This window comes from Pseudoalteromonas sp. SWYJ118 (genome assembly GCF_015864505.1).
GTDB classification, from domain to species: Bacteria; Pseudomonadota; Gammaproteobacteria; order Enterobacterales; family Alteromonadaceae; genus Pseudoalteromonas; species Pseudoalteromonas arctica.
In genome coordinates this window covers 57672-173014 of the sequence record NZ_JADYXC010000005.1, presented here as the reverse complement: position 1 = coordinate 173014, position 115343 = coordinate 57672, and the positions used below count along the sequence as shown (strand labels likewise).

Here is a 115343-nt window from a genome sequence, read left to right as displayed (position 1 = left end):
TTTAATTACCAAAAAGTGCCAAGTTTAAAAACGGTTGTAGTGGCTGATCAATCAAGTGAAACGCTTGAGCAATTAGAAGAAGTGTTTACATATCCGCTTGTTTTAAAAATGCCTGAAGGGTCGTTCTCAAAAGGTGTGTTTAAAGTGTCAAACCGTGATGAGCTTGCCGCTAAGCTTACAGAGCTGTTTGAGTTTAGCGCATTAGTGCTTGCACAAGAGTACATGTATACCGAATACGATTGGCGAGTGGGTGTGTTAAATGGCCGTGCAATTTATGCATGCCGCTATTTAATGGCGCGTAACCATTGGCAAATTTATAACCACGACGCTAAACGGTTTTTCTCTGGTGGCTTTGAAACCTTGCCAACCTTTGAGTTACCAAAAGCGGTATTAGATGCAGCATTAAAAGCATGTAAAACAGTGGGTAGGGGTTTATATGGCGTAGATGTTAAAGAGCATCAAGGCAAAGCATACGTGCTTGAAGTAAACGATAACCCAAGTATTGATCACAAAGTAGAAGACGGCTATTTAGGCGATGAGCTATACATGATCATTATGGATGAGTTTAAACAACGCTTAGAAGCACGAGGCCGTGGGTAATAACATGAGCAACCTTGTTATTCGAAAGGCGCTTGGCAGTGATTTAACTGCACTGATTGACGTTGAAAACGCTTGCTTTAATAACGACAAACTTAGCCCGCGCAGTTTAAAGCGCTGGCTTAGTGCAAAACACGGTATTTTACTCGTTGCAGAAAGTGGCGAGCAAATATGCGGCTATGGGCTAGTGTGGTGCCATAAAGGGACTCGCTTAGCGCGTTTATATTCGCTTGCTGTAAAACCCACAATGCAAGGTAAAGGGATTGCAAAAGCACTGCTTACTAGCCTTGAAAAAGAAACGTATGAGCGCGCTCGGCTGTACTTGCGCTTAGAAGTGGCTGTAAATAACGAAAGTGCGATTGGGCTTTATAAAAGTTTAGGTTACAGGGTATTTGGTCAATACAGCGATTATTACGACGATCACAGTGACGCATTACGAATGCAAAAAAACATTCGACAAACAAGTGAGTTAAAAGTGGCGCGTTTAACACCGTGGTATCAGCAAACAACTGAGTTTACGTGCGGACCTGCTGCATTATTAATGGCAATGGGCGCACTTGAGCCTACTACTGAGCTTACTCAATCACATGAGTTAGCACTTTGGCGTGAAGGTACCACTATTTTTATGACATCGGGTCATGGTGGTTGCCATCCGTTTGGTTTGGCACTTGCGGCTAATAAGCGTGGTTTTAAAAGCGAGGTAATGGTTAATACCACCGAGCCTTTATTTTTAGATGGCGTACGCAACGAAAATAAAAAAGTGGTACTTGCCACAGTGCATCAGCAATTTGTAGATAGTATTGCACAGGCAAATATACCCCTTACACATAAAGATGTAGAGCTTGAGCATATTGAGCAGTGGTTAAGTAAAGGCTTTAGCGTGCTGTTATTAATTAGCACATACAGTTTTGATGGTAAAAAATCGCCACATTGGGTGTGTGTTACGCACCTTGATGAGCACTGCGTGTATGTTCACGATCCGTTTTGTGAGCCCGGTAACGATAAACAGCTCGCAATAGATTGCCAGTATGTACCTATTGCACGAAGTGATTTTAGTAAAATGTCAGCGTTTGGTAGCCAACGTTTAAGAACGGCGGTGGCTATAGCTAATAAAATATAAGGTTAACAGTGACTTTTTTAGATTTAATTGATGTAGCCCCGTATTCGTGGGCAGCTATTGGTACTGCGGCTTTTTGCGGTGCCATTATTGGTATAGAGCGCCAGTTGCGCGGCAAACCTGTAGGCATTCGTACCTCTGCGTTAATAACCTTGGGTACGTATTTGTTTTTATCCACTGCGTTTAATTTACAAGGGGATGTAATAGATCACTCTCGTGTAGTTGGTCAGATAATTACAGGTATCGGCTTTTTAGGGGCTGGCGTTATGCTCGCAAAAGATGGTGCGGTAGTTGGCGTTACATCAGCCGCGACTATTTGGGTGCTTGCATCAATAGGCGTTATGATAGCGACCGAAAACCTTGGCGCTGCAATAAAACTCTCGGTGCTGGTGGTCGGTATTTTATACGGTGTTGACGTACTTGAGGCTAAATTTAAAAGCTTAAGCAAAGGCGTACACACTAAAGTAAAAAACTATCAAAAACGCTATTATCGAAAGGAATTTAACGACACAGAACGCCACTAAAAGTGGCGTTTTTATTATACCAACCTGCATAAATCTTTGATCAATTTATCGAATTAAATTTCACTATAACGTCGTTAAAAATTTTTGCCTAGTTCTAGCGTAATTTTCTTAACGTTAAATAGACCCCATATATAAGCAGATTGGTATTAGAGCGTAATTGTTTGATATTGGATGGCATCTTCAATAGGAGCTGGGCGCCCAATAAAATAGCCTTGTACGTTATCAACGCCTAGTTTTCTGAGTGTGTTTAATTCATCTTGATTTTCTATACCCTCAGCTACAATTGAGCAATTAATAGCTTTAACAAATCCGCATAGTGCTTTAGCTAATAAAAACTTTCTACGGTCTGTGTTTATATTTTGAGTGAGGCTTATGTCTAACTTAATGATATCTGCCTCTAATTCTAAAATATGCTGAAAAGATGAAAATCCAGCACCTACATCATCGATAGCTAGCTTTACACCCCGGTTTCTTAATGGTCGAAGTGCGGTTCTCATAGCTTGGTAGTCTAAAATAGGTGAATGTTCAGTCACTTCTAAAATTATTCTATTACAATCGATGCTTTGTAATACTTTGTCTATTGAGCCTGATAAAATATGCTGAGGTGAAGTATTTATAGTGATATAAGCTTTTTCATCAAATTGATCTAAGTAACGTAATGTATTTTGTATAGCAAGTATTTCTAATGCTTCTCCTAAACCCAGTTTTTCAGCATCTTTAAACCAAATATCAGGTGTTTTATAAGGTTCAATAAAAAAGCGTGACAGAGACTCATAACCCGAAAGTTGATTGGTTGATAAATTAAATATGGGCTGAAAATAAATTGTAATATCGTTTGTTTTTATAATATTTTCAATAAGCGACTTTGACTCATTATTTAAAATGTCAGATTGAACCTTTTTTTCGATTAACTCAGTAGCTATTTCAGAAATCAGCCTAAGAAATGACAAATCTCTGTCGTTCAAGGTATTGTCTAATACGGTTTTATAACAGCAAAAAGTTCCATAAATTTTTCCGGTGGATAAGATAATGGGTACACCAATATAAGAGCCAATATTTAGCTTTTCTGTGACTGGCATGTTGCGGGTTATTGGATGCTCAAGAGTATTAGGGATTATTTGTTCTAGCTCGTTATCGGATATTTTTTTACAGTAAGTTTCGCAAATTGGATCTGAATTACCTTCTGATACGCAGGTATTTGTAGTTTGGTTATCTACCACTTTAAAAACGCGATCAGTATTGGTGAATTCTGAAATAAACGCGACTTCCATACTCAAATGTTTTCGTACAAGTGAAAGTAACTTTAATAACTTTGATTCAATAGAAGCATCGCTTTGTGGATCAAAAAGGTGCTTACTAAGTTTATCTCTCATGCAGTTACCTTGGTATGGCGTAAATTATATTATTGATAAGAGTATAATTTATGTATAAAAAAATGCCAATTTAGAGTGCCGTCGCTGGTTAGCCAAATAACTTTCGTCTAACTACTTTTCTATAACCACTAGGCGTTTGACTTAATACTTTTTTAAACACGCGTGTTAAATGACCTTGGTCGTTATATCCCACTTCTAAAGCCACTTCTTGAATTGATAGATTTGATGACGCTAGTAACTCCTTTGCACCTTCTACGCGTAATTGTTGCCAATACTCAATAGGGCTTTGGTTCGTTGCCGCTCTAAAACGGCGGGTAAAAGTACGGTAGCTCAAGCTAAATTGGGCAGCGACTTCTTGCAGATTTAACTCGGTGGCTAAATTTGTTTTTAACCAAAACTGAATTTGCGCAATTAGCTCGTCGGGGTGACGGTCAACTGCACCCTCGAGATAGCGTTGATCTTCGTAGGGTTTACGTATTTCGTGCGAAAAGTTTCGCTCTACATGTTGAGCGGCGGCTTTTCCATAGTACTGACTAATAATATGTACGATCACATCTGCAAGGGCATTAAGGCTTGCTACGGTGTACATGCGTTCTGACTGGGTTATAAAAAAGTCGGGTTTTAAACGCACTAACGGGTAGTCGTGGCTAAATTGATTGGCATAGTGCCAGTGGGTGGTAGCAGGATGCCCATCAAGTAAGCCTGCCTCAGCTAGTAAGCAGTTGCCAGTGCCTACACCAATTACATGGCTGCCTGCGCTAAAGCTCTCGCTTAGCCAATCAACTACGTCTTGATTTGTACGCACTACAGGGCGCGGGTTTCGCCAAATACCAGGCACTATAATTAAATCGCTGTAGGGCGTATTAGTTGTTATGCAATCAGGAATTATCGCAAGGCCTGCGCGAGTAGCTATAAATTCAGCATTTTTAGCCACTAAATTTATAGCAAGCGGTCTAAAACTTTGCTTATCAATATGGCCTTTAGCAAAGGCCTCGCCGGCTCTGAGCATTTCAATAGGCAGCGTTAAACTGGTAACTAATAAATGCGGATATACCGCTATAGCAATGTTTAGTGGTGGATTAGTGTTTTTTTCAGTCATATAAATGCTCCGACCAGTACATTTTGGCCTTTTGTGCTGAATATTTGGCTATTAAAGCACAATGTATAGTGCATAATCCATTTAAACTGCTTCTTCTTCTAATAACACGTTTCTAAAAGGTAAATTATGACAGCATTACCCGTTATAGTAGGCATGGGTGGCATTAACGCCGCTGGCCGTACTTCTTTTCATCAAGGTTATCGCCGTATCGTGTTAGATAGTTTAAATGCTCAAGATCGCAGTGAAACATTCTTAGGCCTCGCCACACTGATGAATCTAGTAAGCGTTGTAAACGGCCAATTACAAGATACACAAGGTAATAATGTTGAGCAAAGCGACATAGAAGCACGCTTTGGTGAGCAAATTATTGCTGGTACTCTTATTCGTAAAATTGAAAAAGAACACTTTGATGCTGATGCCACACCGTGGCAGCAAAAAATGACGCTAAACGCATCAAGCGATAACGCAATTGTGTTTGAAACGCGCGCTCGCGACTTACCTACACCTGTTCCAGCTAGCTGGCAAGTTGAAGAACTTGAAGGCAAAAAAGTAAAAGTAACTATTGCAGCCGATATTGATGTAAAACACAACTCAACACGTGATAATCCAATTAAATCTGCAGGGCAATTCCCGACTGGGTTTGATCCGTCTGTTATGTATAACAGCCGCTATCAGCCTCGTGGTTTGCAAGCTACTATTTTTGCAGCTACCGATGCTATTAAATCAACAGGGCTTGATTGGCAGCATATTATGAATAGCGTAGAGCCAGATAAAATTGGTACCTATTCAGCATCGGTAATTGGCCAAATGGACGACAAAGGCCTAGGCGGTTTAGTAAAGGCGCGCCAACAAGGCGACCGTGTTAGTACTAAGCAGTTAGCACTGGGTTTAAATACAATGTCGACCGACTTTATTAACGCGTATGTTACGGGCAATGTAGGGACTACGTTTTCGACCTCGGGGGCCTGTGCTACGTTTTTATACAACTTACGTGCAGCGGTTAACGACATACAGGCAGGGCGTACACGCGTTGCGGTTGTCGCAAGTGTTGAGTGTGCTATTACACCAGAAGTGATTGAAGGCTTTGGTAACATGAGCGCACTTGCAAATGTCGAAGGTTTGCGCCGTTTAGATAACTTATCAAGTGATGAAGAACCAGATTATCGCAAAAGTAGCCGACCATTTGGCGACAACTGCGGCTTTACATTAGGTGAAGGCGCACAAGTTGCTATTTTAATGGACGATGCTTTAGCCCTTGAACTAGGCGCCGACATTATGGGCTGCGTACCGGATGTATTTGTAAATGCAGATGGCATAAAAAAATCAATTACGTCACCTGGCCCTGGTAACTATATTACCATGGCTAAATCGGCTGCTTTAGCAACGAGCCTTTTAGGCAAAAAAGCCTTGCAAGAACGTAGCTTTATTTTAGCGCATGGCTCAAGTACACCGTTAAACCGCGTAACAGAGTCGTTGATATATCACAAAGTGGCACAAACGTTCGCTATTGATAATTGGAAAGTGACAGCGCCAAAAGCCTATGTTGGTCATACTATAGCTCCTGCAAGTGGCGACCAATTAGCGATAGCTTTAGGTGTATTTAGCCATAATATTATGCCGGGTATTACCACAATTGATAAAGTGGCTGATGATGTTTACACCGATCATCTTGATATTCGTAATAGCCATTACGAATGCGCCGATATGGATATTGCTTTTATAAATTCAAAAGGCTTTGGCGGTAACAATGCAACAGCTACCGTACTTTCACCAAAAGTAACAATGCAAATGCTCGCTAAGCGCCATGGCGATGAAGTTATGAGTAGTTACGCGCAGAAAAACGTGGCAATTAAAGCCGCGCAACAAACGTATCAAGCTCAAGCTGATTTAGGCCAATATGAGCTTATTTACCGCTTTGGCGACGGACTTATTGACGACAACGATATTGTAATAGACGAGCAAAGTATTCAGTTACCTGGCTTTGAAAAAGCAATTACGTTTAGCACAACAAATTCCTATCAAGATATGTTTTAAGCACACATACTTGTTAGCAAGGCGCTTTTTAAGCGCCTTTTTTAATGCCTCAAATATATTTACTATTAAGTTTTTTCTAAGTAAAGCTCATTAAATGAACTAATCTTTTGTGTTTACACTTGCTTTTATGTTGATCGTTTGTTTCTATTATATAAACACTATCTAGGATGGATAAAACTGATGAAAAAACTCATATTAGCGCTTTCTTTAACTTGTACTTTTACTCAACTCTCTGTTTTTGCTGACGACTTTATTCCTGCAGAAGTAATTAATAAAAACTACGATCAGCTCACTAATACTTCTTCGCGCGCTTCGAGGTTAGAGGGGATTAATTTGAGCAGTTACGTGGTTGATAAAAGCGGGCAGGTTAGTGATATAGAAATTGTAGCTACGGTTGGGCAAAAAAAGTACCAAAGAGAAGTAATGGATTACGTGTCTAAGCTCAACTACAAAAGTGCAAAATTAAATGGTGAGACTATCACTGTAGCAAAAACCATTACTGTAAGTTCGCAAAATTTGCATATTAATTTTTCAAACGATAAAGCGTCTCGCGGCTTTTTTAATGATTATGAGCAAGCTAGTAAATTAATCGACGAAAAGAAATACGATGAAGCTAAAAGCCGTATCGATGAATTAGAAAATGAACATACTAAAAATACGGTTGAGATTGTTTTGCTTGCATGGCTTAAAAGCCAGCATAGTTATTTTGTCCAAGACTGGAAGAGCTTTGATCAGCATATCTACGAAGCGTTTTTATTTAGAGATAACCTACCGGATCAAATTCAAAAACGTGTGATTAAAAACGCTTTACAGTGGTTTATATCAAAACAAGATTATGTACGTGCTTATGATGCAATAGATGCACTAGGCAATATTGAATCCATAACCTTTACAGAGCAAAACAAGGAACAGTTGTTAACTCAAGTTAACGATATTTATAAAAACTCGGGAGATATTAAGCAACAATTTAGTTTAGCTTCAGAACAAGCTGTAATGCCTATGATGTCGAAGTCTGAAGTTAAATTAGAATCAGAATTACCACTGAGCAAAGTGCAACTTAGATGCGAAAACAAAGTCGTTGACTATGACACTAATACAATTGATAAAATTGTTATTTCGAAAAATGATTTGCGTTGTGGATTATTAATAAAAAGCGCTCAAGCACAAACAATTACACTTAAGCAAAGCGGTGAAAGCTTTTTATAAAAATTGTAACTCCCCACATATAAATTATGGGGAGTTATTGCATTAATAAGTTTTGGCTATTCAAATAATGCATTGGAATTTTGCTGCAATACTTATTAAAAAAACTGTTACTTAAACTTTTTTACATACCTAAGCGTTATAAAATTAATAATGGCAAGTAAAATGGCTATTTCGTAACGGCTGTACGCTACAGCTATACCAATTAAGCCCATATTCCAAATACTGGCTGCGGTTGCTGTGCCGGAGGTTGATTTGTTATTTTTCAAAATTGCGCCACCGCCAATAAAACCAATACCAGTAATGATGCCTTGCAACATTTTTGATTGAGCTTCTGCGCCATCTAAAACCGACATAGCAATTAATGCATACCCACACGATGCAACAGCAACAAGAGGAAAGGTACGAAGGCCTGCGCCATCATTACTACGCTCTCTGTCGTAAGCCATGGGTAGTGCAAGTAGGTATGCAATACCTAAGTGTATTAAGTTATCGATGATTTCATTCCACTGTAAATCAATTTCCATTATTGAGCCTGTGCTGGTTAACTTTGTTAATAATAAGCAAACAGCAAGCCATAGAATAAATGACTATTAATCAATTAGTTATTGTTAATACCTGTATTTAACAAGAATTATTGAGGAAACTTTTACATGTTTTTATTACTATTTTACGCAATAGTTAATTTGATCTGAGTTTTAAAGCCCCGTATTCTTTTATCCAGACTAAAAGACACCTATGTGAATCTCTTGCCTTTAAATAAAACATTAAGCACACCCACTAAGCTTGAAAAAAACAGCCTTACTATTTTGCGTTGGGTTATCTGTTATTGCTTTTTTATTTCCTGAATTACTCACAGAGCACTTACAACCCGCTATTAATAAAATTTTAGGTTATTTAGGCTCGCCATTTTTTATATTGGTAAACTTGTTACTTTTTTCTGTGATAGCTATTGCTATAAGCCCATTAGGGCAACGAAAAATAGGAGGAGCGCAAGCACTTGTTGAGTTTAGTACCTTTGGTTGGCTTTCTATGTTGTTTGCAGCAGGAATGGGCTCAGGACTTATATTTTGGGGAGTAGCAGAGCCTGCACTACACACGGTTAATTCGCCTTTAAAGCAAAGCTTGTATCCTAACAATCAAACAAGTGGTTTGGCACTTACCTTAGTTAATTGGGGCGCGCATGCATGGGCGCTCTATGCAGTATTTGGCTTGTTATTAGGTGGGCTTACTCGCAATAGTGGTAAAGCGGGCGATATTAGTGCTCCTGTGATCAGTGCAACTAAAGGCGTTATTAATCGGGCTTGGCAGTTACAGTTGAGCTTTAGCATTAAATTAATTGCCATACTTGCAATATTTTTTGGTGTCGTGGGCACAATTGCTAATTCAACTTTATTACTGCGTAAAGGGCTCGAGCTTGAGCTAGGGGTTGAATCGGCTTTATTTTCGGGGTTTATTATAATTTTTCTAATTGCGCTGCTTTATACCATTTCTGCAAAGTTGGGGCTTAAAAAAGGAATTCAAACTCTAAGTAAGTTTAATGTGTTTTTAGCATTTTCACTTATAGCATGGCTATTAATTTTTGTGCCTATAAAGCCAATTATAGACATAGCTGTAGGAGGAACATTGGATTACATTCAGCTCATAACCACAGGTACATGGCAGTTTGAAAGCGTACTTAATGACCCCGCATGGGCAACAGGTTGGACATACAATTACTATTTTTGGTGGTTAGCTTGGGGCCCGTTCGTTGGTGTGTTTTTGGCAAAAATTAGCCAAGGACGGCCGGTTTGGCAATATATTGTTGGAGTTGTATTTGTACCAACTTTTGTGACAATTATTTGGTTTAGTGTGTTTTCGGGCTCTGTAATTGCGTGGGATCAAACGCACAATGCAGGCATTTTAGTGGCTATTAAAGCCGATTATACGCAAGGGCTGTTTGTATTTTTTGAGCAATTAGGGTGGCAAGGCGGTTTATTAATTTGGTCAAGTTTATTACTGTTACTCATTTTTGTAGCCACATCAGCAGACTCTGCTGTTTTGGTTATTCGCCAATTAAGTGGTGCAAGTGAAGTTCAAACATGGAGCTTGTATGCTTGGTCGTTTGCACTAGGTTTATGCGCTTTTGTTTTGCTAGTACAAAATAATGAACCATTAAACAGAAGCGTTGCTATTATTGGAGCGCTTCCTTTTTTGGTTATTTTTATTTTACAGCTGGTGGGTTTTATTAAAGAGTTCATACGTGAATTTAAGCACTAAGGCTTACATTTTTTTACAATGCTATTTTTAAAATTGTATATAATTTAGGTAATTATATTGGTGGGGTTAATAATGCGTACTTTATTGATTATTCTATTTACAAATGTATTAATTGGTTGCGCTGCTGCGGGTATAATTTTAGATGGGGCAGCGCGCTCTCAACCTGGCCCAGTAAATGCGGGGCCTGTTGTAAAAGATAAAGAGGGCTTTAGCTTTACTAAACTCGGTGTTGAAGCCGATATGGCTATAGTTGAATTTATTAAAGGTAAGGGCAATAACAATACGGTACAAGTATGCAGGCAAGTGAGTAAAGTATTGAAAGAGTGTGTAGAGTTAGAAAAGTCATCCCTACACACTAATGAGCCTATGCAGTTAAAAACTGATGATGAAATAATAAGTGTTGGTCAATAAAACTGCTTATAAAAAAGTAACTATGATCATAGCCTGCTTGCATTTCAAGTGTAAGCGGATAGCCTTTTTTATCAGCAATAGCGACTAAGCTTTCTGGCTTAAGTTGCTCTTGTAAAAAGCCATCAGCATCACCTTGACTCACTAACATGGGTAAGTAATGAGCTTGCTCTGCGTTTTTCATCAACTCGCAGCTATCATATTGTGCCCAAAGCGCTTTATCATTTCCTAAATAACCAGTAAATGCTTTTACACCCCAAGGGGATTCAATCGGATTTACAATAGGGCTAAAAGCCGAGGCACTTACAAACGCAGTCGGGTTTTTAAGTGCAGCCATTAATGCACCGTGTCCGCCCATAGAGTGACCACTAATTGCTTTTGTGCTTGTTATTGGAAAATGTTGTTCAATAAGTGCTGGTAATTCACTAACAACATAATCGTACATATTAAAATGGGTGTTGTAAGGAGCTTGCGTGGCATTTACGTAAAAGCCTGCGCCTTGTGCAAAGTCGTAGCTGTCTTCATTAGGTACGTTCTCGCCACGTGGGCTAGTGTCTGGCGCTACAATAGCAATACCCAGCTCTGCTGCTTTTTTAAATGCACCGGCTTTTTGCATAAAATTTTCGTCTGTACAGGTTAAACCCGATAACCAATAAAGTACCGGTACTTTGTTTGTCTCACTTGCGCCAGGTGGTAAAAATACGGCAAAGCGCATAGTGCTATGTGTACTTTGCGAGCTGTGAGTATATTGTTTATGCCAACCGCCAGACACTTTTACACTTGAGATATTTTCTAACATACTTAATCCTTAAAAGCCGTAAACTTAAAAGTATTACGGCTTATTAATAAGCTATTTTACGAATGCAGTTTATTAGTAATGAATGACTGTACGAATACTTTTGCCTTCGTGCATTAAATCAAACGCTTCATTAATATCTTCAAGGCCCATTGTGTGAGTAATAAAGTCGCTAAGAGCAAATTCACCCGCCATGTAACGCTCAACAATTTCAGGAAGTTGTGAACGGCCCTTAACACCACCAAATGCACTACCACGCCATACACGCCCAGTTACTAGTTGAAACGGGCGGGTTGATATTTCTTGGCCTGCACCCGCCACCCCAATAATTACTGACTCTCCCCAACCTTTGTGGCAACACTCAAGCGCTGAGCGCATTACGTCAACATTACCGATACATTCAAACGAGTAGTCAACGCCGCCGTCTGTCATTTCAACAATAACTTCTTGAATTGGCTTGTCGAAATCTTTTGGGTTAATTAAATCAGTTGCACCTAGTTTTGTAGCTAAATCGAATTTAGTGGTGTTTATATCAACACCAATAATACGACCCGCACCGGCCATTTTTGCGCCAATAATCGCAGACAAACCAATACCGCCTAAGCCAAATATAGCAACAGTGTCGCCAGGCTTTACTTTAGCTGTGTTGGTAACTGCGCCCATGCCTGTTGTTACACCACAGCCGAGTAAGCAAATCTCTTCTAGTGATGCTTCTTTATTTACTTTAGCGAGTGAGATTTCTGGCAATACAGTGTACTCAGAGAACGTTGATGTCCCCATGTAGTGATAAATTGGTTGGCCATCTTTAAAAAAGCGTGTAGTGCCGTCTGGCATTAGGCCTTTACCTTGTGTTTCGCGCACGGCTGAACACAGGTTAGTTTTACCTGAAGTACACATTTTACATACGCCACATTCTGCAGTGTATAAAGGAATAACATGATCCCCAACTTCAACACTCGTTACGCCTTCGCCAACAGCATAGACAACACCAGCGCCTTCGTGACCTAAAATAGCAGGAAATATGCCTTCAGGATCTTGGCCTGATAATGTAAATGCATCGGTATGACACACACCTGTAGCGGTAATTTTTACCATTACTTCGCCTTTTTTAGGCATCATCACATCAACTTCTTCAACACTAAGTGGTTGATTAGGACCCCAAGCAATGGCAGCTTTTGATTTAATAAATTCAGACATGTGTTTTATTTCCTTTAACTGGCTATTAAAAAATAATTGTAGACCCAATTTGCTTGGGTGATGTGCTTATTGTATTTGTTTCTCAAATAATGATAATCTCAATTTTATTAAAACACTTTTACAGTATGGTAATAATGGCGCGTTGGGATGGAATAGATGAGTTTATAGCTGTAGGGGAGGAGGGCAGCTTTACTGCGGCTGCAAAAATGCTTGGGCTTTCGGTTGCGCATATTAGCCGCCATGTTACGGCGCTTGAGAAACGTTTAAATACCCAGCTTTTAACCCGTACTACTCGTAAAGTGGTTTTAACTAAAGAAGGCGAAGTGTATTTACATCAAATAAAGCACTTACAACATGCTATGGATGAAGCAACTCAAGGTCTTGCCACGCACCAAACTACACCAAAGGGTAAAATTAAGCTCACAGCCCCTGTTATGTATGGGGAAACGTTCATTATGCCTATAGTGCATAATTTTATGAAGGATCATCCCGAGGTAGAAGTTGTTGCCACACTAAGTAACGAGCAAGAAAACTTATTAGAGGGCGGATTTGATTTAGCAATAAGGCTTGGGCACTTAAAAGATTCGAGCTTAAAAGCGCGTAGGTTAAGTGCGCGGCGGTTTATTATGTGCGCGGCACCACAGTATTTAACGCGATTTGGTGAGCCGCATACTTTAGGCGAGCTAAACAGCCATGAATGTTTAATTGGGAATAGTAGCTACTGGCGCGTAAACGAAAATGGGCGCGATAAACACATTAAAATAGCGGGGCGGCTACAGTGTAATAGTGGTTGGGCGCTGGTGGATGGCGCAAAAAAGGGGCTCGGTATTGTACAGCTCCCAGACTACTACATTGAAAACGAAATTAACTCAGGGCAATTGGTGCCTATTTTAACACCCTATCAACCACAGCAAGAAGGGGTATGGGGCGTATATCCACCAAGGCAGTTTGTGGCCACTAATGTACGGGTATTGCTCGATTATTTAGTTAAAGGGCTGAAAACTTAACCGCGAATTAATGGTTAAATACATATTGCTGTAAATATAGCCAAGTATCAGATTTTTAAATTATTTCTTACATTTTACGCCATACCCAAAGGCACTTTTTTCGTGCTACTATTGCTCAATACTTTTACGATAAGTGTTAAAAATAATATGTTTCAACCGGTTAGCTTATTTATAGGGCTTAGATATAGTCGCTCCTCTAAAGGAAATGCGTTTATATCGTTTATTTCGTTTTTTTCTATTGCCGGTATCGCTATTGGTTTAATGGCATTATTTACGGTAAGCAGTGTAATGAACGGGTTTGAAAATAGCCTAAAAACCAATATGCTTGGACTTATTCCACATGTTGAAGTTAGCGCAGGTAAAAACACTGCCACCCAAATGAACACCCTTAAAACCGACCTCGAACAATCTCCTTATGTTGATCATGTAAGCTTATATCGCCACGGCGAAGCTATTGTGCAAACAAATAAAGACTTGCACGGCGTTTTATTACAAGGCCTTTATAACGACAGCGGTTCTTTGTATAAAATTACCGATAAAATAGTGCAAGGCGATTGGAAAACTGTATTAAACAAAAATTACAACATTGCTATAAGCCGTTATTTGAGTCGTAAATTAGGCGTTAGCGTGGGTGATAAGCTTCGCGTTATTATGCCTAATGCTTCAACGTATACACCTCTTGGGCGAGTACCCAGCCAGCGTTTATTTAAAGTTGCCGCAATATACGAAACCGGATCTGAGATAGATATGGCACTTGCGTTTACGAGTGGCGCTTCGCTACAACGGGTATTAAAGCTGGATAAAAACACCGCCCCAAATTTAAGTGTTTCATTGCACGAACCTTTCGAACTAGATGAATTTATTGAAGCAAGCCAACGTATTTTAAAAGATCACAATTACAGTGATTGGCGCAGTACCCAAGGTACTCTATTTGCAGCCGTTGCTATGGAAAAGCGCATTATGTCTATGTTGCTTGCCCTCATTGTATTGGTGGCTGTATTTAATATTGTATCGGCATTAACCATGATGGTAAGCGAAAAACAAGGTGAAGTAGCCATACTACAAACGTTAGGTTTAACACCTTCGCAAGTGCAAAAAGTGTTTATGGTGCAAGGCCTATATAACGGCGTAATTGGTACTGCAATAGGCGCATTTTTAGGTGTAATATTTAGTTTATATATAAATGAGCTACTTGCATTAGTGGGCTTAAACTTATTGGCGGGTATAGAGCTTCCGGTAAAATTTGATATTTTGAGTTTAGTAATAATAGCGTTTGCCAGTATTGCTATGAGCTTTTTAGCTACCTTATATCCTGCGCGTAAAGCCGCAAAAGTAAAACCAGCAGAGGTATTACGTTATGAATGATTTAGTAATTAGTTGTGAAAATTTAAGTAAGGTTTATCAAGATGGCAGCAACCAAGTTGAAGTATTAAAAGGCGTTGATTTAGCGCTTCAGCAAGGTGAAATGCTCGCTATTGTGGGGAGTTCAGGCTCTGGTAAAAGTACGCTTTTACACATACTTGGTACATTAGATACCGCAAGTTCGGGTAGCGCTAAAATCAAAAACCAAGAAGTTGCCAAGCTTTCGCGAACAGAGCAAGCCGCATTTAGAAACCAAAACTTAGGGTTTATCTATCAATTTCATCATTTATTAATGGAGTTTAGCGCGGTAGAAAACGTAGCTATGCCATTATTAATTAAAGGCTTAAGTGCAAAAGAGGCTAAAGTACAAGCGCTCGATATGCTCGAAAAAGTAGGCCTTGCACATCGCAGCTCGCATAAACCGTCTGCGCTTTCTGGTGGAGAGCGCCAACGCGTGGCAATAGCCCGTGCACTGGTTACTAAACCTGCGCTTGTGCTTGCTGATGAACCAACCGGTAATTTAGATAAACAAAATGCGATTAAAATTTACGATTTAATTAATGAGCTTAACCAAAGCTTAAACACCAGTTTTGTGGTAGTTACACACGATTTAGAACTTGCCGATAAGCTAGGCAAAATAGCTTATTTAGACGATGGAAAACTAGCTATTAAAGAGTCGCAGCATGTTGCTTAGTGCATTTTTAAGTAAACGTTTTAGAGCCTATTCAGGCCACAAAGATGAAAAAAACGGCTTTGTTAGTTTTATCGCTAAAGCGTCGACTATTGGTATTTTATTAGGTGTCGCGGTTTTAATTGTGGCGCTGTCGGTAATTAATGGTTTTGAGCAGCAACTAGTACATAGATTGCTAAGTGTTGTGCCGCAGGTTGAATATGTAGCACCAAGTAGACCCATTGCAAATTGGTCGCAAAAAGTTGAGGATTTACAAACACAACCGCATGTAACAGGGGCTGCGCCATTTATTGCAGTGAATGGGATGGCGCAATATAAAAGCCAGCTAAAAGCGATAGAAATTCGAGGTGTTGAGCCATCGCTCGAGAGTAATGTATCGGCGGTAAACCAGTTTACCAGTGGTAAATTAGTGAGTCAGTTAGCCCTTGACGATGTAATTTTAGGTAAGCAAATAGTAAAACAGTTAGATGCAAGAGTAGGCGACAACATTACGTTACTTATTCCGCAAATAGGCCAAAAAGGTCAGTCATTATTAGCGCCTAAACGCGTAACACTTAACCTTGCAGGTGTTATAGAAATGGGAGGCCCCATTGATAGTACAGCTGCATTTATACATCTTAATAAAGCGCAGCAAACATTGGGTTACGATGAAACTCAAGTAACAGGGCTGCGGTTAAGTGTTGATGATGTGTTTTCGGCGCACCAAATAGCGCTAAAAGTGGGCCAAACTATTGACGACTACGTGTATGTTTCCAGTTGGTTCAGAACCCAAGGCAGCCTTTTTCAAGATATTCAAATGGTACGTACCATTGTTTATATTGTGGTGTTTTTAATTATAGCGGTAGCCAGTTTTAATATTGTGTCCTCTTTAGTGATGGAAGTACGCGAAAAACAAGGCAATATCGCAATTTTAAAAACCATGGGCGCGAAAGACAGTACTATTTTAGCCACCTTTGTAATGCAAGGCTTAATGCAAGCATTTGTAGGCGTGGCACTAGGAACACTAATTGGCGTGGTATTAGCGCTTAATATAAGTGAGCTTTTTACGTGGATAAGCCAATTATTTGGAGCCAATCCACTTGAGGGCGTTTATTTTATAGAGTTTTTACCAAGTAAATTAGTACTTGAAGACATTGGTATTACAGTGATTGTTACGTTTGTGCTTGCGATACTTGCCACTATTTATCCTGCATGGCAAGCAACGCGCGTAGATCCTGCCAAGGTGCTTGGTAACTAGGTATAAGAAGCTCAGATAAAAATTAATAGGGTGGTATTAGTAAACCTGTTAAACTAGGTGCTTATTTAAAATTAAGCAATAACTGCTTGGTTGCTATACCTCACTTTGGGATTTACTTTGACTAATAACGATATTTTACGCCGCATTCGCTACACTTTTAACTTAACTGATACTGCTATGGTCAATGTTTTTGCATCAGCAGAGCATACGGTCACCAAAGAGCAAGTAATTGCATGGTTAACTAAAGAAGGTGAAGAGGCTTTTACCCCAATAAGTGATACTGAGTTTGCTAGCTTTTTAAATGGGTTTATTAATACCCAACGTGGCAAACGCGAAGGTGAGCAACCAGAGCCTGAGAAGAAGCTAAATAATAATATTATTTTCATGAAGCTACGTATTGCTTTAAATATGAAAGCAGAAGATGTTATAGCAACACTTGCACTTGTTGATTTTGATTTAAGTAAACATGAGTTAAGCGCATTTTCTCGAAAAGTAGATAACAAACATTACCGTGTTTGTAACGATCAAATATTACGTTTGTTTTTAACTGGCGTACAAAAGCAGCACCGTCCAGAAGAGTCTGCTGAGTAACTGGTTTTAGCTAATTAGTTTTTAGTTAGTGGGTTTTTTGCGAGCGCAATGCAGTATAAAACCCATTAATTGTTATATTTTTAAACAAACCCACACCTAACCTAATACTTCTAAAATTCCCTTTTGAAAATATAAAAACTCACTTGGCACTGTTCCGTTTTTAAATTTGTGAATTTAAATTCATCTTTAATAAATAAAAATCAAACTTCCAATCAAAAATAATTCACGTAGCTCGCGTTAAACATCTCAATTTTTCATGCTAAGGTAATAGTTAATTATATTAAATTAAGACATTAAAGCATGAATCATAAACTTGATCACGTTTACTTTAACATCTGATAAATACTTTTATTATTAACACGGAAGAATAATTATGAATTATATCCATAGCACAATCGCACAATTAAAAAATAGTAGTCCTGCACAATGCGAGTTTTATCAAGCTGTTGAAGAAGTACTTGAATCACTCGAACCTATCTTAGAAAACTCAGAAAAATACAAAAAAAATGCCATTATACAACGCTTAGTTGAGCCCGAACGCCAAATTATGTTTAGAGTTCCCTGGGTTGATGACGAAGGCAATATTCAGGTAAATAAAGGCTACAGAATTGAGTTTAACTCTGCACTTGGCCCCTATAAAGGTGGCTTACGTTTTCACCCAAGTGTGAATGCCAGCATAATTAAGTTTTTAGGGTTTGAGCAAATATTTAAAAATGCTTTAACAGGTTTACCGATCGGTGGTGGTAAAGGCGGGGCAAACTTTGATCCCAAAGGGCGCTCAGATGCTGAAATAATGCGTTTTTGCCAATCATTTATGAGCGAGCTCTATCGCCATATTGGTCCTACAACCGACGTACCCGCTGGAGACATTGGAGTAGGGGCAAGAGAAATAGGTTACTTGTTTGGTCAATATAAGCGTTTGACTGGGCGCTATGAAGGTGTTTTAACAGGTAAAAGCTTATTGTGGGGTGGATCGCTTGTACGAAAAGAAGCCACTGGATACGGCGCTGTTTATTTTGCTGACTACATGCTGCAAGCGCGCGGCGATAGCCTACAAGGTAAGCGCTGCTTGGTCTCGGGCGCAGGTAATGTTGCTATTTATGCTATGGAAAAGCTTTATCAAATGGGGGCAACACCAGTAAGTTGCAGCGACTCTCGTGGCACTGTGTATCATGAATCGGGTATAGATTTAAATCTTATTAAATGTTTGAAAGAGCAATCGCGTGATTGCTTGAGCGTATATAAAAAAACTCACCCCGATGCTATTTATATTTCTGCAATTGACTACCCTAAAGATGGGCACGCTGTTTGGCGCTTTAATGCTGCCGCTGCTTTTCCGTGCGCCACACAAAATGAATTAACACAGGCAGACGCTAACGCATTATTATCCGGCGGTTGTTTATTAGTAAGTGAAGGCGCAAACATGCCTTCAACAAAAGAGGCTATTGATTGCTTTATTGCTGCAAAAATTGCGTATGGGCCAGGTAAGGCCGCCAATGCTGGCGGCGTTGCAACAAGCCAATTAGAAATGGCGCAAAATGCGAGCATGCAAAGTTGGACCTTTGAAGAAGTTGATGAAAAGCTAAAACAAATTATGAAAAATATATTTGTTACCGCTAACGACACCGCTACAGAATTTGGTGAGCCTGGAAACCTTTTATTAGGCGCTAACATTGCAGGCTTTAGGCGCGTTGCAGATGCAATGATTGAGCAGGGTGTCGTTTAATATTAAAGCTGAACAATAAGGCTTTAATATAATGTGATTTTAAAACTAGCCATAAAATTGAGTATATTATGGTTAGTTTTAAATATTAACGCCATTAGTGAACTATAACCCTATAAAGCTGGGCTATAACAGCGTAGGATCAAGTTACTTTCGAATGAAAATTAGGTTTGCACTTTAGGTGCATTAAGACAAAAAATTATGCAACTAACTGCAAAACCATCACTTCCTAATGCGTTACTTATTTCTATTAGTACACCACAATTTAAAGGTGACGAAGCAACAGAATCGCTTGCAGAGCTTGCTCGTTTGGTAACTACGTTAGGCTTTAAAGTAGTAGGTACACAATCGCAAAAGCAAAGTTCTACCCAAAAAGTTAATGTACTGGGCTCAGGAAAACTAGCTGAAATAGCACACCTTACCGGCAATAAAGGGATGGTTGAAAACGAGCAAGAAGATGATTTACTTGATGAAGACCCTTTAACCGAAATATCCTCAGAAATTCCATCAGACGAACTTGATTTTGCATGTGCTGATGTAGTGGTATTTGACTGTGATTTAACGCCTTCTCAACTGCGTAATGTTGAGAACCAGCTTGGTGTAGAAGTATTTGATCGCACCGGTATTATCATTGAAATATTTAGCCGTCATGCGCGTACTAAAACTGCAAAATTACAAGTTGAAATTGCTCGCCTTAATTATGTCGCGCCACGACTGCGTGAAACATCAACAGGTGATAAAGAACGCCAAATGGGTAAAGGTGCGGGTGAAACCACACTTGAGCTAAATCGCCGTAAGGTGCGCGATCAGTTAGCAGAATTAAAGCGCGAACTTGTTAGTGTTCAAGATGTAATGATGGACAGACGTACGCAGCGCTCTGAGCTATTCTCAGTGGCTTTAATTGGTTATACCAATGCGGGCAAGTCATCAATGATGCGCGCAATTACAGGTAGTGATGTAGAAGGCGAAAATAAACTCTTTGCAACGCTAGATACCACTGTTCGCGCGCTGTATCCGATTACCCAGCCTCGTATATTGGTTTCAGATACGGTTGGTTTTATTAAAAAATTACCTCATGATTTGGTTGCTTCATTTCATTCAACGCTCGCTGAGGCACATGATGCGTCGTTATTGTTGTATGTTGTAGATGCTTCAGATCCTTCTTTTCGCTCACAACTTGAAGTAGTACATAAAGTACTGGCAGAAGTTGGGGTAGAAGGTAGCAAAAAATTATTAGTACTGAATAAGTCAGACCAATTAAGTACTGATCAACAGCAGTCGCTAATGGATGAGTTTCCTGATGCGATGATGACCTCTACGCGTAATCCAGATGATATTAGTAAATTGCACAAATATATTATTGGCATTGCTCATGAGGACATGATTGAAGAAGAGATTGTTATACCGTACACAGCCAAAGGTATCGTGGGCGAAATCCGATCGAGTATGAGTGTTGTTAAAGAAGAATATGAATACAGCCATATTAAATTAACAGTGCGCTCGAGTGCGATTGATTTAGAACGTTTAAAAAAGAGAATGTTAGATTTATAATAAATTTAGTATACAAAAAGCACAGCCAATTGGCTGTGCTTTTTAATCGTTACTTGAGGTAGATTTATTATTCAGAGTTCAGATTTTTTGTAGAGAAAAATTAGGAGAAGGCTTTGTCGCTTAGCTCTTCTTGCATTTGCTCACGCATTTTAAATTTTTGCAGTTTACCTGTTACTGTCATTGGATAGTTTTCTACAAAACGGATATGTCGTGGCATTTTAAAATAGGCTAGTTTGTCTTTTAAAAACTCACGAATTGCTTGCTCATCAAGCACAGCGTCTTCTTTTGGTTGGATCCAAGCGCACACTTCCTCGCCATACCTTTCATCTGTTATACCAAATATGGCAGCATCTTGAATGCCCGGGTAGGTGTAAAGCACTTCTTCTATTTCGCGCGGGTAAATGTTTTCGCCGCCACGAATAATCATATCTTTAATACGGCCAACAATAGTGACAAACCCTTCTGTATCCATGACACCTAAATCGCCAGAGTGTAGCCAACCGTTGTCATCTATTGTGGCTTTTGTTTTAGCATCGTCATTCCAATAGCAGCGCATTATACCTGCACCTTTACTACACACTTCGCCAGGTTGACCAATTTGTTGAATGTTACCCAACTCGTCAATAATTTTAACCTCGGTATGGGCAAGTGCGCGGCCAACCGTCGTTACTTGCCGCTCTATTGAAGAGTCTGTTTCGGTAATGTTGTTTATGGGGCTGCACTCAGTTTGCCCGTAAGCAATCAGTACTTGATGCATGTTCATTTGTGTTTGTACTTTGCGCATTACTTGCTCTGGGCATGTAGAGCCTGCCATTACACCCGTGCGTAAAGTACTTAAGTCATAATCGTTAAAATTACTTAGCTCAAGCTCACTAATAAACATGGTAGGTACACCGTGCAGCGCTGTACATCCTTCTTGTTGAACTACATCTAGTGTGGTTTTTGCATCAAACGAATCGCCTGGATAAATGGCTGCTGCACCTTTACTAACACACAACAAGCTACCCAATACCATTGCAAAGCAATGATATAACGGGATGGGGATACATAACTTGTCATCGCTCGTAAAGTGCATAGATTCGGCGACGAATAGCGCATTATTTAAAATGTTTTTATGAGTGAGCGTTGCGCCTTTTGGGTTACCTGTTGTGCCTGATGTAAATTGTATATTGATGTCTTGCTCAGCATTTAAGTTTGCACCTATTGCTTTTAATTCAAGCTCATGTGCTGATGTTGGCAAGTTAATAACATCATTAAAAGAGTACATACCAGGAGATGCTTCATCGCCAATGCGGATTATATTTTTAAGAGTGGGCAGTGCTTTTAAATTAAGTGTGTCTTTATCGCAAGTTGCAAGTTCTGGAGCCAAACCATTGAGCATTTCTAAATAATCACTGCCTTTAAAGTTTGATGCTGTGATTAGAGTAGAGCATTCAACACTATTTAAGGCGTATTGTAATTCGTTAGGGCGATATGCAGGGTTGATGCAAACCATTATTGCGCCAATTTTTGCGGTTGCAAATTGGGTTAAGCACCACTCAATATTATTAGGAGACCAAATACCAACACGCTCGCCTGGTTTCACGCCAAGTGCCAGCAACCCCATAGCAAGTTGATTAACTTCTTTTTGAAATTCTTTATACGTTAAGCGAATACCCTGGTGATGAACTACAACAGCTAACGCCTCTGGATTTTTGTCGACAATAAAGTCAAAGTACTCCCCGATAGTCGAATTTGTTAAAGGTGTGCTTTGTATACCTTTAAAATAGCTTTGCGATAACGGTAAGTGATTTATTTGTTCTACTTCTTTTACCGCAATAGTGTGTGTGTGCATTGCTCTCTCCATGAAAATGTGTGTGAGTTATGTAAACTACAAAGTTAAAATAAACACATATTGTCGACAAAGAGAAGTGCAGTTAGACTAATGTATAATTAGATTAATAAAATCTAATTATGTTTTTTAGATACAAAAAAACGCGTCTTACACTGTAAGTACGCGTTTTTAAACGAGCAATAACTTTACATTTCGTCGCTGCGGTATGTTTTTTTCATTATGTAAACGTAAGCGTTTACAAATGCATTTTCTTGGTACTTTTTAAGACCAGTTTCTTCAAAATCAATAGGAATAGGATTACGCTTTACCTGTTCTTTAATTTCAGTTGTGGTAAATAAACGTACATCTAAATTGTCGATTAATTGAATCGCAGTTTCCATTTTGAATCCTTTTGCGCTGCCAGCAAATTTACCTTTAGGCTGACGCTCACGGATTGCAACAGAATCAATTTGGTAATCTTGCATTAGTTTTGCAAAATCGAATTGAAATTTACGCATTACTTCAGTGTCGTTACCGTTACCTAAGGTAAAGCGTGTTTGGCGCACATCGCGAATATCAAATACGTCATTATCTTTACTTAAAATACAAAGTAGTACATCACTACCGGTAATTTCTACACCACATGTTCTCATGTCTATTCTCTAAAATAACTTAATTACGCAGTATTATACGCAACACACATTAAAATGCGAGTGTAGGTATAGTTGTAGGTGCGTAATTAGTGCGTTGATGCTTTTATATTTTAATGAAATTATTTTTTTTGCTCTAAAAGTTACATTTTGTGCTCAAAACGGGTGGATTTCACCCCTTAAAACTTGTAATTAAATGCGCAGCACGCGACAATATATCTTTGTAGTTGAATAGACTCTGCATCTACATTTGTTAGTCAATGCTTATTCGTAAAAGCGTTGTCGAGTCATTCTCATTTAATTTATTAAAAATACACGTGATACATTGTAGGTGTCACCACTGTAGCAAGGATTTATAATGCCAGTTATTACTCTTCCAGACGGAAGTCAACGTAGTTTTGAAAACCCTGTAAGCACGCTTGATGTTGCAAACGATATTGGCCCTGGTTTAGCTAAAGCGACCATTGCGGGTCGTGTTAATGGCGACCGTGTTGATGCATGTGATTTAATTAGTGAAGACTCTCGTCTTGAGATCATTACCGCTAAAGACGATGACGGCCTTGAAATCATTCGTCACTCTTGTGCTCACTTAATTGGTCATGCAGTTAAGCAACTTTTCCCAGACGCAAAAATGGCAATAGGTCCTACCATTGATAACGGTTTTTACTACGATATCGATATGGAACATTCATTATCACAAGATGATCTTGAAGCAATTGAAAAGCGTATGTTGCAACTTGCAAAAACCAACTACGACGTAGTGAAAAAAACAGTAAGCTGGCAAGAAGCACGCGATACATTTGAAGCGCGTGGCGAAACATACAAAATAGAAATTCTGGACGAAAACATCGCTAAAGATGACCACCCAGGGTTATATCATCACGAAGAATATGTAGACATGTGTCGTGGACCTCACGTTCCTAACATGAAATTTTGCCAAAACTTCAAAATAATGAAAGTTGCGGGTGCATATTGGCGTGGTGATTCAGAAAACAAAATGCTACAACGCATTTACGGCACAGCGTGGGGCGATAAAAAGCAACTTAAAGCGTATTTAAAACGCCTTGAAGAAGCTGAAAAACGCGATCACCGCCGTATTGGTAAAGCGCTTGATTTATGGCATTGGCAAGAAGAAGCGCCAGGTATGGTATTTTGGCACAACGATGGTTGGAGCATTTACCGCGAGCTTGAAGAATTTGTACGTGAAAAATTACGCGAATATGAGTACGAAGAAGTAAAAGGTCCAATGATGATGGACCGTTCACTTTGGGAAAAATCAGGTCACTGGGAAAAATATTCAGAAGCAATGTTTACCACTGAGTCTGAAAAGCGTGAATACGCGATTAAACCAATGAACTGCCCAGGACATGTGCAGATCTTTAACCAGGGTTTAAAATCGTACCGTGATTTACCACTTCGTATGGCTGAATTTGGTTGTTGTCATCGTAATGAACCATCAGGTGCACTACATGGTTTAATGCGTGTACGTGGCTTTACCCAAGATGATGCTCACATTTTCTGTACCGAAGAGCAGATAATGGACGAAGTTTCAGCGTGTATTAAGATGGTTTATGATACATATGAAACATTCGGATTTGAGAAGATTGTAGTTAAGCTATCTACTCGCCCAGAACAACGCATTGGTGAAGACCATATGTGGGATAAAGCAGAGCTTGCTTTAGCCGAAGCACTTAAGCTAAACGATATTGAATTTGATTATCTTCCGGGTGAAGGCGCGTTTTATGGTCCAAAGATTGAATTTACTTTATACGATTGTTTAGACAGAGCGTGGCAGTGTGGTACAGTGCAATTAGACTTTGCATTACCGGGTCGTTTAGGCGCTACTTATGTAGCAGAAAATAACGAACGTCGTACACCTGTAATGATACATCGTGCTATTTTAGGTTCTATTGAACGCTTTATTGGCATTTTAACTGAAGAGTACGCTGGTTTATTCCCGACGTGGCTTGCGCCAAAGCAAGTGGTAATTATGAATATTACCGATAAACAGGCTCCTTATGTTAAAGAAGTTGTACAAAAATTAAATAAACTTGGAATTAGAGCCACTGCTGACTTGAGAAATGAGAAGATTGGCTTTAAAATCCGTGAGCATACACTGAAGCGTATTCCATACTTGCTTGTTGTTGGCGATAAAGAAGTTGAACAACAAGAAGTAGCAGTGCGTACTCGCACAGGTGAAGACCTAGGCAAATTTAATGTCGATGATTTTGTAGCTAAAATTAGCGAAGAAATTAAAAATCGACAGTAAAAATCGAGCGTGTAAGGCATTAACAAACAGCCAATTACACGCTTATATTATTGATATTCTTGGAGGAACGTACTATTAGAGGCGGCAAGAAAGGGCAACAAACAGCTCAAAAAAATCGTATTAACGAAGAAATTACAGCGCAAGAAGTTCGTTTAATTGACATTGAAGGCGAACAAGCTGGAATTCAGTCATTACAAGACGCGCAAACTATGGCCGATGCAGCGGGTGTTGATCTTGTTGAGATCAGTCCAAACGCTGAGCCGCCTGTTTGTAGAATCATGGATTACGGTAAGTTCATCTTTGAAAAAAGCAAAGAACTAAAAGAGCAGAAGAAGAAGCAAAAGCAAATCCAGATAAAAGAAATCAAATTCCGTCCTGGTACGGATGAAGGTGATTATCAGGTTAAGCTTCGCAACTTACGTAAGTTCTTAGAAGCTGGCGATAAAGCTAAGATTACTATCCGCTTCCGTGGTCGTGAAATGGCTCACCAAGAAATTGGTATAGAATTATTAAACCGTATCAAAGCCGATTTAGAAGAACTTGCAGTAGTTGAGTCTTTCCCAAATCGTGTTGAAGGTCGCCAAATGGTTATGATGATGGCGCCTGTTGCTAAAAAATAATTTTTAAGCGATAATACGCACCGAAATTAGCTCAGGTCTGCAAGTAATATGCGAATATTCACCTGAGTTAACCGGTATTAAAGTAAGATTGCGGCATTTATGCTGGGTCTTCACCGGAACATGGCAGTAAGTTAGGCCTAAAAGTGGAGCTATAGAAATATATCTCACGCCTGCTTACTAATTTAAAAGCAATACAATTTGGAGTTATTGCAATGGCTTATAAGCTAAAAAGTCACAGTGGCGCTGCTAAGCGTTTCAAAAAGACTGCTTCTGGCGGTTTCAAGCGTAAACAAGCGCATCTTCGTCATATTCTGACTAAGAAAACTTCTAAGCGTAAGTTACACCTACGTCCTAAGATGATGGTTCATAAAAATGACCATGGTCTAGTTTCACGTATGTTACCGTTCGCTTAATAAGGGTTTTTAGAAATGGCAAGAGTTAAACGCGGCGTTGTCGCACGTGCACGTCACAAAAAAGTTTTAAAACAAGCAAAAGGTTACTACGGAGCACGTTCACGTGTTTACCGCGTAGCTTTCCAGGCTGTTACTAAAGCGGGTCAATACGCTTACCGTGACCGTCGTGCGAAGAAACGTACTTTCCGTCAATTATGGATTGCACGTATCAATGCTGCTTCACGTCAAAATGGTCTGTCTTACAGCCGTTTTATCAATGGTCTTAAAAAGACATCTGTAGAAATCGATCGTAAGATCCTTGCAGATATCGCTGTTTATGACCAAGTTGCATTCGCAGCGCTTGTAGAAAAAGCAAAAGAAGGCCTAGCCGCTTAAGCTTTTTCATATAAGTATTAAAAAAGGAGCCTATGGCTCCTTTTTTTGTGCCTGTAATTTAATAACTTACACTTTTTTATAGCTGAGCTAAATTGGCTTTTTCAAATTAATACCCATCTACTTATATGAGCTCTATTTACCGATAAAAAATTACGTTAGAGCAGGGCGAAATTCACTATTTAGTTGTTCTTGGCAATTGCTCCATCATTACTCACTCTCCTGGATCCATGCAGACGTATATCAGACATTTTTGACGCTGTTAGCGTCAGATGTAATCCCTTAAATTGATTAAGTATTTTTACGAGTTGGTATAAATAGTTATGTAATGAATTACTGTACATTAATAATGTTATATAGCCTTAAAAGACAGGTGTGAATGAGTGAGATGTAGTTGGCTGCATTTTTTTGTTGAATCACCGCAGTTTCCTCATTATAAAAAATTTAGTTGATATAATTTATATAATTAAGGCGTTTGTTAGAGAATTTTATGTTTGCAAGTTTACTATTTTTATCTGCAAGTGTGGCGTATGACGCACACTTACCTCCATTAATTGAGTGGCAGGGGAAAAGCGTAGAGCTTTTACAAAAACAAGGGCCGCTAACTACTGATTTTGAGCTGTCAGCAGGTGAAGCGTCGCCAGATTATGCAAATACAATGGCATTTGTTGATAGGTTAGTTGCTGCAAACCCTACTCAGTTTCAATCTCAAACCATTGGCTATAGTAATAGCAAGCGTGCAATAAAAATGTTGATTGCCAGTGAGCAAGGCTTTTTTGAAGCAAGGCAAATGGCTAATAGCACTAAGCCAACTATTTTTATCCAGGCAGGAATACATTCTGGTGAAATAGACGGTAAAGATGCCATGTTTATGTTACTCAGAGATATAGCGACGGGTAAGCGCCGTGACATTTTAAAAAAGGTAAACATATTATTTATTCCTATTTTAAATGTAGATGGACACGAACGTAGCAGTGCATTCAATCGCATCAATCAACGGGGCCCTACAAAAATGGGCTTTAGAACAAATGCTAATAACCTTAATTTAAATCGTGATTTTACTAAATTAGATACCCCAGAAGTTAGAAGTGTTCTAAAGGTTATTAACGACTACAACCCAAATTTATACATTGATGTACACGTAACCGATGGCGCAGATTACCAATACGATGTGACTTATGGCTACAATCCGGTATTTTCAAGCGAGTCGCCTGCGGTATCTGATGCACTAAACCAGTTTTTTAAACCTCTGATTGACGATACGCTAGCTAAGCAAGGGCACATGCCAGGGCCACTTGTTTTTGTTATGGACAAGCGCGACTTTAAAAAAGGATTAGCGGGATGGGTTGCTACGCCGCGCTTTTCAAATGGTTGGGGTGATTTAAAGTCATTACCGACTATTTTAGTTGAAAATCATTCATTGAAGCCTTACAAGCAACGTGTATTAGGAACTTACGTATTTTTAGATGGTGCTATTACTGCGCTATCAAAGCACAGTCATGAATTAGCTAATGCAGTAAAAAAAGAACAGGAATTTGTTCCTAAACAGTTAATAGTAAAGCGTGGCTATTCCAAGCAAGCTGATACGATTGCGCAGTTTAAAGGTATTGAGTATTCATCAAGCATGAATGCGCTCTCAGGCCAAAATGAAGTGAAGTATTTGGGTAAAGCACATACATATACCGACTTACCTATTTATTGGCAAAAAGATGTACAACATACAGTTGAAGTACCTAAAGCTTTTTTTATTCCGCCTGTATATCGCAATATTATTAAGAAACTAAAGTTACATGGTGTCTCTATTAATAAACTTGAAGGGGCAAACACACAGCCTTTAAAAGTAGCAAAGGTGGCAGACTACACGTTTGATAAAGCACCATTTGAAGGCCGTTTTAGAGTGTCAGCAAGTTTTGATTATGTCCCTGCTATAAATGTAGATTTAGATGGTTGGTATCAAGTCAATACTCAACAAAAAGCAGGTGAGCTTGCTGTGCATTTATTGCATCCTGAAGCACCAGATTCGTTTTTTGCATGGGGGGAATTTAATACTATTTTTCAGCGTACTGAGTATATGGAAAACTATGCACTAATTCCGTTTGCACGCCAAATGCTAAAAGACAATCCAAAGCTAGCGCTTAAGTTTGATGAAAAGCTTAAAGATAAATCGTTCGCAAGCGACGCTGATGCGAGACTAAACTGGTTATATGAGCAAAGTCCATTTTATGATCAAGCGTACTTAAAGTACCCAATATTGATGTCATTTGAAGAAGAAGTTGTTATTCCAGATCAAAAAAGTAAAGAAATCTAATATGCAAATTATAACCATACCCGTCACTGCATTTGCACAAAATAGTCGTATTATTTGGTGTAGTGAAACTAAACAAGCCGTAGTCATAGACCCAGGTGGCGACCCTGATAAAATAGTAGCTGCCCTTAATGAGCATAAACTAGAATTAAGTGCTATTTGGTTAACGCACGGGCATTTAGATCATGTGGGTGGGGCTGATATTTTACGTAATCAATTTAACGTACAAATTATTGGCCCACAAAAAGATGAGTACTTCTGGTTTGAAAACTTACCTATGCAAGCACAAATGTTCGGGTTTAAACCCATTGAGCCTTTTTACCCGGATATTTGGCTAAACCATAACGACACCGTTAGCGTAGGTAAACTTAGCTTTTTAGTGAAGCATTGCCCAGGGCATACACCTGGTCATATTGTGTTTTATCAACAAGACAATGAATGCGTTATTGTAGGTGATGTTATTTTTAAAGGCTCAGTAGGGCGAACTGATTTCCCTAAGGGGAATAGCGAACAACTTATAGAGTCGATTAAGACGCATATTCTAACCTTACCTGATAATACTAAAATATTGGCAGGGCATGGGAGCGACACTACGGTTGGATTTGAAAAACAAACAAATCCTTTTGTGAGTGGTAAGTTTGGTTAAGTTACTTATTTGAAGTTTGGTAAACTGCATAAAAATTAAAAATAAGCAGACTGAGTTTTAAAATGGTTGTATAATTTAACCAGTTTATTTGATAAATAAGAAATAAAATGTCTCTAAATCACGTAGATCGCCAAATATTGGCACTTTTACAACAAGATGCTAGTTTATCAACCGCAGAAATTGCTGATAAAGTAGGCTTGTCTCAATCTCCATGCTGGCGTCGAATTGCCAAGCTAGAGCAAGATGGTTATATAAAAAGCAAAGTGGCTCTTTTAGATGAGAAAAAACTTGGCTTTGATATGCTTGTATATGCACATGTGCGTTTATCAAATCACGGTAAAAAGAACCTTGCTGAATTTGAAAAACTTATAATGAGTTATGATCAAGTAACAGAGTGTTACACCATGGCTGGAACAATGGACTTTATGCTACGCATAATTTCACAAGGCATAGAAGGTTATGAGCACTTTGTACGCGATAATTTACTAAGCTTAGAATATGTACAAGAAGTACATTCTAATGTAACAATGACATGTGTAAAACGTAGTACTTCCCTCCCTTTATAAAAGCACTTCTTTTAAAAGCTAAACCTCTTTTAGTTTAGTTTAACCACATAATGACAATTGTTAACTGAGCGCTAATTTGGTAGAATTTAGCGCTTTTTTGATACCCATTACACCATTTGAGGAACTCAATGTTTAACTTACTCAGTAGGGCGCCTAGCTCTGCTAAAAACGATATTTTATCTGGATTAACTGTGGCGCTAGCCTTAGTTCCAGAAGCTGTTGCGTTTGCCTTTGTTGCAAATGTAGAACCTTTAGTTGGTCTATATGCCGCGTTTATCGTTGGTTTAATTACGGCTATATTTGGTGGCCGCCCTGGTATGATTTCAGGTGCAACCGGTGCACTAGCTGTTGTTATGGTAAGTTTAGTGCTTGATCATGGTGTTGAGTATTTATTTGCGACCGTATTGCTCATGGGCATACTGCAGATACTCGCGGGTGTATTTAAACTCGGTAAGTTTATCCGCATGGTTCCTCATCCGGTAATGCTTGGTTTTGTAAACGGCTTAGCTATTGTTATTTTTCTCGCTCAGTTAGGACAATTTAAAGTGCCTGATGGTATGGGCGGACAAGAATGGATGACGGGTAACCCGTTATATATTATGCTTGGTTTAGTGGCTTTAACGATGGCTATTATTCAGTTTTTACCTAAACTAACAACGGCTGTACCCTCTACATTAGTCGCTATTATTACAGTGACCGCTTTAGTTATTGGTTTGGATTTAGAAGCGCATACTGTAGTTGATTTCTTAAAAGGAATGACAGGCGACGAAGCTGCAACAATTGCAGGCGGTTTACCTCAGTTTCATATTCCTATGGTGCCGTTTACTTTCGAAACGCTACAAATTATTTTTCCTTATGCACTTATTTTAGCGGCTATTGGTTTAATTGAATCATTATTAACGCTTAGCTTAATTGACGAGATTACAGAAACTCGCGGTCATAGTAATAAAGAGTGTATAGGCCAAGGCGCTGCAAATATTACTTGTGGTATGTTTGGTGCTATGGGTGGTTGTGCAATGATTGGTCAATCAATGATCAACATTAACTCAGGTGGTCGTTCTCGCTTATCGGGTATAAGTGCTGCATTGATGTTGCTTGCGTTCATCATATTCGCTTCAAGCTTAATTGAGATGATCCCACTAGCTGCACTTGTTGGTGTTATGTTTATGGTTGTATTAGGTACGTTTGAATGGGCCAGCTTTAAAATGATGAAGCGTGTGCCTCTATCAGACGCTTTCGTAATAGTACTTGTATCGGGTGTGACTGTTATTACCGATTTAGCGATTGCAGTATGTGTAGGTGTTATTGTATCTGCATTAGTATTTGCTTGGCAGCATGCTAAGCACATATACACAACTAACTATATTGATGAAGAAGGCGCTAAAGTATATGAGTTACATGGCCCGCTTTTCTTTGGTTCAGTTAAAAACTTTGCAGAGTTATTTGATGTTAAAAATGACCCTAAAAATGTAATTGTTGAATTTAAGCATAGCCGCGTATCTGATCACAGTGCAATAGAAGCAATTGACACACTTGCTGATAAGTACACAAAAGCAGGTAAACAACTTCACTTACGTCACTTAAGTAAAGACTGTACGCAGTTGTTGCATAAAGCACGCGATTTGGTTGAAGTGAATGTGATTGAAGATCCAACATACAAAGTAGCATCAGACAAACTAGCTTAATTTACACAAAGCTATTTATATTTAAAAAGCGAAAGGTGAATAACCTTTCGCTTTTTTAGTGTATCTACTATTTGTTTGCGGTAAGACTATTAAAAAGCAAGGTAGGCTGTAGTGCTATGCAAACTCATAAATCTATATAATAAGACTATCTAATTTTATTAAAATTAGCCCTACATAGGTAAAAATAATAAAGAATAACAAGCGCCTATTTTATGGAATTAGTCTTTAACTATACGGAGTAAACATCTATTTTGAACTGGCAATCTTTAGTCGATAACAGACAGCGCTTTTTTTGGCTTTTGCAAATTGCAGGCTGGATTGGTTATGCGTTAGTAAATTATATTGGCTCTAAAGTATTTGAAATGCGTGATATATACGTATTTGTTATTTTATTAAATGCTTACGCTGGTTGCTTAATGACAGTACCGCTTAGGTATATTTACCGTAAAATTTGGAATGCCTCGCCTTGGGTATTAATGATTGTGGTATTTGGTGCCTCTTATGTAACAGGTACTTTATGGGCTGTCGTTCAAAAATTTAATTTGTGGGAAATATACCGCCATGGTTATAGACCAGAGGAGTGGTTTTATTACCTGCAGCAAGGTTTAGATTCGGTTTATATTATTTTATGTTGGAGTGGTCTGTACTTTGGCGTTAAATATTATCAGTTATTACAAAGTGAGCGACAAAAAGCACTAAAAGCCACAACTATGGCACACGAAGCGCAATTAAAAATGCTTAGGTATCAGCTTAATCCCCATTTTTTATTCAATACACTTAACGCTATTTCTACTTTAATTTTGGTTAAAGAAAACAAAGATGCTAACTTAATGGTAGCAAGGCTAAGTGACTTTCTACGTTATACATTAAATACCGATCCAATAAAGAAAGTACCGCTAGAGCAAGAGTTACATGCGCTCATGCTTTACTTAGAAATAGAACGTGTACGTTTTGATGAGCGATTAAAGGTAAATGTAGATATAAGCGAGCAAGCTAAAGAGGCTTTAGTACCGAGCTTAATTTTGCAACCTATTATAGAAAACGCGATTAAATATGCTATTGCCCATCTAACAGAAGGTGGAGTAATTGATATAAAAGCACAGGTATTTGCGAATGAGTTATTACTAGAAGTGGGCGACAACGGCCCAGGTACTGACATACTCGATGGCCAATTAGTTAACGCTCAAGGCGTAGGTGTCGCTAATACCAAAGATAGATTAAAAACGTTGTATGAAAATAATTATTCGTTTGTATTATCACATAATACGCCAAGTGGATTAAAAGTTAATCTGCGAGTACCTTTTGAGAAGGCTGTGAAAAATGACTAAAATAAAAACACTCATTGTTGATGATGAACCGTTAGCACGAAAAGGTTTAGCGGTAAGGCTCGAAGAATACTCTGATATTGAAGTAATTAAATTGTGTAGTTCAGGCGCTGATGCAATTGAAATGTGTCAAAGCGAGAAAATTGATTTGGTTTTTTTAGATATTCAAATGCCAGGTATGAATGGCTTTGAAGTAGCAAGAGCCCTTAGCGAAAGCTCAAAAGCATTACCAGCGATCGTATTTGTAACGGCCTTTGACCAGTTTGCTGTAAAAGCGTTTGAAATTCATGCTCTCGATTACATTTTAAAACCCGTTGATGATAACAGACTAAAACAGGCGGTAGAAAAAGTGCATACCTACTTAAAAACGCAGCAAGACAACGCCCATAAGAAAAAGCTAGCGAGTTTTGTAGCCGGTATTACTGGTAACAATTGCGAAGAAATACTTAAAAAATTAGCCACTGGCGATATGCTAACAGACAGACGTTACCCAGAATCGCTTGCTGTAAAAGAGCAGGGTGAAATTATACGGGTACCTGTAGCGACTATCCAATGGGTTGATGCAGCAGGTGACTATATGTGTTTACACTGTGAAGACGGACAAACGCATATTCTACGTAAAACAATGAAAGAGCTTGAGCAAGAGCTCGACCCTCAGTTATTTGTGCGTGTGCACCGCAGCGCAATAGTAAATACAAAACAAATTAGTAAACTGGTTACACAAGTAAGTGGTGAGTATTTATTAGTACTTGAAAATGGCCAAGAATTAAAAGTGAGCCGTAGCTACCGAGATAAGGTTAAAGCGGCATTAGCAAGTTAAAGCCAACGCTTTTATTACAGACACAAAAAATGCGAGCTAAGCTCGCATTTTTTATATTCGGCGTTTAATTACGCAACAGTTACAATTTTCATTGTGTTAGTTGCGCCCACAGTTTCCATTGAGTCACCGTGAGTAATGATTACTGTATCGCCAGACTGTAAAGACCCTTGAGAAACTAAAGTATCAAGCGCGGCTTTTACCATACCGTCTTTTTCAGTTTTTGTAGAATCAAAAAATACTGGGTAAACACCACGATAAAGTGCTGTTTGACCTAATGTACTGGCATGACGTGAAAGCGAGTAGATTGGTAAGCCTGAGCTGATACGCGACATTAATTTAGCCGTACTACCAGATTCAGTAAGTGTGATAATTGCTTTAACAGAATCTAAGTGATTAGCTGCATACATAGCAGAAAGCGCAATTGATTCAGCATTGTTAGAAAAGCGACTATCTAAACGGTGTTTAGAAACGTGCGTTTCTTTTTGCGATTCAGCGCCTAAACAAACGCGTGCCATAGTCGCAACTGTTTCTTCAGGATAATCACCTGCAGCTGTTTCAGCTGAAAGCATTACAGCATCTGTTCCATCAAGAACAGCATTTGCAACATCCATAACTTCTGCACGTGTAGGCATAGGGTTATCGATCATCGATTCCATCATTTGCGTTGCTGTAACTACAGTACGGTTTAATGAACGAGCACGACGAATAATTAGTTTTTGCTTGCCCATAAGAGCAGCATCACCAATTTCAACACCTAAATCACCACGAGCAACCATTACTGCGTCAGACGCTAAAATGATGTCATCAACAGCTTCTTGGGTTTCAACGGCTTCAGCACGTTCAATTTTAGCAAGTAACTGTGCTTTTGAACCAGCAGCTTCAGCAAGTGAGCGTACGTAGCGCATATCGTCGCCACTACGTGGGAATGATACGGCAATGTAATCTACGTCAATTTCAGCGGCAGTTATTAAATCTTCTTTGTCTTTTTCAGTAAATGCTGGAGCAGTTAAGCCACCACCTAAACGGTTAATACCTTTATTGTTAGATAAAACACCGCCAACAGTGACTGTACAATGCACTAAATGCCCAGCTACTTCATCAACACTTAATTGAATAAGGCCGTCATTTAGAAGTAGTAAATCGTTAGGGCTTACATCGTTAGGTAATTCTTTATAATCAATACCTACAGAGTTTATGTCGCCTTCGCCTTTTTCCATTTTTGCATCAAGGGTAAATTTTGCACCCACAGCAAGCGTTACTTTACCTTCTTTAAAAGTAGAAACGCGGATTTTAGGGCCTTGAAGGTCAGCAAGGATAGCAATATGCTTGCCTAATCTTTTTGCAATATCGCGTACAGCTTGTGCACGGTCTTTATGATCTTGGGCAACACCATGTGAGAAGTTTAAACGTACTACATTAGCCCCAGCGATAATAATTTTTTCTAAGTTGTTATCTCTATCGGTAGCAGGTCCAAGGGTAGCGACTATTTTTGTGCGTCTTAGCATCAATTTCTCCTGTTTGCTTGGTGAAAGCATGTTGACGTTATTTTGTTGACTTAAAATATCTATATTAGAATAAAATATTTTAGTTATGTGCAAACTTCAAAGGTTTGCCACTATTTTATACAAAACTATTGTGTCATCATTATGACACCGGTGTCAGAATGCGTCAATGATCTTAATTTCAATTAGCTTTGCTTTTAGTCACCCCGAGACCATTGATGTTTGATATAATTACGTAGCTTATTTATCTGTAATAAAAAAGCATGTTGTATTGACTCATAATTAGTATTTTATGACTGCATGAGTATAATGCACGCGGTATTATTTAATTTATACACTGAATTTTCTAACCAAATAGTTGTTACCGAGGAGGACACTAGATGCAAGTTGCATTAGTAGGGTTAGGCGTTATGGGAAAAAATCTTGCCCTAAACTTGATTGAAAAAGGGATAACGCTAGTCGCTTATGACAAAAACCCACATGCGGGTGAAGAGTTACTAAGTTGTGCTAAATCTCAAGGCATGGCTGATAGGCTTCACATTGTCTCTGATTTAAGAGACATGGTAAGGCGTTTAGAGGCACCTCGTTCTATTTTATTACTTGTTCCTGCTGGTGAGTTAGTTGATACAGTTTGTAATGAACTTGTAGAGGCCGGCGTTAACTGTGACGATATGATTGTCGATTGCGGTAATAGTAATTATAAAGACGGTATAACGCGTAAACTTAAATACCAAAATAAATTTGAATTTGCCACTATGGGAATTTCTGGCGGTGCAGAAGGCGCTCGCCATGGTCCTGCAATGATGGCAAGTGGTTCTGAGGGTGGTTGGGAACGTATTGAGCCATGGTTTGAAAAAGTAGCTGCTAGCTATAATGGCGACTCGTGTTTTGCACGTGTTGGTCAATCAGCAAGTGGTCATTTTGTAAAAATGGTTCACAACGGTATTGAATACGCACTTATGCAACTTATTGCAGAAGTGTACCAATTACTTCGTTTAGGCACTAATCGTTCTCCAAAAGAAGTGGCTGAGATATTTAATGACTGGTCAGAAGGTCAATTAAATAGCTATTTACTGTCTATTTCTAGCCACATATTGTCACTTGAAAATCATAATAATGTACCGCTTGCGGACTTAATTGATAATAAAGTTGGCGCTAAAGGTACTGGTCTTTGGACTGCGCAAAATGCACTAGAACTTGGTATCGCAGTTCCTTCACTTGTTGCTGCTGTACAAGCTCGTCATTTAACTAATGCATGTAATACAACGGCTGCACAAGAGATGACGTATGCATCTAAATCAACTAACAATGTTGAAATTGATTTAGAAGAGCTAAAAGAAGCGTTCTTACTTGCAAGCTTACTAGCGTATCGCCAAGGTTTAGCGTTAATTAAAGGTGCATCACGTACTCATCAGTGGAAAGTTGATTTATCTAAAACGCTTCAAACGTGGCGTTCTGGTTGTATTATTCGTGCTGACTACCTTGATAGCGTTGCACAAGGTGTTGAATTTATTGATACCCTTGAGAAAGAGTCTAACTCTTTGCGCAAAATTACCGGACAAGCAATAATGACTGGTTTAGCATTCCCTGTATTGGGTGCTACACAAACGTATTTAGCAACATTAACCACACCGAGTAATGGGCATTTAGTTCAAGCCCAGCGTGATTACTTTGGTGAGCACGGCGTTAAAACCCATAGCGGTGAAACATGCCATTTAACTGACTTAGTAGATATCGACGCTAAAGTTAGGTAATAAACAGTTGTTTAAAACGATAAAGGCACGCTATTTAGCGTGCCTTTTGTATTTTAGGCGCGGTGAGATTTAACGGCTTAATTCACCACGTAAATTGTCTTGCATTAAATGACGAATCGTCTCTACTTCTAGCTTTTGGCTAAATAAATAATGTAATTTAGTTAAACACGCTTCAAGGGTCATATCGTATCCACTAATAACACCAATATTTAACAGTGCATTACCCGTTGCATAGCCGCCCATATTTACATGGCCTTTTAAGCACTGGGTTAAATTAACAATAACGACGCCACGTTTACTTGCTTCTTCAAGTATTGATAAAAAGTTAGGATCTTGCGGTGCATTACCTACACCAAAACTAAGCAACACCAAGGCTTTAATATTGCCATTAACTAAGCTTTTAACCACTTCTTGACTAATACCAGGGTATAAATAAAGCACACCAATGGGTTGAGGTGTAATAGGAGTAACTTGCAGCTCATTTTCAACATAAGGACTAAGTTGGCCTTTAATAAGTTGAATACTAATACCCGATAACGCTAAGGGATCAAGATTAGGCGACGCAAATGCATTAAATCCATCGGCGTGGGCTTTAGTTGCTCTGTTACCTCTAAACAGTTGGTTATTAAAAAATAGACTTACTTCTGCAATTGGATAATTTGCCGCTAAATACATTGCATTCAGAAGGTTTACTTGACCATCTGAGCGTAATTGAGAAAGCGGAATTTGTGAGCCAGTTACAATCACAGGTTTAGTTAGGTTTTCGAACATAAACGATAGTGCTGAGGCTGTATACGCCATTGTATCGGTGCCATGAAGCACAATAAAACCATCATAATCTTGGTATTTATCTTTAATGTCATCAGCAATAAGTTGCCAATGCTCAGGAGACATATCTGAAGAATCTATAAGAGGGCAGTATTCGTGAATATCAAACAAAGGCATTTCATCACGGTTAAACTCTGCGTTGTTCACTACGGTTTCTGTTAAAAAACCTTCAGCAGGAATATAACCTCGACTCGATTTTTTCATACCTATAGTACCGCCAGTATAAGCGATATAAATGCGTTTACGTTTCATAAAAAAAGCCCAGTAAAAAAACTGGGCTTAGTATAACGTTAAGTAACTTTAAATACAGCTGATTAGGTAAAGCTATGCACTTTTATTGTGCAACATTACACACTAAACAACGTGCATATACACCTTGTGGATCGTTGTAATCTTTAAGGTTTTCAACTTCAGTACTTAATTGGTTAATAACGCTTTGCAAGTTAGCTTGCGTTGCTAACACAGATGTTTTTTGTGTTTGTAAACCAAGCATCGATTTAATAGACGCGTTACCAAAAATATTTTGAATCATTTTTTCTTGCGAGCTTAAATCTTGTTTAATGGTTTTAACTTCATAGTGATTAAGTTTTGCAAGTGCTGCAGCTGCTTTTATAGCATCTTGTTTATCACCAAGTTTGTCTACTAAACCTAGTTCAAGTGCTTGAGATGCAATCCATACGCGGCCTTGGGCAATTTTATCAACTTGCTCAGGCGTCATATTACGGGCATCAGCGACAACGTTTAAAAAGCGACCGTATGCTTCTTCAACGCTCATCTGAATTACTTGACCCATTTTTTCGTTTAGGGGACGAGTGATAGAAAAACCAGCCATTTCGGTTGTTGCAACGCCATCTGAATAAACACCAATTTTAGATAAGGTTTTTTCAAATGTCATAAACGTACCAAACACACCAATCGACCCTGTAATAGTACTCGGTGCTGCCCAGATTTCGTTTGCAGCAGAGGCAATCCAATAACCACCTGATGCAGCTACAGAGCTCATAGAGGCAATAACAGGCTTACCAGCAGCTTTAAGCGCTAATACTTCTGCACGAATAACTTCAGAGGCAAACATACTACCGCCACCTGAATCAATGCGCAGTACAACCGCTTTAACTTTGTCATCAAGGCGTGCTTTACGAAGTAGGGCTGCTGTAGAGTCGCCACCAATTTCGCCAGCTTTACGCTCACCATCCACAATTGTACCTTTAGCAACTACAACGGCGACTTTTTCGGTAATAGGGTTATCAAATTCAATCGGTGGTTTAACCAAGCTTAAGTATTCACGAAATGAAACTTGCTTAAATGTTTTGCCATCTTCTTGTGCGCCAACTAAATCAATTAATTGTTTGCGAACTTGTTGATTTGTTTTTAAAGAATCAACCCACTGGTGGTCAAGTGCATATTTACCTGCATCGCCATCTGCAGCTTTCATTTTTTCAAGATATACGTCCATTGTCTCGTCGAAATTTGACTCATCAAATGGGCGAACCGCAGCAACATCTTGTTTGTATTCACTCCAAAGAGCGCCCAACCAAACACGGTTAGCTTCTTTGGCTGCTTCAGACATGTCGTTCCGAATGAAAGGTTCTACTGCTGACTTAAATGTACCAACACGGAAAATATGCTGCGTTACTTCAAGCTTTTCAAGTGCATCTTTAAAGTAAAGCGGATACATGCCGTAACCTTCAATACCTACGCTACCGTATGGGTGCATAGCTATTTCATCAGCATGTGATGCAATATAGTATTGTGCTTGGGTATAGTAATAACCCGATGCAATCACTTTTTTGCCAGCTTGTTTAAATGCATCAATAGCATTGGTAATTTGCTTAAGTTTGTTTAAATGTGCTTTAGGCATTTCTTGTAAATCAAGCAGCATCACCGTAATGCGATCGTCTTTAGTCGCTTCGTTTATTACTTCAACAATATCGTCGAGTAATATTTCGCTTGGCGCTTCAGAACCAGAAGTTGCATCACTAATTGCAGCTTCGACCGGATCTATGTATGTTTTTTCTTCAACAATAGGGCCATTTAGGTTAAGCCTAAGCACAGAGCCATTTTCAACTATTATTTTATCGTCGTCACTTGAGAGTGACACTAAGAAAACAATTACCAGTAATAAAAACAGAATGTTGAGTATTAAACGACGAGAAAAGTTAATTCCAGCCCAAATACCTTTAAATACCTTTGCTATCAAAATAGCTCCTTAATTTGGTACAGTTAATACATTAGTTCCATCTTAGCCTAGAATAAAAATAAATTTAACTGCTAAATCGTAACGAAGTGTTTATGAGGTGCTATTAATACATGTTTTTATGGCTTTTTTTAATTAAATGAAGGCACATATTGCTTATTACTTGCCATTAAAGCAGAATTAGCTAATGTATACAGGTTAGACCAGTTGACGGGGCACAAGATGTTAGAACAACAATTACAACTAAAACACACACAATTACGTAACCGCTTAGTGATGGGCTCAATGCATACAGGCCTTGAAGAGGGATGGCATAACCGCAAACGCTTACGTGCATTTTACGAAGCACGTGCAAAAGGCGGCACTGCAATGTTAATTACGGGCGGATACAGCCCAAATTTACGTGGCAAATTAACACCTATTTCATCTTCATTTAATAGTTATTACGATGTATTTAAGCACCGCGCTTACACAGATGCTGTGCATAAACACGGCGGAAAAATTTGTTTGCAATTATTACATGCTGGACGTTATGCGTACCATCCATTCAATCAGGCACCAAGTGCAATAAAAGCACCTATTAATCCTTATAAACCTAAAGCTATGACGCTTGGCTCGATTAAAAAAACAATTAAAGACTTTGCGCACTCTGCCTATATGGCTGAAAAAGCCGGCTACGATGGCGTTGAAGTTATGGGTTCTGAAGGGTATTTGATTAATGAGTTTATGGCGCCACACACCAATAAACGTGAAGATGAATTTGGTGGCAGCCTAGAAAATAGAATGCGACTTGCGCTTGAAATAGTTAAAGCTGTAAGAGCAAAAGTATCTGAGCAATTCTTAATTATTTTTAGATTGTCGGTCATTGATTTAATCCCAAACGGTTCAACACCAGAGGAAGTTGTCATACAAGCTACCGAGCTTGAAAAAGCGGGTGTTGATATATTTAACACAGGTATTGGTTGGCACGAAGCGCGTGTACCAACTATTGCGAGTATGGTGCCGCCAGGTGCATTTAAAGAAGCATCAAAACGTTTAAAAGACGTGGTGAGCGTGCCAGTGATTGCTGTTAACCGAATTAATACTCCAGAAATTGCTAACGATATTTTAAATGCAGGCGAGGCTGATTTAATTTCGATGGCAAGGCCGCTACTTGCCGATCCAGAGTTTTTTAATAAATACGCAAATAATCAATCTAAGCAAATTAATATTTGTATAGGGTGTAACCAAGGTTGTCTAGATCACGTATTTAAAAATAAACGTGCTACGTGTTTAGTTAATCCACAAGCTGCATTTGAGCTAGATTACCCGTTAGAGCAAGCAACCAAAGCTAAAAACGTATTAGTAGTCGGTGCAGGCCCCGCTGGTTTATCGGCAAGTTGTTACTTGGCTCAAAAAGGGCATAACGTCACGTTAATTGATCAAAAACCGCAAATGGGTGGCCAATTTAATTTAGCTATGCAAATACCAGGTAAAGAAGACTTTAACCATACTCTTACTTACTTCACTAATGAGCTTGAGCGATTAAAAGTAACTGTAGAGCTTGGTAAAGCTTATGACGATTCAATGCTTAAAAACTATGATGACATCGTATTTGCAACTGGCGTTAGGCCGCGTGAAGCCTCTATTAAGTGTAGCGATGATAAGCGTGTATTTGCTTATGACGAAGTTATACGCGGCGAAGTAGAGCTGGGTAAATCAATTGCTATTTTAGGTGCCGGTGGTATAGGTTTTGATATGGTTGCGTTTTTAAGCGAACATAAATCGCAAACTATTAGCGAGTTTAAAACGCAATGGGGGATTGAGTGTGAAGCCCAACCTCATAAAGACGAACGTCAATTGTATATGTTAAAACGCAGTACGGGTCGTTTTGGTAGCGAGCTTGGTAAAACAACGGGTTGGATACATCGCCAAGTTGCTAAGCAGCATGGCGTTAAGCAAATTGCTGATTGCCAATACCAAAGCTTTGATAAAAGCGGACTAACTATTAATGTTGCTGGTGAAACTCTAGTACTGCCAGTAGACACTGTTATTGCCTGTATTGGCCAGGTTTCTAATAACGAAGTGCTAGAAAATTACACAGATAACGCAAAGGTACATGTTATAGGCGGAGCTAAACTAGCTGCAGCTATTGATGCTAAACGCGCTATTTTTGAAGCACTTCAGGTCGCTAGAAGTATTTAACCTTTGTAAATAAATTGAAATAGTTTATCAATTCATGCGGTCTTTGCTGTTTATAGTCTATAACTTAATAAACAGTGAACACACAGGATACGCATGAATAAACTAACCAATCTTTATGATGCAATATTGGGTAAACTATCATTTTTAGATGGTTTACCTGCATTGCTATTTCGCTTGATTTTAGCCCCTGTTATGATCATTGCAGGTTATAACAAACTTGCTATAAGCGGTGAGACAGAAGGTTTCTTTGATAACTTTTTAGCATCTCCAGATGTAGTTCAATGGTTTGGTAATAATGAATGGGGTTTAGGATTACCGTTTCCTGACTTACTAGCTTTTTTAGCTGGCTGGAGTGAATTTTTAGGAGGTTGGTTTTTATTACTTGGCCTTTTAACTCGCTTGGTCAGTATCCCACTTATGTTCACAATGGTTGTCGCTGCAACCTCAGTGCATTGGCATAATGGTTGGTTTGCAATAGCACCAACTAATCCAGAAACAAGTGCTGCGCAAGTGCTCGATTGGTTATCAATTCCGGGCGCTAAAGAAAGCCTTGAAAACTCACTAGAAGTACAAGACCGAATAGGTAAAATTCGTGGCTTAGTTGAAGAACACGGGTTTCCTGATTATCTATACGAAAAGGGCAAGCCGTCTATTTTAAACAACGGTATAGAATTTTCGGCAATTTATTTTGCTATGCTTCTTAGCTTGTTTTTTATGGGCGGTGGGCGTTTTGTTAGTATAGATTACTGGTTAAGGCGAAATATTGTAAAAGAATAACGTATTTAATCTACTTTACTAACGGCCGCATAGCTTAACCCTTTGCGGCCGTTTTGCATTTTAATTTCTCGGTATTTATTTTTTAAGGGTTTAAATGTTACTCTAGCGTTTTGAATTTTGAGGAATCGTTATGAACGCTATCGAGCTTTTACTTACCCGCCAATCAGACTCTAAACTAACAGAGCCGGGCCCTACGCCTGAGCAGCTCGACATAATTAAGCAAGCAGCATTACGTGTTCCTGATCATGGCTGTATAGCACCGTGGCAGTTCATTGTTGCTCAAGGTGATGCACGCAATAAACTGGGTGAAATTTACCATCAAAGTGCAGTGGCAGAGCAACAAGAAGAAAAAGTAATTAACCGTGCTAAAGAGCTTCCCCTTCGTGCGCCTATGATTGTAATAGCAATTGCTAAATATCAAGAACACCCAAAAGTTCCTCGAATAGAACAAGTACAAAGCGCAGGCTGTAGTGTATTAGCGATGCAACAAGCTGCATTTGCCCAAGGGTTAGGCGGTGTTTGGCGCACAGGCTACTTTGCACAAAGTAGCGCGGTTAAAAAAGCGCTTAACTTACATGAGCAAGATGAAATAGTAGGGTATTTATATATAGGTACACCCGAAGTCGATTGTAAAAAGTCGCCTCGCCATAAGCCAGAAAACTATTTTAGTAATTTGTGAAATAGTATGAACTTTGCGCAACTTACATAGTCATAATTCATTAAGGTTACAAAGAGTATTATTTAAAAGTTAATGACTTGGCTGTAAGAAGCGCTTGGAAGCACTAAATTTACTAAATCTTCTTCAGTTTGTTTTTTAATCGGTTGTTTTTTGATACATTATGGAAAGTCTTAATAAAAATAACGATAAAGAAGACGAAAACTATGGGAAATTTATTTTTACGTGAAAAAGAGAATTGGCTAGCATGGTCAATTTGGGGAATCATTGGTGCTTTTGTAACACTGTATGTTGCAATGAGCACAAATGCATCACACTTTATAGCCGGTTCAGCGATGGGTATGCTTGTGTTGTTAACATGGTGGATGCACCAGTCCAAACGTTTCGACTTTGGGCGTGCATTTAAAGTATGTTGCTACGTTTTATCGCTTAGTGTGCTACCTGCTTTTATGTTTGTTGTAGTACCAAGTGATGATTTAAATCGATTCGATTTAATTTTTCAAGGCGTTACCTTTACCGCACTGAGTATATTGGCTTGTTTAATCTGCTCTTGGATTGCACGTAGACCTAAACAATATTATTAATGTGTTTAACTTTAGTCCATTAACTACACTTTTATTAAAGTGAAGAGCTTAACAAAAGAACAAAGTGGGTCTATTTTATCCAATATGTTAATATTTTATATTAATTTCTATTTAGCTCTTTACAAGTTATGTATTTAGCCATATTATTCGCGCCGTGCGGAGAGATGGCAGAGTGGTCGAATGCACCGGTCTTGAAAACCGGCATGGGTTTATAGCCCATCTAGGGTTCAAATCCCTATCTCTCCACCATTATTTAAAAAAAACCGCCTTATGGGCGGTTTTTTGCTTTGTGGAGTTTCTAAATGACTAAAGCAACAAACCTACCAACCTCGCAGAAATTAATAAAACATCTTTTATTATGGACGGTATTTGGTTACTGCTATCAAAGTGCTATTAGCTTATTAGTAAAAATGGCTATAGACGCTCAACCAGAGTATCCATTAATTACCGGTTTAATTTATGGTGTTGGTTTTAATGTTTTAGCTGCCCATCTTATTACCAAATACGATAAGCATTGGCCAGTTATTGGCTCTGTTTTTATTGGTTGTATAGGGCTGCTTGTAGTGCCATTTTTACTGTTTGGCGAATCAGGATTACTAACAATGCCTCTACTTGTTGGAATTTTATTCAGTTTGCCGCTTTGTAGTTATATTGTTGGCCTAATTAAGCTAAAACTCAGCAAAAACTAGCCCCAAACGCGGTTTATTTTGTGATAGCATAGTCGCGTCTTTTAACTAACAAAACGTGAAAAACACATTATGTCAGATAATTTTACTACAGATGCTGAAAAAGCAAGTTACGGTATTGGCTTACAAATGGGTGAGCAACTTAAGTCTAATCCTTTTGAAGGCTTAAACCTAAATTCAGTATTTGAAGGCATGAAAGATGCGTACGCTGGTAGCGCATTTCAAGTTGAGATCCCTGAGATCCAAGCTGCATTTGAAAAAATAAACGAAGAGATTCAAGCTCGTCGTGAAGAAGAGTCACAAGTACTTTCTGCAGAAGGTATTTCATTCTTAGAAGAAAACGCAAAACGTCCTGAAATCACAGTAACTGAGTCTGGTCTTCAATACGAAGTACTAGCAACTGGCGAAGGCGAAAAGCCAACAGCTGAGTCTACAGTACGTGTTGATTACCACGGTACACTTATTAACGGTACTGTGTTTGATAGCTCATACGAGCGCGGTCAACCAGCTGAATTTCCAGTTGGTGGCGTGATCAAAGGCTGGACTGAAGCATTACAAATGATGCCTGTAGGTACTAAATGGCGTATCTACGTTCCTCATGAGCTTGCTTATGGTGAACGTGGCGCAGGTGCTGCAATCGCACCTTTCTCAACGCTTGTATTTGATGTTGAGCTACACGAAATCATTTCTTAAATTAAATACATTTTAATTTAAAAGTGTAAAAAGCCGTATTCAATTTGAATACGGCTTTTTTGTGTTTGTAATTTAAGAGTTTTATACCAATTAGCTTAATTAAGTGATCTATTTTTCGCTAAGAAAATTGTGTCGATAACAAGGCAAAAATTTCGTTGTTTAGTTGTTACCACTAATTGCTTTTGCATTGCTCTACCTCCTGCATCCATGCAGTCGTATATCAGAAATTCTTAACGCAGTTAGCGTCAGGTTTAATCCTTCAAATCGATTAAGTATTACTGCGTGTTGATATTATATATTCTAAAAATAAAAAACCGCCTTAATAAAATGCGGTTTTTAAATATATAAACTAAAGAGCTTGTCAGCTATTAAAAGTAGCCACGGATACCAAAGCGGAAGTTTCTGCCAGGTAGTGGGGCTTTATCTTTAATAAATGAGCTATGCACAAAGCCTAACTCATCAGTAATGTTATCCACGTTTATATAAAGCTGTGCATCTACACTGCCTAAACCTAATTGGTAATTAGCTTGTGCATCAAATAACGTATAGCCGTCCGTTTTTGTTTCAAATGCAGTTACATCGTTTTGATCAAAGTAATGAGTACCTGTAAGCGTTAGTTGTAAGTCACCTAAATCGTACTGTAACTCAGAGCCTAATTTATTGGCAGGGATACGCGGTAAGTTGCCTTCGTCGTCTTTTAGTTTTGCACGAGTTGAGTCACCAAATACTTTAACCATAGCGCTTGGGGTTACTTGGTAATGTGCGTCAAACTCAATTCCATAAAGCTCTGCGTCTTTACTTGTAAACTGATAAACCGCAACAGCATCGTCATGTGCACCAATAGCTGATTCTAAACCATCTTCTTCATCGTAAACTAAACCTGTATTTTCTTGGAAATAAAAGTTCTTAATATCGTTATAGAAAAAGTTAACGGTGTAACCAAAATCACCGCTAAAACGTCTAAAGCTTAAATCTAGGTTTGTTGAGGTTTCTTGCTTGATATTCTCTGGCTCAAAATGTGCTTCATTACCCTCAATGTTATAACCAAGGCCAAGCTCATACGTACCTGTTGCAATGTGTAAACCATTTGATAAAAGCTCTGCAGAAAGCGGAGCTCTTTCTGAGTGAGAAATACTTGTCGCAATACTATGACCCGGCTTGTACTGCCAAATGGCACCGGCAGAGGCGCTTAAATTGGTAAAGCTTTTATTGTATCCAATAGCTTCTTCGTCGCTATGATCTATTTCTACTTCATCGTGGCTATGTTCGTGTGCCGTGATTTGGCTTTCAATTTTGTAATCTTCTACACGTGCACCAAGCTCTATTGTCACGTCGCCAAATTCACGCTCTTCTAGTAAATATAATGCGTTAGTTGTAGTTACACTCGCGGGTGTAAATGCTTCTTCACCAATTGCATCGTAGTCAGAATCGCTGTAGTGATAGCCCATCATTCCGTGCCAATCAGCAAACTTATGCTCTACATTTAAACGTGCTTCAGTCGTTTTATTTTTAAAAGTAGTACCAATTTCGCCATCTTCAATTTCGCTGTGTGAATAATCTGTATAGCCAACACGTAGGTTGATGGTTTCAATCCAGTTATTATGAAGAGCGTAACTTACAAGCCCTTGCCAGCGGTCTTGCTCTAAATGTGCGTAAACTGGCTCTTCAGCAGCTTCATCTTCATGTTCTGCATGCTCTTCTTCAGTTTCACCTTCGTGATCGTGATGATGCTCATGCCCAGGAATACCGTAATCAGTATCAATGCTACCGTAAGAAAAACCAATCGTTAAGTGATCGCCAACATAGCTGGTACCAAAGTTGAGTGTTTCGCTATCAATAAAAGTATTTTCTACCGAGCTTTCGGTTTCAACATCGCCATCATCGTCGGCAATAGTAAAGGTCGGTGTTTGGTAATCATCGCCGCTGCGCTTAGTACCATCAAAATGAAAGTTAAAGCCTTCATTACCTGTTTCAAGTTTTGCAGCTACGGTGTTTGAATTTGACACCGTATCGTGGCTGTATTCAGCAGCGCCTGTAAGCTCGTCGATATTGCTAGTAGGAATACGGTTATCAACCACGTTTACAACGCCACCAATTGCACCAGAGCCATAAAGTAGGGTACTTGGACCGCGCAACACTTCAATTTGCTCTGCCGCTAGGCTGTCGCTTGATGTCGCGTGGTCTGGGCCAATTCGCGACGCATCGCTGGCATCTAATCCATTTTGTGTGATTTTAACGCGAGGGCCATCTAAACCACGAATAATTGGGCTTGATGATACAGGGCCAAAGTAACTTGCATTTACGCCTGGTAAACCTTTAAGAGTTTCGCCAAGTGTTGGTTTAGATTTATTTCTTAATTCATCACCAGATAGCACACTTACAGGAGAAATCATTTCTAGGCTGTTCTTATGAAGTGCAGAGGCATAAACAACCACTGTTTCAACCGATGTTGGTTTAAGTGACACAGACAGATTATTTGAAGATTCGGTAACAGTAATACGAGAGTCTATGTAGTTGTCTTTACTAATATGTAATTGGCTGTTTGCATCTATATCGATAGCAAACTCGCCTAAATCATTACTTTTAACGCTTTGGTTTTTGCCATGGACATGGATAGAGGCATTTTTAATTGGTTGATTTTTATCATCCATTACTTTACCGGTAACGGTTGCAGCCAAAGCTGATTGAGAACATAAAACAGAAAAAATAGCAGAGGAGATTAATGTTAACTTTGTCATGGATATATTGGTTCGTGGTTATTATGTTGTGATATAATATAACACCACAAAATTAACGAATCAACAATGTTATAGTATAACCTTGTGTTTTGCGTTCAAACCACTAAAAGTGCCGATAAACTGTTTGCTTTACAATAGAAGTTAATCTGGCATTAACTCTACTTTACTGTAACAAATCTACTCGTAGTACCCTCAAAGAATATCTGCTAATGATTATGGAGAGTAGTGTTTAAAGTATTGAATTTTATGTTTTTTACCTATAATTTATATTTTTTAATAGCTCCCTCTATTATAAAACACTTCTAAAATCCATTGCATTGTTAACAGTTAATTGTTTTATATCGTCGTTTGTGTAATTATCTTGTGTAGTTTTAACGCTTTTTAGCTATCAATTATTGCTCAAAAGTACACATTTAAACACGCACAATAGTAGGCCAACATGTTTCTCAATCCTTATAGTGTAAAATTAGCATCCTCGTTTTTTTGTTTATCGGTACTTGCAGGGTGTCACAATGCGAAAGCTTCAGATCAAAATTCAACTAAAGGAGCCACTCCATTAAAAAAAGAGCATATAATTTTTGATTTTGAACAGGATAATTACAGCCAATATATAAATACAATTAATGGCTTTAGTACATTAATAAAGGAAGGTGGAAACCATAAACTAGCGGTTACATTAAAATCTAAATCTAATGTAGAAAGTGACTTTGAATTTATAAACCCAAAAGGATGGGATTGGCAAGCAACAGGAAACTTTGCCCTTGCACTTGATATACAAAACCCTGATGAGGCTTCTACTCACCTATACATAAAGACAATAGACAAGTCGGGACAATTTCAAACTCGAAGTGTTGTTGTGCCAGCAAAGTCTCAAAATACGTATTACATAGAATTAAAAGGCGCAAATTTAAATGTTAATTCAGGTATTCGCTCAAACCCACCAAGTTGGAAAAGCAGTTATACGCCAATAATCTATAGAGGCGGACAAAAAAATATCGACGTTAGCAGCATTGTAAAAATATCATTTGGAGTAAAAGGGCTACTTGACGATAAACGAATTTTAATAGACAACTTACGCCTTATAAAGCCAACTAATTTTGATACTCACTATCTTAAAGGGTTAGTTGATAAATTTGGGCAAAATGCAAAATTAGACTTTACCAATAAAGTATCTTCAACAGAGCAGCTACAAGTTATTTCTCAAAAAGAGCAAATTAACTTACAAAACTCACCAATGAAAGGACGTTCTAAATATAGTGGCTGGAAAAACGGCCCACAATTAAAGGCAACGGGATATTTTAGAACCGAAAAATACAAAGGGAAATGGAGTTTAGTCGACCCAGAAGGTTATCTGTTTTTTTCAACCGGCATTGATAACGTTCGTATGGCAAATACTTCAACTATTACCGGTTACGATTTTGACCAAAGCTATATTAAGCAGCGCGAAGCTAATGATTTAACACCAGAGGATTCATTAGGATTAAATCCAGCTCCAAAAACTGCGTGGTCAACACGTTATAAAAGCTCAACACTAAGATCTGATATGTTTAATTGGCTACCCGAGCAAAATAACCCTTTAGCAGATAATTACGGCTACAGACGCGAAGTTCACAGTGGTGCAATTAAAAAAGGTGAAACGTTTAGCTTTTATCGCGCTAATTTAGAGCGAAAATATCAAACCCATAACAACAACGACTTAATGAAACAGTGGCAAAATACCACTGTAAAACGCATGCTTTCATGGGGCTTTACTTCTTTTGGCAATTGGATAGAAGAAGACTATTACCATACTAACCAATTACCTTACTTTGCTAATGCGTGGATCATTGGTAATTTCAAAACGGTAAGCAGTGGTAACGACTACTGGAGCCCATTACCTGACCCATTTGATCCATTATTCGTTGAGCGCGCAGATGTAACGCTTGCAAAAGTAGCCCAGCAAGTTAAAAACAGTCCTTGGTGTGTTGGTGTATTTATTGATAACGAAAAAAGCTGGGGCATGATGAATTCTGACGCCTCACGTTATGGTATTGCTATTAATACACTTAAAAATAACGCCCAAAATAGCCCGACTAAAGCACAATTTGTTACCTTAATGAAAAATAAGTACAGCCAAATTAGCAAACTTAATAAAGCATGGAATACACGTATTGCCTCATGGGATGAGTTTGCTGCAGGCGTCGCACTCACGCAGTTTAACGAGCAAACTAATATCGATTTATCAGCGATGTTATTTCATTATGCTAATCAGTATTTTGCAGTGGTTGACGCGGCTATAGCTAAACACCTTCCAAATCAGCTGAATATGGGAGCACGTTTTGCTGACTGGGGTATGACGCCTGAAATAAGAGCCGCCGCTGCCGCGCATGTAGATGTGATGAGCTACAACTATTACCGAGAGGGATTAAATGAAGATTTTTGGGCATTTTTATCTGATATAGACATGCCAAGCATAATAGGTGAATTTCATAATGGTGCGCTTGATTCTGGGCTATTAAACCCAGGCCTTATACACACTCAATCTCAGCAAGAGCGTGGTACTAAATACAAAAAATATATGAATAGCGTTATAGATAACCCATATTTTGTTGGTGCGCATTGGTTTCAATACATAGACTCTCCACTAACTGGGCGAGCATACGATGGTGAAAACTACAATGTAGGCTTTGTAAATGTAACGGACATTCCTTACAAACCGCTTGTAGATGCAGCTAAAAGCGTGAATAAATCGTTGTATGAACGCAGGTATAATAATGCAAAAAATTAAATATATACTAAGCGCTGTGTGTGTTTTCTGTTTGGGTGTATCTGCTAAGCAAAGTAACACACTTTTATTCGAGCAAGGCCCCTACAAAATATTTAATGAGCAAGCGCTTGAAGTGCTTAACTTAAATAGCCATGTTAAAACCCTCGCTTCGGGTTATGACTGGCTAGAGGGGCCGGTTTGGGTTAATCAAGGAGGATATTTATTATATTCTGATATACCTAATCATCAGGTTTATAAATATACACCAGGTAAAGGTGCAAGTTTGTACTTAGCGCATAGTGGCTATTCAAATGGTTTAATTGTAAATAAACAAAATGAGCTTGTGCTTTTGCAATCGCGCTCACGTGTTATATCAAAAATGAAGACGCCATTAAGCACGCCTAAACCACAATACCTACAAATTGTAAGTCATTATAATGGACAAAAGTTTAACAGCCCAAACGATGGCGTTTTTAACGACCAAGGCATGCTTTATTTTAGTGATCCACCCTATGGTTTACCTAATCAATTAGATGATGAAGGCAAAGAGCTTAAGTTTCAGGGGGTATATTCACTTAAAAATACAGGGGAGCTTACCTTGCTAGATCGTGATCTTATTTATCCTAATGGGGTCGCATTATCAGCTGATAATAAAACGTTATATGTGGCGGCATCTAATGCTAATAAACCTGCGTGGTATCAGTATGATTTAAATGACAGCGGTGCAGTGATAAGTAAATCTTTATTTTATGAATTACCACCAGCAATTAAGCATGACCAAGGCTTACCAGATGGTTTAAAGGTACATAAAAGTGGGATTATATTTGCTACAGGTCCCAATGGGTTATGGTTATTTAATAAAAATGCTGAGCTACTAGCTCAAATTGAAATGCCAAATATTAGTGCTAATCTAACGTTTAACCAATCACAAAACCGCGTTTATATAACAGCGCATACACAGCTATTGGCACTTGATTTAAAATAGTCTTGTTATTCTATTGTTAAATTAAAGCCCCTATAAGCACGCTTGATAGGGGCTATTTACTCTTTGTTGCCTACATGAATGAAGGTAAGGGGCGTGAGCAGGACGCGGAAGCTTTGCTCGGTTTTTACTTAGCCCACTAGGTTACAAATCTCACGCTGCGATTAAATAGCCTCGAGTTTGAACAAATTTTAATTCTCAAAGATAAACAGACCTTCGGATAATTTCGCTTAATTAAACAGATAACCTTTACAACAACAAATACCTGTTGTAAATTGTTAACAATGAACAGTGTCATGTTAACTAATTCGGTGGCTTAATGAAAGTATCATCACAAACAATCAAAAGTGTAAAAGTCGAGTATTACCAAATTCCGCTAGCAGAAGTGTTAAGTGATGCAAAGCATGGCGATCACACTCACTTTGAAGTTATTACAGTGCATATTATGACTCACGACGGGTATGAAGGGATGGGATATACCTACACTGGCGGCAAAGGTGGTCGCGCAATTTATTCACTCCTTAACGATGAAATAAAGCCCGGTCTAATTGGACAAAATTCTATGTCTATCATGGCAATTTGGGACAAATTGCAGTGGGATCTTCATTATGTTGGCCGAGGTGGACTACTTAGCTTTGCGATTTCAGCAGTTGATATAGCGCTGTGGGATATTAAGTGTAAGCGCTTAAATGCACCATTATGGCAAGTTGCGGGTGGTAGCAGTGACCAAACAAAATGCTATGCAGGCGGAATAGATTTAAACTTTAGCCAAGAAAAACTGCTTAGTAATATAGATGGTTATTTAAATCGTGGCTTTAATGCAGTAAAAATTAAAGTCGGTAAACCCAACTTTAAAGAAGATATAGAACGTGTAGCCGCAGTAAGAGAGCTAATAGGTAAAGATAAAATACTTATGGTAGATGCCAATTACTCAATGACTGTTGAGCAAGCTATTCGTTTTGCTAAATCAATTGAAAAATACGACATAACCTGGTTTGAAGAACCGACTATACCTGATGATTACAAAGGCTTTGCTCGCATAGCACAAGCGACTTCAATACCGCTTGCAATGGGTGAAAATTTGCATACATTGCACGAATTTGGCTATGCGATTAGTCAAGCTAAATTAGGTTTTTTACAACCAGATGCATCAAATATTGGTGGCATAACAGGGTGGTTACATGTAGCGAGTATGGCATATACCCATAATTTACCTATTTGTAGCCATGGCATGCATGAACTACATGTATCACTGTTGGCATCTCAGCCTCACGCTGGTTTTTTAGAAGTTCATTCATTCCCTATAGATGAATATACAACACGTCCTTTAAAGCTTGAAAATGGGCAAGCGTGCGCGCCAGATATAATTGGGACGGGTGTAGAATTTGACCCTCAACTAATGAGAACACATTTAATTAAACAGTCGTAACTAGAAAAATTAGTAATAAAAGAAAAGAGTTGTTGTGTGTCCACAAATTCAGTGTAGAAATTATTTATCAAGGAATGAATGATAATCTCTTTGTCATAAGTTTTAATTTATGAGTACTGATTTTGTGGACGCTTTTATAAAGGTAAATAGTTATTGCCATTGCAAATATTGATTGTTTTACACAAACCCAAATTGCTTAGTCTGCTGTAAAACTGTTGGTTGCAATTCACACCGAGAATAGCTTCATTACCTAGATTTTAAATTAATTAGTTAGGGGCTCTCACAACTCCGTCAAAAGCCAGCTTTAATTGCTGGCTTTTTTATATTTAAAATAGCAATAAAGAGCATCAAATTACCATTTTTAAGCAAAATCAGTGTATTTGTATAATAAGGTTGCGATTAAAATGGTGTAACAAAAATAGATTAATAATAGAAATTAGGTTTCATTATGACGTCAAAAGTAACTGGTATTAGCGAGTTTCCCGATGCGTTTGCACAGCAACGAAAAGTAACAGGAATGGGTCAAATGGATGACCAAAACGATCCTATAAATATGATCTTAGGCTTAAAAGATGTACGAAAAGCAGCGCATAATTGTGCTGTTTTTCAATCGGGTGCTAAACCTGGACGTATTGTAATTCCATCAGAAGTGGCAATACGTGAAACACGCCAAATTCCGTTTGAAGTAGACCCTCCTCAGCACGGTGGCTTTCGTGAATTATTAAACCCTTGGTTTAAACGCCCATTAGATGAATGTTACCAAGCGCGTTTACAAACCATTATTGATGAAACTATTGAAAACGCCTTTAAAGCAGAGTCGTTTGATGTGGTGTCACAATTTGCTTTACCACTTCAATCTAAAGCGTTAACGCTGTTACTTAATACCTCAATGGATAAAGCACAAACATGGATAGATTGGGGTACTCATGTATTTAGAAGTGAAGACAGTGACCTTGATGGCGATAAAGCCAATATTCTATACAACTACATTGATGAGCAAATAGAAAACGCCATTGCAATCCCGGGTGATGATTTATATTCAGTGCTTTTAAATTCACAGGCGAACGGTAAAAAGCTGAGTAAAGAAGAAGTAAAAGGTGTGATGATCCTCACCTTTGCAGGGGGGCGCGACACCGTTATAAACGCGATCACAAACTCTATTGCCTACTTTAGCGAAAACATCAGCGATTTAAAGCGTATTGATGATGAGCCTGAAATATTAAACAGGGCCGTAGAAGAACTAATTCGCTATTTTTCGCCGCTTACGCAAATGGGCCGTGTCGCTACGCAAGACACAAGTGTATGTGAGCACGCTATAAAAGCCGACACACGAGTTTCGTTATGTTGGGCGTCGGCTAATCGCGATGAAAAGGTATTCAAAGATCCCAACAATGTCGACTTCGATCGAAAAGTTAACCCGCATATTAGTTTTGGTTTTAGCCATCACAATTGTTTGGGCGCAACGCATGCCCGCCAAATTCTACGTCAACTAGTGTTATCACTTGCTAATAAAGTTGCTCAAATAGAGGCAATAAAAGCAGATGAAAATATTGAAAAACTCGGTGAGTTTTCAAGAAAGGTTGGCTTTAACAGTCTGCACGTTAGCTTTAAATCAAAATAAAAACACCGTAGAAAATAGTTAAATAAATACAGTAACAAGTAAAAGTAGAGGATTAATACGATGGCGAAAGTAATATTTATAACCCAAAAAAACGATGCAATTGAAGTAGAGGGCGACAGTGGCTCGCTAATGGAACTGGCATCAGCAAATGGTGTTGCTGGTATTGATGGTGATTGTGGCGGTGTATGTTCGTGTGCAACGTGTCATATTTACTTAACACCGGATGACTTTAAAAAAGTAGGTAAACCCGATGAGATAGAAAGCGACATGCTAGAGCTGGACGATAACGTAACGCAATACAGCCGTTTATGTTGCCAAATTGAGGTGTCTGAAAATATTGATGGCATGACCTTCAGAGTAGCCAATTAAAAGCGGGTACAGCATTATGCAAAACACACAATTAGAGCCAAACTCACTGCAGCAAAGCGTTGTTATTATTGGTGCAAGCCATGGAGGCGTTAACTTTGCATTTAACTTACGCCAGCAAGGTTGGCTGGGTAAAATTACGTTACTCGATAGCGATCCTGAACTGCCATATCACAGGCCACCGCTGTCTAAAAAAACGCTGCAATCGTTAGAGGTAAAATCAATACCTTTAAAGGTGCAAAAATCCTACACAGATAGCCATATAGATTTATGTTTAGGTGAGCGTGTTACTGCAATTAATAAAGATAACAAAATAGTTACTATTGAAAATAATAAGCATCTAGCATTTGATAAATTAGTAATCGCAACCGGTTGCTCAGCTTTTATTCCTCCAATTACAGGCCTTAGTGAAACTGTAGATGAATATGGCACCTCTCAATATTTCGCAATGCGAACACATAGTGATGCCGTAGCAATAAAAAAAGCGCTAAGTGCAAGCAATAACAAAGAAGTGGTGATTATTGGTGGAGGTTATATCGGCCTTGAATCGGCGTCATCCTTTATTGCACTTGGCGCTAAAGTAACGGTTATCGAAAAACAAGAAAAAATACTATCGCGAGTCACATCATCTGCTATGTCTAACTTTTTAACTGATTTACACAAAACGAAGGGGGTAGACCTGCAAACAGCAAAAGATATTGTACAAATTAAGCACACAAACAATAAACATTATGTGCAATGTAGTGATGGCAGTGAGTATCCCGCCGATTTTATTTTAATTGGCGTAGGTGTAAGGCTAAATACACAACTTGCAACAGATGCTGAGCTGGTGGTTGAGCAAGGCATAAAAGTAAATGACGTATGCCAAACATCACACCCTGATATCTACTCAATTGGTGATTGCACTATTCATTTTAATAAAATTTATAATCGTTGGATCAGACTTGAGTCGGTACAAAACGCAGTTGACCAAGCTAAAGTTGCTGCGCAGTTTTTAGCTAAAAATAATACGTCAGCTCCTGCACTCCCTTGGTTTTGGTCAGATCAATACGAATATAAATTACAAATAGTAGGTTTATCACAAGGCTATAACGAGATTATTAAGCGCCAAGAAGCTCCCGGTCAATTTTCACTTTGGTACTTTAATAACGACACACTGCTTTGTGTGGAAGCTGTTAATTATGCAAAGGCCTATGTACTTGGCACACAGGCTATTAAGCAAGGTTTAAAGGTAAACAAACAGGTATTGAACAATTTGACTATAGCACTTGCAAAACCTCAGTTATTTCAGGCGTAACTGCTGTCGATACTGATGCGGAGTCACTTTAAAGTGATGTTTAAACTGCTTAATAAAATACGACGGGCTAGAAAAGCTTAAATCGTAAGATATATCAGTCACCGAAACATCACTTTGCCCGAGTAACCGTGCGGCATTATATAACTTGTGCTGAATCAGGTAGTCGGAATAAGGCACTCTAAAGTGCTTTTTAAATACCCTTGAAAAATACGAAGGTGATAAATGGCAAAGGGCTGCGGCTTGCTCAAGTGACAGGTTAAGGCCGTTATTTGTTTTAAGCTCATTAATTACCGGAGCAAGCTTTTTAAAACTTGCTGAGCTACTTAATGACGTTTGCTGCTTAGATAAACTGCTTTTACCATATTCGCACACCATAGTGATTAAGCTATCAAACAGTTGAGCACAGGTTTTACTTTTAGGATTTTCGTTAAATTCGCTAAGCATCCAAGCGAGCAACTTATGAATCCTTTTTTGTATTTCAATGCTAAAGCTTAAATGCAAACCAGTTTTTAGTAATTCTATAAATTCTTGTAAGGCCTGATTATTAAGGCGTTCAGGCATAAATTGCACAATATACCAAGATTTAGGGCGCGGATTTAAAGCAAAGTCGTGGGTTTCCATAGCGGGTGTAAAAACGGCCTCAAAATCAGAAAGAATCGATTCACCTTGATGATAAAAATAAGTGCCGTCAATTTGTTCAAAAAATATAAATTCATGCACCTGATGAAAGTGCATAAAACATGAATAGCTATCGTGCTGAAGATAACTTACATGATGAATTTCGAAATCGTAACCGTCTTTTATACAAAACGGTTCACAGTAAATTGTCGGTTGCTTCATAACATAATACTTATATTTAGAGACTTAGGAGTCTACATGTACAAGGCAAAAGCTGCAATTGCAGATGGAAAAGGCGGTTTTTTCTTCGATATCGTTAATGTCGGAAAACCAAGTGCTGGCGAAGTAAAAATTAAAATAAAAGCCTCAGGTATTTGTCATACAGATTGGGATTCAATTAAAACGTGGAATAAAAAATTTATCATTGGTCATGAAGGCGCAGGAACCGTTGTTGAGTTGGGCGAAGGTATAACGGAATTTACTATCGGCGATAAAGTAATACTAAATTGGGCGATTCCGTGTGGTGAGTGTTTCCAGTGCCAAGAGGGTAATTTACACATTTGTGAAGTAAATAGCCCCGTAACTGGCAATGGTTTATGCGGACACGCAGGTAAACAAGCGTGTGAGCATAATGGCAATAGCTTAGAGCGCTCATTTCATTTAGGTACGATGAGCGAATACACCGTCGTTAAGGCTGCTGCAGTTATAAAAATACACAGTGACATTCCTTTTCCAAGTGCAAGTATTGTTGGTTGCGGCGTAATGACCGGTTACGGATCAGTAGTTAATGCAGCTAAAGTAAAAGCAGGTTCTTCAGTGGCCGTATTAGGCTGTGGAGGCGTAGGACTAAATGCAATACAAGGGGCTGCAGTTTCAGGCGCCGCTAAAATAATAGCAATTGATTTGTCACCGGAGCGATTAACACAAGCTAAAGCATTTGGTGCTACACATACCGTACTTGCTAAAAAGTATGACCCTGATTTAGTTCACATGATAAACGAAGTTAAAGCGCTAACAAATAGTCGCGGAGCCGATTATGCCTTTGAGTGTACAGCAGTGCCGGCACTTGGTTCAGCGCCATTAGCATTAATACGCAGCGCGGGAGTTGCGGTACAAGTGAGTGGCATTGAGCAAAAAATAGATTTTGATTGCGAACTATTTGAGTGGGATAAAATTTATATAAATCCGCTCTACGGGCAATGTAATCCTAAGCGCGACTTTGCTCAAATACTAGACCTTTATGACGCAAAAAAGCTCAAGCTCGATGAGCTAGTCACAAAAACTTACTCGTTAGATGAGTTACAAACAGGCTTTGACGACATGCTAGCAGGGCGTATCGCTAAAGGTGTCGTCGTGTTTGATGATTAAAGGAGTATAAAATGGCAATTCATCGTTTAGAAATATCAAATAGCAGCTACACCGCTGATAACTTTGTAACGCTAACCGCGTATAGCAGCCACTTAAAAGGGCGAGGTGATATAAGCATTTACCAAGAAGCAACCAGTAATAAAAATGTACCTATAATTGTATTACTGCATGGTGTGTATGGTAGCCACTGGGTGTGGAGCCAGCTAGGGGGCGTACATAAAGTGTATCAGCAGCTTCGTAGCAGTGGCCTTAACGAGTTTGTATTAGTGATGCCATCAGATGGCGCGCACGCCGAGGGCAGCGGGTATTTGCCACTTAAAAATGCAGATTATGAAGCATGGATTGCTGATGATGTGATTAGCGCTGTTATTCAAACTCAACCAATGTGCTCAAACTCATCAAATATTTATATTACGGGGCTTTCAATGGGCGGCTATGGCGCTTTGTGTTTAGGCGCAAAACATTCAACTATTTTTAGCGGTATATCAGCGCACTCATCAATTACCAAGCTTGACGACTTTACTCATTTTGTTGATGAACTCACTCTAACGCCCCTAAAACAGACCAGTGACAAGTACGGCGGTGATGTGTTTAAAACACTTAGTGCTAATAAAAAAACACTACCGCCGCTTAGATTTGATTGCGGCAAAGACGATGTACTTTTTAGTGCTAATTCTGCATTAGCTCAAAAGCTAGCTGATGAAAATATTCCTCACACGTTCAATATTTTTGCAGGCACCCATTGCTGGGAGTATTGGCACGAACATGTAGCTAAAACTATGATCTTTTTTGCTCAATTAGAAAGCAAAACTCACACACAATTAAAATAAGGAAATAACCCATGAAAGTCATTAGCTCACTTTTAATTGCATTTGCATGTACTGCATCAAGCAATTTAGTCGCACAGCCAGAAGTATCCGTAAATTTAAACGTAAAGCGAAGTATTGACGGCCTATCAACCTTTGATAGAAGCAAATATATTGTTATGCACTCGATGCTAACAACAACCGATTGGAAGGGGGAAGAAGATAAGCTCGACTACTTACTTAACGACCTTGATGTGTACTTTGGTCGTGATAACGGTTCTATGCCGTATTACGCGACTCAAGTTGAGCAAAACCCAAATAATCTAGGGTACGCAAGCCCTGAGAGTATCGCTGCTTATGGCAAAACTGCTCGCGAAGATTATTATGGTAAAACGTTGTCGAAGCTTCATAAATACGACAATAGAGCCCATGTAATGATAGGCGGGCAAATTAATCAGTTTTGGATTGGTAATCATAAAGGCAAAGGCGAATGGAGCTTTGCTAATACCGATGCCGTGGGTCAATACATGGGACATTTTGTAAATGAATTTTATCGAAATGACAACCAAGGACCGAACAAAGGCCCAGCACGCCCACAATACCTTGAAATACTTAATGAGCCACTTTACGAACTTGTTGATGTACATCACGGTAAGCCTATCGATACATTTATTTTTCATAACGAAGTAGCCCAAGGCATACGAAAAGTTAATACAAGTATTAAGATTGGTGGGTACACCACTGCCTTTCCATGGTTTGACGATAACAATTTCAATCGTTGGGATGAGCGAATGAAGCTATTTTTAGATACCAGCGGTGAATACATGGATTATTTTTCGATTCACCTTTATGACTTTGGCTACTTAAACCGCGATAAAGGCGTTGCTAACTTTAAAGGAGCCCGTATAGAAGCCACTATGGATATGATGGAGCAATACGAAAAGCTTAAACTAGGTAAGGTAAAACCTTTCATGATTTCGGAATACGGCGGGCGTGACCATAAAACAGAAGCAACGCCATGGACTGCAATAAATGACTGGCAAACTATGAAATCGTTTAGCCCTATGATGATGCAATTTATGGCTAAACCGAATCTCATACTTAAAGCCATTCCATTTAGTTTAGCAAAAGCAGAGTGGAGTGGTAATGAGGGACGCGATTATGCTTGGCGCTTACTACGCCACAATGACGAAAAAACAGGTGAAACAGGCGATGAATATGTATTCACCGACATTATTAAATTTTATCAATTGTGGTCAGATGTAAATGGCACACGTGTTAATACTGAATCAAACGAAGCCGACTTACTAGTAGATAGTTATGTAAACAATAACAAAGCATATGTAATTATCAGTAATTTAGAAACAAGTGCTAATAGCGCCTTGCTAAATTTAACAGAGCTACCAAGCAATCCGATTAATAACATTAAAATTAAGCACTTGCACTTTGCTAATGGTGAGCCAACACTTACAACAACATCACAAAATATTGGTGTAAAAAATGAGTTACCAAAAAGCATTAACATAGGCGCAGAAGCCACAGTAATTATTGAATATACGTTCAGCGACAATATAAAAATTATTGCTGAGTCTGACGAGCATAAATACTATGCAACAACCTACAAACAGGCAATTAAAGCCAATACAGCGCTTAAATTTAACATTAACGATGTAAAAATAAGTGAATATGGTAAAGGTATATTGCGTTTAAGTTTTGGTAGAGAGCATGATTTAGCTCAACAACCTATCGTTAAAGTAAATGACACTTTAGTTACTGTACCAACCGATTATGCCGGTGATGAGCAAGTATTTCGCCCACAAGTATTTAGTATGCTAGAAATCGAAGTACCAAACGAGCTGTTAAAAACCAATAATACAATATTAGTTACATATCCTGATGATGGCGGATTTGTTAGCAGCGTGACGCTCCAAGCGTTTGAGTACAGTGATGATATTTAATTTAAAAAACTAACTATTTGTTATGATATAAAAAGCAAGGTCACTAATTATTAGTGGCCTTAGTTGTTATTCGTCCGCTTTTTAAATTCATAGACAATCTTTAATTATCACAGAAGTCTTATTAAATTTTAAAAATAGATGGCATAATTCGTATGCATTAGTGATTGATCTTTATGTGTATTATATTTACTTGTGCTATTGGCCGAAAAGAAAACAGATGCCTTAATGGTTGGCGGAAGCTTATTTTATGTTTATCCCGCACTACTTGTTTATGGGGTACCAATATCAATTTTATTAAAAAAATTTAATGTTTTTAATTTACCTATGGTTCTTTTAGCGAGTGTAACTCCATTTATTATAATTATTCCAATGGGATGGAATGAGCCTATAATACCCTTATTTGTAATTTGCTTTGGCTCTATTGTTGTGGCTATAGGTTGTTGGTATACACGTTTACTCTTATTTAAAAATAAAAAAATAACCAATAACCTGTTGCAGTTTAAAAGAGAGTTACCGACTATCAATCATAAGTATATCTAGTTTATGTTGAGCCCTGGTTTGATTTTTTATGTCGATAGGTTCAATCATCTCGCATTCATCTCTGATCATTTCAGGTATTAGGCTAGGATAGTGTCGGCAATCCTCTGGTCGGTCGAGGTAGATACTGCAGGTATACATATTTTTAGCGAGAGGGTCTTTTTTAGGGACAATTTCTAAAAATGGGCAAGCATTTAGCCTTAATCCTGTTTCAGGATCGAACCAAATCTCATTGTTTTTAACGTATTCATAAATTTCGGGATTAAAAAGCTCCCATAAATCTATTTCTTCTTTTGATGCGCTTAAATCGCCGCCGCCGTATTTAATACAGCATTTACCACACTGGTTACATTCTTTCATAATTTAGTTGGCTGTTAACGAGTTTAAGTTAGTCGCTAGTGTAGCACCGAATTTATTTATAGCTGTTCTAAAAGATTCGCGTTTTTGATAATAAACAAATCATACATACTAAAATTACTGATGACACACCTTGTTACCCTTTATAGCGTGCACATCAATATGAATAGTTTAGGCTCAATGTTTATAGAAATAAATTAGCAGGGAGTAACCATGAAAGACGCTTTAGATAATTTTAAGACAGAATTTAATGCAAAACGCTTGTATTGGAAAAATCTGAAAAGCTACAAAGCAAAAGTGTTCTTTATCCTCTTATTTGTAGCTGTTATTGCGCTAAAATTATTTACGACGGTTTTTACCTTCGATTGGATAGTGGGTTTGTTTTAGTACCTTTTTCTGTTTTTACCTGAGCACGTTAAGTTCTAGCCCTAATTTAAATAAAATTTTAACCACAACGCGTTTAACGCCTACGCTATGTTCATTATTAATGTATTATTACGCCATACAGCTAATTCAATAAATCAGTGGTTAAAATAAGCTTTTAACGACTGAAAATACTATTTTTACTAAAGTAAAAGCATTTAGTTTAGTAACTCTAAAGGATACCTCGCGATGATGAACACAAAAGTATATAAAGCGGTACATGACCTTGCAGAAGATTTAATGGCGGCAGCTAATAAAAATAACCGTGAAAAGTTTGAATCGTTATTTGCAGAGCTAAAAGCTATTTGTATAGAAAATGAAAACACATCAAAAGATCACCCTGTACAATGGGAAACGCTAGCTGATTTTACCGAAGAGCTAGAGGAGGCAATCACTACTTATGAAAAAGCATTAGAGAAGTCGGTTGCGATTAATAACAAAGATCACATGTCGTCGGTTGCTTTTTCAATGGCTACGTTACAACTAGAGCTTGGTCAAAAAGACGAGGCCATTAAAAATCTTCAAAATGCTAAAGTTAGCGCTAATAAAATTGAAGACAAAGAGCTTAAAGCTGAAATACATGACCTACTAGAGTCACTTATTGAAGAAGAAGGTTAAGCTGATTTAGTGAGTATTATTTAACGTTTTATTTAGCTTTATATTTAACAAGAAAGCGCTGGTGGGTTATTTCATACCTTCAGCGCTTTTTTGTATTACAAAGTAAATTAGTTTTGTTTGTTTTTAATCGCTAATTTATCCATAAAGTCCACAATGTACTTTGCTATTTCAACTGGTTTTTCTTCAACACTAAAGTGCCCAGAATCGAGTAAATGCAGTTCTGCGTTTGGTACATCTTTTAAATACGCTTTAGCGCCTGCAGCTATAAATGCTGGATCGTTTTTACCCCATACAATTAATGTAGGTGGCTGATGCTCTCTTAAATATGCTTGCCATTTGGGGTAGTCGAGTAGGTTGTTGTAGTAATCTTGTAGTAGCTGTACTTGAATTGATCGATCAGTTTTAGTTTGTAAAAAATGAAGGTCGTGAGTCCAGCTATCAGGGTTCATTATTTGAGTATTATTTTGCACATCGCGTAAGTACTGTTTATTAGTAATGGCTTGCTCTGAAGTAAATGAATACAGCTTAGCTTGTTGTGCTTTGGATTTATCTTGATTAGCTGTTTTAAAAAATGTTTGCCTTGCAGGAGTTAAACCTTCTAAATATGCATTACCATTTTGCACGATTAATGCCTCGAGTTTATTTGGGTTACTTAACAGCATTCTAAAGCCTACAGGTGCTCCAAAATCTTGAATGTAGAGGCTGTAGCGCTTTACTTTAAGCGTTGTCAGTAGTCCTTCAACATATCTAGCCAGTAACTCAAATGTATATTTTTGATCCCCAAGGTTTGGGCGGTCGCTATAACCTGAGCCTAAATAATCAGGTGCTATCACATGATAACGCCCAGATAAAAGCGGAATAAGCTCACGGTAGCTATGTGATGACGACGGATAACCATGTAAAAGTACAATGGTTTGCTCATGTTGCTTGCCTGCTTCTCGATAAAATATTTTTTTACCATTTACGTTTGCATATTTGTAAGTGGTTTTTGAAGGCCATACAGCATCTGTGGCGTACACTTTGGCGGTAAGTGTAGACATAGATACTAATAAAAACACAATAAATGAGGCGATGTGAGCAGGTCTTATTTTAAGATTGTTTTGTATATCTGGGTGCATAACTAAACTCGTTAATGTTTTGGTAATACTGCTTTATTAACAAATTAGACCAGCCATCTTAATAATTACATTCATTAAAACTTCCAATTTACTTAAATGTCTAAGTATAAAATATAATAATTGTTAACAGTTTAACCTCTAAAATATCAATTCGAATCTGTCGTAAAAAAATATATTCTTAAAAAACTAAGTGCATATATAAAAATTTAATTCTTGTACTTATTTCATGCCGATAAATTAAAAAGTATTTAGTAACATATGCTTACGGTTGTTTTTTGTCGTGTGTGTTATAAGTGACTATTATTTGTAACTATAAATATTGTGTTCATGTTGTTCATTTAAACTTTAAATTCACGTGCCTATTTATGGTACTAAAGTGTGAAATTTGAACAAGTCATTAATTTATTGTTGCATACAGTTAATTGTTAACATTATATTGATTGTGAATTCGATGCCTTTACACAAAGGATTAATTTTCACACCAAGATAGGTAACAAAAAATGAAAAAAAGCTCATTGTATTGCGCGATTTCGAGCGCGCTATTACTTTCAAGCGTTTTTAATGCACACGCTGGCACTGTTATTAAACAAACGTCTTCACAAATGTGTTTTAGAACCGCTGATAATGCAGTAAATGGTACTCAAGTAGTATTAAACAATAACTGTAGCGGTGATGCAGCAGGGTTTAGCTGGACATCTGGTGGGAGTATAAAGCACGTTAAGTCGGGTTTATGCGTCCACCCTGGCGGCTTAGCAAACCCCGTCGATGGACAGCAACTTGTTTTGTGGTCGGGTTGTGACTTTGATAACCGAGTGAAGTTTACTAAAACGTCGGCTAATGCTATTAAGCATGTATCAGGAGGTAAATGTGTTCAACCAACTAACACATCTGACGGTAGTAATTTAGTTGTTAAATCGCAGTGTGGTGCAAATCAAAGTAAGTTTGTTGTTGAGCAACAAGCAAGCAGCGGTGCAAGCGTTAGTAACGATAAAGTTAAGGTACAATTTAATATTGATACAAAACATGCTGTAGGACAGTTTGATAGCTTCGACCGTCGTAAGTTTATTACATTGCACTCATCTAATACCGAAAGTGACTGGTTTGGAAATAATGCTCAAAGTTTAAATGCGCCTAATGCTGATCTTAATTTAATGACGAACTTTTTAGAAAATTATGATGTATATTTTGGCCGCGATACCGGCAGCATGAAATATCAATTAACACAGTTACCAGAAGATTCGGCTAAACCAGGTTATGCAAGTGCGGTAACGGCTACAACTAATGGTGGCGGTGTTAAATGGAATTACTCCAATATTACCACAGATGAAGCTAAAGCAATGCGAAAGCATGAAGGGCGTAACAGTGATTTAATTGTCGCAGCACAGCAGCACCCTTATTACCCAGATGGTACTAAAATTGGTAACCAAAACTGGTCTTTTTCGCAAACTGATACTGCCGGCGAACCACTAGGCACCGCGCTTGGTGATTATATGGCGCAGTTTTTACAAAAGTACTTTAAAGCTGGCGCATCAGATACTCTAGGTCAAAAGCGCCCAACATACCTTGAAGTTATGAACGAGCCACTATTTGAACTACACGACTTTCCTCATAAAGGTTATGACAAAGAAAGTCTATATGACATCTTTAGGCTACATAACTCAGTTGCAGATGTAGTTCATAATAATTCAGCATTGAACGATGTAAAAGTAGGCGGTTTTACAGTGGCATTTCCTGATTATGAAAAAGGGGCAAACTATTTTGATAATTGGAAGCAACGCGACAAGGCATTTCTAGATATTGCAGGAGATAAAATGGATTTTATTTCGATGCACTTATACGATTTTCCAAACTTTCCAGGCGGCCCTGGTGGTCAACATCAAGAGCAATACCGTAAAGGTAGTAACATGGAAGCGACTCTTGATATGGTTGAGCAATACATGGCTTATAAATGGGGGAGTATTAAACCAATAGTCATTTCGGAATATGGATCGCAACTGCAAGGGTCTTTTGGCACTAAATGGACACCGCAACGTGATTGGCTATGTTTAAAAGCAATGAGCTCTATGCTTATGAGCTTTATGGAAAGGCCTAACCGTATTGATAAAGCCATACCGTTTATTCCATTAAAAGCAGAGTGGGGCCGTATAAGCGATACCATTCCGTATTACTGGCGTTTACTACGTCAAGCTAAAGAGGGAGAAGGTGAAACCGGCGAGCAGTGGGTTTACACCGAAATGGTTAAGTTTTACCAGCTTTGGTCAGATATTAAAGGGACGCGAATCGATAGCTGGGCGAGTGATTTGGATATACAAGCAGATGCTTATGTTGATGGCAAAGATGTTTATTTGGTATTAAACAGCCTTGAAAATTCACCAACCAATATTGATTTAAGTGTTTTAGGCGGTGGTTCTAATAGCGTTACTGGCGTAAACATTAAGCATTTACATCCTGATGCTCAAGGTAAACCAGTCCTTGATGATAACGATAGTACAGTATTACCTGATTTAGTTAATTTGGGCACAGAGTCAACGATGATCATTAAAATTAGTCATCAAAGTAATGTGATAATTAATAATATTAATCAAGAAACTAAGCACTACGCAAGTGCTGTGGTTAAAGATATTGTTGCTAACTCAACTCAGTTTTTTACAATTAATAACGTTGATAAAGGAACTAATGGCGAGGCAGTATTACGCTTAGGTGTTGGTCGTCCTCATGGTAAGTCGCTTACACCTACGGTTACTGTTAATGGTAATAAAGTCGCTGTACCTACTGATTTTAGAGGGTACGACCAGGTTAATGGAGGGTTAGGACGCGAACGTTTCTTTGGTGTACTTGAAATACCGGTACCTTATAGCGACCTTGCAAAAACGAATAGTATTGAAGTGACATTTCCAGACACTGGCGGCGCTGTTAGTTCACTTACATTACAAAACTTTAAAATGAGTAAACGTATTACTCGCTAAAAACGTGTAATAAAGGTTAAGTAATAAACAAACTGCGGGTTTATCTATATAATAGATTCGCAGTTTTTTATTTTTATTAGTGTGGCTACAACTGCCTAACACGATACAAATAAACTAATACTAAATATGCGAGGAATGGCTTTAGGTGTATTTTTGCTGTTAAGCCTGTGAGTTTTATGCTTTATAATGAGTACAAGGTACTCATTATTAAAAATAAACACTATTCTCAGAGCGTTAAACTTAGCATGGTTGTTTTATTAATTTAATGGGGTATGTTTTAGAGGAGTTCCACTGGCCAACATACAAGTTATCGTCTTGATCTACGCAAATACAATGCACGTGATTAAAAATGTCCCCGTTACTTTGCATCGGTTGTAGTTCACCGTTTATGTACTGGGGTTGCGGTGCTCCTAAATTAGCTATGAGCGTGTTATTTTTATCAAATATACTAATAAAGCCAGAGTCGTCAGCATTTTTATTGTCAATATGCGACCAGCAAACAGGTGCATAAAATAGTTCGCCTTTGAACACGGGACCGCCAATATATGCCCCATTAGCGCTAATTCTATCAAGGTACTTACCATCAAACGAAAATACTTTTAAACATTGCTCAAAACGAGAGCTTACTATTAATGTGGGATTTGATGGATCGCGTAAGTCTACTTCAATACCGTGGGTGTTGTGTAAATTGTAATTTTCGTCATCATTATGGTGACCGCCCCAATGGTTTATATAGCGGCCTTGTTTATCATAATGCAGTAAAAAGTCGCTGCCATAACCATCGGTTACATATAAGTCCCCATTGGGGGCAATGGCAATATCAGTAGGGCGAAAAGGTTGCTCGGGTTTATAAGCACCGCACGTTTGTGGATGGCCAATACTGTAAATCAGTTTGCCATCTAAGGTCATTTTGGAAATAAAGCCAGCCTGTGGAATGACATTGTTAGTAGGGCTATCCCATTGCTCTGTGCTGTGACCATCCCAGTGGCGATTAACAATCCAGCCACTATCTACAATGTATAAAAATTCTTGCTCGCCTTCTTTTACAATTTTTATAGCGTGTCCACCAGGAAAAGAGCTTCCAAAAGCGTCAAGTAATTCACCGTTTTGGCTATACACTAAAATATTATTAGTCGTGTTATCGGTGATCATAAATATTCTCCCTTGTGAGTCCATCACCATCGCATGACAATTTTCTATAGGGTATTTATTGGGGTTTAACTTCCCCCAGTGGGCGTCTATTTTGTATTTAAATTGACCCTGGCCAATTATTTTCCCGTGCGGGTCTTCGTCATTTTTAGGAGTAGCGTGAGGTATAAGGTGTTTTTGCTCTGAGGTTAACATACAGAATTTTCCATATAAAAAAACCAGCTTATGCATTGGGCTATAATGCATAAGCTGGTTTAGGCTAGAAGGTTACTTTAAGTGCGTTCTTTTGCTTTAAAATTTAAAATAGCATCATCGTTAACGCGATTTAAAGGATAATAAACAGCTTCGTTTTCTTTAAATGGTTGGTTGCTAATCGCATTGTAAGCACTGATCATTGACCAACGAGGTTCTGCAGCACGGTTTTGATTTGATTTATGCAGTAAATTACAGTGGAAAAACAGTACATCACCTGGTTCAAGTTCTACATTGATAAGTTCATGGTACTTCATTGCTTCTTCTACAAACTCTAAACAGGCGCCTTTTTGGTCACCCGTTTTACTGTGATCTAATCGTCCCAAATGATGTGAGCCTTTAAGTACTTGCAAGCAACCATTTTCTTGCGTCGCTTTATTAATGGCGACCATACAGCTAATTGATTTTGGATAAAGCATGTAGTTATCACGATGCCAGTAGCCAAAATCTTGATGCCATTCCCAGGCGCCACCTACAAATGGTTCTTTCATCATAATTTTAGTGCTGGTGTGGTACACCTCTTCGCCAATAAGTGTTTCGCATACTTCAATTAAACGACGACCGCGAGAAAACATACTGTATAAATCGTCGCCTGTTTTTTGCCATAAACAGACTTTACTTACAGCGCCGTCGGCGTCTTTTTTGTCCCATGCTCGCTCATAGAGTGTATCGTCATTAAAAGCAGTTTGTTGTAATAGCTCAATTTCATCAGCGCTGTAGTAATTTTTGACAATAATATAACCATCACGGTGAAAATCAGCTATTTGTTGTGGTGTTAAATAAGTGTGTGACATAAATATATTTCCATTTTCTCTTACAGTTGTATATTGTTAACAATGATTGCTCGGTTAAGCATTTAGGTCAAGCGTAATTTATATAAAAATATAGAATTCATATATGAATGGGTTTTGTTTTATTAAGTTATTGATTTTAAATTATTATTGAAAATTTCAAACTAAAAAAAAGTTTTAAATTTATATATAAACAAACGTATTGTTTATCAATTTTAAAAGGCATAAATAAGTACAAATGAACGATAAATCAAAAACTAAATATGCAGTTCCTGCTTTAGATAAGGGGTTGGATATATTAGAATTTTTAGCAAAAAATAAAAGGCCTTGTACACAAAGTGAGATAGCGGCTGGTATTTTAAAAACACCTAACGAAGTCTATAGAGTACTTGTTGGGCTTGAAAAGCGCGGTTATCTAATTCGCTCTGAAACCTCTGGTCGATATCATTTGTCATTAAAGTTGTATAATTTATCGCGAAGTATTTCACCAATGGATAATGTACTAAAATCGGCCTTGCCACATATGGAAGATCTAGCTGTAAATATTGAACAGTCATGTCATCTAAGTATGCTTTATCAAAGCCAAGCTATGGTGGTAGTGCAAGCGCGTAGCAAAAGCCCTATGCATTTGAGTATTGCAGAGGGGGCTTTATTTCCACTTAGTAGCTCAAGCGCGGGTAAACTGCTTTTAGCCAACAGTAATGACGAAGTGCGGCAAATGCTTATCGAACACGATGAAATTTACAGTGCTAGTAAAGACGCCTATAAAGCATTATTAAATGAGCTAAACACAATCAAAGTGCAAGGGCACATAATGCAAAGCAATCCACTTATCGCCGGAGTACACGATTTTAGTGTCTTAATTGGCAAGCCTAATGCAAATTTAATAGCTGCATTGACCATTTCTTCTTTTGACTCAACCCTAAACACTCACGCTAATAAACACAGTGTAATTAGCGAGCTTAAAAATACCGCCAAAAAAATAACCTCGTTATTAGAGCGCTAATACCAACTGGCGCTTTTGTAGGAAGCAACCCGCTCAACAATCATGCATAAGTCTCAGTACTTTACTGCTTGCTTACAATGTCGAATAAAAAACCAACGCTAACTGTAAAATAAATGGTCAATTTGTTTGACTTAGTTAGCTAAACTAATTTATTGTAAAGTTAATTGTTAACAATATTATGGTAACAATAAGCATCCCGTAAATAATCCGTCAACGATTACACGTAATAAACACAATATTTAGGTGCAAAAATGACTAACACACAATTTAAATTAAATGCGATTTGCGCAGCAATGCTGATAACTTCTCCTGTAAGTTATGCCGCACAGGAAAACGAGACAACAGTACAAAGTGATGTTGAAGTTATCCAAGTAACTGGTATTAGAAGCGCATTAAGTAAATCTGCGTCAATAAAACAAGACTCATCGGGCGTGGTAGATGCTATTTCAGCTGAAGATATTGGTAAGTTACCAGATACTAACCTAGCTGAATCGCTGCAACGTATTAGTGGTGTATCAATCGACCGTGCAAACAATGAAGGCAACCAAGTTAGTGTCCGTGGTTTTGGTCCAGGTTTTAACCTTGTTACCTTAAATGGCCGCCAAATGCCTAACTCTTCTGTATTGCAAGAAGCGGGGGTTTCGCGCAGCTTTAACTTTAGAGAAATAGCAGCAGAAAGTGTATCGGGTGTGTCTGTTTATAAAACAGGTAAAGCGAATGTAGCCTCTGGAGGGATTGGCGCAACCATTAATATAAATACAGCAAAGCCGTTTGATTTTGATGGCTTTAAAGCCTTTGCTAATGCAAAAGGAATATTAGATACCAGCTCTGAAGATTCTAATTTAACACCTGAAATTTCGGGAATGGTTAGCCAAACATTTGCAGACGATACATTTGGTGTTTTACTTGCGCTGTCGCATTCAGAGCGAGAAAGTGGCCGAGAGCGCGTAGGTACATCGCAAGGCTGGGTACGTAATCGCGCTAACCCCACAGGAGTAGATAGCAGTGCAATTGATACAACAGCTAATCCAACGGGTACTTATTGGGTACCTTGGACGCCAGAAATGGAGCGATTTGAAACTAAGCGCGAGCGTCAAAATGCGCAGCTGGTTTTACAGTATGCTCCAAGTGATAACTTAACGGCTACGCTTGATTACACTTTATCGCGCTTTGAAGAAACTAGTAACACCAATAAAATGGCATTTTGGTTCGATAATCCAACCGGTACAACTGATGCCAACGGTACGTTAGTTGATATTAAAAATGCAAATGATGAGTTGAATTTTTGGGCGTGGGAACTCTACGAAAAAAAAGAAAATGATTCACTAGGCCTTAACTTAGCGTGGCAAGCCAGCGATTCATTGAAACTTACGTTTGACGCTCATAACTCTACATCGCACTCAAACCCTGATGGAGATACTGCCGAAACGATTGCTAACTTAAAAAATGTACCTGGTTCTGTTAAATCAATTGGTGCTAACTTTTCGGGTGATATTCCGAGTATTACTGTCGATGACTCTACATTGCCAGGCGGTGCATACGATCCTGCTAATATCGTATCTGATTTATATCAGCGCCGTGGCTATGAAATGAAAAATACCATTAAGCAGTATCATGCAAGTGGACAATGGGAGAATTTGAAGAGTGGGGCACTCAGCGCTATTAATTTTGGTGTAATGTATACCGATTACCAAATTGATACTTATCTTTCTGAGCAGTTTTCATTTGTCGATATTCCCCTAGACAACCTAGGGCTAACCTTTGATGAACAAGGTGACTTTGCTGATGAGTTTTCAGGTTCGGATCAGCTATTTCCATTTATTCCACGTTACAGTGCCAACGATTTTGTAGATATTGTCAGAGATGAAGGATTATTTATTGAGCCAAATATTTCTACAAATGGGGTTGAGGAGCAAACGCTCGCGATATATGTATCATTTGATCTTAAAACCGAATTTAACGATATTCCAATTGATATGAATGTCGGTGTGCGCTACGAAGACACCGATGTAACAGGTTATTCAGTCAAGCCTGGGGTTGTTGCTTTTAACTATCGTCATGCTGAAGAACTTCGCCCTGTATTTGCTGCAACAGCAACACCGCAGGAGCTTGAAGGTGGTTATACACGTATATTACCAAACTTTGATATAAGCGCCGACTTAGATGACGGCTTTAAAACTCGTTTTTCATATAGTCGTACATTAGCCCGTGCAGGTATTGGTGGTATGTTCCCATCAACTACCATTAATGCCCGTCCTGAAGGACCGTTTAATGCATCGCAAGGTAACCCTAACTTATTGCCAATTACATCAGATAACTTTGATTTTTCAGTTGAGTGGTATGGAGACGACGGAAGCTATGCATCGGTTGGTTACTTTAAAAAGTTTGTTGAAAACTTCATTGGTGCAGGCGTAGTGCAAGGTACGCTAAATGATGTAAATGGCGAGCCGTTACGCGATCCAAGTGTTAACCCCCGCCCTGGTTGTCCTGATAGTTCAGATGCACCTAACCCAGCATGTTTAAGCCAAGCGTCAGACCCGATTGTTAAATTTGATATTGCAACGCCAGATAATCTTCAAAATCGTGAAGTAGATGGTTGGGAATTAAATGCGCAGTACATGGTGCCTGATACAGGCTTTGGCGTCGTTGCTAATTATACGATAGTTAATAGCGATGAATCGTTTAAACCGTATGATTTTGACCAAACAATTGCACTAGCAGGACTAAGCGACTCAGGTAATTTGGTCGGCTTTTACGAAAACGATGATTACCAAGTTCGTTTAGCCTATAACTGGCGCGATGATTTCTTACTGTCTTTGGGAACTGAGCCTACATTTACAGAGGCGTACGGTCAGCTAGATTTTAGTTTTAATTACACCATTAACGACACCTTGGGTGTTAGCTTTGATGCACTTAATTTAACTAATGAAACAACACGCCGCCATGGTCGTTTTGCAGAGCAATTAGTATCTGCTGAGCAATATGGTCCGCGCTTTAGCATTGGCTTAAGTGCTAAATGGTAAATGATAAGTTAGTTTTTGACAAATAATACAAAACGACAGCTCAGCGCTGTCGTTTTTGCCTTTTAACTAACGAGGTTGCTATGAACGATGATATTAAATCAATAGTAATAGTTGGCGGTGGAACAGCAGGATGGCTAAGTGCAGGAATAATTGCAGCTTATTTACAAAAGCATCACAGTAAAAAAATAAATATAACGCTGTTAGAGTCATCTGATATTCCAACAGTGGGAGTAGGTGAGGGGACGTGGCCTACTATGCGAAGAACCCTTAAAGATATGGGAATACGTGAGAGTGAGTTTATTAAAAAATGTAATGTGTCGTTTAAACAAGGCGCCAAGTTTGCCAAATGGATTACAGGTGAAGAAGACGACTATTACTATCACCCGCTTGAACTACCAACAGGGATGTATGAACATAACTTAGCTACTAGTTGGCTAACTAAAAACGAGCCAAAACTTCCTTTTGCCCAGTATGTAAGTGCGCAGCAATCAATATGCGAAAGCGGATTAGCTCCCAAACAAATCACCACACCCGAATTTAGTGCAATAGCAAATTATGCTTATCACTTGGATGCAGGCTTATTCGCTACATTCTTAAAAAACCACTGCATTAATAATCTTAATGTTAAACACATTGTAGGCACTGTCGTCGGTGTAAACAATTGCACAAATGGCGATATTAAAAGCGTTAGCCTTAATAATAAAATAGAGATAGCTGGGGATCTATTTATTGATTGCAGTGGCTTTAAATCGTTATTACTAGGTGAGAACTTAGGGGTGGGGTTTAAATCTTGTAAAGATGTATTATTTGCTGATAGTGCGCTTGCCATACACATGCCATACAAAGATGACGAACCAATATGCTCGCATACTTTATCTACAGCACAAACATCTGGCTGGATTTGGGATATAGGGTTACAAACACGCCGTGGAGTAGGGCATGTGTACTCTAGTAAACACATTAGTGATGAAGATGCTAAGCAGCAATTATTTGATTACTTAAATATTAATAAAGATCAGCAAAGCGAATACAAAGTTAAAAAGCTTAGTTTCGAACCAGGACATCGTGAAAAATTTTGGCATAAAAACTGTGTCGCAGTAGGCCTCTCAGCTGGTTTTTTGGAGCCACTGGAAGCCTCTGCTTTATTATTGGTAGAAATATCAGCCAATTTTGTTGCCCAGCAATTTCCGGCGAATAGGCATGTAATGAATATAACTGCGCAGCGTTTTAACCGCACATTTAGTTATCGGTGGGAGCGAATAATCGACTTTTTAAAGTTGCATTATATGTTGAGTAAACGAACCGACAGCCCATTTTGGCAAGCACATTGTAGCCAAAATACTATTCCACAAAGCTTAAAAGATAACTTATCACTTTGGGAATTTCATACACCAAGCGATAACCACTTTGATCATTCACAAGAAGTGTTTCCAGCAGCAAGCTATCAATATGTGATGTATGGCATGGGGTTTACAGGCTCAAGCGAACTGTATGGCAACTCAGAAAGTTATTTTAAAAAGGCCATTGCGCTTGTTAATAACAACCAGCAAGTCACCCAAAAATTGCTTAATAAATTACCTACAAATAAAGAATTATTAGTGCAAATTAATCAATTTGGTATGCAGCAAATATAGTTAAAACATAAGAGCGACACACTATGACAAACTCAGTATTACTCGATAAAAATACACATAAGTACACTCGCATTAAAACTGAGCGAGGTGCACAGTACGGTGAGGTAATAAACTACATTCCGGTTGTTGCCGATGAGCTTTCTCAACTTGCATTAGACTACCCAGTCTATTTTATGAAAAATAATCAGACTGGGCAATTTGAGCTGTTTGCTTTAACCGGTTTTGATGAGGGACAAAATCTATTTTTACAAAAGGATATCTGGCAAGCTACTTACGTGCCATTACACATTCAGCGACAACCATTTAAGCTAGGCGTAGGTAATAGGCTTTCAAATAATAGTGAGCAAACCCAGTTAGCCGTTACAATTAACGAGCAGCACCCAAGAGTAAGTAATAGCGAAGGGGTACAATTATTTGATGAAAATTCAGAGCCAACTGCTTATCTAACTAATGTGAGTGAGCAGCTAATTAAGCTTATGAACGGCGGCGAACGCACAACCGCGTTTATCAATACCTTACTAAAACATGATTTAATTGAAGCAGTGCAGCTAAACATCACTCAACCAAATGGCAAAACACAAGGCTACAATGGCTTGTATTCTATTGCCGCAGATACACTACAACAACTATCTGCAGAAACACTAAACGTTCTGCACTCAATGGGTTACATACAAGCTTGTCATCTAATTATATGTTCGAGCGGACATGTTCAAAAATTAGTAAAATGGTTACACGATTTAAAATAAGTTTTTTATTAATTAGCGTTACTTACACCCACTGATTGTTCGTGTGAATTAGTTAATGCTCATACCTATGAAATAAGGAATGAATTACAACTCGAGACTATTATGTGTTCACTTCTTAGGTTTTGGAGTTCGATTATTTGCCTTGGTTTTGGTATCATTTAACTTATCGGCTTGTATCGCAATGGGAAATGTCAAGCCAGTAAACATTGATGATTAAGAGAATGGACATGCTCGAACAAATAGAACAATGGATTGATGCAACAAATATTAAATATAAAAACCAAAGAATTAGCTGTGAAAAATTTGCCAGTGAGTTTGCTGGGTTTTATCCTACTGAATTTTTAAAAAATGCCTTTTACGTTATTGTCGATGAAATACCCAAACCTAACTTTCCTTTTTTGCGTGAAATGGGGCTAGGCGATTTTATTGACATGGATGCGGCTGGTACTACATACAAAAACACTTACTACATGCTTCCTTACGTGGCTGATAATTTAGCTGTGCATTTTCATGAACTTGTTCACGTAGCCCAATGGAGTGAACTTGGCGCCGAGGCTTTTATGTTGCGTTACATAACCGAAATTCAGCAGGTTGGTTATGCAGCTGCGCCACTTGAAGTAATGGCGTATGGTCTTGATAAGCACTTTACAAATAATGGCAAGAAAATAAACGTGCCTGAACACGTGGTTCAAGCGTTGTAGTTAATGAACATTTTCAAAGGATTGCATATGACACGCTTTACTGTTTTTTTACTGAGCTTACTTAGTGTAAATGCCTATGCGGCATCGTTTGATGACGATATTGTTGCAGCGCTGCTTGAAAGAACAACATACAACGTTACCTACGATGGGTCTTATCGCTCTATTACTTATCCGGGTGGCGATGTGCCCGCTAATGTAGGGGTGTGTACCGATGTAGTTATTCGATCATATCGACTTTTAGGTATTGATTTGCAAAAGCTTGTGCATGAGGACATGCTAAAAAGCTTTGAGCTATATCCCTCTAAGCGTATTTGGGGTTTAACCAAACCTGATAAAAATATAGATCACCGCCGAGTGCCAAACTTACAGGCTTACTTTAAAAATCATGGTCAAGTGCTCACTAAATCAAGTAACGCGAACGACTATAAAACGGGTGACATTGTAACGTGGATGCTGCCAGGTAATTTGCCGCATATTGGTATGGTTGTGAATGAGTTAGCAAAAGACACAGGGAATCCATTAATTGTTCATAATATTGGTCGAGGACCTGAAAAAAGCGACATGCTTTTCGATTTTAAAATTACGGGGCATTACCGTTTCGTCCCACAAGAATATAAATAATCAGATTATAAGTATGAGTTCTCTCATTTATTGATATGCAGTATAAAGAAAAAGGATTTTGAACGTGAATACAAAAACCGATTCAAAAGAGGCTAACCCAAAAGAGGTTAATCTTAAACAAAGTAAACTCGCTCCCAAAATAGCGAGCTTATTTATGAGTATTGTTTTGTCAGCCATAGGAACGGGTTTGTTTAGTTTGGTTGCAAGCTTACTTGGCAACGTAAATGTAACCGAAAAAACAGTTGGCAGTGTGTGGGTTTTACTGACCACATTTTTTGTTATTTTAAATGTATTTGGTGTCATTATTTGGCATAAACCGAAATGGTTAATTACTGCTATAAATAATGTGCTTAGGTTTGCTAAAGAGCGCAAAACAGCATTTTTTAGCGCCGTGCTAATGCTGATATTAATTATAGCAGGCTATTGTTTTTTCCTTTCCTTACCACAGCCAATTAATTACAAAGCAACTCACTCTACACCTGCTGTTACCACTTTATCTGATGTTTTAAACCCTGAACCGCTTTATATTGATTTTACTCCTGTTTTAGATGATGTAGAGAATACGGATGCAGTGTCTTACTCTGTCGCAAAGCTTGCGCTTGTTGGTAAAGTGATCCCCAAAGGTATTAAAGTCACGCCAGAGCTAATTGGACAGTGGTCTTGGAATAGTGAAAGCCAGCTTAAATTTATCCCAAAACAAGATTGGTCAGCAGGGCAAGAATATACAGTACGTTTTGATTCATCTATTTTTAAAAGCGATATACACCTAAGCGATAATGAGCATGTATTTAAAACTCCCGATTTTGAACTAACACTTAGCTCGCTCGCTTTTTATCAAGATCCTAACGTTAAAAAAAGTCACAAGGTGGTTGCAACATTAAAAGCGACTCACCCAACAGATATAAGCACCATAAAAAATAATTTAAAGCTGACTCAATCACTTGATCAAGATGGCAAAAACGAACTCGCGCAATATAAATTTGATGTTACTTACGACAAACATCAACGAGAGATTTACATTACTTCAGAGCAAATACGTATTCAAGATACCGAAAGCTATCTGTATTTTGTTCTTAATAGCGGTGTAAAGCCGGTTATGGGTCCTTCTAAAACAACAGTAGAGATTAAAGACGCTGTGTTGATCCCAAGTGTAAATAGCTTTTTTAGAGTAAATACTGCCAATGTGTTGATGGTAAAAAATACGCAAGGGGAGCCCGAACAAACACTTGTTTTAGACTTCACAGACGATATTTCGTCGCAAGATGTTATTAGTAAAACGATTGCTTACGTATTACCGACTAAAGATTCAAAAGGTAATTATAAGTACTTCAGTAGCCCACGAGAGGTAACTGATGCAGTGCTTAAGCAATCTAAAAAAGTTAAGTTACATGCGATTCCTACCGCGCAAGATACAACTAAGTTACACAGTTTTACGTTTGACGCCCCACAAAATCAACAAGTTTATATCGCGATTGATAAGGGGTTAAAGTCGACGGGCGAGTTTACAATGGTGAATAAATACGACACTATTTTAGATACGCCGGCGTATCCGACACAAGTAAATATTATGTCTAAGGGGTCTATATTATCAAAAAATGGCGACCATAAATTGTCATTTTTGACCCGTGGTGTAAACGCACTTCAAGTTAAAGTAGGTAGGGTAGAAGCCAATCAAATTAACCACCTTATAAGTCAAACCAGTGGTGATATTTCTAATCCAGAATTTAATAATTATTACTTTACAGAAGAAAACATAAGTTCAATTTTTACCAGACAAGTTAATTTAAAATCGGAGCACCCTAAAAAAGCGGTCTATTCATCTATTGATTTGAGTAGTAAGTATAATGAGTCAGTTGGTTTAGGCTTATTTTTTATAAATGCTCAAGCGTTAAATACAGAAGATAATTACGTATATGGACCCCAAGAAAAACGACTTATTCTTATTACTGATTTAGGTATTTTGGTAAAAAATAATGCAGATGGATCTCGCGATATATTTGTCCAATCTATTGAAACAGGAAAACCGGTAGCAAAAGCGAAGGTGTCGTTATTGGGGAAAAACGGATTAGTTATTTTAAATGCTAAAACAGATTCTGAGGGGCACGCATTTTTCGACAACACAACGTGGTTTACTGATGATCAAACTCCCGTTGCTTTTGTAGTAGAAACTAAAAGTGACATGTCTTTTATTCCTTATAATCGCTATGCTCGAATGGTTAACTACTCTCGGTTTGATACCGGCGGTGTAAGTTCTGGGCTCAGTGGTAGTAATAAAATAGATGCGTTTGTTTTTTCTGACCGTGGAATTTATCGACCAGGCGATAGTGTTAAACTTGCCACGATTGTTAAGCAACAAAATTTTGCAAAACTGGGCGATATACCGCTTGAACTTATAATTACCGATCCTAAAGGGACAACTGTTTATAATAAACGAGTGAGCTTAGATAAGTATGGATTGCTTGATTTTGACTTTAAAACACAAAATAGCGCCAATACCGGAACGTATTATGTATCGGTCCAACTTATTAAAAATAATAATAGCCGCGACCAATTAGGCAGTACTCAGTTTAAAGTTGAAGAGTTTGTACCCGATAGATTGAAAATTAGTAGTCAATTTTCTCAATCATCTGCAAAGGGGTGGGTAAACAGCTCAAAATTTAAAGCATTGGTGAGCCTTCAAAATTTATTTGGTACACCCGCTCAAAATAGACGTGTTACTGCTGATTTACGTTTATCTCCAGCTGGTTTTTACTTTAATGAATACAAAGGTTATGTGTTTTCTGATCCCCACAGTGAAGGAAAAAATATTAGACACAGTTATGAATCATTAACCGAAACCAAAACTGATGAACAAGGCAAGGCAGAATTTGATATTGACTTAACTCGCTATGAGGCAGGTACTTATCAGTTAAATTTTGCAGTACAAGGGTATGAAGAAGGCGGTGGTAAAAGTGTTCGTGCAAGCAGCTCGGTGCTTGTTTCACCCGTTGAGCAGTTAGTTGGTTATAAAGCCGATGGCGATTTAAGCTACATATCAAAAGAGTCAAAACGTGTTGTAAAATTTATTAATATTAATTCAGAAACTGAGCAAGTAGCTCGTGATGATTTATCGTTAAATTTAATAGAACAACAATATGTATCTACGTTGGTGCAACAAAATAACGGCACTTATAAGTACCAATCGGTTAGAAAAAACAAACAGGTATCAAGCAATCCGTTTTACATTAAAGAAGATGGCGCAGACTACGAATTACCCACTGCTGAGCCAGGTGATTACTTAGTAGAACTCGTTGATGGCAAAGGGAATACCGTCAGTAGAGTATCGTTTACGGTAACCGGTACGGGTAACATAGCGGGTAAGCTTGAAAAAAATGCTGAACTGCAAGTGCAATTAAATAAACCGGATTACAAACCGGGCGAAACAATTGAAATAAGTATTGTAGCGCCTTATGTTGGCTCGGGTTTAATTACAATTGAAACCAATAAAGTACACGCTTTTAAATGGTTTGAGAGTAAAACAACAAGTAGCATACAAACAATAACGCTACCTAAAGGAATAGAAGGCAATGCGTATGTTAATGTTTCATTTGTTCGAAGCCTTGAATCGAAAGAAATATTTACAAGCCCATTAAGCTACGCAGTTAAACCATTTGCGATTGATCGTAGTAAACGCGCAATAGATTTTGACGTAAACATACCTGATAAAGTAAAACCAGGTGACGATTTAGTCATTTCATATAGTGCCAAATCACCTTCACGTGTTCTGTTATTTGCTGTAGATGAAGGTATTTTACAAGTGGCGAATTATCGGACGCCAAAGCCGTTAAATCACTTCTTACAAAAACGTGCATTAGAAGTTAGCACTATGCAAATTGTTGATCTTATTTTACCTGAATTTAAACTAGTGCAAGAGCTTGCAGCTGCCGGTGGTGGTTATGCTGAATCAATGGCAATGAACCGCAAGAGCAAGCAACTTAACCCGTTTTCTCGTAAGGTACAAAAACCAGTCGCATTTTGGTCTGGTATTTTATCGGCTGATGCTAAAACGAAAAAACATACGTTCACTATCCCAGATACTTTTGTAGGTCAGGTACGTGTAATTGCGATTGCCGTAAATGACGAGGGTGTTGGTGTTAAAGAAAGTACAACACTTGTAAAAGGGCCCTTTGTATTAAGCCCTAATGTATTAACGACAGCGGCACCAGGCGATGAGTTTGATATTGTACTTGGTATTGCCAATGGCGTTGAGGATTCAGGTAAACAACTGCCAATTACGGTAGAAGCGCTTGCTTCAAGCAACATTGAAATAATAAGTGATAAAAAACTAACGCTAAATATTGATGAAAAATCAGAAGACACATTAACGTTTAGAGTAAAAGTGCTCGACAAGCTTGGCGCTGCATCAATTACATTTACTGCGCTGTCGGGAGACAATGTTAGCCAACGTACGGCTACGTTAAGTGTACGCCCTGCGGTTGCATTTGTTAGTAGCTTTGAAAGTGGCTTTAGTGAATCAGGTAAAAAAGAAATAGCGGTTTCGAGACAGCTATATCCTAATTTAGCACAAAATAATATTACCGCTTCACAAAGCCCGTTAGCCCTTGTTGATGGTCTTATTAGTTATTTAGATAACTTTCCTCATATGTGTACCGAGCAAGTGGTGAGTAGTGTGTTTCCGGTGCTGAGTTATTTAGAACACCCAAGTTATATGGGCGACGTATCTTATAAACATGAGCGTATAAACAACTTAATAGACACCCTTCGTCAACGTCAGTTACCTGATGGTAGATTTATGTTATGGCCGGGTAATTCTAGTGCATCTATTTATTCTTCTCTTTATGTTATGCATTTTTTATTAGATGCAAAAGAAGCGGGCGTCGCAATACCTTATGATATGTGGAACAGTGGTTTTGAAGGTGTGCGCAGTATAGCGAGCGGATCTTTAGAGACGAATGACAGAAACCGCGCTTATGCTATTTATTTGCTAACACGACAAGGTGAGGTAACAACTAATTACTTATCTGATTTAGAAAAAAGCGTAAATGCGAGTAATAGCAAAATATGGCAGCAAGATATAACGTCCGCGTTTATGGGCGCAACTTATCAGCTATTACGTGCAAGCGATAAAGCGCAAGCACTGATCAATAGCTATAAAATTGGGCAAAATACGCAACACGATAATTGGGGCGCTTACGACTCTCGTCTAGCTCACGACGGACAGTATATTTATTTGTTATCAAAACATTTTCCTGCTCGCTTAAAGCAGTTAACTAAAGATGATTTGTTTACTGTAGTTGACCCTATTTTTAAAGGAGACTACAACACGTTGTCGTCTGCTTGGTCTGTACTTGCTATGACGGCATACTCAAAAGTTGCGTTATCACAAGCTCAGCCTGAAGATGTAAAAATAATGGCAACAACGACAAAGGCAGATAAAAAGGCATTAGACGTAACTTATGCACCTTATCCTAAAGCCTCGTTTTTAAATGACGTTAAAACGCTTGATGTATTAGCGCCACCTCGCTCATTTTACATGATGAGCCAAGCTGGTTTTGATACAAACGTGCCACAAAAGTCATTAAGTAATGGTTTAGAAGTTGTCAGAGAATACCAAGACGATAAAGGTAATATTGTAACCACCGCTGTTCAAGGTCAAGAGCTAAACGTTGTATTACGAGTGCGTAGTACAACGGGTAAAAATATTTCGGATGTTGCTGTTATTGATTTGTTACCTGGTGGCTTTGAAGTGCTCAGAGACAGCGTTCGCAATAGCTATAACCGCTGGACCTCTGACTATAAAGATATACGAGAGGATCGCGTTATATTGTATGGCAGCTTTGGCGATAGCATGACTGAGCTGACTTACAAAGTTAAGGCTACTGCATCTGGCAGCTTTGTAGTGCCATCGGCTTATGCTGAATCTATGTATGATTTAAGTATTAAAGCGCACTCAAAATCGGGTCGTTTCGATGTTACCGCCGCTAAATAAAAAGTTTAGTTTTATAATAAAAACGGCTTTTTTTACAACAGCACTGCTTGCAGTGCTGTTGTATTTATTTACTCCAAAGCCTGATATTACCCAGCCCAATGCTTACTCAACGGCTTTTTACGATAGCAGTGATAAATTACTTCGTTTAAATTTAGCCGCAGACGATAGATATAGATTATGGACGCCAATAGATAAAATCCCTTTGAGCGTTCAACAAGCGACTTTATTGTATGAAGACCAAGACTTTTATGAGCATATTGGTATCGATTTTATTGCTTTAATAAATGCGTTTTATACTAGCTATATTAAAAGAAGTCACCGAGTTGGTGCCTCAACAATAACAATGCAAGTAGCCCGGTTGCACTTTGGGATGAACACGCATGTTATTTTTGGAAAAGTAGAACAAATACTTCGAGCGTTACAAATTGAGCGACACTACAGTAAAAACCAAATACTCGAGGCGTATTTTAATTTAGCGCCTTATGGATCAAATATTGAAGGTGTTGGTGCAGCCAGTTTAATTTACTTTAAGAAACCAGCCATTGATCTTAATTTACCTGAGTCATTATTACTTAGCTTAATTCCGCAAAACCCAACCAAACGAAATCCCATTAAAAAGTCGGCTAAATTGGTATTGCTAGAAACAAGAAAAAAACTGTTTACTCGTTGGCTTGAAAAATATCCAGAGGATAAACATTGGCTAGCAGCTATGCAATTACCGATAAAGGTATATGCCTCTTCAGACTTACCTTTTGAAGCCCCACATTTTATTAATAATTTACAAAGCGAGTACCCGCACCTAAAGCCGGGAGAATATAAAACGTCGATAGACCTTAATTTACAAAACTTACTTCAGCGCCATGCAAAAAATTATATTAATCGTAGGCAAAGAGACGGGCTTAGTAATACGTCTGCTATTTTACTAAATTATAAAACCATGGAAGTCGTTGCTGAATTAGGCTCTGTTGATTTTTTTAATAATGACATTAGCGGTCAAGTAAATGGTGTAAGGGCTAAACGGTCGCCAGGTTCAACCCTTAAACCATTCATTTATGCTCTGGCGATAGATGAAGGGTTAATTCATCCATTAACGCTTGTAAAAGATGCCCCCAAACGCTTTGGAGGGTATACACCAGAGAACTACGATCAGCAGTTTTTAGGTCCTATATCAGCCACTGAATCGCTCGTGTTGAGCCGTAATGTGCCTGCCGTTAATTTGATGTATCGCTTACAAAAGGTTGGGTTATACGATTTACTCGTTGCAGCCGATGTTAAAAAGCTTCAGCCTAAAGAGTTTTATGGTTTAGCGCTTGCGCTGGGCGGCAGTGAAGTAACGATGCTAGAGCTCGTTAAGTTATACGCTATGTTAGCTAATTTAGGGGTGTATAAGGATGAAGTTATATTAAAAAAAGACGCCATTGCTATTAACCAAAACAACCCAAACAAACATATCAAGCAACTCATCAGCCCAGAGGCCGCCTACCTGACTTTACAAATGCTAAGTAAAAACAGTGCAGTTGATGAGATCTCATTTCAAAAAGAAAGAAGGCAGGCATACCCTGTATATTGGAAAACCGGTACTTCATTTGCTTTTCGTGATGCATGGTCAGTAGGTATTGTTGGCCCGTATGTTTTAGCTACATGGGTTGGTAATTTTTCAGGAGAAGGGCACCCATCTTTTATTGGGCGACAAGCAGCCGCGCCTTTATTTTTTGAAATAATACGTTCATTAGATAGTTACGGCTTAATCAAAGGCAATATAAAGCCAGGTGGTTTAAATATTACAGAAGTAGATATTTGTTCAACAACAGGTGATTTACCTAATGTGCATTGCCCTAAAACAGAAAAAGGGCTTTTTATTCCAGGTAAGTCGCCAATTAAAGTATCGGATGTACATCGTGAAATTTATATTGATAAAGCATCTGGATTACGTGCTTGTCAGTATGATGAATCTACAACGACAAAAGCAGTTTATGAATTTTGGCCATCTGACTTAGTCAGATTATTTAAACAAGCAGGCATTGTTAAACGCCAGCCTCCACCTTATTTAGATTCATGCTTAATTAATGACACGAGTACACGAGGCTCAGCACCGAGTATTACATCCCCGAGTAATTTAATTAGCTACACGATAAGAGCCAGTAAGTTGAAGCAAGAAGGCCTGCCTTTTAGCGCAATCACAGATACAGATTCACGTATTTTATATTGGTTTGTAGATAACAGCTTTGTTGGTAAAGTAGAGCGAGATACGCCTTTTTTCTGGCACCCGCAAGTAGGCGAATTTGACGTAAGAGTGGTTGATAATTTAGGGCGTAGCGCATCAGTTTCAATGCGTGTAAAGCTCGTTCAGTGATATTGAGTGTTCATGCATTTAATGTAATAAATAAAGGGTAGTTTTTTATAACTGAAATTTATATAAACGAGAGCGATTTACTCTTTCTTACCTACATGGATGTGGATGATGGTAAGGGCGTGAGCTGGACGCGGAGCTTTTGCTCGGTAGCCCACTAGACTACAAATCTCGGGCCGCGATTAAATCGGCTCCTAGATTGAAAAAATTTCAATCTACAAAGATCAACACGCCCTTATGACTTCATAGCCGCTAGTTTATATAGCGGAGTATCAAAATGACTTCGAAAGTACGTTACTTAATATTATGTTTTACTGCTTTAACTGCTGCGGCGCTATCTTGAGCTTTAAGTGCTTCTAAAATAGCGCGGTGCTCGTTTACACATTCAGAACTTGAAGTAATTCGCTTATAGTTTAAGCGCATACGCATTACGTACGGGTACCAAATATTAACAAGTTCTTCGCCACCAGCTTGGTATATTAAATACTGATGAAACGAAATATCAATTTTAGTTACTTCGGTATAATCTTCTCTATCGAGCGCGTCTTCTAAAGATGCTAAAATGCCTTCTAGTTCAGCAATGTTTTGATCAGTTAAATTACCGTTTAATTCAGTGATTGCGTACTCTTCAATACTACGGCGAAGTTTTATCATTAAGCGTTGTAATTTAGGCTCTAAAACACTATTTACAGACGCACCACAGTTATTGCGAGAAATAAGTAAACCTTCTTTTGTAAGCTGTAAAATTACATCGCGAATAGGGCCGCGAGAAAGACCAAATCGCTCTGCCAGCTCTTTTTCATTTAACTTAGTTTGTGGTGGCATTTCACCAGAGATTATATCTGAGCGTAATTGCTCAGCTATTTGATCTTTTACAGATAAAATTTTAGTTGCTCTGTTACCAGCCATATTTATTCCTAAATTTGATTAACTTTATCTGACCCTAACATTAATTAATAAGCTTTGTTAATTTAGTCAAGATCATGTACTTATCTCAGTGTATATAAAAAAAGTGGAATGGTCTATTGTCAACACATTACAATAGACCAATAAATGTACAATTAATGGCTGTATTTACGATTATTTTTTAAAACGTCGTTCATACATAGACTCATTCATTGCTTTAGCTGCTTCAACCATTTCAGTATAGGGGCGATCTGTAACGCTAATAAAGCCAACGTTATAGTTTTCGCCATCGTAGGCTCTACCAGTAATTGGCGAGTCGATATATTGAAACCAATGTGCGCCAATAAAGTAAGGGTTGTCGATGACTGAGTTCATGTAATCTGTATACATTTTTGCTCTGTCTTGCTGGTTAGCTGCATGTATTAACCCAGGGTGAAACAAACCCGAGTCAGATGCGCCAATATGAAATTCGCCAATAATTGCTGGTTTATCAAATTGTGATAAAAATGCCCATTTATCTTCTCTTAAGCCTTCTTTGTATGCATTAAAGCTTATTACATCTACATACTTAGCAGATGCTTTAACCACTTCGATCGGCATGCCCCAATCCGGAAAACGTGCACCTAAATACATATGATTTGGCAGGTATTTATCCATAGCAGCATCTACAACACTAAAATACTTGTCGGCATAGGCTGTAAGTAAAATAGCAAAATCACTCAGTTGTTCTTCGTTTTTAATATCAACCGTTACACCTTTGTCAAACTCAACCCATGAGGCAAGGTTTAAGTGCCATACTTTGTTAAGCTTAGCGACATCGGTATATTTTTCTTTCATTAAACGAGAAAATTCAGCTTTAGTAGGCACTGTTTTAGCATCACGGCCTAAGGTATTAATAACAATACCATAATGGCTTTTAACGGAATCAGGGCGGCCAAAGCTTTTTTCGTTATCAATAAATACGCCTACTGCCCAAGGCGAATTTTTAACTTCTTTTGCAACAACACTAACGGTTTCGTTAGCACGCACTGTAAATTCAGGGTCGAATACATCCGGCATGGCTCCCCAAAAATCGCTTCCGCTTGATACGGTTTTAAAATCACCTATAATCCAACCATTGGCAAAGTAGGGCACTTTTTGATTATCGTAATAACTCGGATCAGTCCAATTACCCAGTGAGCTAAAGCCCCATGTGATCATTCTATCGAGGGTAACTTCTCGCCATTTTTGCATGTAATCTGCATTATTTTGACCATATTTACGTTCTAAATTAGCTGCGTAAAAGCTATATGTTTCGCCGTGTTCTAACGGACCCGAATGCGCACTTTTACGATAGCCAAAATGTTTACCTAGAGGCTCATTATAATCAGGTAGCCATTCAAATAAATTTTTACGCACTTGTGACGCTACAAAGCGGCTTTTAAGCGCTTCTTTATTTACTTGGTTTAACCCTTTTGAATCCTCAGGTGTTACCCCTGCATCCGCTGGTTTTGCCAATAATGCTTGATCAAAATCGTAACCAGTTAGTGTGGTTGAGTTTGCAAGACGAATGATATCAATACCGGTTGCAAGGTATAAATAGCCATCAGGGTCGACTAATGACCATTTATCATTATATTTAGCCGTTCTAAAATAACCAGTAGCTTCTAATTTTGGACCTTCTGCCCAGCCACCAAAGCGTGAGCGATTAGTAGGGCGTTTAGAAAGTAACTGTGCTGCTTCTTGTTTTTTGTCGCTCAATAGCTCGGCTTCTGAATGTACCTTCCCTGAAAATTCTTGTTTGGCATTTTGGCCAAATTCATCAACAATTTTGGTTAAAAAAGCAGTATTAAATTGAGGGTTTTTACGAAGTGAAATAGATTTTATTGCCAGCTCTTTGTCATGCAATGTACTTTGCACGCTAATTGCTATTTTAGCGATGCCTTTTAAGTTAAGATTTTTTTTACCCCACATAGAAATAAACTGTACCTCATCAGACTCCCATGTATCAGGGTTTGAACGAAGTCCTGAGGTAAAGTTAAGTTCTACATTTTCTTTGCCATCGGGCGTTGCAAGGTCGTGGCCGTCAAGTTTTGCGTAATACGTGTTGTATCCACCTACCGGCACATTAACGCTACGCGTATAGTTAGCACCGTCAATATCGGAGATATCTAAATAGATTTGTACAGAGTGTGTTCCTGGGTTTGCCAATTCAAAGGCAAGATTAAAATCACTAAATTCACTCCAATCCCAAGGTTTTTCCGGTGAAAAAACAATACTAGCGTACGAATTTTTCTTAGATTGAAATGTCACATCTAATACAGAGTTTTCTGCCTTTACAGTGGCTGCATTACTTTTGTATTGAACTGGGGTTAGCTGTGTGTGTGCAGCATCAGCAAATAAATACATTAATGTATCTGCTGAATTAACCTCTGTAGGCTCATTGGTTGGTTTTTCAACCTTGATTTCTTGTTGGTTACAGGCACTTAGCGCAAGTAAGAGCGATGTGAGTAGTATGTTCTTTTTATATTTCATTGCTGTTCAACCTTTAATTACAATTTAACATACCATACAACAAAAAAACCAAATTGAATATTGTTGACAATATGCAATTTTTGTTTTTATGTGTTATTTATAATAAACTTTTGATTTTGTTTAACTAATTTTTAATGTTAATTGTAAAAGAGTTTAAGTTAAAGCATGATTTCTTAAAATAGATGTTGCAAGTGCGTTAATTTTGAAATAGTCTCGAAGTTATTACTCATGGTTAATTGTTAACAATGTTGGGTTTTGACACTAGCACTCGCTTTATTCTCTATATAAAGCAACACACAATGATAACAACAAAGTTGGATAGAAGTATGAATGGTAGCAAACGTAATGTGTTTTTCTTTGCATTTATCGTCGCCTTTGGTGGCTTTATTTTTGGATTAGACGCTGCTCTTATTTCAGGTACGGTTCGTTTTGTATCTGCAGAATTTAATTTATCTGACATCCAAATAGGCACTGTAGTAAGTGCGCCTGGTTTTGGTGTGCTATTTGCTTTAGTCATTACCGGTTACATATGCAATATGTTTGGCCGAAAAAATACCTTAATAGGCATTGCGTTTATATACATACTGTCGGCAATTGCATCGGTTTTCGCGCCAAGTTACGAGCTATTAGTTACTGCTCGTTTTATAGGTGGATTAGCATTCACGTCTTTATCGGTCGCTGCTATGTATATAGGTGAAGTTGCACCGTCTAAGTACCGTGGTAAATTAGTGTCTATGATTCAAATAAATATTGTTGTTGGATTATCCGCAGCGTATTTTGCTAACTACTTACTTGTTGATTTAGCTCACAGTAATTTTGAGTGGGTAACACAGTGGAATGTACAAGATAATTTATGGCGCTGGATGCTAGGCGTTGAGATTATTCCTGCTATTTTATGGTTTTTATTATTATTTACTATTCCCCAAAGCCCGCGTTGGTTAGTTATGAAAGGCAACGAAACACGCGCTATAACTATCTTGCATCGTTTAAATAAAAATACTGAATTGGCCCAAGAGCAACTTAAGAGTATTAAAGAGAGCTTGGTTGATTACAGCGAAACAGGTGGGTATTTTTCTTCATTTAAACAACTACTCGAAAGTCGTGTTCGCACAGCTGTCATTATTGCTTTTACTATTGCTATTGTGCAGCAAGTGACGGGGATTAACGCCATAATGTTTTATGCTCCAACGGTGTTTGAACAACTGGGAGTCGGCACTGATGCTGCTTTTTTTAACGCTGTTTTAATTGGTTTAGTCAGTATTGTATTTACTGTGGTAGCTATTGCTTTGATAGATAAGTTAGGGCGCAGACCCCTTGTTATTTGGGGATTAGCAGCTGCAACAATTAGTTTGTTTATGTGTTATTTAGGCTTTAGCCAGGCAGAATATAGTTTGTCGGCTGAAGATATAACCTCGTTTTCAGCGTTAAACTCTATTACAGGACTGGAGCACATAATTGGTACCGTGTATCACAGTGATATTGAATTTAAGCAGGCTTTAGCGAGCGTACTTACAGCTTCGCAACAGCAATTATTTGAAAGCGATTTAATTTCACGCGCAGCAACTATAAACGCGCCACTTATATCATTTGGTATAGCGGGCTTTATTGCAGCCTTTCACTTTTCGATTGGGCCAATTATGTGGGTAATATTTTCTGAAATATTCCCGACTCGTATTCGAGGTGTGGCCATTCCTACCTTTGCATTTATAGCCAGTGTAATTAGCTATTTTGTTCAGCAGTTTTTCCCATGGCAGCTAAGTAATTTAGGCGCTGCAAACATCTTTTTACTTTATACCGTATCGGGTGTAGCCGGCTTTGCATTGTTATTTAAGTTTATGCCAGAGACTAAAAATAAATCGATAGAAGAAATTGAAGTCTACCTAGAAGGCCTACACACTAAAAAAGTACAGGAGGGTGTGTGAGTACTTTACTCGCTATTGGCGAATGTATGGTTGAGCTAGTACCAACAGGTATTAGCGAATGCAAGCAGTCATTTGCGGGCGATACTTACAATGCTCTTGTGTATGCAAAGCGTTTTGCTAACACACTAAATTGCGCGCTATTTACAGCTGTAGGTAGCGACGTACTGAGTGCCAATATGCTCAAATGTTGGCAACAAGAAGGTATTAATACACAAAACGTGATTACAACAGCAGACTATAACGTGGGTATTTACGCTATTTCAACGGATGCTGATGGTGAGCGAAGCTTTGATTATTGGCGTAATCAATCAGCAGCGAAGCATATGATGAGTTTATATACTCAAAAGCCATTTAATTTAGGTTTGAAAGAATCAGACTGGGTGTTTTTCAGTGGCATTAGTTTAGGTATTTTAGATGATGAATCTAAACAAGGTTTACTCACATTATTAGCTGCTCTTAAAAAACAAGGCTGCACAATTGCGTTCGACCCTAATTATCGCGCGCGTATGTGGCAATCAAAAAGCCACGCTATTGAATGGCTAGAGCGTGCTTATGCGCTTAGTAATGTAGTTTTACCAGGTCTTGATGATCACCGTGTGTTATTCGGTCATTCAAGCATTGAAGAGATTGTTCAGTACTGTACACAATTTGATATCGACGAAATTGTTATTAAAGCTGGTAGTGCCGGGATGCAGGTTTATTGCAAAGATGATCTTAAAGCGTCATGTCCGTTTACACCCGCTGCAAAGCAAGTTGATAGTACAGCGGCAGGTGACTCATTTGCCGGAACCTACTTAGCCGCCAGAATGTGCGCACAAAACCCTCAAAATGCATTAGAAATGGCTGACAGTGTTGCCTCACAAGTTGTGCAGCATCAAGGCGCTATTTTACCTCTTGACGTATACCAGTCGCTAAATATAAGCCTAGGTAAGTAAGGAATTAACATGTCTGATAAAAAATTAAGTTTAGCAAGTAAGCGTGCAATAGAGCGTGGCTACGATAAATATGGCCCGCAGTGGCTTACAGAATTTGATATAGAACCGTTGCTGGGTGATTTTGCCTATGAAGAAGGGGTTATACGTCGCGATCCTTCATCTGTTTTATACATTGATGGTGTTTACCATTGTTGGTACACCAAAGGTGAGGGGGAAACGGTTGGTTTTAACTCTACTAATCCGAATGACAAAGTATTTCCATGGGATTTAACGCAAGTTTGGCATGCGACCTCAAAAGACAGTATTACATGGCAAGAACAAGGCTTAGCTGTAAGCCCAGGTAAACCAGGTGATTACGACGACAGAGCAATTTTTACGCCTGAAGTGTTTGAACACCAAGGTCATTATTATTTGGTTTATCAAACAGTACAAACACCTTATACAAATCGTCAGTACGAACATATTGCAATAGCTCACTCTGAATCTGCATTTGGGCCGTGGATAAAATCACCAAAACCGATTGTAAGCCCAAGCAAAGATGGTAAATGGCTTGGTGATGAAGACAGTCGTTTTGCCGTAACAGCTAAAGGTAGTTTTGATAGTCATAAAGTACACGACCCATGTTTAGTATTTTTTAATAATAAATTTTACTTGTACTACAAAGGCGAAACCCAAGGTGAAGGAATGAACTTTGGTGGTCGTGAAATAAAACACGGTGTTGCTATTGCTGATGATGTATTAGGTCCTTATGTTAAATCGCCTTATAACCCTATTTCAAATAGTGGTCATGAGGTCGTTGTTTGGAATTATAAAGGGGGTATTGCTAGTTTGCTAACAACCGATGGCCCTGAAAAAAACACCATTCAATTTGCTCAGGACGGTATTAATTTTGAAATTATGGCGCATATAAAAGGCGGTCCAGAAGCGATAGGCTTATATCGACCAGCGCAAGGGTTTGAGCAAAATCCAGCACCTGGAATTAGCTGGGGATTGTGCCATAAATACGATGCCAGTTGGAACTGGAACTATATTTGTCGGTTTACTCCTCGTAAGCAAGTGCTCGACGCCGGTACCTTTCAAAACAGTAACTAGGGAAAGTAAAGAATGAGTGAGCAACAAAATCAATTTAACCCGACAGAGCATCCACACCGGCGTTTAAACCCATTATTAAATGAATATGTGTTGGTGTCGCCACACCGGGCTAAACGCCCATGGCAAGGTCAAGAAGAAAGTGTAGATATTGAGGTTAAACCAGAATACGACGAAAGCTGCTTTTTATGTAAAGGCAATACGCGTATTAACGGTGAAGTAAATCCAGATTACAAAAACACCTTTGTGTTTACTAATGACTTTGCCGCCTTGCGTGAAGGTGTGCCTGATGTGGAGCAAACCGATCCCCTATTTAGTATGCATACAGAGCGTGGCACTGCGCGTGTTATTTGTTTTTCGCCTAATCATGCAAAAACACTACCAGAGCTTAGTGTTTCGCAAGTTACAAATGTAGTAAGCACATGGCAAGAGCAATGCATAGAGTTATCAAAAACTTACAAATGGGTTCAGGTATTTGAAAATAAAGGCGCTGTAATGGGGTGCTCTAACCCACATCCACATGGTCAAATTTGGGCACAAAATAAATTACCTAGTTTGGTTGCGCGTAAACACGAAAACCTCAAACGATATTACGAAAAGTATAAAAGTAATTTACTGCTTGATTACGCAAAACGTGAAATTGAAAAGCAAGAACGCGTGGTTTGTGTAAACGATGATTGGCTGGTGGTTGTGCCTTATTGGGCTGCATGGCCATTTGAAACACTGCTATTGCCTCGGTTTGCGATTACTCAAATGATACAGCTGACAGACGCTCAACAAAGTAGTCTAGCTGAAATTATTAAAAATATAACAACTCGTTACGATAACTTATTTCAATGTTCATTTCCGTACTCTATGGGCTGGCATGGCGCGCCTTATGATGGTCAAAGCCACTTATTTTGGCAATTACATGCGCAGTTTTTACCGCCATTACTACGATCAGCCAGTGTTAAAAAATTTATGGTTGGTTACGAGATGATGGCCGAAGCACAGCGTGATATTACACCCGAGCAAGCTGCCACTATTTTGAAGAAACAATCACTAACGCATTATAAAGAGAACACTAAATGAATGTTGAACAAAGCGCACGGTTAGCTTTTTCAAACCACTTTGGACGCGATGCCGACTTTGTTGTCAAAGCCCCAGGGCGTGTTAATTTAATTGGTGAGCACACCGATTACAATGATGGTTTTGTACTGCCTTGTGCCATTGAATACGCTACTTACATTGCGGTGTCCCCTCGAACTGACGATGTAGTAAATGTACTTGCACTTGATTGCGATAACCAAACCGACAACTTTTTAGTAAATAAACCGCTTAATAGCCACAGTACGCAAACGTGGAGTAATTATGTTCGCGGCGTAGTTGATGAACTGCAAAAACGAAATCATAAACTCAGTGGCTGCGATATATGCATCACAGGTAATGTCCCGCAAGGAGCTGGTCTTAGTTCATCGGCTGCACTTGAGGTAGGTATTGCTTATGCATTTAATCATTTATGTGAATTGTTTATTGAGCGAAAAGACATAGCTCAAATTGCACAAGCCGCTGAAAACAATTTTGTGGGCTGCAACTGTGGAATTATGGATCAGCTTATATCGGCGTGTGGTCAGCAAGGACAAGCATTGGGTATAGATTGCCGCTCACTTGATTTAATTGAAGTGAGCATTGACCCAAAGATGACTATTTTAATGGTTAACTCAAACGTTAAACGAGGCTTGCTTGATAGCGAATATAACTTACGCCGAGAGCAATGTTATGCAGGGGCAGAAGCTTTGTCTAAACCGAGCTTGCGCGATGTAAGTATTGATGAGTTTGAGGCAAAAAAACATACATTAAGCGTTGAAGTAGCCAAGCGTGTAGAGCACATTGTGTATGAAAATGCGCGCACATTAGAAGCCATGCAAGCCTTTAGTAATAACGATATAACCAAACTAAGTACACTAATGGCACAAAGCCATGCCTCTATGCGTGATTTGTTCGAAATAACCACCTCCCAAATCGACACTCTTGTGAATATTATCGCAAAAGTAATTAATGAACACGGCGGCGTAAGAATGACGGGCGGTGGCTTTGGTGGTTGTGTAGTGGCGTTTGTTCCTAATTTTTTGGTAGAGAATGTAATTAGTGCTATTGAAACGCAGTACGAGCAACAAACAGGATTAAAAGAAACGATTTACACAAGCGTACCTTCAGCTGGTGTATCACTTATAAGAGCATAAGGACAATCTAATGAAAAAAGTACTGGTAACAGGAGGGGCGGGATATATTGGCAGCCACACTGTTTTAAGCTTATTAAAAGATGGTTTTGACGTAGTAGTAATAGACGATTTAAGTAACTCGAGTCGTGAATCGCTAACTCGCGTAGAAGCGTTATCAAAGCGAAAAGTTGAATTTATTCACGCCAGTTTACTTGATAACGATAAGTTGTCTGCCACGTTTAGCGAGCATAAATTTGATTCGGTTATTCACTTTGCAGGTTTAAAAGCGGTAGCCGAATCCATAGAAAAACCACTTGAGTATTATTATACCAACTTGGTGTCTACCTTAAATTTATGCCAATGCATGCTTAAATATAATGTTGATAAACTCGTGTTTAGCTCATCAGCTACAGTTTATGGACAAGGCGCATCGGTGCCTTATACCGAAAGTTTACCTCTAGGGCGTGCAGCAAGCCCGTATGGGCAAACAAAGGTAATGATTGAGCAAATACTACAAGAAATAGTCGCCTCAAATACCGGTTTGCAAGTAGCCAGCCTGCGCTACTTTAATCCTATTGGCGCAGATATTAGCGGCCAAATAGGAGAAGACCCATTAGGTATTCCTAACAATTTAATGCCCTTTATTGCTCAAGTTGCTGTAGGTAAACGTGACAAATTAGCTATTTTTGGAGGCGATTACCCTACTGAAGACGGTACATGTGAGCGTGACTATATACACGTTAGTGATTTAGCCAATGGTCATATTAAAGCCCTTAAATGGCTTGGCGAGCAACACCACAGTCTATATGAAGCATTTAACCTAGGCACTGGTACTCCTTATTCTGTGCTTGGCATAGTAAAAGCATTTATTGAGTATACCGGAGTTGATATTAACTTTGACATTGTAAAGCGTCGAGATGGCGACTTAGCTGCCTTTTGGGCCGATTCATCTAAAGCCCAGTCTGTTTTAGGCTGGCAATGTCAATATACCCTCGCAGACATGATGAAAGACACATGGCGCTGGCAAAGTAATAACCCTAATGGCTATCCAAATGTATAACTTCCTTATGTAAAGCACTGTCTACACAAGGCGCCCTAATCCACACACAATAATAAAGGTGATTAAAATGAAACGGAGAAGTTTTTTAAAACTCAGCGCTGGTCTACTAAGTTCAAGCCTGTTAAGTGGTTGCAGCGGATTATTTGCATCATACCGAGGTGACTTAACCTCAACTGCGCCATTAGATAATACGAATTTTAGTAAGCAGGTGTGGCTTGGTAAGCATTTTTGGGGCAACAGACTACAAGATTGGCAGCGTATAGGTAATGAGCTTTTATGTACCCGAGAAGGAAAAGATTTTGAAGCGCGTACTGTATCGTTACTCACCAGGCAACTTAATGGCTCATTACAAAGTGGGCGTATAAAAGCCACCGTACGCAATTTAACACCGAATGAAGAGGGCTTTTGTGGATTTTTATTAGGAATTGGCAAAGGTGAGCTATCAGCTAAAGGTGCTGCTTTAGCACAGCGAGCTGGTGGCGAAAATGGCGGAATAATTGCCGCCTTTGACAGTTTAGGTAAATTATCATTTAGACAGTTTGATGATGAAAGCAAAGCGCTTGATTTTACTATTATTAATCGTACTCCATTTAATATACAACAATATAAAAGCGGCGATAAAATAACACTCGATTGCCATTTAGACCCAATAGATGCACACCATTTTGATATTCGTCTTGTGGCAAGTAACACAAATACAGCCCAGGAGTTAGGATTTGCAGTACTTCACAAAGTACCCGCAGAACAACTGCAAGGGGGGATTTCGTTATTAAGCTCCTCAGAGCCTTTTGTAGCAGGCGCACGTTGGGGGTTTAGTGATATTGAAACCGGTGGCGGTAAAATAACTCTAAATAATGCCAATACCTTAGGCCCGGTTATGGGGTGTATGTATAGCGTTAATAAACAGGTACTCAAGTTATCTTGTCAGTTAATGCCTATTAATATTAAAGAATTTTCACGCGTAGAGCTGCAATATAAGTTTGAAAACCAATTGGATTGGCAGCATGCAGGCACAGCAAAAATTGAAGATGGGTTTGTAGCAAGGTTTAGGTTAAGTAATTGGAACTATTTAAAACAAGCTCAATACAGAATTGTTAACCCACAAAAGCCTGAAGACACTTTATACTTTGGCACTATTGCTAAGGACCCACAAAATACTAAAGAATTCACGATTGCATTGTACTCTTGTATTATTCCTACCTCCAAAAGCTTAGACAACACACATTACACACGCCTTATTAGTAGCGAGCGCGATTTAGGACGTTACACCAAAGACAATATTTTATTTCCTCACACTGAACTTGTAGAAAATGCTAATTACCATAACCCTGATATGTATGTCTTTTGTGGCGATCAGTACTACGAAACATACCCGACTCGCTATGGTCGCCACACCAAAGATGCCAAACTAGATACCTTATATAAATGGTACTTATGGTACTGGGCGTTTGCCGATAGTATAAAAGATAAGCCTACACTTGTTTTAGTTGATGACCATGATGTGCTGCAAGGTAACTTGTGGGGCGATGGTGGCGATCACTCCGATATGCTAAAAGAGGAAGACGGCGGTTATAAGTGGGACAAAGACCTTGTTAGAATGATCTACCGTATGCAAAATGGGCATAATCCGGACCCTTACGATCCCACACCGATAAAATATGATATTCCGGTTAGTTATGCTGCATTTGAATATGGCGGTATTAGTTTTGCGATGGTTGAGGATCGTAAATTTAAAACGCCACCTGACTACAAAGCTAATAAGCTTGCCACAACGGGTGAGTTATTAGGTAAACGCCAAGAAGCCTTTTTAAAAGACTGGCAAACTATGCACCCGGGTAAACCTAAAATATGTATTACAGCTTCCATGTGGGGGTCGCCTCAAACCGATGAAAATGGCAAAGCATTAATAGATTACGATGCAAATGGCTACCCGGCTGATGGGCGTACACGCGCAGTAAAACTAGTAAGTGACGCTAACGCATTAGTAATTGCGGGAGATCAACACCTCGGATTGCTTGCCTATCAAGGAATCAATACTTTTGATGATGGCAGCTTGTTTTTTGCAGGCCCAGCTAGCGCAGCATTTTGGCAGCGATGGTTTGAACCCTACGCACCTTTACCAAATCAGCGAAACAACGACAAAAACACCGGTGATTTTACCGACACGTTTGGCAATAAAATGCGAGTTCTAGCGGCAGCTAACCCAAAAGTTACGCATAAACTTTTTGCTAAACAAAATACAACGTGGGGTAAGTTTTTAGCTGACAGAAACTTAAAAAGTGAAGGTTATGGAATTATTAAAATAAACCATGCAAAAAAATATTATCAATTAGAGTGCTGGGAGTGGAATACAGATCCATCAACAGAAAAGCAGTTTACTGGTTGGCCGTATATAAAAGAATTTTGATTAGGCTAGAACTATTGACGATAAACTCTGTGTAAATATTTACTTTAACACTGTTACTTAAGAGCAATTTAATGCTTACGCATTAAGTTGGTTTTTTATAATCAAATAAATATTGTTAACAAAATACAGTTGACAATTGTTTGGTTATTATATTATTGTTTACAAAAGATTAACCTGACAACATAATAATACCTTAGAAAGGGAACACACATGACAATCATCAACAAAGCGTTCAAGTTGAGCGCGATTACAGCTGCAGTACTTGCAACACAATTGGTTTACGCCAAGCAAGACGAAAGCACACAAGAAAAACCGAAAGTAGAAGCCGATATTGAAATAATTGAAGTCAGCGGGTTAGCCGCCAGTCTCAAAAAATCTATTAATGATAAGCGTTTTGCTGAAAACGTTGTTGATTCGATTAACGCGGAAGATATAGGTAAGTCTACCGATCAAAATATTGCTGATGCGCTTTCGCGTGTAACTGGTGTATCAGTACAATCCGTTGATGGTGAAGGTGCACGAATATCTGTGCGTGGTGCTAACTCACAACAAAACAATATTAGCATGAATGGTGTGCAATTAGGTTCTACAGGTTTTAGCCAAGGCGTAGACTTATCGCAGTATTCATCCGATATTTTATCTAAAATTGAAGTGGTAAAAACACCGAGTGCAGATCATGAAGAGGGTTCGCTAGGCGCAAATATCAATCTTTCGACTACAAAGCCGCTTGATTTAAATTATGAAATTTCCACTATGACTTTAGAAGGTAGGTACAACGATTTATCTGATAAAGAAAATTATAAAATATCGGGTACGATGTCGAAAAAGCTTTTTGACGATACCTTTGGCGTGGTTTTTACTGCAGTTAAAGAGACTAACGAATACCGAAAAGACCAATACTCTGCTACAGAGTGGACAGCAGTTCAGTCGCCTTTAGCAACAGATACAAATGGCAACGTTGTTGAAAATGCGGTAGGTATTACACCTCGTTTAGTTAATTATCAGCTTTTTGATAGTCAAAATGACCGCACCAGTATTAACTTAGGTTTGCAGTGGCGAGCAAGTGAAAACACAGAGTTTAACTTTAACGCAAACCTTGCAAAACAAGATGTTAATAACTCAATGCATGGTATTAATACGCGCTCAATGGAAACTAAAAACTTAGTTGAAGGTGAAGACCCAGGCCTTTCTGGCGTGACAGCTAAATTTACTGATCCTGAAGCTAGCTGGCGTACAATCGATTTAAAAACGAATACATTTACTAAATTTATCAACCGCTTTGGTAACGGTGGTTTAGTGCAGTCAGAAGGTGAATTTGAAAATAAAAACCAAGTTTACTCACTTGATATGAATCACGGTTTTAGTGACTCATTTTCGATGGAAGCTGGCGTTGGGTACTCTAAAACGCAGCAAATACCAGAAAACTCAGTGTACGTTGCACTGCAAAATTTTGCCAATATTAGTGCATGGAGCTTAGTAAATGTGCCACCAGAGGATATGGAGCCTGTTGGTTATGACTGTACAGCAGGCGGTCCGTGTAAATTAGTTACAGGCACCGGCTTAATTGATTACGGCGAAAACGACACTTTTGGTGACCCAACAAATCTATGGGATAACTACAGCACCACGGGATTTAATCCGGATGAGCTAAAAGCGCAGCATTTATCGTACATGGGCAGAACCCTCAACGAAGTCGAAGATGAACAAAAATCGCTCTTTGTCGATTTTGATTACGTGCTTGACACAAGCTATGTACGCTCAATTGAATTTGGTGCAAAATGGTCAAAACGTACAAAATATGTAGATGCTCAGCAAGGTGCCTTTAATAGTGTAGGCGAGGGGGTTGTAGTTATAAACCCTGCAACAGGCCAACCTGCAGTACTTGGTAGCGGTTTAAGAGATATTTCTGGTGATTTAATAACCAACGGTGAAGGGTTTCCTGTTGACGATTTTATGGCTGATTTAGGTTATGGCCGCGACAATGTAACCGATGGGTGGAATCGATTTTCGGCTTTTAAAGCATTTGAAGTAGCTTTAGGGAGTCCAGAAGTTGCTTTTGCCACAGACGATTCAAACACTCGCAATACAGAGCTAGATAACTTAGCATTTTACACCAAGCTAAATTTTGAATTAGCAGATGGACGTGTTACAGGTGATGTGGGTGTGCGTTATGTAAAAACGACTGTAGAAGTGCAAGGTGCATCGGGTGTACAGTTTGCATTTGACCCTTCAAATAATGCTCGTTTAATGGACCCATTTAAATTAGCAGAGTTGCGTGATACTAGCTTACCACTGTGTGCTGCAACGCAATTTTATGGTGCAGATTACAACGAAGAAATACGCTGGTCGAGAACCGATGGTCTAGGCTACGACACAAAAGGCACTATTGATAAATCAGACGATGTGGCTATTCCTGCTCAAGGCGCGTGTCATGATCCTAACGCTGTACGTGGTAATCCAAATGAATCTGAGTGGTGGTTATGGCGCCATTCTGATGTATCAACCGAAAAAAACTGGATATATGGCGAGCGTAAATTTGATGCAAATGGAAACTTATTACCAACAGAAGACAGAAGCTTACGCTCGTTTGCAGTAACTGGTGAGCACGACTACGATTTGTTTTTACCCAGTATCAATATTAACTACTTGCAAAGTGAAGACACCATTATTCGTTTTGCAGCATCTAAAACAATGGCTCGTCCACAAATAGATTCACTACGTCCTGGTTTTAAAGTAAGAGAAACACAATGGGGCGGTGAAAACCGTAACAACTCAATTACGCTTACCAATCCTAAACTCGATCCACTTGAATCAATAAACCTTGATTTATCATATGAATGGTATTTCAACGATTCGGGATTATTAGCAGCATCATTATTTTATAAAGACATGACAAACTTTGAAGAGTCTGAAACGATTGTTACCTACATGGATGACCTACGTGGAGTGGGACTCGAAGAGGGCGAATCTTATAACCCAGACGATTTAGTACTTATTGCAGGCCAAGATAGCTTAGAAAAATGTATGCCTAAGCGTTTTCAAGGTGGCCAGGATTATCAAAAAGAGTGGATGTATTCGGGCGACTTAGAGCAAATGTGTGCCAAATTTAACACCACCCGAATTAAAAATGGTAAAGGGGCAAGTATTAAAGGGTTAGAGCTTCAATACATGCAAACCTACGATAACTTACCGGGTATTTGGTCCGGCCTTGGCTTGCAGGCTAACTATACATATCAAGACAGTAAGTACGATCAAGAAGTATCATCGATTGATAATAATGTAAAAATTCCTTCATTGGCTGTTGCCTATACGCCAGAGCATAGCTACAACGTAACGGGTTTTTGGGAAAAAGATGGTCATCAATTACGTCTATCTTACCAAGGGACAACCGATCAGCTAGTACAACGCTCATGGGAAAACGGATCGCTGTGGGAAGAGGGACGTAAAACGCTCGACTTTTCTGCAAGTTATAAAGTAAATAACTACATGACGGTATCACTACAAGTTGCCAATGTAACCGACGAAGGCGTAAGACAATACTTTACCAGTCGTTTCTTAAATGCTGGTGGCCAAACGTTTTCTGAAGGCAGCCCGCTTGAAGGCGATGCAACTAAATCACGTACTGTTTACGCATATAAAACAGGCCGGACATTGAGACTTAATACCCGTATTAATTTCTAAATTTTTAATCTAATAAAAAGCCCGCAGCATTTCTGCGGGCTTTTTGGCTTTTGTTACTTGTCTCGTCCTGAAATGTGTTTACACATTTAGGACTTATTATGACCAAGTCAAATAATACACCGATTAAAAGAACACACGAGATTATTCATTAGGCTTTAAATTGCAAGTTGTCGACGCTGTAGAAAAAGGCGATATGACTTATAAACAAGCCCAAAAAATTTATTAACTGAAAGTGGAGAATCTATCTCATTTTAGAAATTGTTACTGTAGTTTTCTCATAGTGGGAAGCTCTAATCGGTTATCTAAACAAAGCTTTATATAGGGCGGGTTAAGAAAACTATCTGCAATAATACCTTTTTATAACAAGCTAGCTAAAATATTTAGTGTCTAGGTAAACATCTCTGATAATACTTGCAATTAACTTTTATCAATTTGTAACCGTTTTTAGAAAAAAAAAATGCTGATCTTTAGTAAAAAATCAAATATAGTTTGTTTACTGTTAACAATATTTGATTTGTGAGATTAAAACTATGAACAAAAACATATCTCGTCGTTCAGTCCTCAAAATGCTTGCTGCTGGTGTTGCTGCTACAGGAATTTCTGGTTGCACTAGCAGTTTTGGGACAGTGGCTTCAACAACTACCCGCGGTACTAAATCTCATCATGATAATTGGTATAAAACGTATGATAGAGTATGGCTTGGAAAACAATATTGGGCTAATCCAATGGAGGATTGGCGCGTAGTTAATGGTGCTGCTGAATGTAGAAGTAGAGGTGGTAATCGTAGTGTTCATTCACTCACTCACCAAATAGCGCATCTTGACCAATCTTTTACAATGTCGGTGCAAGTGTCTCGCTTAGAGCAAAACAGCAACGATGGTGGCGCGGGTATTCGTCTTGGTGCTAAAAGTGAATTAAATGAATACCGTAGTAATTGTTTTGTACAGCAGGGTTATGACCTTGGTATTAAAAACAACGATTTAGTGTTAGGCAATAACACCGTGCCTATATCGATTCCGATAGAGGATCAAGCTGTTACTTTAACGCTGACTGGAACACCTCAATCAGGTGCCATGGCTTTAGAGTTAACGGCTAGTTTAACGTCGTCAGGAAAAGTGATAGGTACTCTCACTCATTTGGCTGCAGCCACTGAATTATTAGGCAATGTGGCGTTGGTGAGTAACTTTTCGATTCCATCCGTCACATATGAAAATGCACCTGAAGACAAGTTGGGCGCACGATATAAATTTAGTAATTGGACCATGCAAGGTGAAGCATTTTCAGTAATAGATGAACAAGCGTTTGGTCCGATACTTTGGACTATGTATTCGTTAAACGATACATTGAGTGATGAAGGCTTTGTGATGAAGTTGAGTGCTTACACAGGGCCTATAGGTGAACAAGATAATCAGCAAATAGAACTACAAATACAGCGTGATGATCAGTGACTCGCTATTGATTCGCAAGTCATAGACCATGATGGCTGGTTGGCGACCTTTCGTATTGCTAATTGGGATGAAACACGCGATACGCCTTTTCGGGTTGTATACCGTGAAAAACACACAGATGGTACACAAACCCCAGATATATATTCAGGGATTATAAAAGCGAACCCAGCGAGTGAAAAATTACGAATGGCCGCGCTCACGTGTCAAAATGATTATGGTTTTCCGTACCAACCTGTTGCTCAAAATGTCGAAAAACTAAACCCCGATTTGGTGTTCTTTTCTGGTGATCAAATTTATGAAAGTCATGGCGGATTTGGTGTAATTCGTACTCCAGATAATTTAGCGATTTTAAATTACTTACGCAAATTCTATCAGTTTGGCTTGGCTTTCAAAGAGGTAATGCGTAATCAACCGACAATTTGTTTGCCCGATGATCATGATGTACTCCAAGGTAATTTGTGGGGGGAAGGTGGTGCAAGGATGGAAAACATTTCCAAAGACCCTTCAGCAAGTGCATTAGGTGGTTATATTGATTCTGCACGCGTGATAAATATGATACATAAAACCACTCTCAACCATAATCCAGATCCTTATGATCCAACGCCAACTAATGGTATTAGCTCGTATTATGGCACTATGCTATATGGCGGTGTCGGTTTTGCGATTCTTGCCGACAGACAATGGAAAAGTGGCCCAGAGCGTATTAATGTTGCGGTTGGCGAAACGGGACAAGATGAAGACCCACTTTTTTATAATCCTATATTCAATCCCCCCGGCTTAGACCTGTTAGGAAACCGCCAAGAGAACTTTCTTATAAAGTGGGGTAACGATTGGCGTGGGCATAAATTAAAAGCGGTATTAAGTCAAACGGTGTTTGCTGCTATTTCTACTCATCAGCCCCTACCTGATCGCTTCTTGAAATATGATTTTGATTCGAGTGGTTGGCCTGCATCTGCACGTAACCGTGCAATTGACGCAATGCGTGACTCTATGGCGTTACATATTTGTGGAGATACCCATTTAGGTTCTTTATCGCAATATGGCGTAAACCAGCAAAGAGATAGCAATTGGGCTTTTTGTACGCCAGCTATTTCTGCCGGTTGGCCAAGATGGTGGAAACCTGATTCGATGAGCATGCCTTACCAAAACCGGCCAGCACACGGCCTTGGCGAAACTGGCGAATATAATGACACTTTCGGTAATAAGATTTATGTCTATGCGGTAGGAAATCCACAGGTTGGTAAATCCAGTAATCGTTATGTAAAGGCACATGAGAAAGGGAGTGGTTTTGGCTTTATTACATTTGATTCTGAAAAGCTGACATACACAATGGAAGCATATAAGTTTTTAATAGATATAGCCGATGGTAAAGCAAGTAATCAGTATCCAGGATGGCCAGTAACTATTCATCAACAAGAGAATAAAGGCAAAAATATATTAAGTTAACTTATATGTATTAGTTCAGACAATATCTGACAATTCAACTTGAAAAAAGTGAGAGTTACCCGTTTTGATAAAGGTGTCGAATCTTTAAATCAAAACAAACAAAAAGGTAACTCTCATGTTGCACACTAACAACCCAACCATAAAACACAAAGCCGGTTTACTTAACCTTGCTGAAGAACTAGGCAATGTATCAAGAGCCTGTAAAGTCATGGGCGTATCACGAGATACATTTTATCGTTATCAAGAACTCGTTAATGAGGGGGGATTGATGCGTTAATCGAAAAGAACCACCGTACACTAAATATAAAGAATCGCGTTGACGAAGAAACAGAGCAAGCCGTCATTAAATATGCAGTTGACTATCCTGCTCACGGCCATCATAGAAGCAGCAATGAGCTTCGTAAATTAGGCGTGTTTTTTTCAGGTAGTGGTGTTCGTTCAATTGTTAGCTATACGCTTAAGGAAGAACTATAAAAAGATCTGGACGAATGGATGGATTACTACAACAATGATCGGACTCATCAAGGGAAAGTATGTTGCGGTCGAACACCACTTAAAACATCACTGGATGGAAAAACGGTTTGGGCAGAAAATAATTTAGCTCAAATCTAAACTAACAGTCATCATTAGAAAAATGGGTAACTGTCAGATCAAGCCTGAGCTAGTACATATTAAACAGGACTTACTTAAATTCTCCCACTTTTATTAGTGAGTCTACCTTAACATTAGTGAGCGTTTTTTGGCTGCCATCTCGCCATGTAATTACAACTGATGAAAGCGTATCAGCTTGTGCTAATCCAAAATGCACAATATTAAGTAAGCTTTGCGAGTGAGTAGCACTTTGTGAGCCAATAACTTGATATTGGTTCGCAGTTGCTGTTTTAATTTGTACTTTTGCACCATACGGATCAACCCCACTTTTTGAGTATCCAACTCTAATAAGGGTGAAGTGGGCGTGACTTAACTCAGTGGTATTTTTATATAAATGCCATTGGCCGTTATCTTCATCTCCGCTTAGTAGGTCGAGTTTTCCATCTAGGTTAAAGTCAAATGCGGCTCCCATATCGCCGTGTGAGTCTAAGCCACGTTCGGTATCAGCGTTGTGAGTGATTGTTGCTTTAAATTTGTAATCACCTTGGTTAATGAGTAAAACATCAGCAACTCGCTCTTTTAGTTCGCCAAAGCGATAGACCATAAAGTCTATTTTTGTGTCGTTATTAAAATCGCCGGGTACAACTCCCCAGTTATTACTGTTTGTTAATGCTGATAATTTAGATGAAATATCAACCAGCTTACCATTATCGTTACGTAGTAATACATCAGGAAGGGCGAGATTTTGTGGTTGCCAATCGCTTTGATAGTTTTTTACATTTTTGAATGATGCGCGTACATCCCATGCAAGGTTGTCGGTAAGTACCCATTCCACTCGCCATTTATTATTCCCTAAATACCCAATGTACCAGCCGGTTTTATCAAGCTTAGTTGGAAACCCTTGCGCTTTTTTCTGGCTAATGGTGGTGTTTTTACTAGGTGTATTTATTAGTTCTTTTTTCTCACCTATGTATACATCCATTTGGCTTAATAGCTTGGCACGCGGGAAGTGATAAAAGTCACTTAGTATAAGACTTCCTGAGTTTGTGTTGTCGGTAATGAGTGTTATGCCATCGTGGCTTTTATTACCTTCATCACGCAGGTCTAGCCGTTTGCTGCCTTTATTAAACGATAGACTGTTATTAGCGATAGCGTAGCTTAGCTTTCCGCGAGCAAGGTAGTAGTCTATATCGCCGTCGTTATCTATATCAGCTTGTGCAACTGCGAGCGTGCCTTTGTAGGCTTCACTATTTGCACCTAATAGATCTTTAGTAACATTGGCAAAGGTAAAGTCGTTATTACCTTGATAAATAGTTAAATCGTTGTATCCATCAAAAGCAAAAATATCGAGTATGTCATCGTTATTGTAATCGGTTAATAATACACGCTCGGCTTTTATATTTTCAAAAGTAGCTGATGGGTGATAAGTAAACTTTCCATTACCGAGATTTTCAAAAATGATATTGCGTGGTGAGTTTTCGTGAATTAATTTTTCGGCGTTTACTTGTATAAAATCAAGATCACCATCGGCATCTACATCAACCCAGCGCACAGAGCGCCCGCGAGCCCCCATTTTAGATAAGCCAGCTTCAACAGTTTTATCTTCAAATTTACCATTATTGTTCTTAAGTAGTCGCTGGGGTTGAGGTGTGGTGCCATTTCCACCGCCTAGTGCAATAAGTACATCGAGATCGCCATCGTTGTCGTAATCACCGGCCGACATACCGTGTAGATCTGCTCGTGGAAAAATATCGTTTTGTAGTGTGTATGTGCCATCTCCATTTGCCATAAATAAACGAATAGGGGTGGTGTCGTGATTTGTTAGCAGCAGATCATAATGACCATCACTGTTTATATCGGCAATGGTAGGGCCGCCATACTTCCAGTTTTTTTGTGTTATTAAGCCTGCTTGTTCAGACACATCAGAAAATACAACGTTATTACTTGTTTGGCTACTGGGCGTTTGTGTGTTTTGGCTGCATCCCGCTAAGCTTATAGCGCTAATTATCAGTAAGCTAAGAATTGATTTTTTGTTTTTAATCACTATAGTCCCTCTTTACATTGTGTTAATTGTTGACAATATAGGTTGAAAGTAAAACATACAAGTAAATTTTATTACTCAAGCCTTAATGTTTTTAACAGGCCCGCTTTACTGCTCTGAAGTTATATTAAATATTAAGAGTGGCTTTACAAACAACATACCTAGGTGTAAATTGTTAACAATAAACCATATTGAGGTGTGATAGTTCACTTTGATATTCCTCGTATCGGCATTGTTTTAATGATGCATTACTTGGTTACTATTTAATTAAACATTCTTGAAGGTATAAAAATATGCAAGCTGCACAATATATAGGCAACAAGTCATTTAACATTGTTGAAGGCACATCTATTAAACCTAAAGCGGGTGAGATTAGATTGAGTGTTGGATACGTTGGGATTTGCGGTACTGATATGCACATATACCATGGCGTGATGGATCAACGAGTGTCTATTCCGCAAACAATTGGCCATGAAATATCAGGTGTTGTTGCAGAAATAGGTGAAGGCGTTGAAGGCTTTGCTGTAGGGGAAAACGTGGTAGTACGCCCATTAGATTGGTGTGGCGATTGTCCTACGTGTAATGCAGGGCATACGCATATTTGTCAAAACTTAAAGTTTATGGGAATAGATACACCAGGTGCTTTTCAGTCAAGCTGGACAGTTAAAGCGCGTACTTTGCATAAATTACCAGCAGGCGTTGATTTAAAACAAGGCGCATTAATAGAGCCTTTATCGGTTGCGTGCCATGATGTACGACGCTCGCGCTTACAAGCGGGTGAGAAAGTGGTTGTACTTGGTGGCGGGCCAATTGGGCAATTAGTTGCTGCGGTTGCTAAAAGTGTTGGTGCAGAAGTACTCGTGTCTGAGCCTAACAAAAGCCGCCGTGCTTTTGCCGATGAGCTAGGTGTTAAATCGGTTAATCCCATTGAAGAAGATTTAGCTGCCTATGTAGATAGTTGGACACAAACAAAAGGTGCAGATGTTGTATTTGAAGTATCAGGCGTAAAACCCGCAATAGAGGCTATGACCGAAATAGCAGGGCGTCGGGGTCGTATAGTAATGGTGGCTATTCATAGTGTTAAACCTGAAATCGATTTATTTCAATTCTTTTGGAAAGAGTTGGAGTTATTAGGTGCACGTGTATACGAAGCGGCCGATTTTGATTGGGCTATCGAATTAATTTCATCGGGCCAAATAGATCTTAAACCTTTCATTAGTTCGGTTAGTTCGTTAACTGATATTGGTAGTGCATTTGCGAGTATGGATGGAAATCCAGAAGGCATGAAAGCGCTTGTTGAATGTAATCCACAATAATAAAAATTATAAAGGTATTAAAATGAATAATATGTTAGAAAAATTTAGCTTAGAAGGCAAAGTAGCCCTAGTTACAGGTTGTAAGCGCGGTATTGGTAAAGGTATTGCACTAGGTTTAGCGCAGGCTGGCGCTGATATTATTGGTGTATCTGCAAGCTTAGAGCTTGAAGGCTCAGAAGTAGAAAAAGAAGTTAAAGCCCTTGGCCGAAACTTTAAAGCCTACCAATGTGATTTTGGTGATCGTGATGCGCTTTATTCTTTTATTAATGATGTAAAAAGTGATTTTTCAAAAATTGATATTTTAGTTAATAATGCAGGTACAATCCTACGTGCTCCTGCGGCTGAGCATGGTGATGATTTATGGGATAAAGTGATTGAAGTTAACTTAAATGCTCAATTTATTTTAAGCCGCGAAATAGGCAAACAAATGATAGAACATGGCGAGGGTAAAGTTATTTTTACAGCTTCTTTGCTTACCTTTCAAGGTGGTATTACAGTACCGGGTTACGCAGCTAGTAAAGGTGCTATTGGGCAATTGGTTATGGCGCTTTCAAATGAATGGGCTAGCAAAGGCATTAATGTAAATGCCATTGCGCCAGGTTACATTGATACCGATAACACTGAAGCATTACGCAATGACAAAGAGCGTAATGCAGCCATCTTAGCGCGCATTCCACAAGGTCGATGGGGGAATCCTGAAGACTTTAAAGGGCCCGCAGTGTTCTTGGCTTCTGAGGCTGCTAGTTATGTAAACGGCGCTATTTTATTGGTTGATGGCGGATGGATGGGGAGATAGCACAATGAACTTTCATAATAATGTGAATTTTATAAATGGTGAATATGTCGCTTCTAAAGTAAGTGGCACCATTGAAATATTAAGCCCATCTACGGGTAAAAAAATTGGTGAAATACCAAAAGGCTGTATAGAAGATGCGCAGTATGCACTTGAGTCAGCGAATGTAGGCCAGAAAAAGTGGGCTAAATTGACAGCTCGCACACGTCAAAATATATTGCGCGTGTTTGCTAATAAAATTCGTGAAAATAAAGATATTCTTGCACCAATGCTTGTTGCAGAGCAAGGTAAATTGCTATCAGTTGCACAAATGGAAGTCGACGTAACAGCGACTTTTATTGACTATGCATGCGACCATGCACTTACTATTGAAGGCGATATTTTACCTTCAGATAACGAAGATGAAAAAATATACATTCATAAAGTGCCACGTGGCGTAGTTGTTGGTATTACTGCGTGGAATTTTCCGCTGGCATTGGCTGGTCGTAAAATTGGACCTGCTTTGATTACAGGTAACTCTATTGTATTAAAACCTACCCAAGAAACACCTTTAGCAACCACCGAGCTGGGTCGTTTAGCAAACGAAGCGGGGATTCCTGCTGGCGTGCTAAACGTTATTAATGGATCAGGTTCTGTTGTTGGCCAAGCATTGTGTGAAAGCCCAATTACTAAAATGATCACCATGACAGGCTCTACTGCTGCAGGTAAGCAAATTTATAAAACTAGCGCAGAATATATGACGCCTGTAATGCTTGAACTTGGCGGTAAAGCCCCGATGGTTGTTATGGCAGATGCCGACCTTGATGAGGCTGTTGAAGGTGCGCTTTGGGGTCGCTTTGCTAACTGCGGGCAAGTATGTACCTGTGTTGAGCGTTTATATGTTCAAGAGTCTGTGTACGATGCATTTATGGCTAAATTTATACCAGCAGTAAAAGCACTTCGTGTTGGGGATCCTATGAACCCAGATACACAAATGGGTCCTAAATGTAATCAACGTGAAATAGACAACATTGACCACATTGTTCAACAAAGTATTCAACAAGGCGCTTCTGTCGCCACTGGTGGTAAAGTTGCTTCTGTTGAGGGTTTCGAAGGTGGTTGTTGGTACGAACCAACGTTACTTGTAGACGTTAAGCAAGATAACATTGCAGTACACGAAGAAACTTTTGGCCCAGTACTCCCTATTGTAAAAGTTAAAGATATGGATCAAGCAATACAGTACTGTAACGACAGTATTTATGGCTTAAGCGCCTATATATTCACTCAAAACTTTTTTGATATTAATAAAGCTATTAACGAATTAGAAGTGGGTGAGGTATATATTAACCGTGGTATGGGTGAGCAGCATCAAGGTTTTCATAATGGCTGGAAACAAAGTGGTTTTGGCGGTGAAGACGGTAAGTTTGGTTTAGAGCAATATCTAGAAAAGAAAACCGTTTACTTAAAAGAAAAATAATATAATTAAACAACAATCTCCCTGGGTCGTTGATTTATAAATAACAAAGCCGATAATAAATTATCGGCTTTTTATTTTGTTCATAAATTATTTTAAATTTATGCTTATGTCACCATTAGGCTTGCAGCAGCACAGGAGTATTTCGCCTTCGCGCACAAACGCCAGTGGCTCTTCGTTATACTCAACACTACCTGACACTAACGTTGCTCTACAGGCGCCGCAGTAACCTTCGCGGCATTGGAATGCAACGTCTATTTTCATGGATTCTAAGCACTGTAAAACAGAAGGGCAGCCAGTGGTAAATTCTATACACTGGCTGTTTTCTGCAAGCGTTATGCTTGCAGTAGACTTGTCACTCATTATAAATCAAAGTCACCAAATTCAGAGGCATCTACTTGCGAGTCGATTTGACCAACAAGGTATGAGCTAATTTCAGCTTCTTGTGGTGCTACTTGAACGTTATCAGACACTAACCATGAATTGATCCATGGAATAGGGTTACTGTTATTTTCAAACTGTGCTGGTAAGCCAATAGCGGTCATACGTGCGTTAGTAATGTACTCAACGTACTGACATAAAATATGCTTGTTTAGACCAATCATAGAACCATCTTTAAATAGGTACTCTGCCCATTCTTTTTCTTGCTCTGCGGCTTCTACAAACATTTTAATAGCTTCGTCGCGGCACTGAGCTGCAACAATTGCCATTTCTGGGTCGTCTTTACCGTCTTGCATAATATTTAAAATATGCTGAGTACCCGAAAGATGAAGTGCTTCATCACGCGCAATAAGCTTAATAATTTTAGCGTTACCTTCCATTAATTCACGCTCAGCAAACGCAAACGAACACGCAAAGCTTACATAAAAACGAATGGCTTCAAGAATATTTACCGACATCATGGCAAGGTAAAGTTTCTTTTTAAGTTCGAACAAATTAACGATCACTGTTTTGCCGTTAATTTCGTGTTTGCCTTCACCGTAAAGGTTGTAAAGCGACACTGAATTAATTAAGTCATCGTAGTATGTGGTTACAGCATCGGCACGTTCGCTTATTTTATCGTTGCTAACTATGTCATCAAAAATAAGTTCAGGGGCTTGCGTAACATTACGAATAATATGCGTGTACGAGCGGCTGTGAATCGTTTCACTAAATGCCCACGTTTCTATCCATGTTTCAAGCTCTGGTAACGATACAATAGGAAGTAGGGCAACGTTAGGTGAACGACCTTGTACGCTATCAAGCAAAGTTTGATATTTTAAGTTACTTAAAAATATATGCTTTTCGTGATCTGGTAATGCTTGAAAGTCTAAACGGTCTTTGCTTACATCTACTTCTTCAGGACGCCAAAAGAAAGACAGTTGCTTTTCGATTAACTTTTCAAAAATTGGGTATTTTTGTTGGTCATAACGAGATACGTTAACAGTTTGGCCAAAAAACATTGGCTCTAGCATTTGGTTATTATGGTTTCGGCTAAATGTAGTATAAGACATGTTTATCACTCAAAAAACTATCAGAAAAAGCGGGCTAAATGCCCGCTTAAAATAAAAATTAATAACTATATTTTACACGCGCCGCCTTCACAATCATCATCTTCCACTTCTGGAGTATCTTCTTGCATATCTGAGGCACCATCGCGAGTGTTGTGGTAGTACAAGGTTTTAACACCCAGTTTGTACGCAGTTAGTAAGTCTTTTAATAAGACTTGCATAGGTACTTTACCGCCTTCGAATTTATTTGGATCATAATTTGTGTTTGCCGATATAGTTTGGTCAACAAATTTCTGCATTATGCCCACAAGTTGTAAGTAACCATCGTTTGATGGAATATCCCATAATAACTCGTAGTTATTCTTTAAACGTTCGTACTCAGGCACTACTTGTTTCAAAATACCGTCTTTACTTGCTTTAACGCTAATGTGACCACGTGGTGGCTCAATACCATTTGTTGCGTTAGAGATTTGCGACGATGTTTCTGAAGGCATTAACGCACTTAGTGTTGAGTTACGCATGCCGTGCTCTTTAATGCTGGCACGTAATGTATCCCAATCAAGGTGAAGTGGTTCATCACAAATTTTATCTAAGTCACGTTTGTACGTATCTGTTGGCATAATGCCCTGTGAATACGTTGTTTCGTTAAACTTAGGACATGCACCACGTTCTTTAGCAAGCTCGTTTGATGCTTTCATTAGGTAGTACTGAATCGCTTCAAACGTTTTGTGAGTCAGTGCATTTGCGCTGCCATCTGAGTAACGCTTACCGTTTTTAGCTAAGTAGTATGCGTAGTTAATTACGCCTATGCCTAGTGTACGACGACCCATAGTCGCATTTTTTGCAGCCGGTACAGGGTAGTCTTGGAAATCAAGTAAGTTATCAAGTGCGCGCACTGCAAGTTCAGCTAGCTCTTCAAGCTCGTCTAGTGACTCAATGGCGCCTAAGTTAAACGCAGACAGTGTACAAAGTGCAATTTCGCCTTCTTCGTCGTTTACGTTGCTTAGTGGCTTAGTTGGCAATGCAATTTCTAAACATAAGTTAGATTGGCGAATAGGCGCAACTTTAGCAATGAACGGGCTGTGTGTATTACAGTGGTCCACATTTTGTAAATAAATACGACCTGTACTTGCACGCTCTTGTGCAAACATAGAGAAAAGCTCAATGGCTTTAATACGCTTTTTACGAATAGATTCGTCTTGCTCATATTTTACGTAAAGCGCATCAAACTCTTCTTGGTCTTCAAAAAATGCATCGTAAAGGCCTGGCACGTCTGATGGGCTAAATAACGTAATGTAATCGTCTTTAATTAAACGAGAGTACATTAATTTATTAAACTGTACGCCGTAATCAAGGTGGCGAACACGGTTGTCATCTACACCACGGTTATTTTTAAGCACAAGTAGGTTTTCTACTTCTAAGTGCCAAAGCGGGTAAAACAATGTTGCTGCGCCGCCACGTACACCACCTTGCGAACAACTCTTAACAGCTGTTTGAAAGTGCTTATAAAAAGGAATACAACCAGTGTGGTACGCTTCGCCGTTACGAATGTGGCTACCAAGCGCACGAATTCGACCTGCGTTAATACCAATGCCCGCACGTTGTGAAACGTATTTAACAATCGCAGACGATGTAGCGTTAATTGAATCAAGGCTATCGCCACACTCAATTAATACACATGAGCTAAACTGGCGAGTCGGCGTACG

General features: G+C 38.7%; 85 protein-coding genes, 1 tRNA gene and 2 pseudogenes (2 of these 88 cut by a window edge). 66 read left to right on the top strand and 22 right to left on the bottom strand.

Annotation, left to right across the window (positions count from 1 at the left end; genetic code table 11):
* The 3 genes in view from I6F48_RS07780 to I6F48_RS07770 are tightly spaced (at most 8 nt apart) and all read left to right on the top strand, a layout consistent with a single transcriptional unit that may run on beyond the window.
* Nucleotides 1-600, top strand: the 3' end of a protein-coding gene (locus I6F48_RS07780; RefSeq protein WP_197119189.1) for a RimK family protein. Its footprint begins 795 nt before the window's first position; only the last 600 of its 1395 coding nucleotides appear in the window; the start codon falls outside the window, past its left edge; its stop codon occupies nt 598-600.
* Between the two features lie 4 nt (nt 601-604).
* Nucleotides 605-1717 carry a GNAT family N-acetyltransferase/peptidase C39 family protein gene (locus I6F48_RS07775; RefSeq protein ID WP_197119188.1) on the top strand — a complete coding sequence of 371 codons (1113 nt, stop codon included), beginning with the start codon at nt 605-607 and terminating at the stop codon, nt 1715-1717.
* An 8-nt stretch (nt 1718-1725) separates the two neighbouring features.
* Nucleotides 1726-2238, top strand: a complete 513-nt coding sequence (locus I6F48_RS07770; RefSeq protein WP_007582656.1) for an MgtC/SapB family protein — start codon at nt 1726-1728, stop codon at nt 2236-2238.
* Nucleotides 2239-2384: 146 nt separating this feature from the next.
* Here the strand turns inward: I6F48_RS07770 and I6F48_RS07765 are convergent, their stop codons facing one another.
* On the bottom strand, nt 2385-3611 hold the full coding sequence (locus I6F48_RS07765) for a sensor domain-containing phosphodiesterase (RefSeq protein ID WP_169043565.1): 1227 nt from the start codon (nt 3609-3611) through the stop codon (nt 2385-2387).
* 88 nt (nt 3612-3699) lie between these two features.
* On the bottom strand, nt 3700-4710 hold the full coding sequence (locus I6F48_RS07760) for a GlxA family transcriptional regulator (RefSeq protein ID WP_197119187.1): 1011 nt from the start codon (nt 4708-4710) through the stop codon (nt 3700-3702).
* A 126-nt stretch (nt 4711-4836) separates the two neighbouring features.
* On the opposite strand from I6F48_RS07760, the gene I6F48_RS07755 reads away from it, so the two are divergent.
* A complete protein-coding gene (locus tag I6F48_RS07755) occupies nt 4837-6744 on the top strand; it encodes a beta-ketoacyl synthase (RefSeq protein ID WP_197119186.1) in 1908 nt (635 codons plus the stop codon).
* A 180-nt stretch (nt 6745-6924) separates the two neighbouring features.
* Nucleotides 6925-7950, top strand: coding sequence for an energy transducer TonB (locus tag I6F48_RS07750; protein WP_197119185.1), 1026 nt, complete (start codon nt 6925-6927; stop codon nt 7948-7950).
* 107 nt (nt 7951-8057) lie between these two features.
* Here the strand turns inward: I6F48_RS07750 and I6F48_RS07745 are convergent, their stop codons facing one another.
* Nucleotides 8058-8474 (bottom strand): MgtC/SapB family protein, encoded by a 417-nt coding sequence (locus I6F48_RS07745; protein ID WP_024590122.1) that lies wholly within the window; start codon nt 8472-8474, stop codon nt 8058-8060.
* 259 nt (nt 8475-8733) lie between these two features.
* Between I6F48_RS07745 and I6F48_RS07740 the strand changes: the two genes are divergently transcribed.
* A complete protein-coding gene (locus I6F48_RS07740) occupies nt 8734-10206 on the top strand; it encodes a BCCT family transporter (RefSeq protein ID WP_231615195.1) in 1473 nt (490 codons plus the stop codon).
* Nucleotides 10207-10278: 72 nt separating this feature from the next.
* Entirely contained in the window at nt 10279-10617 is a 339-nt protein-coding gene (locus I6F48_RS07735) for a hypothetical protein (RefSeq protein ID WP_165727437.1), read from the top strand.
* On the opposite strand, the gene fghA is transcribed toward I6F48_RS07735, so the two are convergent.
* Nucleotides 10571-11413, bottom strand: coding sequence for an S-formylglutathione hydrolase (gene fghA / locus I6F48_RS07730; RefSeq protein ID WP_197119184.1), 843 nt, complete (start codon nt 11411-11413; stop codon nt 10571-10573). The genes I6F48_RS07735 and fghA overlap by 47 nt on opposite strands.
* A 72-nt stretch (nt 11414-11485) precedes the next feature.
* Nucleotides 11486-12607, bottom strand: coding sequence for an S-(hydroxymethyl)glutathione dehydrogenase/class III alcohol dehydrogenase (locus tag I6F48_RS07725; protein ID WP_007375333.1), 1122 nt, complete (start codon nt 12605-12607; stop codon nt 11486-11488).
* Between the two features lie 134 nt (nt 12608-12741).
* Here I6F48_RS07725 and I6F48_RS07720 point away from each other — a divergent pair, with 134 nt between their 5' ends.
* The 7 genes from I6F48_RS07720 (at nt 12742) to hflX (ending at nt 20769) form a co-directional block, all read left to right on the top strand.
* Complete coding sequence (locus I6F48_RS07720) at nt 12742-13614, top strand: LysR family transcriptional regulator (RefSeq protein WP_197119183.1); 873 nt, start codon at nt 12742-12744, stop codon at nt 13612-13614.
* A gap of 147 nt (nt 13615-13761) precedes the next feature.
* Nucleotides 13762-14979, top strand: a complete 1218-nt coding sequence (locus I6F48_RS07715; protein ID WP_165727440.1) for a lipoprotein-releasing ABC transporter permease subunit — start codon at nt 13762-13764, stop codon at nt 14977-14979.
* On the top strand, nt 14972-15670 hold the full coding sequence (gene lolD, locus I6F48_RS07710) for a lipoprotein-releasing ABC transporter ATP-binding protein LolD (protein WP_165727441.1): 699 nt from the start codon (nt 14972-14974) through the stop codon (nt 15668-15670). Before I6F48_RS07715 ends, lolD begins: the two co-directional genes overlap by 8 nt.
* Complete coding sequence (locus I6F48_RS07705) at nt 15660-16904, top strand: lipoprotein-releasing ABC transporter permease subunit (RefSeq protein WP_165727442.1); 1245 nt, start codon at nt 15660-15662, stop codon at nt 16902-16904. The genes lolD and I6F48_RS07705 overlap by 11 nt, the downstream gene beginning before the upstream one ends.
* Nucleotides 16905-17021: 117 nt before the next feature.
* Nucleotides 17022-17495: a DUF1456 family protein gene (locus I6F48_RS07700; RefSeq protein WP_002960721.1), complete on the top strand. Its 474-nt coding sequence runs from the start codon at nt 17022-17024 to the stop codon at nt 17493-17495.
* A 373-nt stretch (nt 17496-17868) separates the two neighbouring features.
* Nucleotides 17869-19221: an NADP-specific glutamate dehydrogenase gene (gene gdhA / locus I6F48_RS07695; protein WP_165741898.1), complete on the top strand. Its 1353-nt coding sequence runs from the start codon at nt 17869-17871 to the stop codon at nt 19219-19221.
* A gap of 198 nt (nt 19222-19419) precedes the next feature.
* Nucleotides 19420-20769 (top strand): GTPase HflX, encoded by a 1350-nt coding sequence (hflX, locus tag I6F48_RS07690; RefSeq protein ID WP_010554468.1) that lies wholly within the window; start codon nt 19420-19422, stop codon nt 20767-20769.
* Between the two features lie 100 nt (nt 20770-20869).
* On the opposite strand, the gene I6F48_RS07685 is transcribed toward hflX, so the two are convergent.
* Both I6F48_RS07685 and I6F48_RS07680 read right to left on the bottom strand, forming a co-directional pair.
* Complete coding sequence (locus I6F48_RS07685; RefSeq protein ID WP_165741330.1) at nt 20870-22603, bottom strand: AMP-binding protein; 1734 nt, start codon at nt 22601-22603, stop codon at nt 20870-20872.
* Between the two features lie 185 nt (nt 22604-22788).
* A complete protein-coding gene (locus tag I6F48_RS07680) occupies nt 22789-23235 on the bottom strand; it encodes a DUF3010 family protein (RefSeq protein WP_007582681.1) in 447 nt (148 codons plus the stop codon).
* 355 nt (nt 23236-23590) lie between these two features.
* Here I6F48_RS07680 and thrS point away from each other — a divergent pair, with 355 nt between their 5' ends.
* The 10 genes from thrS (at nt 23591) to I6F48_RS07630 (ending at nt 34253) form a co-directional block, all read left to right on the top strand.
* Complete coding sequence (gene thrS / locus I6F48_RS07675) at nt 23591-25501, top strand: threonine--tRNA ligase (RefSeq protein ID WP_197119182.1); 1911 nt, start codon at nt 23591-23593, stop codon at nt 25499-25501.
* A 59-nt stretch (nt 25502-25560) separates the two neighbouring features.
* The gene (gene infC, locus I6F48_RS07670) at nt 25561-26121 is read left to right on the top strand and encodes a translation initiation factor IF-3 (protein WP_002960714.1); all 561 of its coding nucleotides are present in this window, start codon (nt 25561-25563) and stop codon (nt 26119-26121) included.
* Nucleotides 26122-26333: 212 nt separating this feature from the next.
* Complete coding sequence (gene rpmI / locus I6F48_RS07665) at nt 26334-26534, top strand: 50S ribosomal protein L35 (RefSeq protein ID WP_002960713.1); 201 nt, start codon at nt 26334-26336, stop codon at nt 26532-26534.
* Nucleotides 26535-26549: 15 nt separating this feature from the next.
* Nucleotides 26550-26909, top strand: coding sequence for a 50S ribosomal protein L20 (gene rplT, locus I6F48_RS07660; RefSeq protein ID WP_002960711.1), 360 nt, complete (start codon nt 26550-26552; stop codon nt 26907-26909).
* A 487-nt stretch (nt 26910-27396) separates the two neighbouring features.
* On the top strand, nt 27397-29214 hold the full coding sequence (locus I6F48_RS07655) for a M14 family metallopeptidase (protein WP_165727445.1): 1818 nt from the start codon (nt 27397-27399) through the stop codon (nt 29212-29214).
* 1 nt (nt 29215) lies between these two features.
* Nucleotides 29216-29857 (top strand): MBL fold metallo-hydrolase, encoded by a 642-nt coding sequence (locus I6F48_RS07650; RefSeq protein ID WP_024592375.1) that lies wholly within the window; start codon nt 29216-29218, stop codon nt 29855-29857.
* A gap of 107 nt (nt 29858-29964) precedes the next feature.
* Nucleotides 29965-30423, top strand: coding sequence for an Lrp/AsnC family transcriptional regulator (locus I6F48_RS07645; protein ID WP_007375323.1), 459 nt, complete (start codon nt 29965-29967; stop codon nt 30421-30423).
* Between the two features lie 128 nt (nt 30424-30551).
* Complete coding sequence (locus tag I6F48_RS07640) at nt 30552-32108, top strand: SulP family inorganic anion transporter (RefSeq protein WP_010554472.1); 1557 nt, start codon at nt 30552-30554, stop codon at nt 32106-32108.
* Nucleotides 32109-32359: 251 nt separating this feature from the next.
* Entirely contained in the window at nt 32360-33436 is a 1077-nt protein-coding gene (locus tag I6F48_RS07635; protein ID WP_007582687.1) for a sensor histidine kinase, read from the top strand.
* Nucleotides 33429-34253: a LytR/AlgR family response regulator transcription factor gene (locus tag I6F48_RS07630; protein ID WP_007582688.1), complete on the top strand. Its 825-nt coding sequence runs from the start codon at nt 33429-33431 to the stop codon at nt 34251-34253. The genes I6F48_RS07635 and I6F48_RS07630 overlap by 8 nt, the downstream gene beginning before the upstream one ends.
* Nucleotides 34254-34321: 68 nt before the next feature.
* Here the strand turns inward: I6F48_RS07630 and pyk are convergent, their stop codons facing one another.
* Nucleotides 34322-35758: a pyruvate kinase gene (gene pyk / locus I6F48_RS07625; RefSeq protein ID WP_007582689.1), complete on the bottom strand. Its 1437-nt coding sequence runs from the start codon at nt 35756-35758 to the stop codon at nt 34322-34324.
* Nucleotides 35759-36135: 377 nt separating this feature from the next.
* On the opposite strand from pyk, the gene gndA reads away from it, so the two are divergent.
* Nucleotides 36136-37509: an NADP-dependent phosphogluconate dehydrogenase gene (gene gndA, locus I6F48_RS07620; protein WP_165740831.1), complete on the top strand. Its 1374-nt coding sequence runs from the start codon at nt 36136-36138 to the stop codon at nt 37507-37509.
* Nucleotides 37510-37578: 69 nt separating this feature from the next.
* On the opposite strand, the gene ansA is transcribed toward gndA, so the two are convergent.
* Both ansA and sppA read right to left on the bottom strand, forming a co-directional pair.
* Nucleotides 37579-38589 carry an asparaginase gene (gene ansA / locus I6F48_RS07615; protein WP_197119181.1) on the bottom strand — a complete coding sequence of 337 codons (1011 nt, stop codon included), beginning with the start codon at nt 38587-38589 and terminating at the stop codon, nt 37579-37581.
* An 82-nt stretch (nt 38590-38671) separates the two neighbouring features.
* Nucleotides 38672-40537 carry a signal peptide peptidase SppA gene (sppA, locus tag I6F48_RS07610; RefSeq protein ID WP_024590136.1) on the bottom strand — a complete coding sequence of 622 codons (1866 nt, stop codon included), beginning with the start codon at nt 40535-40537 and terminating at the stop codon, nt 38672-38674.
* 219 nt (nt 40538-40756) lie between these two features.
* Here sppA and I6F48_RS07605 point away from each other — a divergent pair, with 219 nt between their 5' ends.
* From I6F48_RS07605 to I6F48_RS07575, 7 genes are all read left to right on the top strand, one after another.
* Nucleotides 40757-42718: an oxidoreductase gene (locus I6F48_RS07605; protein ID WP_197119180.1), complete on the top strand. Its 1962-nt coding sequence runs from the start codon at nt 40757-40759 to the stop codon at nt 42716-42718.
* A gap of 93 nt (nt 42719-42811) precedes the next feature.
* Complete coding sequence (locus I6F48_RS07600) at nt 42812-43495, top strand: HvfX family Cu-binding RiPP maturation protein (protein ID WP_007582701.1); 684 nt, start codon at nt 42812-42814, stop codon at nt 43493-43495.
* Nucleotides 43496-43625: 130 nt separating this feature from the next.
* Nucleotides 43626-44174 (top strand): NAD(P)H nitroreductase, encoded by a 549-nt coding sequence (locus I6F48_RS07595; protein WP_007582703.1) that lies wholly within the window; start codon nt 43626-43628, stop codon nt 44172-44174.
* A 203-nt stretch (nt 44175-44377) separates the two neighbouring features.
* Nucleotides 44378-44755, top strand: a complete 378-nt coding sequence (locus tag I6F48_RS07590; RefSeq protein WP_007582705.1) for a hypothetical protein — start codon at nt 44378-44380, stop codon at nt 44753-44755.
* Nucleotides 44756-44913: 158 nt separating this feature from the next.
* Nucleotides 44914-45004: transfer RNA gene (locus tag I6F48_RS07585), tRNA-Ser, on the top strand.
* Between the two features lie 53 nt (nt 45005-45057).
* A complete protein-coding gene (locus I6F48_RS07580) occupies nt 45058-45444 on the top strand; it encodes a hypothetical protein (protein WP_024590139.1) in 387 nt (128 codons plus the stop codon).
* Between the two features lie 69 nt (nt 45445-45513).
* Nucleotides 45514-46134 carry an FKBP-type peptidyl-prolyl cis-trans isomerase gene (locus tag I6F48_RS07575; RefSeq protein ID WP_165727452.1) on the top strand — a complete coding sequence of 207 codons (621 nt, stop codon included), beginning with the start codon at nt 45514-45516 and terminating at the stop codon, nt 46132-46134.
* A 368-nt stretch (nt 46135-46502) separates the two neighbouring features.
* On the opposite strand, the gene I6F48_RS07570 is transcribed toward I6F48_RS07575, so the two are convergent.
* Nucleotides 46503-48872 (bottom strand): TonB-dependent receptor, encoded by a 2370-nt coding sequence (locus tag I6F48_RS07570; RefSeq protein WP_165727453.1) that lies wholly within the window; start codon nt 48870-48872, stop codon nt 46503-46505.
* 439 nt (nt 48873-49311) lie between these two features.
* Between I6F48_RS07570 and I6F48_RS07565 the strand changes: the two genes are divergently transcribed.
* The 6 genes from I6F48_RS07565 (at nt 49312) to I6F48_RS07540 (ending at nt 57313) form a co-directional block, all read left to right on the top strand.
* Nucleotides 49312-51639: a beta-galactosidase gene (locus I6F48_RS07565; RefSeq protein ID WP_197119179.1), complete on the top strand. Its 2328-nt coding sequence runs from the start codon at nt 49312-49314 to the stop codon at nt 51637-51639.
* Nucleotides 51626-52603: an SMP-30/gluconolactonase/LRE family protein gene (locus tag I6F48_RS07560; RefSeq protein WP_165741465.1), complete on the top strand. Its 978-nt coding sequence runs from the start codon at nt 51626-51628 to the stop codon at nt 52601-52603. The genes I6F48_RS07565 and I6F48_RS07560 overlap by 14 nt, the downstream gene beginning before the upstream one ends.
* Nucleotides 52604-52919: 316 nt before the next feature.
* A complete protein-coding gene (locus tag I6F48_RS07555) occupies nt 52920-54029 on the top strand; it encodes a mandelate racemase/muconate lactonizing enzyme family protein (protein WP_165741463.1) in 1110 nt (369 codons plus the stop codon).
* A 448-nt stretch (nt 54030-54477) separates the two neighbouring features.
* Nucleotides 54478-55650 carry a cytochrome P450 gene (locus I6F48_RS07550; protein ID WP_197119178.1) on the top strand — a complete coding sequence of 391 codons (1173 nt, stop codon included), beginning with the start codon at nt 54478-54480 and terminating at the stop codon, nt 55648-55650.
* Between the two features lie 60 nt (nt 55651-55710).
* Nucleotides 55711-56019 (top strand): 2Fe-2S iron-sulfur cluster-binding protein, encoded by a 309-nt coding sequence (locus I6F48_RS07545; protein ID WP_165741151.1) that lies wholly within the window; start codon nt 55711-55713, stop codon nt 56017-56019.
* A 16-nt stretch (nt 56020-56035) separates the two neighbouring features.
* Nucleotides 56036-57313: an NAD(P)/FAD-dependent oxidoreductase gene (locus I6F48_RS07540; protein ID WP_197119177.1), complete on the top strand. Its 1278-nt coding sequence runs from the start codon at nt 56036-56038 to the stop codon at nt 57311-57313.
* On the opposite strand, the gene I6F48_RS07535 is transcribed toward I6F48_RS07540, so the two are convergent.
* Complete coding sequence (locus tag I6F48_RS07535; protein ID WP_231611814.1) at nt 57299-58153, bottom strand: helix-turn-helix transcriptional regulator; 855 nt, start codon at nt 58151-58153, stop codon at nt 57299-57301. The two genes, I6F48_RS07540 and I6F48_RS07535, sit on opposite strands and share 15 nt — an antisense overlap.
* Before the next feature lie 36 nt (nt 58154-58189).
* Between I6F48_RS07535 and I6F48_RS07530 the strand changes: the two genes are divergently transcribed.
* The 4 genes from I6F48_RS07530 (at nt 58190) to I6F48_RS07515 (ending at nt 62603) form a co-directional block, all read left to right on the top strand.
* Nucleotides 58190-59299: a Zn-dependent alcohol dehydrogenase gene (locus I6F48_RS07530; RefSeq protein WP_197119176.1), complete on the top strand. Its 1110-nt coding sequence runs from the start codon at nt 58190-58192 to the stop codon at nt 59297-59299.
* An 11-nt stretch (nt 59300-59310) separates the two neighbouring features.
* Nucleotides 59311-60129 carry an alpha/beta hydrolase gene (locus I6F48_RS07525; protein WP_197119175.1) on the top strand — a complete coding sequence of 273 codons (819 nt, stop codon included), beginning with the start codon at nt 59311-59313 and terminating at the stop codon, nt 60127-60129.
* An 11-nt stretch (nt 60130-60140) separates the two neighbouring features.
* The gene (locus tag I6F48_RS07520) at nt 60141-62063 is read left to right on the top strand and encodes a beta-agarase (RefSeq protein ID WP_166113100.1); all 1923 of its coding nucleotides are present in this window, start codon (nt 60141-60143) and stop codon (nt 62061-62063) included.
* A gap of 225 nt (nt 62064-62288) precedes the next feature.
* A complete protein-coding gene (locus tag I6F48_RS07515; RefSeq protein WP_165727321.1) occupies nt 62289-62603 on the top strand; it encodes a hypothetical protein in 315 nt (104 codons plus the stop codon).
* Here I6F48_RS07515 and I6F48_RS07510 read toward each other — a convergent pair.
* Nucleotides 62574-62960, bottom strand: coding sequence for a YkgJ family cysteine cluster protein (locus I6F48_RS07510; protein ID WP_197119174.1), 387 nt, complete (start codon nt 62958-62960; stop codon nt 62574-62576). The genes I6F48_RS07515 and I6F48_RS07510 overlap by 30 nt on opposite strands.
* Nucleotides 62961-63170: 210 nt before the next feature.
* Between I6F48_RS07510 and I6F48_RS07505 the strand changes: the two genes are divergently transcribed.
* Nucleotides 63171-63344, top strand: coding sequence for a hypothetical protein (locus I6F48_RS07505; protein ID WP_197119173.1), 174 nt, complete (start codon nt 63171-63173; stop codon nt 63342-63344).
* Between the two features lie 225 nt (nt 63345-63569).
* A complete protein-coding gene (locus I6F48_RS07500) occupies nt 63570-63998 on the top strand; it encodes a tetratricopeptide repeat protein (RefSeq protein WP_149592459.1) in 429 nt (142 codons plus the stop codon).
* 107 nt (nt 63999-64105) lie between these two features.
* On the opposite strand, the gene I6F48_RS07495 is transcribed toward I6F48_RS07500, so the two are convergent.
* Nucleotides 64106-65116: an alpha/beta fold hydrolase gene (locus tag I6F48_RS07495; protein WP_166376295.1), complete on the bottom strand. Its 1011-nt coding sequence runs from the start codon at nt 65114-65116 to the stop codon at nt 64106-64108.
* A 500-nt stretch (nt 65117-65616) separates the two neighbouring features.
* Between I6F48_RS07495 and I6F48_RS07490 the strand changes: the two genes are divergently transcribed.
* Complete coding sequence (locus I6F48_RS07490; RefSeq protein ID WP_197119172.1) at nt 65617-68082, top strand: agarase; 2466 nt, start codon at nt 65617-65619, stop codon at nt 68080-68082.
* 240 nt (nt 68083-68322) lie between these two features.
* On the opposite strand, the gene I6F48_RS07485 is transcribed toward I6F48_RS07490, so the two are convergent.
* Together I6F48_RS07485 and I6F48_RS07480 are read right to left on the bottom strand one after the other, a co-directional pair.
* Nucleotides 68323-69426 carry a 6-bladed beta-propeller gene (locus I6F48_RS07485; RefSeq protein WP_197119171.1) on the bottom strand — a complete coding sequence of 368 codons (1104 nt, stop codon included), beginning with the start codon at nt 69424-69426 and terminating at the stop codon, nt 68323-68325.
* 77 nt (nt 69427-69503) lie between these two features.
* Nucleotides 69504-70277 carry a phytanoyl-CoA dioxygenase family protein gene (locus I6F48_RS07480; RefSeq protein ID WP_007378079.1) on the bottom strand — a complete coding sequence of 258 codons (774 nt, stop codon included), beginning with the start codon at nt 70275-70277 and terminating at the stop codon, nt 69504-69506.
* A 235-nt stretch (nt 70278-70512) separates the two neighbouring features.
* Here I6F48_RS07480 and I6F48_RS07475 point away from each other — a divergent pair, with 235 nt between their 5' ends.
* The 8 genes from I6F48_RS07475 to pbpC all read left to right on the top strand — a co-directional run bounded on the left by I6F48_RS07475 (nt 70513) and on the right by pbpC (nt 86347).
* Nucleotides 70513-71280 (top strand): IclR family transcriptional regulator, encoded by a 768-nt coding sequence (locus I6F48_RS07475; RefSeq protein ID WP_165727465.1) that lies wholly within the window; start codon nt 70513-70515, stop codon nt 71278-71280.
* A gap of 251 nt (nt 71281-71531) precedes the next feature.
* Complete coding sequence (locus tag I6F48_RS07470) at nt 71532-74303, top strand: TonB-dependent receptor (protein WP_197119170.1); 2772 nt, start codon at nt 71532-71534, stop codon at nt 74301-74303.
* An 80-nt stretch (nt 74304-74383) separates the two neighbouring features.
* Complete coding sequence (locus tag I6F48_RS07465) at nt 74384-75937, top strand: tryptophan halogenase family protein (protein WP_197119169.1); 1554 nt, start codon at nt 74384-74386, stop codon at nt 75935-75937.
* A 23-nt stretch (nt 75938-75960) separates the two neighbouring features.
* Nucleotides 75961-76683, top strand: a complete 723-nt coding sequence (locus I6F48_RS07460) for a SapC family protein (RefSeq protein ID WP_197119168.1) — start codon at nt 75961-75963, stop codon at nt 76681-76683.
* Between the two features lie 221 nt (nt 76684-76904).
* Complete coding sequence (locus I6F48_RS07455) at nt 76905-77384, top strand: hypothetical protein (RefSeq protein WP_197119167.1); 480 nt, start codon at nt 76905-76907, stop codon at nt 77382-77384.
* 27 nt (nt 77385-77411) lie between these two features.
* Nucleotides 77412-78005, top strand: coding sequence for a DUF1287 domain-containing protein (locus I6F48_RS07450; protein ID WP_165740628.1), 594 nt, complete (start codon nt 77412-77414; stop codon nt 78003-78005).
* A 64-nt stretch (nt 78006-78069) separates the two neighbouring features.
* Nucleotides 78070-83994: an alpha-2-macroglobulin family protein gene (locus I6F48_RS07445; RefSeq protein ID WP_197119166.1), complete on the top strand. Its 5925-nt coding sequence runs from the start codon at nt 78070-78072 to the stop codon at nt 83992-83994.
* On the top strand, nt 83975-86347 hold the full coding sequence (gene pbpC / locus I6F48_RS07440; RefSeq protein WP_197119165.1) for a penicillin-binding protein 1C: 2373 nt from the start codon (nt 83975-83977) through the stop codon (nt 86345-86347). Before I6F48_RS07445 ends, pbpC begins: the two co-directional genes overlap by 20 nt.
* A gap of 291 nt (nt 86348-86638) precedes the next feature.
* Here the strand turns inward: pbpC and I6F48_RS07435 are convergent, their stop codons facing one another.
* Nucleotides 86639-87253, bottom strand: coding sequence for a GntR family transcriptional regulator (locus tag I6F48_RS07435; protein WP_149605600.1), 615 nt, complete (start codon nt 87251-87253; stop codon nt 86639-86641).
* A gap of 171 nt (nt 87254-87424) precedes the next feature.
* A complete protein-coding gene (locus I6F48_RS07430) occupies nt 87425-89764 on the bottom strand; it encodes an agarase (protein ID WP_197119164.1) in 2340 nt (779 codons plus the stop codon).
* Between the two features lie 326 nt (nt 89765-90090).
* Here I6F48_RS07430 and I6F48_RS07425 point away from each other — a divergent pair, with 326 nt between their 5' ends.
* The 10 genes and pseudogenes from I6F48_RS07425 (at nt 90091) to I6F48_RS07380 (ending at nt 106565) form a co-directional block, all read left to right on the top strand.
* Entirely contained in the window at nt 90091-91686 is a 1596-nt protein-coding gene (locus I6F48_RS07425) for an MFS transporter (protein WP_165727473.1), read from the top strand.
* Nucleotides 91683-92621, top strand: coding sequence for a sugar kinase (locus tag I6F48_RS07420; RefSeq protein WP_165727474.1), 939 nt, complete (start codon nt 91683-91685; stop codon nt 92619-92621). The genes I6F48_RS07425 and I6F48_RS07420 overlap by 4 nt, the downstream gene beginning before the upstream one ends.
* Nucleotides 92622-92630: 9 nt before the next feature.
* On the top strand, nt 92631-93713 hold the full coding sequence (locus tag I6F48_RS07415) for a glycoside hydrolase family 117 protein (protein ID WP_165727475.1): 1083 nt from the start codon (nt 92631-92633) through the stop codon (nt 93711-93713).
* Nucleotides 93714-93725: 12 nt separating this feature from the next.
* Entirely contained in the window at nt 93726-94781 is a 1056-nt protein-coding gene (locus tag I6F48_RS07410; protein ID WP_197119163.1) for a UDP-glucose--hexose-1-phosphate uridylyltransferase, read from the top strand.
* A complete protein-coding gene (gene galK / locus I6F48_RS07405; protein ID WP_165727477.1) occupies nt 94778-95932 on the top strand; it encodes a galactokinase in 1155 nt (384 codons plus the stop codon). Before I6F48_RS07410 ends, galK begins: the two co-directional genes overlap by 4 nt.
* Nucleotides 95933-95942: 10 nt before the next feature.
* A complete protein-coding gene (gene galE, locus I6F48_RS07400; protein WP_197119162.1) occupies nt 95943-96971 on the top strand; it encodes a UDP-glucose 4-epimerase GalE in 1029 nt (342 codons plus the stop codon).
* A gap of 67 nt (nt 96972-97038) precedes the next feature.
* Nucleotides 97039-99378 (top strand): alkaline phosphatase D family protein, encoded by a 2340-nt coding sequence (locus I6F48_RS07395; RefSeq protein WP_166419028.1) that lies wholly within the window; start codon nt 97039-97041, stop codon nt 99376-99378.
* A 210-nt stretch (nt 99379-99588) separates the two neighbouring features.
* Nucleotides 99589-103059, top strand: a complete 3471-nt coding sequence (locus I6F48_RS07390) for a TonB-dependent receptor (protein ID WP_165741745.1) — start codon at nt 99589-99591, stop codon at nt 103057-103059.
* A gap of 530 nt (nt 103060-103589) precedes the next feature.
* Nucleotides 103590-105953, top strand: a pseudogene (locus tag I6F48_RS07385) (alkaline phosphatase D family protein).
* Nucleotides 105954-106068: 115 nt separating this feature from the next.
* A pseudogene (locus I6F48_RS07380) lies at nt 106069-106565 on the top strand (helix-turn-helix domain-containing protein).
* A gap of 70 nt (nt 106566-106635) precedes the next feature.
* Here I6F48_RS07380 and I6F48_RS07375 read toward each other — a convergent pair.
* The gene (locus tag I6F48_RS07375; RefSeq protein ID WP_197119161.1) at nt 106636-108588 is read right to left on the bottom strand and encodes a CRTAC1 family protein; all 1953 of its coding nucleotides are present in this window, start codon (nt 108586-108588) and stop codon (nt 106636-106638) included.
* A 290-nt stretch (nt 108589-108878) separates the two neighbouring features.
* Between I6F48_RS07375 and I6F48_RS07370 the strand changes: the two genes are divergently transcribed.
* The 3 genes from I6F48_RS07370 to aldA are packed head-to-tail and all read left to right on the top strand — an operon-like array spanning nt 108879 to nt 112150.
* Complete coding sequence (locus I6F48_RS07370; protein ID WP_165725812.1) at nt 108879-109901, top strand: zinc-dependent alcohol dehydrogenase; 1023 nt, start codon at nt 108879-108881, stop codon at nt 109899-109901.
* 31 nt (nt 109902-109932) lie between these two features.
* A complete protein-coding gene (locus I6F48_RS07365; RefSeq protein WP_165725853.1) occupies nt 109933-110697 on the top strand; it encodes a 2,5-didehydro-3-deoxy-L-galactonate 5-reductase in 765 nt (254 codons plus the stop codon).
* Nucleotides 110698-110701: 4 nt separating this feature from the next.
* Nucleotides 110702-112150: an aldehyde dehydrogenase gene (gene aldA / locus I6F48_RS07360; RefSeq protein WP_197119160.1), complete on the top strand. Its 1449-nt coding sequence runs from the start codon at nt 110702-110704 to the stop codon at nt 112148-112150.
* An 87-nt stretch (nt 112151-112237) separates the two neighbouring features.
* On the opposite strand, the gene yfaE is transcribed toward aldA, so the two are convergent.
* The 3 genes from yfaE to nrdA all read right to left on the bottom strand — a co-directional run.
* Nucleotides 112238-112510 (bottom strand): class I ribonucleotide reductase maintenance protein YfaE, encoded by a 273-nt coding sequence (gene yfaE / locus I6F48_RS07355; RefSeq protein WP_166419024.1) that lies wholly within the window; start codon nt 112508-112510, stop codon nt 112238-112240.
* Nucleotides 112510-113640: a class Ia ribonucleoside-diphosphate reductase subunit beta gene (gene nrdB, locus I6F48_RS07350; RefSeq protein ID WP_165727486.1), complete on the bottom strand. Its 1131-nt coding sequence runs from the start codon at nt 113638-113640 to the stop codon at nt 112510-112512. Before nrdB ends, yfaE begins: the two co-directional genes overlap by 1 nt.
* Before the next feature lie 65 nt (nt 113641-113705).
* On the bottom strand, nt 113706-115343 hold the 3' portion of the coding sequence (nrdA, locus tag I6F48_RS07345; RefSeq protein ID WP_165727487.1) for a class 1a ribonucleoside-diphosphate reductase subunit alpha. Its footprint extends 645 nt past the window's final position; 1638 of the gene's 2283 nt are visible here — the last part of the coding sequence; its start codon lies off the right edge, out of view; its stop codon occupies nt 113706-113708.

Coding starts and splice junctions, on each gene's coding strand:
- I6F48_RS07480 (WP_007378079.1), bottom strand. CDS start 70,277: ATGTCACACACTTATTTAACACCACAACAAATAGCTGATTTTCACCGT.
- rpmI (WP_002960713.1), top strand. CDS start 26,334: ATGGCTTATAAGCTAAAAAGTCACAGTGGCGCTGCTAAGCGTTTCAAA.
- galE (WP_197119162.1), top strand. CDS start 95,943: ATGAAAAAAGTACTGGTAACAGGAGGGGCGGGATATATTGGCAGCCAC.
- I6F48_RS07495 (WP_166376295.1), bottom strand. CDS start 65,116: ATGCACCCAGATATACAAAACAATCTTAAAATAAGACCTGCTCACATC.
- I6F48_RS07535 (WP_231611814.1), bottom strand. CDS start 58,153: ATGAAGCAACCGACAATTTACTGTGAACCGTTTTGTATAAAAGACGGT.
- thrS (WP_197119182.1), top strand. CDS start 23,591: ATGCCAGTTATTACTCTTCCAGACGGAAGTCAACGTAGTTTTGAAAAC.
- gndA (WP_165740831.1), top strand. CDS start 36,136: ATGCAAGTTGCATTAGTAGGGTTAGGCGTTATGGGAAAAAATCTTGCC.
- I6F48_RS07565 (WP_197119179.1), top strand. CDS start 49,312: ATGTTTCTCAATCCTTATAGTGTAAAATTAGCATCCTCGTTTTTTTGT.
- galK (WP_165727477.1), top strand. CDS start 94,778: ATGAATGTTGAACAAAGCGCACGGTTAGCTTTTTCAAACCACTTTGGA.
- fghA (WP_197119184.1), bottom strand. CDS start 11,413: ATGTTAGAAAATATCTCAAGTGTAAAAGTGTCTGGCGGTTGGCATAAA.
- I6F48_RS07560 (WP_165741465.1), top strand. CDS start 51,626: ATGCAAAAAATTAAATATATACTAAGCGCTGTGTGTGTTTTCTGTTTG.
- I6F48_RS07520 (WP_166113100.1), top strand. CDS start 60,141: ATGAAAGTCATTAGCTCACTTTTAATTGCATTTGCATGTACTGCATCA.
- I6F48_RS07390 (WP_165741745.1), top strand. CDS start 99,589: ATGACAATCATCAACAAAGCGTTCAAGTTGAGCGCGATTACAGCTGCA.
- I6F48_RS07540 (WP_197119177.1), top strand. CDS start 56,036: ATGCAAAACACACAATTAGAGCCAAACTCACTGCAGCAAAGCGTTGTT.
- I6F48_RS07505 (WP_197119173.1), top strand. CDS start 63,171: ATGAAAGACGCTTTAGATAATTTTAAGACAGAATTTAATGCAAAACGC.
- I6F48_RS07450 (WP_165740628.1), top strand. CDS start 77,412: ATGACACGCTTTACTGTTTTTTTACTGAGCTTACTTAGTGTAAATGCC.
- nrdB (WP_165727486.1), bottom strand. CDS start 113,640: ATGTCTTATACTACATTTAGCCGAAACCATAATAACCAAATGCTAGAG.
- I6F48_RS07580 (WP_024590139.1), top strand. CDS start 45,058: ATGACTAAAGCAACAAACCTACCAACCTCGCAGAAATTAATAAAACAT.
- I6F48_RS07415 (WP_165727475.1), top strand. CDS start 92,631: ATGTCTGATAAAAAATTAAGTTTAGCAAGTAAGCGTGCAATAGAGCGT.
- I6F48_RS07595 (WP_007582703.1), top strand. CDS start 43,626: ATGAACGCTATCGAGCTTTTACTTACCCGCCAATCAGACTCTAAACTA.
- I6F48_RS07680 (WP_007582681.1), bottom strand. CDS start 23,235: ATGAGAACATGTGGTGTAGAAATTACCGGTAGTGATGTACTACTTTGT.
- I6F48_RS07430 (WP_197119164.1), bottom strand. CDS start 89,764: ATGAAATATAAAAAGAACATACTACTCACATCGCTCTTACTTGCGCTA.
- I6F48_RS07490 (WP_197119172.1), top strand. CDS start 65,617: ATGAAAAAAAGCTCATTGTATTGCGCGATTTCGAGCGCGCTATTACTT.
- gdhA (WP_165741898.1), top strand. CDS start 17,869: ATGAATTATATCCATAGCACAATCGCACAATTAAAAAATAGTAGTCCT.
- I6F48_RS07735 (WP_165727437.1), top strand. CDS start 10,279: ATGCGTACTTTATTGATTATTCTATTTACAAATGTATTAATTGGTTGC.
- I6F48_RS07365 (WP_165725853.1), top strand. CDS start 109,933: ATGTTAGAAAAATTTAGCTTAGAAGGCAAAGTAGCCCTAGTTACAGGT.
- I6F48_RS07640 (WP_010554472.1), top strand. CDS start 30,552: ATGTTTAACTTACTCAGTAGGGCGCCTAGCTCTGCTAAAAACGATATT.
- I6F48_RS07510 (WP_197119174.1), bottom strand. CDS start 62,960: ATGAAAGAATGTAACCAGTGTGGTAAATGCTGTATTAAATACGGCGGC.
- I6F48_RS07630 (WP_007582688.1), top strand. CDS start 33,429: ATGACTAAAATAAAAACACTCATTGTTGATGATGAACCGTTAGCACGA.
- ansA (WP_197119181.1), bottom strand. CDS start 38,589: ATGAAACGTAAACGCATTTATATCGCTTATACTGGCGGTACTATAGGT.
- pbpC (WP_197119165.1), top strand. CDS start 83,975: ATGTTACCGCCGCTAAATAAAAAGTTTAGTTTTATAATAAAAACGGCT.
- I6F48_RS07605 (WP_197119180.1), top strand. CDS start 40,757: ATGTTAGAACAACAATTACAACTAAAACACACACAATTACGTAACCGC.
- I6F48_RS07425 (WP_165727473.1), top strand. CDS start 90,091: ATGAATGGTAGCAAACGTAATGTGTTTTTCTTTGCATTTATCGTCGCC.
- I6F48_RS07515 (WP_165727321.1), top strand. CDS start 62,289: ATGGTTGGCGGAAGCTTATTTTATGTTTATCCCGCACTACTTGTTTAT.
- I6F48_RS07465 (WP_197119169.1), top strand. CDS start 74,384: ATGAACGATGATATTAAATCAATAGTAATAGTTGGCGGTGGAACAGCA.
- I6F48_RS07645 (WP_007375323.1), top strand. CDS start 29,965: ATGTCTCTAAATCACGTAGATCGCCAAATATTGGCACTTTTACAACAA.
- I6F48_RS07530 (WP_197119176.1), top strand. CDS start 58,190: ATGTACAAGGCAAAAGCTGCAATTGCAGATGGAAAAGGCGGTTTTTTC.
- I6F48_RS07650 (WP_024592375.1), top strand. CDS start 29,216: ATGCAAATTATAACCATACCCGTCACTGCATTTGCACAAAATAGTCGT.
- I6F48_RS07470 (WP_197119170.1), top strand. CDS start 71,532: ATGACTAACACACAATTTAAATTAAATGCGATTTGCGCAGCAATGCTG.
- I6F48_RS07460 (WP_197119168.1), top strand. CDS start 75,961: ATGACAAACTCAGTATTACTCGATAAAAATACACATAAGTACACTCGC.
- I6F48_RS07410 (WP_197119163.1), top strand. CDS start 93,726: ATGAGTGAGCAACAAAATCAATTTAACCCGACAGAGCATCCACACCGG.
- hflX (WP_010554468.1), top strand. CDS start 19,420: ATGCAACTAACTGCAAAACCATCACTTCCTAATGCGTTACTTATTTCT.
- I6F48_RS07550 (WP_197119178.1), top strand. CDS start 54,478: ATGACGTCAAAAGTAACTGGTATTAGCGAGTTTCCCGATGCGTTTGCA.
- I6F48_RS07745 (WP_024590122.1), bottom strand. CDS start 8,474: ATGGAAATTGATTTACAGTGGAATGAAATCATCGATAACTTAATACAC.
- yfaE (WP_166419024.1), bottom strand. CDS start 112,510: ATGAGTGACAAGTCTACTGCAAGCATAACGCTTGCAGAAAACAGCCAG.
- lolD (WP_165727441.1), top strand. CDS start 14,972: ATGAATGATTTAGTAATTAGTTGTGAAAATTTAAGTAAGGTTTATCAA.
- rplT (WP_002960711.1), top strand. CDS start 26,550: ATGGCAAGAGTTAAACGCGGCGTTGTCGCACGTGCACGTCACAAAAAA.
- I6F48_RS07720 (WP_197119183.1), top strand. CDS start 12,742: ATGGCGCGTTGGGATGGAATAGATGAGTTTATAGCTGTAGGGGAGGAG.
- I6F48_RS07395 (WP_166419028.1), top strand. CDS start 97,039: ATGAAACGGAGAAGTTTTTTAAAACTCAGCGCTGGTCTACTAAGTTCA.
- I6F48_RS07525 (WP_197119175.1), top strand. CDS start 59,311: ATGGCAATTCATCGTTTAGAAATATCAAATAGCAGCTACACCGCTGAT.
- I6F48_RS07435 (WP_149605600.1), bottom strand. CDS start 87,253: ATGGCTGGTAACAGAGCAACTAAAATTTTATCTGTAAAAGATCAAATA.
- I6F48_RS07590 (WP_007582705.1), top strand. CDS start 44,378: ATGGGAAATTTATTTTTACGTGAAAAAGAGAATTGGCTAGCATGGTCA.
- I6F48_RS07715 (WP_165727440.1), top strand. CDS start 13,762: ATGTTTCAACCGGTTAGCTTATTTATAGGGCTTAGATATAGTCGCTCC.
- I6F48_RS07555 (WP_165741463.1), top strand. CDS start 52,920: ATGAAAGTATCATCACAAACAATCAAAAGTGTAAAAGTCGAGTATTAC.
- I6F48_RS07655 (WP_165727445.1), top strand. CDS start 27,397: ATGTTTGCAAGTTTACTATTTTTATCTGCAAGTGTGGCGTATGACGCA.
- I6F48_RS07575 (WP_165727452.1), top strand. CDS start 45,514: ATGTCAGATAATTTTACTACAGATGCTGAAAAAGCAAGTTACGGTATT.
- I6F48_RS07500 (WP_149592459.1), top strand. CDS start 63,570: ATGATGAACACAAAAGTATATAAAGCGGTACATGACCTTGCAGAAGAT.
- I6F48_RS07485 (WP_197119171.1), bottom strand. CDS start 69,426: ATGTTAACCTCAGAGCAAAAACACCTTATACCTCACGCTACTCCTAAA.
- I6F48_RS07750 (WP_197119185.1), top strand. CDS start 6,925: ATGAAAAAACTCATATTAGCGCTTTCTTTAACTTGTACTTTTACTCAA.
- aldA (WP_197119160.1), top strand. CDS start 110,702: ATGAACTTTCATAATAATGTGAATTTTATAAATGGTGAATATGTCGCT.
- I6F48_RS07545 (WP_165741151.1), top strand. CDS start 55,711: ATGGCGAAAGTAATATTTATAACCCAAAAAAACGATGCAATTGAAGTA.
- pyk (WP_007582689.1), bottom strand. CDS start 35,758: ATGCTAAGACGCACAAAAATAGTCGCTACCCTTGGACCTGCTACCGAT.
- I6F48_RS07725 (WP_007375333.1), bottom strand. CDS start 12,607: ATGTCTGAATTTATTAAATCAAAAGCTGCCATTGCTTGGGGTCCTAAT.
- I6F48_RS07455 (WP_197119167.1), top strand. CDS start 76,905: ATGGACATGCTCGAACAAATAGAACAATGGATTGATGCAACAAATATT.
- I6F48_RS07685 (WP_165741330.1), bottom strand. CDS start 22,603: ATGCACACACACACTATTGCGGTAAAAGAAGTAGAACAAATAAATCAC.
- I6F48_RS07765 (WP_169043565.1), bottom strand. CDS start 3,611: ATGAGAGATAAACTTAGTAAGCACCTTTTTGATCCACAAAGCGATGCT.
- I6F48_RS07570 (WP_165727453.1), bottom strand. CDS start 48,872: ATGACAAAGTTAACATTAATCTCCTCTGCTATTTTTTCTGTTTTATGT.
- I6F48_RS07760 (WP_197119187.1), bottom strand. CDS start 4,710: ATGACTGAAAAAAACACTAATCCACCACTAAACATTGCTATAGCGGTA.
- I6F48_RS07370 (WP_165725812.1), top strand. CDS start 108,879: ATGCAAGCTGCACAATATATAGGCAACAAGTCATTTAACATTGTTGAA.
- I6F48_RS07705 (WP_165727442.1), top strand. CDS start 15,660: ATGTTGCTTAGTGCATTTTTAAGTAAACGTTTTAGAGCCTATTCAGGC.
- I6F48_RS07755 (WP_197119186.1), top strand. CDS start 4,837: ATGACAGCATTACCCGTTATAGTAGGCATGGGTGGCATTAACGCCGCT.
- I6F48_RS07600 (WP_007582701.1), top strand. CDS start 42,812: ATGAATAAACTAACCAATCTTTATGATGCAATATTGGGTAAACTATCA.
- I6F48_RS07475 (WP_165727465.1), top strand. CDS start 70,513: ATGAACGATAAATCAAAAACTAAATATGCAGTTCCTGCTTTAGATAAG.
- I6F48_RS07775 (WP_197119188.1), top strand. CDS start 605: ATGAGCAACCTTGTTATTCGAAAGGCGCTTGGCAGTGATTTAACTGCA.